This is a genomic window from Allobosea sp. GW822-FHT05A11, from assembly GCF_058800455.1.
The window spans coordinates 386240-497796 of sequence record NZ_JBXAMI010000004.1 but is presented as its reverse complement, the minus strand read 5'-3'; the positions used below and the strand labels follow the sequence as shown (position 1 = coordinate 497796).

Below are 111557 nucleotides of genomic sequence, written 5' to 3'. Positions count from 1 at the left end.
CTGTGAAACGCCCGAGCCCGGGCTCCCATTAGCCTTCAGCGCGCGAAAGGTTCCCCAACCAAGATTGCTCCCAGATTTCGATTTTGAGTGCGCCTTTTTGGTGGAGCTCCGCGGCCGGACTAGTCCTTGTGACGCGATCTTTGCTGCCCAGCGGGGTTTGGAAACGAAACGGTTGCCGAGAGTCCGCCACTCTCCCTGTTCCTCAACTCGAGTATGCTCCCGCTGAGATGCGCAAGCGCAGCTTCCGCAATCGCCAAGCCCAGTCCGCTTCCGCTGTGGTTCTGTCCGCGGCCCCGATAGAAGCGCTGCATGACCAGCGCTAGCTCATCGACGGGAATTCCTGGCCCCTCGTCCTCGACAGCGATGCAGGTCTCTCCGACTCGGCGCCAGCGCACCCGTCCTCCAGGGGGGCTATATACGCACGCGTTCTCATGGAGATTGCGCAAGGCAAGCCTGAGGTTGTCGGGATCGCCGGTGATCCCGAATACCTCGAACTCCGGATCGATCTCGACGATGAGATCGTCTCTCAAGCGCCCCATGTCGATCTCGCGCAGCAATGGCCCGATCGGGATGGAGATCATCATCGGTCTCACGACATCGGCGTCGAGGCGGGCAAGCGTGAGCAACTGGCTAACGAGGCGTGCAGTCCGATCAACGCCTTCGATGATCCTTCCCAGGGCCGACTGGCGCATTTCCGGGTCTTCCGCGGCCCTGGCAATCTGGGCTTGCGTGCGGATCCCGGCGAGAGGCGTGCGCAATTCATGCGCGGCAAAGGCAGTGAATTCCCGCTCGTGCCGTCGCGCTGCCTCCAACCGACCGAACAAGCCGTTTAGCGCGTTGGTAACCGGGCGAACCTCGTCGATCGGCTTGGTCCTCAGTGGTGTGAGGTCGTCGGCAGCCCTGCCCTTCAGGTCCGCAGCGATCTGCTTCAAGGGCCCAAGCCCGCGTCCAATGCTGAGCCAGATGAGTGCAGCGAACAGGGGCAGCATCACCAGGATCGGCACGACGAGGCCAAGCACGAGGTCCTGGACGAGCCGGTCGCGCAGGCCGAGCCGGTCGCCGACCAGGACTCGCACGCCCTTCGCAGCATCCTCAATGGCATAGACGCGCCAAGTCTCGCCATTGACGACGCTGTCCGAGAACCCTTCTCGCTGCTCGGTTAGTCGTTCGGTCGGTGCCATTCCCGAGGCGGCGACCAGCCGACCGCTTAACGACCAGATCTGGCAAGATAGCTGCCGCTCATAGCTGCTCGTATCGATCGTCGCGGGCGATGCCTTCGCGATCGTGTCGTCCGCCATTCCCCCATCGTCGCGGACCAGCGAGGAAACCATGCGCGCCGCTTCCTGAAGGCGTGTGTCGAGTACATGCTCCAGTTCCCGCTTCGTGCCGAGATAGATCCAGAGCGTCGCGGCAAGCCAGATCACGCCGGTCGCGGCGACGAGGATGAGGAACAGCCTTGCGCGAAGCGACGTCACGGCGTTGGCCTCAGGCGATAGCCAACACCGCGCACGGTTTCGATCACCTCCCGGCCGAGCTTCTGGCGAAGGTTATGAACGTGAACCTCGATCGCGTTGCTCTCCACGTCCTCCTGCCAGCCATAGAGGCGTTCCTCCAGCTCGGTACGCGAGCGGATCGTCCCGGGCCGTTCGGCAAGCGCGCGAAGGATTGCGAATTCACGGCGCGTCACGTCGAGCGATTTCCCATCGCGCAAGACCACGTGAATCGCTGGATCAAGGACGAGCCCGGCCGCGGCGATCGTGGCGGCCGCCCTGCCCTCGCCGCGCCGCGCAATCGCGCGCAGCCGCGCCGCGAGTTCGTCGAGATCGAATGGCTTGCCCAGATAGTCATCCGCTCCGCGATCGAGCCCCGCGATTCGATCGCGCGTGTCGTCCAGTGCCGTAAGCAGGAGAACAGGCCGACGATCGCCGCCCACCCTCAGGCTCTCCAGCAGGTCGAGTCCAGAACCGTCCGGGAGCATGAGGTCGAGCACGATGACGTCGAAGGACCCAGCGGCCAAAGCATGTCGGCCATCCGCGCAGGAACCGACGACCTCCGCGCTGATGCCATGGATCTTCAGGCCCACGGCGAGCCCGTCGGCAAGGATGGGGTCGTCTTCGACGATCAGAACGCGCATCTCATTCCCTCGACGCCCGGAGTTCTGCCGCCAGCTTAAGGCTGCCTTAAGCTGGCGAAGCTCGATGGCCGCATCGTTCCCGAACGGGAACCGCAGGGGCTCCCCTGATGGCGGGCACTGCGCAGCCTGTACATCGAAGAGAGCGCGGAACCATGCATCACCATCGTCGCACCATCCTGGGAGGCCTTGCCCTTGTCGCGGCAGGTTTCCCCCGGCTGGCTTCAGCGCAGGAAGGGCAGATTGATGCGAACGCCATCCTCAACGATCCGGACGCGCCCGTTGGCGGCAACCCGAAGGGCGACGTCACCATCGTCGCCTTCCTCGATTACAACTGCCCGTTCTGCAAGACATCGGCTGTCGAGCTCGCCCGGGTCATGAAGGAGGACGGCAAGATTCGGCTCGTCTACAAGGACTGGCCGGTCATCGCCGAAACCTCGGTCTATGCCGCCCAGCTTGCTCTCGCGGCGGCCTATCAGGGCGGATACGAGAAAGCGCATGACGCGCTGATGGCGACCAGAGGAAAGCTGAGCAAGGAGCAGATCTCGGCAGCGATCAAAGGCGCCGGGCTCGACCTCGTACGCCTTCAGGCCGATCTCGACGCCCACGGCGACAAGATTCTCGCGCTGCTCAAGCGCACCATGACTCAGGCCGACTCCCTCGGGTTGCAAGGAACGCCAACCTATCTGGTCGGACCGTTTCGCACCTCGACGCTGGACTACAAGGGCTTCAAGCAGGTCGTTGCCGACGCCCGCAAGAAGCAGGCTGGCGAGTAAGGGCGACGGGAAATGGCTCCATTTGTATTACCGGTGCGCGGTCTTGCCGCTGCTCTGGCGCTCGCCCTCATGGCTGCTGGGTGCACCACGATCGCCCAGCGGCCCGAGCCGGCGTCCGCGCCGCGCTTCAGCGCCCTTGACGTCGAGCGTTACGGCGAGGTCGATGGCGAACCATTTCATGTTCCAGCCGTCTCGCTGGAGGATCTGCGGCCGCGGAATCTGCGTCAGCTCGTCGAGTATCGGACGAAGGAAGCGCCGGGCACCATCGTCGTCGATCCGAAGCATCGGTTCCTCTACCTCGTTCAGGAAGACGGGAAGGCCTTGCGCTACGGGGTGGGCGTTGGCCGCGAGGGCCTAGCCTGGTCCGGATCGGCCAATGTCGCGACCAAGCGCGCGTGGCCGCGCTGGACGCCGACACCCGACATGATCCGCCGCGAACCGGGCAAGTATGCGAAGTGGGTTGGCGGCATGAACGGCGGCGCGGATAACCCGCTCGGCGCACGGGCGCTGTATCTGTTCAAAGACGGGCGCGACACGCTTTACCGCATCCACGGCACCAACGAGCCCGAGACGATCGGGCACGCCGTCTCGTCAGGCTGCATCCGCATGATGAATCAGGACGTGATCGACCTCTATCGTCGAGTCGCGGCAGGTGCCAAGGTCGTGGTGCTGCCTGCTTGACCTCGGGATGGACTACAGCAGGGCATAGGTTTGGCCCGACGGCCGTATTGAATTGAACCGGATCGATGCCGGTTTAAGAGTGCTCGCTAGCAGGACGCGTTGATGAGACTCGATGAAATTCACGGAGCGCCTCGACCTGCTCACCTGCTCGAAGTGAAACCGGTCACCAAATCCGCATTCCAGCCCTTTGGTTGGATCGTCGAAACGGGCGAATCTGGTCGCGATGCGAACAGCGGAACCGCGCGCCGTCACGATATTCACGCTCATCCGGCGGCTGAGGTTCAGGCGGGATCCAGGCACGTCACGTCGATCTTCGAGGCGAAGCGGCAGCAACCGGGCCTGGCGATCACCATGCTCGAGCGGCATGTGAATTCGATCCAACTGATCGTGCCGTTGGGTGGAGAAGGTCACGTCGTCATCGTCTGCCAAGCCAGCGACGACGGCATGCCCGACCTCTCGACCCTAGCGGCGTTCTCGTTCACCGCCTTGCAGGGGATGATCTACCGACGTGGCGTTTGGCACCATCCGATTATGGCGGTTGGCTCGGACGCCACCTTTCTCGTTCAGTCCTGGCAAAACGGCACCGCAGCCGACTGCGAGATCCTCACGATCGAGTCCCGGGCATTTGCCTAGCAGCGCAGCCTAAGGCATGAGCCCCATGCGAACTTGTCTCGACGTCGCGCCCATTCCGCGCGCCTGCGAACGGCGATAGCGTGAGCCGCTCCGGTGGCACCCGCTACGGCAGCCTCCGACCCTCCTGACGAGGAAGTTTCGATCGCAATGGGCACTCAGACCCGCCTATTGGCGCAGATCTCCGTGGCGCATCTGGTCAGCCACTTCCACTTCATGACGGTTCCTGCCCTGCTTCCCGTGCTCCCCAGCGCGATGAATGTCAGCTTCGTCGATCTCGGGATCGCGCTCGGCGTCTTCAACGTCGTCTCCGCCTTGTGTCAGGCTCCGCTGGGCTTCGCTGTCGATCGTTTCGGAGCGCGGCGGGTCCTGATGTTCGGCCTCGCATTGGGAAGCTCGGGTTTCGCGCTGGTGGCTGTCGTCCCGACTTACATGATGCTTCTCATCGGAATGGCGATCGCGGGGTTCGCCAATGGCGTCTATCACCCCGCTGACTATGCGCTCCTATCGCAAGGTATGGATGCCCGGCGAATGGGGCGCGCATTCTCCATCCATACCTTCGCCGGCTTCCTCGGCGGAGCGATCACACCGCCGGTCATCCTCGGCATGGCCCTGGCGCTCGATCTGCGATGGGCCTTCGCATCCGCCGCAGTTGTGGGCGTCGTCGCATTGATCATCGTTTCGATCGGAACCCGCGGAATCCCCTCAGCGGGGAAGGCGGTCCATGCTGGCGAGCATGTCACCGATGCGCGGCGGCCTACCCGCGCCGCCCGCGCGACCATTCTGGTGCTCACGATCCTATTCATGATGCTGAGCCTCAGCACCGGAGCGATCGAGCGTTTCTCGGTGACAGCCCTGGTTCAAGGTTTCGAGGTACCTCTCTCGGTTGCCAACATCGCTCTGACAGCCTTCCTGTTCGCCAGCGCTTTCGGAGTGCTCGCCGGAGGAGTCCTGGCCGACCGCACCGAGCGTCACGGCTTCGTGGCGGCAATTGCCTTCGCGCTGGCTGCGCTGTTGGTCACGGTGGTAATCTTGGTTCGCCTGCCGTCACCGGCTTTGATCCTGACGCTGGGCGCCACAGGTTTCCTGACGGGGGTCGTGGCACCTTCCCGGGACATGCTGGTCCGTGCCGCGTCGCCCGCCGGTCAGGAGGGCAAGACCTTCGGATTCGTGTCGACGGGTCTCAGCATCGGGGGCGTAATCGGCCCCATCCTTTACGGCATCTTGCTGGATAAGGGGCTGGCGAGCAGCGTCTTGTGGGCCTCGGTCAGCTTCATGATCGTGACCGCTGCGATCGTGATCGCTCAGGAACTCCACCGCTACGATCGCCGGCGCGAAGCCATTTCGTCACTTTAAGGCGGCAACCCACTATTCGTCCGACCGCCGCGTTACGGACCGCTCCAGTGCACTAATCAGTCCGGACAGCATTTCTTATTGAACGGGAGTTCTTCGATGGCCTTCGATCAGCGCGGCTGCGGCGGCATCCACCTGCGCGGTATCGGTTGAACGACCGAGCGAGAGTCGGACGGCGCCGAGCGCCCTATCGGGTGAGATGCCGAGCGCGAGGATGATCGCCGAGGGTTGCGAGCTTCCGGCATGACAGGCGGAACCGGTTGAGGCCGCGATTGCGGGCGTGGCCTCCAGCAGATCATTGCCGATTGCTCCTGGGAAAAGCACGCTCAGTGTATTCGGCAAGGTGCGTGCTCCGCCCAGGCGCCTCAGACCCGGCACGCCCGCGGCGAGCGCTTGCCATAGCCGCTCCCTCAAGGCGGCAATCCGTGTCGCATCCTCTGCCAACCGTTCGCGGGCGATCCGGCAGGCTCGTCCAAGGCCGACGATATAGGGGACGTTCTCCGTCCCGGGACGACGACCACCCTCCTGCCCTGCCCCGTCGAGCACGCTCGGGATGGCGTGTCCCCGTCGGAGGTAGAGGACTCCAATCCCCTTCGGCGCGTAGAGCTTATGCCCGGCGAGCGTCAGCGCATCGATACCCCAGGCCGCCACGTCGACCGGAACCTTGCCGAGCGATTGCGAGGCATCGACGTGGATCGGCGCCCCGGCCATGCACGCCGCCTCGGCCAATGCCTCCACCGGCTCCAGCGTGCCGATCTCGTTCTGGGCGTGAATGATGGTGACCAGGGCAGTCTCGCTATCGATGGACGCGCATGCCGCTGCCAGATCGATGACGCCGTCATCGTCCACGCCAATACGCCTTACGGCAAAGCCTTCCCTTACCAGACGGCGGCATGGCATTTCGGTTGCCGGGTGCTCCACCGTGCTTGTGACGATTTGCCTGCGACTGGTCGGAGCCACCGCAGCGAAGCCTCGGATCGCGTGATTGCTCGCTTCGGTCCCGCCTCCGGTGAAGATGATCTCCGCCGGCAACGCGCCAATCAGCTTCGCGACTTCGGCTCGGGCTTCCTCGATCGCGGCGCGCGCCGTGCGCCCCAGCGGCGTGGTCGATGAGGCATTGCCGAACTGTTCGCGCAGAAAGGGCAGCATCGCATCGAGCACGTCCGGATCCACCGGTGTGGTGCCATTGTAATCGAGATAGATCGGGCGATCGGGAGCGGACATAGGCTTCGGATCCTCGGGAGCGTGCTTCGTCAAGCTATCAGGTTCTCGCCGGCCGGGGGATGAGCGCCATCCTCCAGGCAGCAGGGGTAGCGCGGAACTCCGCGAGGAAACATCGCGTTGCCGCTGCATGAATCGAGCGATGGTGATGTCAGTGCCGCGGGCGGCGTTCGAACTGCTCAAGACCTTTCAGGCAGCCCTGGTGTGTGGATGCGTCCTGCTGGGACCGGTAGCCGCAAATGCCCTGACGCCCGACCAGGTGAACCAGGCGGGTCGCCCCGCGGCCACGAAAACCAAGGCGGCGCGTCCCAACGCGTCCATCGTCAAGGCTCAGGTCTTGCTGGCGCGCCAAGGTGTCTCTCCCGGGGAGATCGATGGACTGGACGGCGACAACTACCGGAAGGCCACTGACCAGTTCCGGCGCCGCGAAAATCTCGGAAATGGCGAGATCATCGACGCACCGACCTGGCAGGCGCTCAAAGGGGACGTCAGCGCGGACATCGTCTCGGATTACGAGGTGGCGAAGGAGGATATCAAAACCCGGTTCGTCGGGCGCATTCCTCCCGACTACGCCCGTCAGGCCCGGATGACGCGGCTCGGTTACAGGAACGCGCAGGAGATGTTCGCCGAGCGCTTTCACATGAGCGAAGGCCTTCTCAAGGCGCTCAACCCGCGAACGCATTATCGGAAGCGCGAGGAAACGCTGCACGTCGTCTCGGTCGGACGAACCCTTCCTTCCGACGAGGCCCGAACGGTCGAGGCCGACAAGACGAACGGCATCGTTCGCGCGCTGGATGCGACGGGAAAGGTGATCACGCTCTATCCGGCCACCATCGGCAGCGAGGACAGCCCCTCACCCGAGGGGGAATACCAGGTCGTGAGGGTCGTGAAGAACCCGACCTATCACTACGATCCGGTCAAGAATTTCCAGCAGGGGAAGAACAAGCGCCGCTTGGTGCTTCCCAGAGGTCCCAACAACCCTGTCGGCACGGTCTGGATCGAGCTGTCGAAGCCGACATTCGGCATTCATGGTACGCCAGAGCCTTCGAAGATCGGCAAGGCGTCATCGCATGGCTGTGTCCGGCTCACGAATTGGGACGCCAAAGAGCTGGCCCGGATCGTCAGGCCCGGCACGACCGTGCGCTTCATCGAATAGCCGATGTCACCCGGGCAACAGCCTGCAAGCTTGACCAGGCCGGAGTCATCATTCCAGGCTGCGGGACGTTAGGCCGATGGCGGTGGACAAGCACAACGACATCGAAATCCGGGCCGTGGCCGAGTTCGGCGGCGTCGATATCCTCGTCAACAACGCGGCTCATCAAGCCAGTTTCAAGGAGATCGGCGACATTTCGGACGAAGAATGGCAACTGACCTTCGCGGTGAATATCCACGCGATGTTCTACCTGACCAAGGCCGCTGTCCCGCATATGCAGCCCGGCTCCTGTATCATCGACACCGCCTCGGTGAATGTCGACAAGCCCAATCCAACCCCGCTGGCCTACGCCACGACCAAGGGAGCCATCCAGAACTTCACCGGCGGATTGGCTCAATTGCTGGCGCAGAAGGGCATCCGCGCCAATGCCGTAGCGCCGGGGCCGATCTGGACACCGCTGATCCCCTCGACGATGACGGGCGAAAGCGTCACGCAGTTCGGCAGGCAGGTCCCGATGAAGCGGTCGGGACAACTGGCGGAGCTCGCGACGGCCTATGTGATGCTGGCCGATCCGCTCTCGAGTTATGTCTCAGGTGCCACTATCGCAGTCGCCGGCGGTCATCCGATCCTGTGATGGGCCTGCGGCTCAGCATAACGACAAGAGCTGCCGAGGGCGGGAACCGTCCTAGCTTGCTCAGTCCTGATGGTCTGCCGCTTTCCAGCTTGCCGGACTATCGCGGGAAGTTCAAAGACAATCGCTACCCATTCCTACACCGCGCCACTCGAACTCAGTCCCCTCGGGCGGCTTAATGGCGCTTCGCGACGTCGTCGCGCCCCGGCCAACTTCGTGGTTGCCACATCGATTATCTGCGGCAAAGTCGGACTCGACCACGCCAACGCGGTCAAGGTCAAAGCTCGGCAGGAAAAAGCTCCACTTTATCGACTTCGGCATTCAAAGCTGCGTTCCGTCGCGCCAAGGTCTCTCGATACTCTTGCGCCTCGATGTCCCTGAAGAAGGGTGCGCCGGGAGCTAGTCGCGTCACGGCTGCCTGGACATCATCGATACTGGCTCGGAAGAACTCCTTGCGGAAGTTCTCTGTGTTGATCCTGACGCTCGCAAATTCGATGTGCAGCGCGCGCTCCAACCCCGGTGCGTCGTCACTGTAGATTATGGCGTGCGTATCAAAGGGGAACGGAACGCTGGCGTCTCCAAGTTCCGTCACGCGATCCACCGGATCCAAACGACGCGTCAGGCCGATCTTGACTACGCTGTCGCCGAACGAGCCCATATTGGAGATGATATAGACGTATCCCGACCGGGTCCGCTCTGCCATCGCCTGAGCGCGTTCAAACCTTGCGTGCGCTTCGGCCAAATCGCGTTCCAGAACCCTGATTTGCTCGTTGAACGCATCGAGCTTCGGCCCGACCACCGCAGCCGCCTCTGCCTTCGCCTTGGCGAGGAGGCGTTGATAGCGGGTCTCCTCCTCTTCCGCACGTTCCAGGTCGCGCAACAAGCGTTGCTCGTCGCGGGCGGCTCGGGCCTGCTCAGCCCGCTCCTCTTTCTCCGCCCTGAGCTTTTCGCGATATTCATGCGTAAGGTAGAGTTCTCGCAGCTTTTGATTTAAGAACTCATCCGCAATTTCGATCGCGTTGGATTCGTTGAGCTTATCAATCTGAGAGCGCGCGTTTATAATGCGTTTCTCCATGGCATTGACGTTGTTCCAGCGCGTGTTGGCAATCGCCGCTTCGCACTCGTTATTGAACGCCCGAAGCGTCAAACGGATATTGCGGTTGGTTAAGGTTTGCCCCTTGGCGGCACTCCCGTCGACCGTCCATGCCGTAAGCGCGAGCACAGCCAATTTGTCCGTGACCATTTGCTTTTGAATCTGACGAGCTCGCTCGATCGCAGATTTGTATTCCTGGCTGTCGGTGAAATCGAAATGCGGCTCGTAGACGCCAAGCTCAGCGAACGCCAAGCGTTCGTCGAAGACAGCAACCTCCCCCACCAAGCGGTCGTAGGTCGCCTTCTTCTCAAGGTAGGAGGCTTTCAGAGACGCGATCTCGCCGCTCAGCCCGCCAATTTCCGCCTTTAGCCGCGCGATCTCGTCATCTTGGTCGACGATCGGCCGGAAGCGCTCTTGCACTGTCTTGTGCTTTACAAGCAAGGCTTCGAACTGCTCGGCCAAGGCCGCAACGGTGCTGCGCCGGTTTCGACGCTCCCGCATCAACAGAAACCCGAGCAGCACCGCGACGAACGGCGTCGCGAGCAAAATGATTACAAGAGCGGTCTGCACAGTTCCCCCCAGGATACCAAGCCCCATTCTTCGGAGTGCCTTTTGGCATCGAGGACAACTTTAGCGATAGTCGCGACGAGTGAAAGCAATTTTGATTCGCTTTGGGAGCGCCAGTTTGCGCGACGCATCCCCGGCGGTACGGAGCGGCACCGCCAAGATCGGTGGCGGGAGCTCCTTGGCGACCCGAGCGGGCCGTTATGACGCGCACGGTCAGCCCGACACTGCGCGCTACCCTGTCACCCTCATCGACATGCCACCGTCGACGGTGAGGTATTCGCCCGTGATGAACTCGTTCTGGATCATCTGCATCGCGGCTTCGGCGACATCGTCAACAGAACCCTCGCGACGCAGCGGGATCCGCTTGTCCAGATTATGAGCCTTCGCTTCTGGCGTCATGGCCTGATGGAAACGCGTGCGAATGATGCCCGGCGTCAACAGATTGACCCGAATGTTCTCGTGGCCGTGGTCGAACGCCAGAGCCTTCGCCAGCGGGATCAGAGCGCCCTTCACCGTTTGATAGGCAACCGTTCCGGGACAGCCGCGCAAACCGGCGACGGACGAGATCAGTAGAACCGCCCCGCCCTCCCTCGCCAAATGGGCATGCGCAGCGCGGAACAGGTGAAATACCGGATGGACGTGAATGGCGAAGGCGTTCATCCAGACATCCTCGGTGACGTCCACGATCTTTCCCGGGGCTGGGCCGCCGGCGGAATGAACGAGAACCTGGAGGCCGCCGAATTGGGCTGCCGTGGCCGCGGCCAGCGATGAGCAGACTTTCGGATCGGCGACGTCGCCGAGTTCGATCGCGACGCGCCCACGCCCGTATCGCTCGCGCAAGGCCACTGCCTCGGCGGTTTCCGTCCGGCCGTTCAGGACGACGTTCGCCCCGGCCGAAAGCAGATGCTCGGCGATTGCCAGGCCAATCCCCCTCGTTCCCCCCGTGATGAGCGCGGCTTTTCCCGAGACGTCATACATCCTGTGTGCTCCTCGCCAACTGTGCGACGGCCACGCGGGCCGGGTATCGCGAACGCGCCTATTTCTCATACCATATGAGAGTTGTTGTCAACGCACGGGACGCGTGACAATGCTGAGGGGTAGACTTCGAACGCACAGCCTAACCGAGGACGGATTCTCATATGGACACCTCGACGCGCCCTCGCGCGACCCCAAGCCTCAAGCTGCACCATCGCGTCGCGGACGAGCTGGGCCTCGCCATTGTGCGCGGCGATTACGGGGTCGGAGGGTCGCTGCCTCCGGAAGCGCAACTTTGCGAACTTCTCGGCATTAGCCGCACTGCGATGCGTGAAGCCCTACGGTCGCTGATTGCAAAGGGATTGCTTGTTTCCAGCCCCAAGCGGGGCACCCGGGTCCGCGATCCGAGGCATTGGAGCCACCTCGATCCCGACGTCCTGCGCTGGCGCGTCGAAGTCACCGACACCGACACCTATCTCAAGAAAATGTTCGAGCTGCGCCGCGCGACGGAGCCGGCGGCAGCGGCCCTGGCGGCGGTCGCGGCGACTGACGAAGACCGAGCGCAACTCCAAGCCGATTTCCAGGCGATGGTGGATGCGGGAAGCGACAATGGCCGCTGGGTTGAGGCCGACCTCGCCTTCCATCGCTCGATCTATTTCGCCACTCACAACGAATTCTTCTGGCCGATCGGCCAGCTTTTCAGCTTCGGCCTGCGCCAGATGTTCGAGATCGCGGCCAAGGGGGATCACCGTCCGCGCGCGATCGTCGAGCACGGCGACGTCCTTCGGGCGATCCTGGAGCGCAAACCAACGCTCGCTCATGCCGCGGCGATGACGCTGATCGGCAATGCCACCTCGGACGTCGACCTCATCCGCGGCCACGAAGACCATTAGGTCCTGAAGCGCCCGGCCGGTGCGCCAAAGCGTTGACAAGCGCGTCAAGTCAACTCAGTAATATGGTATGAGAATATGACGGCCAGCGAGGCATCAGATGATGCCCTTGCGATCGGCGAGTTCATACCATTCGCGGACGCTCAACGATCCGCCGCTGAGGAGGAAACGATGTCGATGTCTTGTGAACGCAAATCCAGCAACCTGACTCGCCGCAACCTTCTCGCCGCGTCAGCGGCGATCGCCGGCGCCGGTGCGTTCGGTTTACCCGGCGCGGCTGCTCAATCGGCAGCCAAGATCGAATACGGCGAGCCCGGCGCCTTCTCGACGTTTAACCCGTGGGCCCAGGTCTTCACGCAATTCTCGACCTCGAACCAGATGTTCTCGCGCTTGGTCTACAAGGACGCCAAAGGGCAGCTCGTCGCGGATCTGGCGGAGTCCTGGGTCGTCGCGCCCGATAGCACCTCGATTACATTCAAGCTGCGCCCCAATATCGACTGGCACGACGGAAAGCCACTCGTCGCCCAGGATTTCGTCGACATGTTCGGCTACCTGTCGAACCCGGCACTCGCGGGCGATCAGGGGGTGCAGAAGGTCAAGGCGGTCTTTGCGCCGGTAAAGGCGATCAGCGCGCCGGACGCATCGTCGGTCGTAGTCTCCTTCTCCAACCCGGTACCCTATGGGCTGGACCTGCTGAACTACTTCTACGCGGTTCGTCTGGAAAATCCCGATGACACGACCTTCATGCGCTCGCTACCGATCGGCACCGGCCCATTCCGCATGACCGAGCATGTCGCGGGCCGCTACGCCACCTTCGTGGCAAATCCCAAGTATCACCTGCCGGGCACGCCCAAGGTCGGGACCTTCAGGTTCAACCTCTATGCGCAGGGGTCCAGCGTCCTCAACAACGTGATCTCCGGCCAGGTTCAGGGCGTCCTCAGCAGCAACGACGCCGACCTGGATTCGGTGAAGGCAGACAAGAACTTTCGGATCGATCAGGTTCCGAACAGCATCTGGTTGCTGATGGTCAACGTCTCCAAGCCGCCCTTCGACAAGCTCGCGGTGCGGCAGGCGCTGTCCTATTCGATGAACCGGCAGGCCTTCGCTGAAGCCGCGCATTTCGGATTCGAAAAGCCTGTTTCGAGCCCGTTCTACGATCCGGTTGCTACAGGCTATGTCGCTGACCTCGTCGATGCTCATCGCTTCGACCTCGCGAAGGCCAAGAAGCTTCTCGACGAAGCTGGCATCGCCAAGCTGACGATCACCTACCCCACCCCAGCGGCCAACCCCAACCTCGCGACCTACGCCGAAATCTGGCAGGCCGACCTGGCGAAGATCGGCGTGACGCTGCGGATCCAGAAAGTCGACGACGGGCGCTGGCGTGATCTTGGCGCCGGCAAGGACAAGAGCTGCGATGTCGTGCCTTGGGTGGTTGGCCGCTGCCTGATGGACAGCGCCATCTTTTTCGGCGCCAACAGCCTCTATCGCGGCGCCAATCAGCGCTTCGGCTACGTCAACCCGACCATCGAGACCCTGCTGAAGGAAGGCGCGGTCGAACTCGACCCGGCCAAGCGGAAGACGATCTACCAGGAGCTGAACCGCATCACGGTGGAGGATTGCGCCAACATCTCGATCATGACGTCGTCCCACAAATTCGTCTGGTCGCAGAAGGTCAGCGGGCCGACGACCGATCTCGTCGCCAACCTCGCCATGGGCAACGCAGCGCTCAAGGCATAACCGGCGCCGCCATGCTGAACTATTGCCTTTCGCGGCTGGCCCAGCTCGTGCTGATGCTGTTCCTGGCATCGCTGGTGATCTTCGCCGTCATCCAGAACGCCCCGGGAGACCCGGCGCTGATCCGGCTCGGCACCGAAGCCACGCCGGAGCAGGTCGAGTTGGAGCGCGTCCGGCTCGGCCTCGATCGAACCTTGCCCGAGCGCTATCTGATCTGGCTGGGCGATGCCGCCCGGCTGGATTTCGGCAAGTCGTTCTCGACGGGCCTGCCCGTTTCCGAGACGATCGCCGATGCCTTTGTCCAGACACTGAAATTGGCGAGCCTGGCGACCCTGATCGGGCTAGGCTTTGGCTTGGCGCTCGGCATAGCCGCAGCGCTCAATCGCGGCGGCTGGGTCGATCAAGCCATCGCGACAGTGACCGCACTCGCGTTCTCGCTCCCCAGCTTCGCACTCGGAACGCTGCTGATCATTGTGTTTGCAGTCACGCTCCGCTGGCTCCCTCCGTCCGGGCTCGGCAATGCCGACAACACGCCGCTCGAAACGCTGCGCTTTCTCGTCCTTCCGGCCACAACCCTGGCGACTCCGTTCGTCATTGTCCTGGCGCGCTATGTTCGCACCGCGCTGATCGAGGCGCTTCAACAGGACTATGTGACAACGGCGCGCGCGAAAGGGCTTTCACGCGCCAGGATCGTCCTGACTCATGCGCTGCGCAATGCACTGATCCCGACCGTCACGATCGCTGGCTTGCAGATCGGCCACCTACTGGCCGGTGCGACCGTCACCGAGACCGTGTTCTCCTATCCGGGGCTGGGCCGCCTGATCATCGAGGCCGTCACCAGCCTGGACTACCCGCTGGTGCAAGGAGCGCTGCTCTTCACGGCGACGGTCTTTCTGCTTTGCACCTTCCTGGTCGACATCACCTATGGCGCCATCGACCCCCGCATCCGTACGGCTGGAGGGCGCTGATGTCTGCTCAAGCTGCCCGCGATGAACTGCGCGCCGCTGCCATTACCGGTAAGTGCGGCACACGCCTCGACTGGCGCATCCTGGTGGGCGGGGCCGGCATCACCCTGATCGTCCTGCTGGCAGTCCTCGCGCCCCAGATCGCGCCTTACGATCCGAACGCGCAGCATCTCTCGGCGAGACTGCGGCCGCCGTCCTTGCAGTATCTGCTGGGGACCGATCATCTCGGCAGGGACATTCTGAGCCGCCTCGTTTACGGCCTGCGGCCTTCGCTCCTGTCGGGTCTTGCAGCCGTCACGCTGGCGGGAATCCTGGGCACCGCAGTGGGTGTGATCGCCGGCTATTGCCGCGGCGCCGTGGACGCGCTCGTCGGACGCATCCTGGACCTGCTCATCGCTTGGCCAGCAATCTTCATTGCTCTCGCTCTCGTCCTTCTCGTAGGGCCGGGTCCGACCGGGATCGTTATTGCCATCGCCCTGAGCGAGGTGCCGGTTTTTGCGCGGGTCGCCAGAGCGGTCACGCTGGCGAATACCGGGCTCCTTCATGTCGAAGCTGCTGTTTCGATCGGTGCATCGACGCCACGCATCATCATCCGGCACATCCTGCCGTTTGCGATCCTGCCGCTGATCGTCCAGTTCGCAATCGCCGCGCCTCAGGCGGTGATCGCCGAGGCTTCCCTCAGCTTCCTTGGGCTCGGCACGCAGCCGCCGGATCCGTCGCTCGGGGCAATGGTCAGCAATGCGCTGCTCTACCTTTCCCGCTCGGTGTATGGCGCCCTCTTCCCGATCGCGACGATCGCCATCCTGATCCTGTGCCTGACCCTGCTCGCCGATGGCTTGCAAGAAACACTCGATCCCAAGAGCCGCATGCGGCGCTCATGAATTCCTGTCCCAGAGAGGCCTTGCCGATGTCGAATTATCCGTTCCGCGACCTTGCTCAGGGCAAGGCCCCTTTGATCCCCGTCATCCATGTCGAGAACCCTGACCATGCCGAGCCGCTGCTCGAAGCATTGGTCGAAGCCGGAATCGGCCTGGTGGAGGTGACGCTACGCACACAGGCCGCGATTGAAGTTATCCGCCGCATGGCAAGGCTCGGTAGCCCCGCCATCATCGGTGCCGGTACGATCACCAAGCCAGAGCAATTCGCGGCGGCTGTCGACGCTGGCGCACGCTTCGGCGTCGGCCCGGCATTCAGCCCCGCGCTCTTCGAGGCGGCGCGCAAGACCGCCCTTCCCTTCATTCCGGGGATCGGCACGGCCAGCGAAGCGCTCTGGGTGCGCGAGGCCGGATTCTACGAGCTCAAGCTGTTTCCGGCTGAGTTCGTCGGCGGCATCGGCTGGCTGAAGCATATCGAGCCGATCTATCCGGATCTCGTCTTCTGTCCGACAGCAGGGATCAACGCCGACAACGCCCGCGATTTCTTGGCGTGCCAGAATGTGTTCGCCGTTGGAGGTGGCTTCCTGGCGCCTCGCGACAAGATCGAGGCAGCGGATTGGGACGAGATCCGAGCGCTGTCTCGAGCCTCACTCGCCGCAAACTGTCCGCAGAAGATGACGCAGGGCGAGAAAATGCGAGCGTAAGACTGGCCTCGATTGCCCGTTGTCACCTCGTTGGTCAGGGGCCAAAGCGCCGTCCGCCGGGCACGGCGGTGGCCCCGAAGCGGTCGCAGATCAGCAAAATCGCTGACCTACACGGCAAGGCGATCGCGGTCGTTCGCAATACGCAGGCGAATATCGACCTGGTGCATTCCGTCCTCGATCATTATGGGATCCCACGCGACAAAGTGCGCATTGTTCCTATGGAGTATCCCGACGTTCCGGCAGCTTTCCGTAGTCGTCTTATCGACGCGGCTCTGCTCGTGGGAGGGAAGGATCGCGCCAAATAACCGAGACGATCCGAGCCTCGGCCGGAGATGGGCCGGATGCTTCGAGTTTTCTCTCGATTGAATACGCTTCGGCGATCGCTCTCCGAATGCCGCAGATCGAGTCGATGGAAGTGACGAAGGGGGCGTTCAGCGGCGCACCTGTGCGGTCGCCCGATGAGATCACAACGGTTGGGTTCTTGGTGCGGCTGGTAGCGCGGAACGACCTCGACGACGACACCGTCGCAAAATTTACTCGACAGCTTTTGACTCGGCGGAGTGTGCTTTCCTCCCTCGTTCCTGACGTCGGCATGATTGAGATGCCTGATACGGATGCGCAGACGCCGGTCACGCTACATTCAGGCGTCCGGGCCCATCTAGACGGCACGGAACGCTCCTTCTTTGACCGCCATAGCGACGCCTTCTACATCGCAATGAGAGGGTTCAGTGCAGTGGGCTTGGTCGGAATGGCGGGCTTCACGCCAGTAGCCTCGCGGGCGCGCCAGAAACGGCATTAGGTAGCAAAGACCATCAGACCGGAGATGCCTTGGCGGCCTGGCCGGGACTTGCGGCTCTCAAATTGTCTCCGTATATCAAGCTGCGTAGCGCCCTATCCACCATGAGGCGCCGATTTGAACAGGATATGAGCATCGATGGATTTCAGCCCGACTGCATCGCCACTTCGCCATGCCACCGGGGAAATCCATATCCATGTCTGCCTCGATCACTCTCGCCAATCTTTCCTGGTCCACGCCTGACGGCTGTGCTCTCCTTTCAGATCTCGATCTGATCTGCGGCCCAGAACGGACGGGGTTCGTTGGTCGCAACGGCGTCGGAAAAACCACGCTCCTCAAGCTGATCTCCGGTGAGGTACGACCTCACTCCGGCTCGGTCATCGTCAACGGCACCCTGGGCAGCCTGCGACAGACCGTTCAGGCCGATCCGAACGAAACCATCGCTGACCTGTTCGGCATCACCGAAGCGCTCGTTCTTCTCCGCCGCGCTGATAGCGGTGAAGCCAGTGCGGATGAGCTTTCTTGGGCCGATTGGACCCTGCAAGCACGGCTTGCTTCCGCTCTCGGCCGTGTCGGACTGAATGTCGATCCGGAGACGCATCTGGCGAAGTTGTCGGGCGGAGAGAGCACGCGAGCTCGCCTCGCTGCGCTCCTCTTTGCAGAACCCGACTTCCTGCTCCTGGATGAACCGACGAACAACCTCGATCGGGATGGACGCAGGGCAGTGATCGACCTGCATGCCAACTGGCGAGGCGGGGCGATCATCGTCAGTCATGACCGGGAACTGCTTGAGATTATGGATGCCATCGTTGAGATGACGTCATTGGGAGCCACACGTTACGGCGGCAACTGGAGCCAGTACCGCGAACGCAAGGCCATCGAGCTTGCCGCAGCCCGGCGCGAACTGGTGGATGCCGAGAGGTATGTTGCCGAACTTGCTCGAAGGACCCAGGAAACTGCCGAAAAAAAGGCGCGCACGGACCGGGCGGGCAAAAGAAAGCGCGCAAAGGGCGACGCGCCACGCATCCTTATGGGCATGCGGAAGGATCGGAGCGAGGACACGAGCGGTGAGAACGCCCGTCTCGCCGAGCGCCGTCGGGCGCAGGCTCTCGCGGCTGCTGCCTCCGCCCGCGAACGCATCGAGGTCATTCAACCGCTCTCGATTGTTCTCCCGCCGACACGCCTCCCGCCCGACAAGACAATTCTGACGATCGAGGGCGCGAGCGCCGGCTACCGACTGGAGCGCCCGATCCTGAAGGATTTCTCCTTCACGCTCACCGGGCCAGAGCGTGTTGCCGTTGTCGGCCCGAACGGTTCCGGCAAGACGACGTTGCTGGCGGTCGTCACCGGACAGTTGCGGCCCTGGACCGGGACCGTGAGGCTCCTGACTGACTTTGCGATGTTCGATCAAGGAGTGAGCCTTCTGGACCCCGCAACGTCGATCCGCGACAACTTCCTGCGCATCAATCCGACGACGGACGAGAATGCCTGCCGAGCGGCTCTCGCCCGATTCATGTTCCGGGCCGATGCGGCGCTCCAGGTAGTCTCCGGTCTGAGCGGCGGGCAATTGCTCCGTGCCGGCCTGGCGTGCGCGCTGGGCGGGCCGGCACCCCCATCTCTCCTGATTCTCGACGAACCGACCAACCATCTGGACATTGACGCCATCGAAGCTGTCGAGGCCGGATTGCGAGGCTATGACGGCGCGTTGTTGATCGTCAGCCACGACGAAACATTCCTCAAAGCCATTGGGATCTCACGCTGGCTGAATCTAGCAGCCGCACAGACCTGATTGATGGCCTTTGCTACTCAATGTCGAGCATTTCCTGAGCGCAAACGATCTTTAGTCAGCGGGGCAGGTGCAGACATGCACCCTCAACCTCTCCATCGCGAGCGCGAAGACGGCATGCCCGATCTTTCGACCCTCACGGCGTTCTCGTTCACGGCGTCGCAGGGCATGATCTATCGGCGTGGACTCTGGCGTCATCCGATCATGGCGGTCGGCTCTGACGCCAGCTTTCTGGTTCAGTCCTGGCAGAACGGCGCGGCGGCCGACTGCGAGATCGTTGCGATCGAACCGACGACATTAGCCCTCGACAGCGCCCTCTGACGATGACGTCGACTTGGTTCCCCGCCATCAGAAGAGGTATTTCACGAGCGCAACGGTCGCCAGGATGACGACCGCAACGCCGATAAAGCCGACCAGCCCCATGCCCCAACCCATGCCACTCATCATGTCATGCATGTCAGCTTCTCCCTCATTCGACGCCAGAAGCGAGATGCGCTGAATCTGGTACTGCACTGACCTCCTCTGCCGTCGAAGCCGATGGCAGCCGCCAACCTTTGACCAACCCGTAGATCGCCGGGATCACCAGCAGCGTCAGCACGGTCGAGGAAACCATGCCGCCGATCATCGGCACGGCGATGCGCTGCATCACCTCCGAGCCGGTACCGGTGTTCCAGAGGATCGGCAGCAGGCCCGCCATGATCGCGACCACGGTCATGATCTTCGGTCGCACGCGTTCGACGGCACCGAGCATGATCGCCTCATGCAGGTCCGCGCGCGAGAACGCCCGGCCCTGTGCTTCACAGCGCGCACGCACCTCACTGAGGGCGTGATCGAGATAGATCAGCATGATCACGCCGGTCTCGGCGGCGACACCCGCAAGAGCGATGAAGCCGACGGCAACGGCGACCGACATGTTGAAGCCGAGCCACCAGAGCAGCCAGACACCGCCAACCAGCGCGAATGGCAGCGAGAGCATGACGATGAACGTCTCGGTCAGCCTGCGGAAATTCAAGTAGAGCAGCAGGAAGATGATCGCGAGCGTCACCGGCACGACCAGCTTGAGGCGTGCCTCGGCCCGTTCGAGATATTCGAACTGACCGCTCCAGGCGATGCGGTAGCCCGCGGGCAGCTTGATGCTCTGCGCGATCGCGTTCTGGGCGTCGCGGACGTAGCCACCGAGGTCTCGCCCGACCGTATCGACGAAGATGTAGACCGCGAGCTCGCCATTCTCGGTCCGGATCGAGGTGGCGCCACGCTTGCGCTCGACGCTTGCGACCTCGCCGAGCGGCACACTGGCGCCGGACGGCGTCGAGACCTGGACCTCGCGGGCGATCGCCTGTGGGTCCGAGCGCAGGTCACGGGGGTAGCGGATGCTCACGCCGTAGCGCTCGCGGCCCTCGACCGTCGTGGTCACGGTCTCGCCGCCCATTGCCATCACGACCGCATTCTGGACGTCGCCGACGGAGAGCCCGTAGCGGCCGAGTGCGATCCGGTCCGGCACGATGTCGAGGAAGTAGCCGCCGATGACGCGCTCGGCATAGGCACTGCTCGTGCCCGGGACGGCCTTCAGCACCGTCTCGATCTGGCGGGAGACTGCCTCCATCTGGGCGAGATCGGTGCCGAAGACCTTGACCCCGATCGGCGTGCGGATGCCGGTCGCCAGCATGTCGATACGAGCCCGGATGGGCTGCGTCCAGGCGTTGGAGACGCCGGGGAACTGGAGAGCCTTGTCCATCTCCGCCTTGAGGCTGTCGAGCGTGACGCCTTCGCGCCATTCCGTCTTGGGCTTCAGGTTGATGATGGTCTCGAACATCTCGGTCGGCGCCGGGTCGGTTGCCGTCTGGGCGCGCCCGGCCTTGCCGTAGACCAAGGCGACCTCCGGGAAGGAACGGATGATCCGGTTCTGGGTCTGGAGCAATTCGGCCGCCTTGGTGACCGAGATGCCCGGCAGGGTGGTCGGCATGTACATCAGCGTACCTTCGTCGAGGGATGGCATGAACTCCGAACCGAGCTGCCGTGCTGGCCAGAGGCTGAGCCCGAGAACGGCCACCGCAGCCAGAATCGTCAGGGTCTTGGCCCCGAGAACGCCGCGGATCATCGGACGGTAGAGCGCGATCAGGCCACGATTGATCGGGTTGCGGCTCTCCGGAATGATCCTGCCCTTGACGAAGACGACCATCAGCGCCGGGACGAGCGTCACCGACAGGAGCGCCGCGGCCGCCATGGCGAAGGTCTTGGTGAAGGCAAGCGGCCCGAACAGACGGCCCTCCTCCGCTTCCAGTGTGAAGATCGGCAGGAACGAGACCGTGATGACGAGCAGGCTGAAGAACAGCGCCGGGCCGACCTCGCTCGCCGCCTCGATCAGGATCTCGATGCGCGGCTTGTCCGGCGCGGCGCGTTCGAGGTGCTTGTGAGCGTTCTCGATCATGACGATGGCGGCGTCGATCATGGCTCCGACGGCGATGGCGATGCCGCCGAGGCTCATGATGTTGGAGCCGAGGCCGAGCACCTTCATCGCCGCGAAGGCCATCAGGATGCCGACGGGCAGCATGATGATCGCGACCAGGGCGCTGCGCAGATGCAGTAGGAAGACGATGCAGACCAGCGCGACGATGATGCTCTCTTCGATCAGCGTGCCCTTCAGCGTCTCGATCGCCCGCTCGATCAGCCCGGAGCGGTCGTAGACCGGCACGATCTCGGCACCGCCCGGCAGGCTCGCCGCGACCTCGGCAAGGCGCGCCTTGGCGTGTTCGATCACGGAGAGCGCGTTGGCACCGAAGCGTTGCAGGATGATGCCGCTCGCGACCTCCCCCTCCCCGTTGAGCTCGGTGATGCCGCGCCGCTCGTCGGGACCGAGTTCGACACGGGCGACGTCGGACACGCGCAGGGGCACACCCCGATCGCTCTTCAGGACGATGTTCTCGATATCGGCGATCGACTTCAGATAGCCACGGCCACGCACCATGAACTCGAACTCGCTGAGCTCGACCGTGCGTCCGCCGACGTCCATGTTGCTGCTGCGCACCGCATCCCGAAGCGTCGAAAGCGAGACGCCCTGGGCGCGCAGTCGCACGGGATCGACGACGATCGCGTATTGCTTGACGAAGCCGCCGACGCTGGCGACCTCGGCCACCCCCTCGGCACGAGAAGCGGCAAAGCGCACGACCCAGTCCTGTAGGGAGCGCAATTCCGCGAGGGTCATGTTCTTCGCGATGACCGCATACTGGTAGACCCACCCCGCCCCGGTCGCGTCCGGCCCGAGCGTCGGCGAGACACCCGTCGGCAAACGCCGCGCGGCGGCATTGAGATACTCGAGCACGCGCGAGCGCGCCCAATAGGGATCGGTGCCGTCCTCGAAGATGACGTAGACGAAGGAGACGCCGAAGAAGGAGAAGCCGCGCACGACGCGCGCCTTCGGCACGGTCAGCATCGAGGTGGTCAGCGGATAGGTGACCTGGTCCTCGATCACCTGAGGCGCTTGGCCGGGATATTCGGTGTAGACGATGACCTGGACGTCGGAGAGGTCCGGGATGGCGTCGAGCGGCAGGGTCTTCAGCGCATAGGCACCCGCCGCCACGGCGAAGGCAGCGGCCACGAAGACGAGGATCAGGTTGCGCGCCGACCAGGCGATGAGGCGGGCGATCATGGCTTGGCCTCCGGCTGCGCGAAGCCGCTCAGGGCGGCCTTGAGATTGCTCTCGGCGTCGATCAGGAAGTTGGCGGAGACGACGACGCGGTCGCCTTCGGAGACGCCTTCGGTAATCGCGACCATGCCGTCGCCGCGACGGCCGAGCTTGACCTCGCGCGGCTCGAACCGACCCTCGCCCAGATCAAGAATGACGACCCGGCGCGAGCCGCTGTCGATCACGGCGCTGTCGGGAACCGCGAGCTGCGGAGCGGCGTCAATGGAGCCGATATCGACGTCGGCATACATGTTCGGCAGCAGGATGCCGTCACGGTTGGCAAGCTCGATGCGGACCTTAGCGGTGCGCGTTGCCTCGGCAATCTCGGGGTAGATCACGCTGACGCGCCCCTCGTAGGAACTTCCCGGGCGACCGCGCAGCCGCACCGTGGCTGGTGCGCCGATGGCGACGGCAGCCAGTTGGCGTTCCGGAACATCGGCCAGAACCCAGATCGTCGAGATGTCGGCGAGCCGGAACAGACTGCCGCCGGCCGTCATCCTCATCCCATCGCTGACCGTGCGTTCGAGCACGATCCCGTCGCGGGGCGCCGACCAGTTGATCGTGAGCGGCACCTTCCGGCTGCGCTCGATCTCGGCGATGACCTCCGGCGGGACGCCGAGGTTCTCGAGACGCTGCCTTGCGCCGCCTTCGGGCACGCCGCGCGCGGCGGCATTGAGCTCGGTGATGAACTGCGCACCGGCCGTGCTGATCTCCGGCGAGTAAATCCGCGCCAGTCGCGTGCCTCTCGTGACCCGGTCGCCCGTCGTGACCGGCGCGACCTCCTGGACGAAGGCGTCCGCTCGGATCGTCACGACGGAAACCCGTCGCTCGTCGAGTTGCACCACGCCCGGAACACGGATGGTTTGGGCGATGCTAAGACGGCGGACGGGTTCGGAACGCACGCCGCTGCGCTGGATGCGCCCGGGCGAGAGTTTGATGACGCCGGCCTCGTTCCCCTCGCCCTGGTAGACCGGGAGGTAGTCCATCCCCATCGAGTCCTTTTTCGGCACCGGCGAGGTATCCGGGAGACCCATGGGGTTGCGGTAGTAGAGGACACGCTTCGCGTCGGCTTGCGCCGTCCGCTCCTCGCCCGAAGGCTTTTCCTCGAAGCTGATGTCCTCGCTGGCGCGGACGGCCGTGAATGGCCTGCCGTCCCCGGTCTGTCGCGGCCCTGCCGAATAGATCGGCTTCCGGTCCGGGTCCTGATAGTAGATCACCGGGCCGCTTCCGGCAGGCTCGTTCGCCGCGAGCGAACCGTCGATGCCGAGCCATCCGCGCCAACCAACAGCAAGGCCGCGTTGCCCGGCCCAATAGCCTGCACCTCCCGCCGCCAGAATGGCGGCGAGAGCGAGGCCCGTGAGGGCGAGGCGTTTCATGGCAGGGCCTTGAGGATCAGCTTGTTTTCGAGCGTGCCGGTTTCGCCCTGGACCTTGGCGCCGAGCGAGAGGCGCCAGCCACCAGCCATGACCAGGTTGGTCTTGAAGCGGTAGGTCCCGGGTTCGGTCGACGGCATCGCCTCGATCGGCGACGCCATCATCTCCATGCCGTCGGGCGCCATGTCGATGCGCTGCGCGAAGATCACGGCATCGGGGATGGGCTTGCCCGAGCGCTTGTCGATGAGCTGGACGGCGACGACGACGCCGTTGCCGTGCTTGAGTTCGCTCTGCACGAGCCGGAACTCATAGTCCTTGATGTCCGCGAGCGCCGGAAGGGAGACGGCCGCGAGCGGAAGCGCCGCGACGAGCGCCCGCAAAGTGTTGAAGGTCATGATCGTAGTCCTGAATGCATCAGGCTGCCGCACAGGCGCACAGCCTCAGACGTGGCGATGGCCACGGCTCACCGTCCGCCCGGAACTGCCGTGCGGACGAAACCAGCGCAGTCGCGCTGGCGATGCTTCAGGTTCGTGGAGGTCGGGCGGGCGGCTCGAAAGGCCGCGAAACATGATCGGCGTCGTCCCCGCCCAGCCCGAGTTGGACAACGATCGGCCGGACGAGCGTGACGAACGATGTCGGTTCGCTGGCGAAGCACTTGGCGAGGCAGAAGCTCAGCGCCGGGCAGTTGGTCGTGCAGTCCTTGGCCTTGCCCTGATCGGGCGGGCAGCACGGCATGGCGCCGTCCATCGGCATCGTCATTTCGATGGCATCCGAGCGACCGAAGCCCGCCGATGCCGGGCTGACGAAGGCAGCCAGGATCGTGGCCGCGACGAACAGGGCCAGAACGAGACAATGCGCAAGGAGCCGCAGCTTCATGCGGATGCATTGCCATGGCGGCGAAGTCCGCGAAAGCCCGGGTACTTCAAGACTTCGTCATCTTCGGTCCTTGGCACTCCAGAGGCACACGCCGAGCACGACATTGGCCACGGCCATCACCATGAGAGCCACATACGTCCAGTTCGAACCTGCCTTCTCGACAAGGAGAGCACCTGCCGTAGGCGCCACCGCCTGGGCGATTAGACTCGGCCTCGCGAGCCTTCCGACGAGAGGCGCATAACGACGGGCGCCGAACTCAGCGAGAGGCAACGTGCCTTTCGCGATGGAGAAGACGCCGTTCCCTGCCCCGTATAGGATCAGTGCCAAGGCAATCGGCGCCCCCCCGAACGCCAGCATCGCGAGCCCGAAGGCAATCAGCGCGAGGGCCGCACTCATCGTCCAGATCGGGTGGTGGCGGCCTCCGCCTGCCATTTCGACGATCCTGCCGCCAACCTGAGCCGGGCCGACAAGTGCTCCGAGCGCAACGGCCGCGGCCAAACCGATCCCCTGTGCCTGGAGCAGCGTCAGCAGATGGACACCGACGATCGCGGTAATGGCCCCGCCGATGATCATGATCCCGGACAGAAGTCGGAACGCGCCGCGCTCCGATGGCAGCAGGTCGCCCTTCGAACCACCGCCTCCGGCCTTCGCCTTCGGAAGCTCCGGCGGAGCCTTCGGAAGGGCCATCAGGACGATCGGAAGGGAAATCAGAAGCTGGATAGCGGCGTAGGCGAAGCAGGTTCCTCGCCATCCCAGATGAGCGACGAGGTAGGCCGATAACGGCCAGCAGACGGTACTGGCGAAGCCGCCCCATAGGGTCAGCATCGTAATCGCCGACCGTGCGGTGCCGCCGTAAAGACGCCCGAGCGTCGAAAACGCTGCATCGTACAGACCCGCGGCCATTCCACCTCCGAGAACGATCCAGCCGAGCACGAAGACCGACAAGTTAGGAGCTATGCCCAGGGTGAATTGGCCGACGGCCATGAGGAGGGCCGCCACCGCCAGGACCGGTCGCCCGCCCGTCTCGCCGATGGCGCGGCCGACATAGGGCGCGACGGCCCCGGCGGTGAGCAGTCCGATCGATAGCGCGCCGACGATCAAGGAAAGCGGCCACCCGGTATCGGCAGCAATGGGCGCTGCAAGAACGGCGGGGAGATAATAGGAGGAGCCCCAGGCTAGGATTTGCACCACGCCCAGGGCCGAGATGACGGTCAGCCGATCGCGATCGATCATGCAGCCTTGCCACAGCAGGAGGGCGTCGTCTGCGCGGGCTCGGGTGCCTCGGCGGGACCACAGCCGCATCCGGCCTTGCCGTCGGCCTTCGCTGCGGCGTCATCGGCGCAGCAAGCGCTCGCTTCGGCCGGTGCGGGACCTCCGCAGCAGTCGCTCGTAGGCGCTGCCTTGCAGACACCGGTTTCCGGCAGAACGAGCTTCACGTCATCGGCTGCCGCCAAATCGCCAGTGATCGCGGCCGCGACCGAGCGGACCTGCTCGTAACCGGTAATCATCAGGAACGTCGGCGCGCGCCCATAGCTCTTGATGCCGACGGTGTAGAAGCCCGGCTCCGGATGGGACACTTCGCGATGGCCATGCGGCGGTACGGATCCGCAGGAATGCAGGTTCGGGTCGATGAGCGGGCCAAGAGCCTTGACGCTTTCCAGCCAGGGGTCGAGCTCCAGCCGAAGCTCGCGCGTCAAAGCAAGGTCCGGCCTTTGGCCGGTGCAGGCGACAATACGGTCGACCGGACCGATGCTTCGCCCACCCTCTCGCGTTTCGCCGTGAACAATCAGCGCATCGCCGCTCTCGCGAATGCCCGTGACAGCGAAGCCCCTGATCAGCTCGATACGTCCGCTCTCGACGAGCCGCCGCAGGCGTGAGCCCAGATCCCCACGGGCGGCGAGCTGATCGTTGGCGCCGCCGCCGAAAACGCGCGAGAGGTCCATACCGCGCGTCGCCCAGATCGCCTTGGTTCCAGAGACATCGCCAGCAAGCTCCTCAAGGTCGAGCAGGACATTGGCCGCGGAGTGCCCCGCCCCCAGAACCAGCGTCGTGCGACCGGCATAGGTCGTGCGATCTCGGCCGAAGACGTCCGGGATGCCGTAGGCGATCCGATCGGCAAAAGCCTCTTCGCCGTCTGCCGGAAGGCCTCCGGCGCCAAGCGGGTTCGGGGAGGTCCACGTACCCGAAGCATCGATCACGGCCCGCGCCCGATCTCGCCGTGCGTGCCCGTCACGATCGATCACGCTCAGCAGGAACGGCCGCATCTCCCGGTCGCGGCTGACCACCTTGTCGACCCCCAGACGACCGATTGCCGTGACGCGGATGCCGTACTCAATGACGGGCACAAGTTGCGACGTCTGCGCGAGGGGCGCGAGATAGTTCTCCACGAGGTCGGCGCCCGTCGGATAGGTGTTCGGTTCGGGTTCGCGCCAGCCCGCCGTTGCGAGCAGTGACCGGGCTGCCGAATCCACGTTGAACTCCCACGGCGAGAAGAGGCTGACATGGCCCCAGTCCCGGAGGTTGCTTCCGACGGTTGGACCAATCTCGTAGACCTTCACCGCGACCCCGCGTTTCACGAGGTGGGCAGCAGCGGCCAGGCCTACTGGCCCGGCTCCGATGATCGCGACGGGGAGGTCCTTCATATCATTCTCCATTCTTTCTAGAAATATGGAATTACGGGCCAAATAAAGAGGCAGCTCAGGCGGCGTTGTCCGATGTCCGGACGCAGCCCTCCTCGATGCAGCACTCTTCCGCGAGGAAGCCGAGCAAGGCGTCCATCGCCGGATAGACGGCACGGCAAATCAGGGTCGTGGCTTGACGCTCTTGCGAGACGAGACCGTTCCGGATCAGACGCTGGAGATGATGCGACAAGGTCGATGCGGGAATATCGAGGCGCTCCTGGACCTGGTTGACCGGAAGGCCACCATGGCCAGCACGAACGAGCGTTCGATAGAGCTGTAGCCGGGTCGGATTCCCCAGGGCTTCAAGCTGCCTGGCTGCTTCTTCGATGTTCATAGAAATAGACTGCACCATGCCGCACTTAGCCGTCAACTCATAATTCCAAGAATATGGAAATACATTGATTGCCAGGCACTTTCCTGGATGACCCGATCCGGAAACGCAGCTATCTTCGTGGGCGCTATGAAGCTCGACTCTGTCCTCACTTGCCCCAAATGCGGCCATCAGGCGTCGGAAACGATGCCGACCGACGCCTGCCAATTCTTCTACGAGTGTACGGACTGCGGTAGCCTGCTCAGACCGAAAGAAGGCGATTGCTGCGTCTTCTGCTCCTACGGCGACGTGCCTTGCCCTCCGATCCAGGAGAGCCGCGCAAGTGGGGCCTCATCGTCATGTTGCAGTAGGTAGCGCCCGACCCTGATTTTTACTCGGCCGGATGCGCACGTGAGGCGGTCGCGCCGCGCTCGTACCAACCCTTCGATCGGTTCACGATCCAGACCACGGTTAGCATGACCGGCACCTCGATCAGGACGCCGACCACTGTCGCGAGCGCCGCTCCCGAGCTGAAGCCGAACAGGCTGATAGCCGCGGCGACGGCGAGTTCGAAGAAGTTCGAGGCGCCGATCAAAGCGGACGGCCCCGCGACGCAATGCTGCTCGCCGGCGATACGGTTCAGGAAGTAGGCCAGCCCGGCGTTCAGATAGACCTGGATCAGGATCGGCGCCGCCAGCAGCGCGATCACCATAGGCTGGGCGAGGATCTGCTCGCCCTGGAAGCCAAAGAGCAGGACGAGGGTGGCGAGCAACGCGACCAGGGAAACGGGCCCCAGGCGACCGAGCAGTCGATCAAGAGCGGCCTGTCCGCCATTCGCCAGCAGACGGCTGCGGACGAGCTGCGCGGCGATCACGGGAATGACGATGTAGAGGACGACCGAGAGGACGAGGGTTCCCCACGGCACGGTGATCGCGGAGAGGCCGAGAAGCAACCCGACGATCGGCGCGAAGGCGACCACCATGATGGCGTCGTTGAGCGCGACCTGGCTCAGCGTGAAATGCGGTTCGCCCTTCGTCAGGTTCGACCAGACGAAGACCATCGCCGTGCAGGGCGCGGCCGCGAGGATGATGAGACCGGCGATGTAGCTGTCGATCTGGTCGGCCGGGAGCCAGGGCCGGAACAGCCAGGCGATGAAGAACCAGCCGAGCGCCGCCATCGAGAACGGCTTCACCGCCCAGTTGATGAAGAGCGTGACGCCGATCCCGCGCCAGTGCCTGCCGACCTGTCCGAGCGCAGCGAAGTCGATCCGCAGCAGCATGGGGATGACCATCAGCCAGATCAGGACCGCGACCGGCAGGTTGACCTTGGCGATCTCGGCCGAGCCGATGGCCTGGAACACGCCCGGCATGACATGGCCGAGCGCGATGCCGACGACGATGCACAGCGCGACCCAAATGGTCAGATAGCGTTCGAAGGTGGACATGATGGCCTCAGAGCTGCGCGACAGGGCGGCCGGAGGCATCGACGACGAGCTCGCCGACCTCCTTGCGGAACTCGCCGAGCTGCGGCGGCAGGAGCGGCAGGACGACCTCGGACGGACGGCACAGCCGCACGCCCTTGGGAGACACAACGAGCGGCCGGTTGAGCAGGATAGGATGAGCCTCGATCGCATCGAGCAGGGCGTCGTCGGAAAGGCCGAGGTCGCCGAGACCGAGCTCGGCGAAAGGCGTACCCTTCTCACGCAGGATCGCGCGGACGGCTAGCCTGGCGCGATCGAGAAGCTGCTTCAGCAGCACGCGCGTCGGGGGCGTCTTCAGATATTCGATGACATGCGGCTCGATGCCCGCATTGCGGATCAGGCCAAGCGTGTTCCGGGAAGTCCCGCAGGCCGGGTTATGATAGATGACGACGTCCATCACGCGACCTCCGGGCGGTGGCCGCTCGCGCCTTCGAGACCACCGATCCGCCGGACCCGCTGCGCCAGCGCCATCTCGTCGAGGCTCGCCATGGGAAGCGACAGGAGCACGTTGATCCGGTTCCTGAGATAGCGGAGCGCCGTCACAAAGGCCCGCTCGCGTTCGATCTCGCTCCCCTGAATGCCGGATGGGTCTTCGATGCCCCAATGCGCCGTGATCGGCTGCCCCGGCCAATGCGGACAGGCCTCTCCCGCCGCCTGGTCGCAGACGGTTATCACGAAATCCATCACGGGCGCGTCTCCCTTCGCGAACACATCCCAGGTTTTCGAAGACAGCCCTTCGGTCGAAATGCCTTCAGCCGCGAGCACCTTGAGCGCCATCGGTTTCGGCCCGGGGCCACCTTCGCTGCCAGCGGAGAAGGCGCGGAAGCGCCCGTCCCCGAGATGGTTGAGCAAGGCCTCGGCCATGATCGACCGGGCGGAGTTGTGAGTGCAGAGGAACAGCACGTTGTGGACGCGATTAGGCATCGGTCGTGACCTTCGGTGGGCAACAGGGGCTGAGCTCGGCCATAAGCGGCGCGCAGATCTCAGGGCGGCCGCCGCAGCAGTCTTTGAGGAGGAAGGCGATGGTCGATCGAAGCGCATCGAGATCGGCCCGGTAAACGATCGATCGACTGAAGCGCTCCGAACGCACGAGCCCCGCCCGGCTGAGAATGCTCAAGTGGGACGACATCGTGTTGTGGGGAACGTCCAGGCGTCGCGCGACCTCACCGGCGGGCAGCCCTGCGGGCTCCGCAGTCACCAGCAAGCGGAAGACGTCGAGACGCGTGTTCTGCGCTAGCGCCGCCAGGGCGAGGATGACTTTCTCGTTTTCCATATGTCGAGACTTACCGACATTATTCCGGAAGTGCAAGGCCAGCTTCGGTTGAGTTTGGCGTGATCACGCTTGCCCGCGACGGCCTCTCCCCTGGACCTGCGCCGCCATGGAACTCCGCGATGAAAAATCGCGTTGCCGCTGGATGAATCAAACCATGGTGACGTCCGTGCCGCGAGACGCTTTCGATCTATTGAAGGCCTTCCAGGCAGCCCTGGTGTGTGGATGCGCCTTGCTGGGACCGGCAACAGCAAGTGCCCTGAGCGCGGACGAGGTCAACCGTGCTGGCCGCCCTATTGCGAAAAGCAAGGTGACGCGCCCCAGCGCGGCGATCGTCAAGGCTCAGGTCTTGTTGGCGCGTCAGGGTGTTTCTCCCGGGGAGATCGATGGACTGGATGGCGACAATTTCCGGAAGGCCATCGACCTATTCCGCCGCCGCGAAAATCTCGGAACCGGCGAGATCATCGACGCACCGACTTGGCAGATGCTCAAAGGAGATGTCAGCGCAGACATCGTCTCGGACTACGAGGTAACGAAGGAGGATATCAAAACCCGGTTCGTCAGGCGCATTCCTCACGATTACGCCCGCCAGGCTCGAATGAAGCGGCTCGGGTACAAGAATGCTCAGGAGATGTTCGCCGAACGCTTTCACATGAGCGAGGGCCTCCTCAGGGTGCTCAACCCGCGAACCCACTATCGGAAGCACGGTGAGGCAATTCACGTCGTCTCTGTCGGGCGGGCCCGACCTTCGGGCGAAACTCTGACGGTCGAGGCCGACAAGACCAACGGCATGGTTCGTGCGCTGGATGCGACGGGAAAGGTGATCGCGATGTATCCCGCAACCATCGGCAGCGAAGACACCCCGTCGCCCGAGGGCGAGTATCAGGTGGTGAGGATCGTGAAGAACCCGACCTATCACTACGACCCGGTTAAGAATTTCCAGCAAGGAAAGAACAAGCGTCGCCTGGTGCTTCCCGGAGGCCCCAACAATCCAGTCGGTACGGTCTGGATCGAGCTGTCGAAGCCGACCTTTGGCATTCATGGTACGCCAGAGCCTTCGAAGATCAGCAAGGCCTCATCGCATGGATGTGTCCGGCTCACGAATTGGGACGTCGAGGAACTGGCTCAGATTGTCAGGCCCGGGACGACCGTGCGCTTCATCGAGTAGCCGATGTCAACCACGCTCCGGCTTGCAAGCTTGACCGGGCCGGAGTCATCGTTCCGGGCTACGGGACGGTAGGGCGATGGCTGCGCGGGAGCACAACGACATCGAGATCCGTGAAGACGAAGAAGGTGTGGGCGCGATCATCTCCTTCCCGTTCGACGCCACACTCGTCGAACGTTTTCGGGAAGCCTTTCCGCAAGCTCGCTGGAGCGATCAGTTGTCTGCCTGGAGACTCCTGGGAACGACGGCGATGCTTCGCGCGGCGCGATGGCTCGATCGTGAACTGCCGAGTGCATTCTCCCTCGCTGACGAACGAGGTCGTGACTCCTTCTCGTTTGAGCCGATCGTCAGCGCTTATCTGAAAGCCGCCAGTGAAATGGTCGTGCGCACCCCATACTCGCGAACCGTTGTCGACGAGTTGCGCGCCGTGCCCTGGGCTTGGTGGAACGGCGAAGACAAGGCTTGGCACGTTCCATACAGATCAGTCGATGAACTTCGCAGCAGATGGCCGGTGATCGAAGCCGCCGCCGAACGCAGCGAGCCGGAAGCGCGAAGGCAACGGCGCGAGGCAGCCAAGTCCGCTGCCGAATACCAGGACATCAAGGCGACTGAAGCCGAGCGACGCCGCCGGCGCTATCCGGTCCTGGCGAGCGAGCTGCCGCCGCTCAACAGAGTGCTGATGTCACATGAGGGGCCGCTCGTCGTCCTTGAGGTAACCGGCGAGATCGTGCCCATGGAAACCGCCGCCCGGCATTATCCTTGGAGCTCTGGACAGCCAGACGATCTGGTCTGGGCTTTGTGGCGGCGTGCGACCCATGAGGAACTGGTCAAGACCTGGCCTGCGCGGCGCCCGACCACGCCGGACGCCTTCCTTCGCGGATGGTGGCAGCCCACGCTCGAGGAACTGCGTGCCGCCCGGCGAGCCGCGAGGTCCTTGGACCGTGCGCAGGAAACGCGCCGAACGAGCCGCTTAGCTCAGGAGTGATTTCGCACAACGAAGGAGACGCTGTCGGCAAGGCGTGCTTGACTCGCCATTCCGTTTGTTCTCTCTATGTTCTATCAATCGAGGACATACCGATGGCAGCAGTCGAGGCTTCCCGCCCGCCTGAACCAGACCCGTTTGCCGTTTCCGATGAGGAGGTCGATGCGGTCCTGGAGGAAGCCAGCGGAGATTCCCGGGAGGCGATCCGGATGGTCCTGCGGGATCTTGCCGTCATGGCGGCCGACGCCGATGCCGCTTCGTCACGCGGATTCTTGCGTGGTCGCTTTTCGGAAGGGCGACGCCGCCCTCGCGTCGTCGATGAGGCATGAGGCGTAAGGGTGAGCTGTCGTCCGCAGAAGTCGACCGTCGCTGGCCTCATCAGGTTGCCGTTGAGATCCCGCCGGGACATGGGTTCGGCATCGTACCGGCCACCGGACCGCTGTCATCGCTTGCTCCTCGTGGCCATGAGGTCGCGTACGACGGCAAGCGATATCGCGTCTTTTGCTTCTCGGACCCCGATCAGGCCTCGCGCTTCAAGGACATCATGGGCGGGATCGACTTCGATCCTCGAGATCGCGGTCGCGGAACCTATTGGGGAACATGGTACCGAGGTCGCGGAGCCGCGCGCGATGCCAAGCATCGGCGATCCTGACGCGCCCCTATCATCCGACATGGTAGGGTCGAGCGAATCACTGTCCAGCAGATCCTCATGAACGCCGTCGCCCCAATCAGCTATCTCGACACGCTCAATCCGGCGCAGCGGCGCGCTGTCGTCCACGGCGTCGGATCGGTAGCGGCCTCCCCGCTCCTGGTCATCGCGGGCGCCGGATCCGGTAAGACCAACACGTTGGCACATCGGGTCGCGCACCTGCTGGTCAGCGGCGCGGATCCACGACGCATCCTGTTGATGACCTTCTCGCGCCGCGCGGCCTCGGAGATGTCGAAGCGCGTCGAGCGGATCGCGCGGAAGGTTCTCGGCGATGGCGCCGGAGTCCTGAGCGACGCCCTCACCTGGGCGGGCACCTTCCACGGCATCGGCGCCCGGCTTCTACGCGACTGCGCCGATCAGCTCGGCCTAGACCCGGCCTTCACCATCCATGATCGCGAGGATTCCGCCGATCAGATGAACCTCGTCCGGCACGAGCTCGGTTTCTCGAAAACGGAAGCGCGCTTCCCGACGAAGGGCACTTGCCTGGCGATCTATTCGCGCTGCGTGAACGCGGAAGCGCCGATCGAGGAAGTCCTCGGCCGGTCTTATCCCTGGTGCGTCGCCTGGGCGGCGGAACTGAAGGACCTCTTCGCCGCATATGTCGAGGCCAAGCAGAACCAGAACGTCCTCGATTACGACGACCTGCTTCTCTACTGGGCGCAGGCGATGACCGACCCGGACATCGCTGCGGATGTGGGCTCGCGCTTCGACCATGTGATGGTCGACGAGTACCAGGACACAAACCGCCTCCAGTCCTCGATCCTCCTGGCCCTCAAGCCCGATGGCCGGGGACTGACGGTCGTTGGCGACGACGCGCAGTCGATCTATTCGTTCCGCGCCGCGACGGTGCGCAACATCCTCGACTTCCCCACCGCGTTCTCGCCTCCCGCCGAGGTCGTCACCCTCGACCAGAACTACCGCTCGACCGAAGCCATCCTGTCGGCTGCGAACGCGGTGATCGATTTGGCCACGGAACGCTTTACCAAGAACCTCTGGACGGACCGCGCCAGCGGGTCCCCTCCGCAGCTCGTGCATGTTCGGGACGAGGCCGACCAGGCACGCTTCATCGCCGAGAAGGTGCTTGAGAACCGCGAGGGCGGCTCGACCCTGAAGCAGCAGGCGGTCCTGTTTCGGGCGTCGCATCACAGCGGGCCCCTTGAGATCGAACTGACCCGTCGTAACATTCCGTTCGTGAAGTTCGGAGGGCTAAAGTTCCTCGATAGCGCCCATATCAAGGACCTGCTGGCGGTGCTCCGGTTTGTGGAGAATCCGCGTGATCGCGTCGCAGGTTTCCGCGTGCTGCAACTTCTCCCAGGCGTCGGGCCGACTTCAGCTCAACGCGTCCTCGATCACCTCGCGCAGGCGGCCGCTCCGATCGAAGCGCTGGTGAACGCCCCTGCCCCACAGCGCGCCGGCGAAGACTGGCCCGGGTTCATCGCCGCAGTCGTCGAGATCCGCTCGGGCAGCGCTGGCTGGCCCGGTGAGATCGAGCGCGCCCGCCGCTGGTACGAGCCGCATCTCGAACGCATCCACGAGGACGCATCCACGCGACAGGCCGATCTCGTGCAGTTGGAGCAGATCGCCAGTGGGTATCCCTCCCGGGAGCGCTTCCTGACCGAGCTTACGTTGGATCCGCCGGATGCCACGAGCGACCAGGCCGGGGTACCGCACCTCGATGAGGATTATCTGATCCTTTCGACGATACATTCGGCCAAGGGACAGGAATGGAAGTCCGTCTTCGTCTTGAACACCGTCGACGGCTGCCTTCCGATCGATCTGGGGACCGGGTCGAGGGACGAGATCGAGGAGGAGCGGCGCCTGCTCTATGTTGCAATGACGCGAGCGAAGGACGACCTGCATCTCATGGTGCCGCAGCGCTTCTTCACGTCCGGCCAATCGGGGACCGGAGACCGTCACGTCTACGCCAACCGAACGCGCTTCATCCCGAATGGCTTGCTCGGTCATTTCGAGCGGATCGCCTGGCCGGTCGTCTCAGAGGCGGAATCCGGCCGCGCACAGAGCGGCGGCGCCAAGATCGATGTACGGGCCAAGATGCGCGGGATGTGGCGATGATCGGTCAGGCCGATGCCTGGCCTCATCATATCGAGATCGAAGTTCCCCGGGCCGGGTTCGACATGAAGCTTCGCGCCGTCGAAACATGGCTGGCAGAGTGGGAAATCCCTTACCGCATTGGCTCCTCGCTCGGCCCAGTCGGACGGATGCGGATCTGCTTCACCGAGGAGAAATTCGTCCGCGCATTCCGCCACTATCACGGTGGGCGGATCATTCCCGCGGATGAAGTCGCTACGTCCCTTGCCGCCGATGCCGATGATGATGCCTTCTATGACCGCGCGGCGACCGAATACCCTGACTAGAACTGGCAGCCGGAAGAATTCTACCGACGTCGCTTTCCGATCGGACCGCCAATTGCGGGGCCTCGGGGCGCCCTTAGATCACAGTCGTTTTCCAGCTATTCGGGAGGAAGGAGTGCCATTTTCATCACTCACTGATCCAGTCGATCTGGCGCGCGCTCAAGCTGCGTTGGAGGAAGCTTGGCGGACCATCAAGCCGAATGTTGATGAAGGGGAGCGTGAGCGAGAACGCACCCGTCTGGCTTACATCGTCGCTTCGTTCGCCATCATCGCGAACGACGAGGATGACCTGGTCGAAAGAGCGCTCCGGCGATACCGCGAAGGCTAACCGAGATCTCCAGCGATACTGCGCTCAGCAGCGCGGCGGCGCTTTTAATAATTGGAACAGAGTGTCCGGTAGCATGGTTCAGCTCTGGGGTTCCGCCTGTCGAAAGTCAGTTCGTGAAACAGCTCATTCTCGTCGTTGAAGACGATGAGTTTATAAGAATGGACGCGGTCGACATGTTTCAGGAGGCGGGATACCGCGTTCTGGAAGCCGCTACCGCCGACAAGGCTCTGGAGCATCTGGAGCAGCGCGACGATATCGCACTGATCTTCACCGATATCGAAATGCCGGGATCAATGGACGGGCTGGCGCTTTCGGCCCTAGTACGAAACCGATGGCCTCCCATGGGCATCGTTATCGTTTCGGGCCGAGCACGCCCGCAGCCCGGACAATTGCCTTCCTGCGCGCGTTTCCTTTCAAAGCCCTATACTCCCTTCCAGGTCAGCGACGCGGTCGAGCGCGCTCTATCTGATCAGCGGCATTGAGAAAGTGAATTTCGTCTCCTCGTCGCTAGATGAGACGTCAATGCGTCCACCATGGGCTTTCGCGATTTCCGAGGCGATATACAGTCCCAGACCGAGCCCTTCGCGCCTGTTCTGACTTCCGCGGAAGTATGGCTGGAACAGCCTGCTCAGCAGATCTGCGGGAATTCTCGCACCGGCGTTGGCGACGGACAGTCGGAACTCGTCTTCGGTCGCAATCGCTTCGACCTTGATGGGCTTTTCCGAAGATCCATGCGAGATCGCATTTCCGAGGAGATTTCCGAACATCTGGGCGATGCGGGCATGGTCGGCTCGGATGGGCGCCGACAAGGCTTGCTCAAAAGCGATCACGCGATCGGGCGAGGCAGTTCTAGCTTCGTTGATCACCTGGTCGATCGTCTGGACCACCGAACGTTCCTCGGCGGTGTCGATTGTGATGCCTCCGCCAAGCCTGCCACGGGCGAAGTCGAGCATATTCTCGACCAGCAGGCTCATCCGGCTCGTCGTATTCAGAAGATGGCGCAGGATCTCCTGAGCCTTCGGCGTCTGTGGCTCCTTGCCCAGCAAGCGCGTGCCCGCGGTGAACGACGCCAGCGGGTTGCGAAGATCGTGTCCGAGAACTGCGATGAACTGCTCGCGCAACTCGCTCTTGTGTTCCTCAATATCGAGCCGATCGCGGCTGTCTTTCAGTTGCCGATGCGCATCCAAATGGAACGCTATCAGTTCGGCAAAGAGCTTGAACATGCCAAGCGTCTCGGGGCTATTTAGTTTCTTGGGTTTTGGATCGATGGCGCAAAGCGTCCCGAAGAACTCGCCGCTCGGGAGAATGATGGGCATCGATATGTAGCTTTGCAGACCATACATCGCCGGAGTGTGATGGGTGCAGTAGATTGGGTCTTCCGCGACGTTGTCGATGACCACGACCTGGCGATTGTCACGGATCTCATTACAGATCGTGGTTTCGACCTTGAGTTCGCCGCCCGGCTCCAAGCCAAAATCGATCAGGTCGCGAACACCACATGCGACCCAGCGCGTTTCGGTCACGCGGGCCACAGCCGCGAAACCCATTCCCGTCGTCCGGCAGACGACGTCAAGGATCGTCGGCACGGCGTCGATCCTGGAAATCGTGTCGATATCACTCTGAAAGTCGTGCAAGAGATGGTCTCGGAAGCGCGCCGATCTGGCGGCCTATCATCGACCCTTTTCCAGCCGCAATGTCAAAAGATCGGCGCAGAGTGGATCGAACTCAGCACGACGGCCAGGAAGTCGACTGGTGCTGGCGTTCAGCAACTCCGGATCGAGCCCGCAGCACCGCTCTTTCTGATATGAAGCTAGGCTATTTGTTGGAAGCTAAGGTGTCCATGAATCGCCTTGGGTCGTGCGGCAATGCCGGATACCCCGACTGAGGATGGAGAGCGCGTTGACGGATGTGGTTCGGCTCAGCTCTGGCGTTCCGCGCGTTCCCCTTCGTCGTGTCGGTGATCTGCTCGAACGCATCATCGCCCTAAAGACCGATGCCGATGCACGCGGCTTCGGTACCCTCGCGTATTTCCTTGAGGTCGCGCGTATCGAGGCCGAGCTTCAAGCCGACCGCATAGCCGAGGAACAAGTGACCGGGGAGCGCGCACCGGATGAGTTATGGCGACCGACCACGGACCGGGATTGATGGCGAAGAAGCCTGCCGAGTTGCCTGAAATCGATCTCGACGTCGTTGACGTGAGGCAGGTGGCGATAACGACCGATCCTCGGGGAGAAACCATGATCAGCCTGGAGATGGCCGGCGGCCAGGTCATGAATCTGGTCTTCAGCCTCGGGTTGCTGGCCAAGCTCGAAGCCTTCCTCGCGAAGGCCAACGAGGAGCAGGCCAAGATTTCTCCCATTCAATAGGGGCAGCACCCGATGTGCGGACGTTTCAGCCAAGCCTACACCTGGGAAGAGATCGTCGCGTTCAGTCAGCCACTGACCGTGCCCGCGGATCGGCCGAACCTTCAGGCCCGCTACAACATCGCACCGACCACCGACATCGACATCATCGTGAAGACCGAGGCGGGGCGGGAACTTCGGAAGGCCCGCTGGGGCCTGGTTCCGGCATGGTGGAAGAAGACCGTTTCGGAGGTCGGGTCGACCCATAATGCTCGCTCCGACCGAATGAGCGACAGCGCGATGTTTCGCTCGGCCTTCGTCAAGCGGCGCTGCATCATTCCCGCGAGCGCGTTCTACGAGTGGACGGGCGTGAAAGGCGAGAAGGTCCCGCATCGGATCAGCGCAGCCGACGGCGGGTTGCTGGCGTTCGCGGGTCTCTGGGATCGATGGACCGATCCGGCAACGGGCGAAGAAATTGTATCCTGCACGATCATCACCCGGGATGCCGACAAGTGGATGTCAGCCATCCACCATAGGATGCCCGCTATGCTGCATTCCAGGGACTTCGATGCCTGGTTGGATGGAACGGGTGGGAAGGAACTCCTGGACCAGCCCCCACCCGAGCTTCGCGAGTGGATCGTCAGCAGCAGGATGAACAACGGCAAGGTCGGCGACGACGATCCCGCTACAGCTCAGCCTATCGAAAGTGTGTCGGAGGCCTTGCAGCCCGCCCCTGACCAAGCATCGCCGCAGGGCGATTTGTTTTGATCAATCACAGGTACCCTGCGGGATGCTTAGACGCATTGGTAGTCGTAAAGGCCCCCTTTCGCGCTCTACAAGCCGATCAGCGGACCGAGACCGATCAGCACGATCGGAATAGCAACCATAGCGAGGACTGTCTGGGTTGCGGTTATCCCGGCCATCAGGGGGGCGTCGCCGCCCAACTGGCGAGCCATGATGTAGGCTGATGATGCCGTTGGTAGGGCCTGAAACAGCAAGGCTGTTGTCAGCGCCGGTCCTGACAATCCTAACAGCACGGCAAACGCGATAGTCGCAATCGGCATTGCGACGAACTTCATGGCCGAAGACGAGGCCACTGGCCCTACCCATCGGCGCGCCGCACTGAAGTCCAGAGCCGCACCGACACACAGCAGGCCTAAGGGCAACGACGCTGAACCCAAGGAGCGCATCGCCGGTTCGATACCGGCTGGAATGCCAAGCCCTGTGAACTGAAAGGCGATCCCCGCGAGTGAGGCGACCACCAGCGGGTTCGTCACTAGCTGCTTGAGGATGCCTCGCCCGGTGAGTTTGGCGGACCCATGTCGGGCGAACACGAGAACACAGAGAACATTGACGGTTGGAACAATCGCAGCGTTGCAGATCGCCGCCAAAGCGATGCCCTTCGCTCCGAACAATCCCGAAGCCAGCGTGACACCGACATAGTTGTTGAAGCGGACGCTTCCCTGAAACACCGAGGTGAACGCGGGCCCGTCCAAGCGCAACAGCGGCCGGACCGCCATCACCAACGCGGACACGGCAACGGTCGAGAAAATCAACGTCAGAGCGAGTTCACGAACCGGCAGGGCATCGAGGCGAGCCATCGCGAGCCCGTGGAAGAACAAGCAAGGCAGGAGAACATAGTAGCCAAGCCGCTCTGCCAGGGGCCAAAAGCTGGCGTTGAGGAAATGCCTCAGGCGCAGCACGATCCCCAACCCGATCAAAACGATGATCGGCAGCAGCGCCATCAAGACATCGCGCGTCACGTTTCGGATCCCGAAGCCGTGACGATGCGAAGACATCCATCGACAAGAAGCGCGGTGTCTATCGTGAAGGATATCGGGGCGTTCATGGAAGCCTCGCAGCAACGGGTGGCGATGCACTACCCGCTTTGAACGGCGAGCAAAAATGCTTAATCTTCGTCGTTCAATTGAGAATTTCTCATAGGTAAACGCGATGTCGCTGCGTGCCCTTCGGACTCTTCAGGCCATCGCTCGGCACGGCTCGTTTTCGCGAGCGGGCGAAATCGTCGGCCTCACACCATCGGCCGTCAGCTTGCAGGTGAAATCACTGGAGCAAGAGTTTGACGTCCAACTGTTCGATCGCTCGCGTCGCCTTCCCACGCTTACGGACGCTGGCAAGGTCATTCTCGCGAAATCGGAAGAGGTGCTCACCCTCTATGACCAGATTGCGGAGGCTCTCAGCGATGAGCACTCCCTGGCTGGTCGGCTGCGACTCGGCGCCATACAGACAGTGCTGTCGGGCGTTCTCCCTTCCGCCCTTTTGGCGCTCAACCGTGCCCATCCACGGGTCCGCATCCATGTCGAAGCGGGGATGTCAGCGGAGCTGGCCCTCAAGGTGTCGACCGGCGAATTGGACGCAGCCGTGACGACCGAGCCGGTGAAACCCCATCCCACCGACCTAAGCTGGACGCCGCTCTTCGAAGATCGGTTCTGGCTTGTCGCGCCAGCCAAATACGAGGGCCGAGACCAACGAGACCTGCTCTCTGACTTGCCCTTTATTCGGTTTGATAGCCGCGCGTGGGCTGGAAGGGTAATCGAGCGAGAACTTAGGCGGCAACGGATCAACGTCCGTGAAGAGATGGTTCTCGATAGCCAGGAGGTGATCCTGAAGATGGTAGAGAGCGGTCTAGGCGCTGCGGTCCTACCGCTATCTGACGAGGTCCAGCGCGGGCTTCCCGCCTATTGCTTGCCATTTGGCGAACCCCAGTTGCGCCGGAAAATTGTGCTGCTTCAGCACCAAACCCATCAGGCAAGCCGAATTGCTGCCGCGCTTGCGCAGACCCTTACTGAATTCGGAGCGCCCGCCGCACCCTAGGATCGTCCGGCGCTTTGCAGGGCGCGTGACGTGCATGATTGCAATCAGTCGAAGGCGGATGCGACGGCAGTTGCGCGTGGTCAGGCCGCTGAACTCGCGAACACGAGGGACTGATGCGCGGCCACGCCCGCCGTCACACCGTCGGCCGTGGCCCAACTCACGCTGTGGGGCGCACGTGCGATGTCGCCCGCAGCGTAGACGCCTGCCACCGTCGTTAGCTTGGTGCTATCTGTACGAATCATTGGGCCGAACGGCCCATCGTCCAGCGCGCAACCCAGCCGTTCCGCCAGCGGACTATTCAGGCATGAACCCGGGGCGAGGTAAAGGGCATCAACAGCCACCGTCCGACCGTCCTTGAGCCGCACGCCCGACAGCATCTCACCGTCCCCAGTGAGGGCGGCCAACGGAGCGGGCTCGATCGCGACACCTCGCTCAGCGAGCCGCTTGTGCGTTGACTCGTCCGGCATCTCGGCGCCGTTCAGAAAGAGGGTCGTTGGCCCCCACTCGGCAATAAGCAACGCTTGATGTGCGGACATCAGCGACACAGCAAGCACACCCAGCCTTCGCTCGGCGAACTCATATCCATGACAGTAGGGGCAGTGCAACACGCTCTTGCCCCATCGCTCGGCGAGGCCGGGCAGGTCGGGGAGCACGTCCGAAATGCCAAAGGCGAGAACGAGACGATCAGCGTTCAAGGTCTCCCCACTGGCGAGGGTGATGGTGAAGTCCCGTCCGGCCTGGGCATCGACTGCCTCGCCCGACACGAACGTCACCTGCGGATAAGCCGCAAGTTGCGCACGCGCATTCGCGATCATCGTCAACGGATCGCGCCCGTCCTGACCAAAGAAACCGTGGGACGCCGCCGCGAAGCGGTTCCTGGGAGCGCCCATGTCAATCACGCAGACGGAGCGGCGTCCTCGGGCGATGTAGGTAGCTGCCGACAGTCCGGCGAAGCTGCCTCCTACTACGATCGCGTCAAACCGCATGGGCTTGCTCCAGGGTAAGGGTATCTCCTCGGTCGGCGAGGCGGGCATGGAAATCGGCGCTTAGAGCGGCGAGCGTGACGCGGCCGAACCGCTCCAGCAGCAGCGCCTCGGCCTCGCGAAAGCTCTCTTCGAGAGCTGCGTTCACGGCCTGCTCGACGAGGCAGCCCGGCGCGTCCGTCCGGTTGCCCATGGCGAGGAGTTCTGGCGAGCCGAGCGCGATGTAGATGTCGCGGAGCGTGATCTCATGTAGCTTGCGCGCGATGGTCCAGCCGCCGCCGTGTCCCCGCTCGGATCGGACAAAGCCTGCATCACGCAGCCCTGCCATCACCCGGCGCACGACGGCTGGGTTAGTTTGCATGGCGGTGGCCAATACCTCCGAGGTGATCGGCCTTTGTTCCTCGGCCATGTGAAGCAGCACATGGAGGATGCCGGAAAGGCGGCTGTCGCGTCTCATGTAGCAAATGATGTTACATGAGATGGCGCGCGTCAACCCCAACGATTTCACGTCCGCTTCAAGTCGCAAGCGGACACAGCCAAGCGAGGATAGACGCCCAGCACGCCGTTCAGCTCAGCCAGCGAAATCAGCAAGCTCCTTCAAGCGCAGAGCCACGATCCGGCGATTAGCGACCTCGACAACCTCGACGTGCCACTCCCCGATCTGAACGTGTTCTCCGCGCTCCGGAAGATGGCCGAGCCTGGCCAAAACCAGACCCGCGGCTGTAGTTACATCGGCTTCCTCGGGAAAGCTGGTCTTCAGCGCCTGTTCCAGTTCATGGATCGGAGTACGCCCGTCGACAAACCAGTTCCCATCCGCGCCAGCACTGACGTAGGGCACCTCGTCTCCCGCAAGCTCGGGCAAATCGCCCGCGATAGCGATGAGAATATCCGTGGGCGTGACCACGCCTTCGAAAGAGCCGTGCTCGTCGATGACGATCGCCATATGCACCGATGATGCCTGGAACTGCTCCAGCAGCGATGGAACCGAGGCCGTTTCGATGACGTAGATCGGCTGCCGAGCCAAGCTGGTGAGATCCAGCTTTTGGCCTGCGACATCGAGCATGTCCTTGGCGTGCAGCACGCCAACGATCTCATCATCGCCGCGGAAAAGCGGAAACCGTGAACGGCCACTGTCTCGAACGGTGCGCAATATCTCGTCAATCGAATCCTCGATGTGGAGCTGCACCACGTCGACGCGTGGAATCATGATCGCCCGGACGGGGCGATCCGCAAGCGTCAGCACGCGCTCGATCATCGAGCTCTCCTGTGCTGTGAATGCTGGCCGATCCCCCTCCGTCGAAACCAGCGCCGCCATTTCCTCCGGGCCCCGAACGCTCTCGTTGCCCCCGCGCAGCAGGCGGAGCACGGCTCCCGCCGTGCGGCTGCGGAGGTCCATCGTCGACACGCGGCGTACGACATTGCGGCGGCCGATCTGGTTTGCTGCCTCGATCAGGATCGAGAACCCGATCGCCGCATAGAGGTAGCCCTTGGGAATATGGAAGCCGAGCCCTTCGACGACCAGACTGAAGCCGATCATCAGTAGGAAGCCCAGACAAAGGATGACGACAGTCGGGTGGCGGGAGACGAAAGCCATGAGCGGTTTGCTCGCCAGCATCATCACGCCAACTGCGACCACCACGGCGATCGCCATAATCGACAGCTCCCGGACCATCCCCACTGCCGTTATCACGCTGTCTAGGGAAAAGACCGCATCCAGCACCACAATCTGCGCGATGACGTGCCAGAACACCGCGTTTGCCGCGCCCTTCTGCTCGTGGATGTGCCCGCCTTCCAGGCGTTCGTGCAACTCCATCGTTCCCTTGAAGATGAGGAACACGCCGCCGACGATCAGGATGACGTCGCGCCATGAGATTTCGGTCCCAAGCGCGGTGAAGAGTGGCTGTGTGAGCGTGACGATCCAGGCGACCGACGCCAACAGGGCGAGGCGCATGATCAACGCGAGCGACAGGCCGATAAAGCGGGCCCTATCCCGTTGATGTTCTGGCAGCTTGTCGGCGAGAATCGCGATGAAGACGAGATTGTCGATACCGAGGACGATCTCAAGAACGATCAGGGTTAGCAGCCCCGCCCAAGCCGCGGGATCAGCCATCCATTCGAAGATCATTAGCGATCACGGGCCCGAGGCCCTGCCTCCTCATCATCAAACATGCGGTTACAACAGCCGATGCATAGCGAACGACTATGCAAAAATCCAGCGTGGCGCTTTTTGGGGGCATAAATCAAAGACGAGTCAGAAGCTAACTTCCGAATAAGTGGCAATTAGCTTCATAGCCCCAGTCACGCGCGAAACCGATCGAAGGCGGAAAGTCGCAAGGTCAGCGGTTCTGCGTCCTCCCAGCAATAGATATCAGTCCTCAGATAGCGGAGCTCCGCGTCGTAGAGACCCTCGTCGACCTCGATCCACCAGGCCTTCGGCCTGCCGTCGCTCCCGTCAGACCATCGGTAGCCCCTCGCTTTGAGATGGTCCTTCATGTCGAAGGGCGCATTCTCCGCGAAGATGCGGATCCGGCTCTGCGCGCTCGATCGCAATAGCTCTGCGAAGGGTCGCGACCCATTTGGCCCTGCTGGCCGCGCCAGCACCTCCAGGAGGGCGTGGCAGTCATCGGTTGCGCGATGCCCTTCATGGAACAGGCCGGACTGACCGACGAGATACCCGAGCTTGTTGCCTTCGAAGCCCAGATCCGCCCACCGGATTTCCGTCACGGAGCATGCCCAGGCCTTCGATGCGAAGGCTGGCGAAAGTGCCTCGCAAAACGGACGATCGAAAGCAGCATTGTGGGCGATAACGAGATCGGCAGGTTCGACGAGTGCGTCGACCGCCGCGACATCGATTTCCTGACCGGCAACCATGCTGTCCGTGATGCCCGTCAGCCTGGTAATCTCCGCGGGGATCGGCTCCGATGGCTGGCGCAGAGCGCCGTAGACGTCGACGACATCGCCGATCGTGCCCTCGTCGTCATAGGTGAAGGCAACCGCACCGATTTCGATGATTTCGTCACGAGTGTGGATCAAACCGGTGGTCTCGGTGTCAACCAGCACCGCCAGGTTCGGGAACGCGCTCTCCTTCCGGGGGACGATCCGGCGGGGAACAAGCTTCCGTAGTATCTTGAAGCGCCCGGTCTCCTCCAGCCTTCGGGCAAACTCCTCATCATCGCCGGATGGCAAGGGAGCGTTATCGGACCTGCGTTTCCTCGGCGTTGGTCGCGGTGTCTGCCGGTAGCCCGGCGCGTCGTCGAAAAGGTCGATCTGGGTGGATGCCATCTTCATGCCGCGACCCTAACCGTTTTTCTCGTCGCCAACTGCCAGCAGTGGTCTCTTGGCTTGCCGCGCCCCAAGGTTCTCCATCGAGGTACAAAAGTCGCGATTTTTTAGATCAGAGGTCGATCACCGAACTGGTTTGCCAACAGGATTTCGAGGCGGAACAGCAGCATAAGCTGAATGAACAGCCGCGATGAGCGCGCGAGATAGCTCGCGTACCCCATGGTTCGAACCTCACCGTTGCCGCCCTTCCCGGACCGATACTCCATCGTTCCCTTGCCGCGATCGAAAGTCATGTCGCCGTGGTGGGACGCGTTACGAATCTGATTATCGAACTCAGTGCAAACGGCCGCCATATCCGCGTTCTCGGCAATAGCCTTACAGCGCCCTGCCTTATCACTGTGTTGGAACGCAGCGAGCGTGATGTTGCGGAGCTGATCGAATGGTCGGTCCTCGACCAAGTTGTTGAGAGCCACTAGGATCTCGACGTTGTCGCCGAACGCTTCGAAAATGTCGCCGTAGATCATACGGGTGGCATCGAAGTTAGTTGATGCCGCAGCGTGATCATCGCCGATCTCGATGTTCGCCGTAACGAGGCGGTGGACCTGTGACAATTCCGTGAAGGCATTGAGATATGTCTTGCATGCCTCGAAGTAGCGCCGCACGTGCGCAGTGCTCATCAGCTTCGCGTAGTGCGCCATGAAGCGCCGGAAATCGTCCTTGTCTTTCGCGATCTTAAGCTGCTCGACAAGGCCTTCAAAGTGCTGCTCAAAATGCGGTTGGGTTAGACCTCCGACGAATTGAAATATCCAATCTTCCAAACTCTCCGGAGGTTCGAAATAGCCAGCCCCAGGGATGAACCCGGCAAGGCGCTTCTGAGCGAGATCGTGCTTTTCATTTCGACTGAGCGACCATGCAGCACGAAGATGCTCCCATTCCTCGGTGATCGGAGCACGATGCAATCGGTCGTGTGAGAGACTGGGCAAATCTCGAGGTAGGCCCGCCTTCACCCGGGCATCTTCGGCTGCCCGGATCATGTCCGTTCCGAAATCTATGCTCGGGAACGCGCGAGGGCTTGTGAGTTCGTCCTTCGTGAATACGAATGACGAATGCAGGTTAACCACGGCAGCGGCGTTGTCCTGCTCGATTTGGAGGGCGTTGGGTCCGAAGGTTAGGCCCACGCCACGTTCCAGTCGAACGCCCATTTCAAGACCGCAACCAGTGCAGGCAAACTGATGAGCTTCGACGCGCTCATGTCCAATGCCGATGCGCAACATATGCGGCGTTTCGCACTCGGTGCAGGCGGCATACTCCCTAATGATCATCCACGCCGTCCCAAATTGCTGCCTGCCCGGAGTTGTTCACCCGTCAAAGAATGTCAAAATGCACGGTAAGCAGTAGACGCCCCGAGTCGCTGGACTGACGCCTAATCGACCCCACATAAGCGGGAAATTCCATGGATCAACCTCGCATCAACACGGGACGCATCGGGTACTACGCAGACCTCCTGACACCGCAAGGACAGAAGTCGGTTTTCCTCACCGAAGCCGAGAGAGATTTCTATCAGGCGCACCCAGACGAGTTCGCGGCCCGTCATTTTGGGTTGGAACTCGCCGAGTATCGCGAATGGATGGCACGGCAGGGCGCGCCACTATGCGCGGCGAAAACCCAGACAGGTGCCTTGTGCGGAAATATGGTCGAATCATCTCAAGTAGATTCGCGCACCTGGCAGGAACTCCACAGGAAGGCGAGATGCCATCTGCACACGTATGGTTGATCCGAATAAGCTCGGAGTTTTCGGGCGTTGGAGAAATGCGCTCGACTCTTTTGGAAGCTGATCGTCTCGATCGAGCCTTAACGACGACCTCTCGGCGTCGTTCCATGCCGGGTACGGTGCGCACATGCCTCCGGTAACTTCTCGAACTCTCGGACCTCTCCACCTCGAGGACCTTGAGCCGCACAGATTCGAGGATCTGGTGCGTCAGCTCCTTTATGATTTCAAGGACTGGACCCAGATCGAAGCGACCGGCAGATCCGGGGGCGACGACGGTTTCGATGCTCGCGCCTGGGAGCGGGGTGAAGCCATCGTGGAGGAAGCCGACGAAGAGGCCGAAGGTGAAAGAGGCGGGGAGTTCGGGCCCGATCGTCAGTGGCTTGTCCAATGCAAGCGCGAGCGCGCGATCGGGCCGTCGCAGTTGGTCAAGTATCTTGCCGACGTTCCGGTTGGGTTGCTGGCCGGATTGGTCTTCGTGGCCGCCTGTGACTTCTCAAAGAAGGCGCGGGACGCCTTTCGCGAGAAGATCAGGGAGTTGGGCATCGCCGAAGCTCATCTTTGGGGGAAAGGTGAACTGGAGGATCAGCTTTTCCAGCCCAAGAACGACCATCTGCTGTTCGCCTATTTCGGGATTTCACTTCAGACCCGGCGCCGCAGTATGCGCGCCGCGACGCGTAGCGTCGTGACAACGAAACGCAAGGTCAAACGCCTCCTGCACCCCGGCATGGACTACCTTGTCCGCGATGTTACCGATACTCGCTACCCCTACCGTGACGAGGCCACAGAAAACCGCGGATTTGCTTACGGCCGCTGGCGAGTGATGAAATACCTGGGCTTTCAGCACGACGGGCTGCGGTTCGAGGTTAGGCGGCACTACGCGTACCTTTCAGATGACGGACAGTCCTGGGACTGGTCGGAACTCGTCAACCTGGCCTCTCCATATCGGCTAGATGACCCGTGGGCGGAGGACGCGGAAACGCTCAGCTCCAGAACGAGCAAGGCATTGGAGGAATGGTCCGCCTTCCCGGAGCAGAACCGAGGATATGCATCAATTGAAGTCGTCCTCGCCTTCGAGGCGCTTCTGGACATCGACGACATAGGAGATGACTGGTTCGAGCGCTCCCACCTATTGGTCGATCAGTGCGATCCCAACCTCGGACCTTTCAGAGAAGGCTTTCGCTTCTGGATCGAGCCGCAGGTGGTTATGGAAAGTCGCCTCGCATACCCGGACTTCAATGCCCGGGTGACGAAATTCAGCCGCCGCCAAGAATAGCTGAATCGTCGCAGGCGTGCAGCGCCCTGGCCTGAGGTGAGTTCCTTGATCATGTTCCGAGCGATCACGATCTGCTGGGTCTGCGAGGTGCCCTCGTAGATCCAGAACAGGCGGGCGTCGCGATAGAAGCGCTCGACAGCGTATTCGGCCATGTAATCGGCTCCACCGTGGATTTGGACGGCACGATCGGCCACCCGGCCGACCATCTCACGTTGAACCGTCCTCGCCGCGGTCTTTGCTACGGGCGGTCTCGAGGACCATGCAGCGGGCGCCATAGACTTAGGTCCGGCTGCCGGCGAGCATCGTCTGAACGACCTGGAACTCGGCGATCGGCTAACCGAACTGCTTCTGGCCGACGTCGTAGCGCAGGCTGTCGTCGATGAGGCGTCGGTCATGGCCACGCAGATGGCCGGGTGTGCAGACGACCGCGATCCAGCACCTTCATGGCCGTGCGGAACACCGTCCCAGCTTCGTCCGGATCGCGACGCATCTCCACATGACCATCCACCAGTACATTGTGAAGCTGAGGATCGATCGCGCAAAGATATTCATTCGACAGACGTCCCTGCCGCTCGGCGAAATCGCGATTGCGTCGGGCTTCTCGAACTTCAGCCACTTCTCAAAGGTCTATAAGCGCCAAATCGGGGTGTCTCTACGCGATACACGCGCCAACGAGAAAGCCAGTCCAGTTCGCGCTTCACCGCGCAATGCCGTCATGGCTGCTTCGAACTGAGGTCCAAAACGACCCCTGGGGCACCGGTCATTTCAACGAAGCATACGCCTTCAGCTTCAAGTGCGCCGAGGACTGCATCGCGAACCCGGGCCTGCGGCCGCCGTCCATCTTTTTCTAGATCGGCCAAGGTATGCCTTCTTATCCCGGCCCGTTCCGCGAGGGTTGTCTGGTCCCAATCAAGCATTGCCCTTGCTGCCGCGACTAGTCGGCCGGTAACCATATCTCTGGGAAGGATTCGACCATAAAGGTCGAAACCGGCATTGAGCTCTTGCGGCCTCGAGGGCGCTTGATCACCCGGCATCATGCCCCTCCTCCGCTGCAACCATTCCAACTGTCCGCGATGGGATTCGCGGGTTCTTGAAACCAGCGTCCGAAAGGCATTTCGGACGACGGCGGAGCTTTGCCATGAACGTTATGCTATCGAGAATAACCGATCCCCCAACGCCTCTTGATACTATCCGACGGCAACATTGCCTGGATGATATCCTCGATGCCCGACTGATCGCGGATCCCAGGGTCGTCGATTTCCATCGAAGCGCTTCAGAGGATTCAATCCTCTCCTGCGCTGGCGCGCCGCCGGGCTCGACAAGTCGAACCGTCAAGACAGCCCATCGGATTCTCGTCATCGTTGCAATCCCCGACGGGACCACTGACGCGACGATGTCTCGCCGCCGCTCTTACAACCGCCGAGATATGAAAAACCGACTAATCATCCCAGAACGATACCTCCGGCGGCGCCCTTATGTCGATGGCGCGATGCTGATCGCCGAAAGCGCCGGATGTCCGGTCTCGCCCCTGGCCCGCGTTCTCATATCAAACCACCTGTCAGAATCCGGCGGGAGTTCGGAGCTCGGCGATTGTGCCGCGTACATACACGCAGCACGTGATCCCGTTCAGGCGGTCCTTGCGCTGGCCGCGGCCAAGACGATCGCGATCGACATCAGCCGCCCGATCACGGCGCGGACGCGCGTGCACCTCCCAACAGGCTGACGCCCTTCCGCGGCGGCCCGCCTTAGGCGTTCGCCGCGCCCCCTCTCCTTCTCCTTTCGATTTTTTCACCGTCGGCTCCGCCCCGGGGCCGCGCACGATGGAACATGCCCATGCACTACCCGTTTTCAGACCCTCGTCCGGTTCCCGGCCTTGGTGCTGAGGTCGACCGACTGCGGCGCCTCTTGAACGACCTCGAGCAAATTCAGGCCGGACACCATCCCGGGCAGGCCGACCTATCGAAGGCCCCGACGATCGATAGCTGGTGCATAGCGGAACGCCGCACGATCGCCCTCGCCGGAGTCGTCACTGACCACCCCACAATCCCGAATGGCCGTCCGGTCTGCACATCGGATCTCTGGTTCATTGCTCCTTCGCTTGGATACGCCCGCACGCTCAATCGACTCTACGCGCTTGGAAGCCGACATCACCTCTCCGATCGGTGGAATTTCCAATGAGGTCGAACAGCCGAACAATCGATCGCCGCTCGAGAGACGCCAGCCAGATTCTCGCTCAGATGCTGATCACCAGAGCATTGCGTCGGGCAACCCTGCTCCACATGCTGCTCGGTCATCCCGGGATTATCGGGCTGCTCGTTCCCGAAGGCGATGTCGACAACTATGTCGCCGCCGCGACTTCAATGCTCAAGTCGCGCGCCAATGTCTTCGGCGGCGGTTTTGAAGTGATACACTTCACCGGGGGCTCTCCCGGGCGTGGTTTCCGAGAACAGGGGGACGTTTTCAAGGAAGTCCTGCCCAAAGCAGACAGGATCATAGGCATAGCGTCCGATCCGAACGATTTCCCGCACGCGTTTCGAACTTTCGCCGATGCCGTCGTCGAGGTCGATCCTGTCGATGTTCCGGCCTTGCGAGGCGCCTTCGCGGCCGTTCTGGGATGCATCCCGCCCGACACAGAACTGGCTCCGGCCATCGGAACGCCACTGCACCTGATTGGCGCGGCGATCAAGAAGGGTCGCAACCAGGAATGGGCCCTGACGCGCTTGCGGCGGTTCAACGCTACCGCTTCCACCTCCGAGCCTGCTCCAGGGAAATCACAACCGGATCCGTCCCTGTCCGACCTCCACGGGTATGGGGAAGCGGCCACATGGGGACATGCCCTTGCGATCGACATCGCTGATTACCGAGCGGGAAGGGTCACCTGGGCCGACATCGACCGAGGCATCATCCTGAGCGGCCCCCCGGGCGTGGGCAAGACGTTATTTGCGCGAGCCTTGGCGCGACTCTGCGGCGTCCCGATCTTCATCCACTCGCGAGCCCAGTGGCAGGCGAAGGGCAGCCTCGGCGACTTGCTCAGGGCGATGAGGGCCGCGTTCGCCGAGGCGAAGCGCAATGCGCCCTGTATCCTCTTTTTGGACGAGTTCGACGCGTTCGGAGATCGCCAACAACTCTCGGGGCAGAACGAACAGTATTGCCGTGAGGTCGTGAACGGACTTTTGGAGTGCCTGGACGGTGATAACTCGCGCGAAGGCGTGGTCGTCATTGGAGCGACCAATCTGCCACACAAGATCGACCTGGCACTCCTTCGACCCGGTCGACTGGACAAGCACATTCGCATCCCGTTGCCGGACGCCACGGCGCGTGTGGGCATTCTCCGTCACCATCTCGGTGAGGTGCTTCCACAGTGTGCACTCCTTCACATTGCGGAACGGCTCGAAGGGGCGACCGGGGCGGCGATCGAGCAACTCGCTCGCGATGCCAGGAGAGCGGCGCGAACGGCACGACGTGACATCCTCCTGGAGGACGTCGTCGCAAGCCTGCCGGATCGCATCCGTCTCTCTGATGCCACGTATATCCGCGCATCGGTGCACGAAGCCGGGCATGCCCTTGTCGGCTATCTCCTCAGGAATGAATGCGGGAGCGTTCCCAAGGAGGTCCGCCTCTTTCGCGAGTTGCTGCCGGATGGATCCGGCGGCCGGACCGATTTCGAACACGCCCTCGGCGCCGAACGAACCCGAGCGTACTATCTCGCTCAAATGGCGACGTTGCTCGGCGGGATCGCCGCAGAACAGGTCGCGCTCGGTGAGCACGGCGGCGGCGGGGGTGGCGCCGAACAGAGCGATCTTCATGCGGCCACTGTCTTGGCGGCGAGCATGGAGGCGTCGCTCGGCCTGGGTGACAGCTTCACATATCGATCATCCGCACGCCCCGCCGAGATCATGGGGTTGGTTCGCGCGGACCGGAAGCTTCGCCGCCGCGTCGATGGCTACCTCGAGACCTCCTTCCATCGCGCCTGGCAGATACTGACCGATCATCGGTCGGCGTTGGAGCGGATAGCCAAAGAGCTGCGAGACGTCGGCCGCGTCGACTTGGAATTCATTGCGGCAACCGTCGAATCCCAATCGGCAAAGCCCAATCGGGCGAATTGTTCGATCAAAATCAACCTGCCGTTATCTTCGTCTGCTGAACCGCCTGCGGCTAGCCGGGAGTTTCGGAGATGAGATCTTGCACGGCGCAGATGGGTCTTGTACGCCCCCGGTCCCTCGCGACCGGCTCGGCTCGCGAAGGTCTCAATCCACGGGGTAACCCAAGGATTCGATCAACCGGCCAGTCCCTCCGGGACGGCCCCAGCCAGAGGAGGCTCACAATGTTCGACGCATTCGCTTACGCCTCCGATCTTGGCCGGCTCCGCCACGTAACGGCGCTCCTCATATCGGCCTGACGCCCGCGGACGACGTCCGCATCGCCAGCCCGTCCCGGGGAAGGCTCTCGCCTCCAACGGGGAAAATCTCCGGCGCGTCTTGCGCGCCGAAACGAGGAGTCGCGCGTCATGAACAAGCCCAAGAAGTCCAAGATCCACTACCCGATCCCGCCGATGCAGAAGTCGGGGCCGCAGGCTCCGATGCCTACCGGCAACTCCAACGGTGGCGTAGCCGGAGCCGATCGGCGCTGCCCCGGGAAAGAGCCGACGTCGCAGTCTCGCACGGAACGCGTCTGGTCCGCCCCGTCGGCGTCGGTCGCAAGCCGCCGCCCCGCCAAGAGGTCCAAAGGCTCGTTCCGCGGGTCGATCGTCAATCCTCGGACCAACCGCGAGATCGTGTTCGAAAGCACTCTCGAGCGCGACGTAGCCTACATCCTTCCGAACCTTCCGACCGTTGTCGGGGTCCGTGATCAGGTGGGGCCGGTCGAATACGTCGACGAGGATGGCGTGGTCCACAACCACACCTTCGATTTCGTCGCGGATCACGAGGACGGAACCAGCACGGCGATCGCGGTAAAGCCCGCGCATCGCGTCGGGCCCAGCGGACTCGAGAAGACCCTGGAGCTGATCCGCGAGCAGCAATCCGGTTTCGCGGATCGGTTCGTGGTGCGCACCGGCGATCACATCACCCGGGATCGCGCAGCCAACGCCCGTCTTCTCCATCGGGCGCTGCGCGGTCGCAACGAGTCTGACATCGCCGAAATCCTGGCGGTGACGAACACCATGCGCGGATCGGCGGCCATCACCGCCATCCTCGCCAACTCTCGCAACTTCGGGCGCGGCTTCATGGCCGTGCTCTGCCTGATTGCCGATGGCGTTCTCGAACACGTCAGCAAGGGCCCGATTTCAATCAGCAGCCTCGTGCGCGTTCGTCGCCGGGCAGCAACCAACCGCTGAAGGAGGATCATCATGAAGAACGCCCTCAGTTCCCTCAACCTCGACCAGCAGTCCGGTGCCGCTCGGCACTGGCGCCTGGCAGCGCACGACAAGATTACGATCGACCGTCAGGTCGATTACACGCCGGTTTCGGACGACGAGTCCGGTCACGTCCTGCGTCGTGTCGACAATCCGACCCTCTGCGAATCCTTCACCCATGAGGAATTCGAGGCCATGCGCATGGAAGGCCGCCTGAGCATCAGCCGCGGCTTCTACCTCGCGACGCAGGCCAAGATTCGGTTGCCTGAAGCCGGGACGCGCATCACCGACCTCAGCACCGACGATCAGATCAAGGTGCTGTGGCAGAAGTCGATTTGCGACCAGTTCATCCGCATGGAGGCGGAGCGCACGGCGTCTCGTTCCGACGAGTCGATGAAGGCAGCGATCACGAAGATCGTCACCGAGCTCCTCGCCGCTCGCTTTGCCGCAGGTCGTTGCGGCAGCGCGGACGTCACCGTCAAGCGCCCGCCGAGCCCCAGGACCCTGCGCCGTTGGCTGCGCCGCTACGAGGCGGGCGGGTTCAACGCAATGGCCCTCGTCGACGGCTACCATCGTTGCGGCGACCGCATCTCGGCCCGCTTCAGCAGTGTTGAGCGCCGCGCGATGCAGAAATTCGCGAAGCGCTATGCCAGCAGCCGCAAGCCTTCCAAGGCGGGCTTGCTTCAGGATCTGCATGTCTTCCTGGGCAAGCTGAACGTGCGCCGTTTGAAGCGCGGAATGCGCCCGCTGACGAAGCCTAGCCGCAAAGCCTTCGAGCACGTCATCAACCAGCTTGATCCCTGGTTCGTCGAAGCTGGCCGCACGTCTCCCGAGGCTGCCCGCAAGAAGTTCTACATCGTCCGCGGCGGCCTGGAGGTAACGCGCCCCTTCGAACGTCTCGAATTGGACGGCAATAGGATTCCGCTCCAGGCGATCTTGGTGGATGCAGGCATCTGGGAAACTCTCACGGCGGAGCAGAAGATCGACATCGGTCGGGGCCGTTACTGGCTCTCCGTCGCCATCGATGCCGCCACGCGTTGCTGTGTCGCGGCCCTGCTCGTGGAGTCCCTTTCGGCAGCCTCGGCCGTCGCCACCCTCGAGATGGCCGTAAATGACAAATCCGCCTACGCAGCCGCGGCCGGATGCCTGTCGCCCTGGGACATGCACGCAAACCTTGAAACGGCGAGCCAGGATTCCGGCTCGGAGTTCCTCAGCCACGAATACAACGCGGCGGTCACGGATCTCGGAGCCGAATTGTTCTTCCCGCCCGCGGGCACGCCTCAGATGCGCGGTCGCAACGAGCGCTTCTTTCGCACCCTGAACAAGGGCCTCTTTTCGCGCATCGACGGCCAGACCTTCGAGAACGTGGTGGCGAAGGGCGACTACGACGCCGAGGCCCGCGCGGTGCTGGACATCGCTGAGATCGGTCGGATGATCGTGAGGTGGATCGTCGACGTCTATCACAACACGCCCCACAGCGGCCTCGGCGGTAGCACGCCGCGGAATGAGTGGCTGCGCCTCTCGAATATGTATTCCCTCCTTCCGCCGCCGGATGCCGACGTCAATCGCCACATCTTCGGAACGACGATCGAACGCCGGATCGGCAACGAGGGTGTGCGCATGCTCGGGCTGCGCTATCAGAGCTTGGAGCTTCAGCGCCTGCGCCGTCAGGTCGGTCTGAAACCGGTTCTGGTTCGGTTGAACGCTGCGGACCTCGGTCACGTCTCCGTTCGCAGCAAGGAAGGCTGGCTCACCGTCCCCTGCCAGCGCTCGGGCTTCGACGGCGTCTCCATGACGCGTTGGCTCGAGGCGGAGCGCGTCCTGCGCCGTACCAACGCCGACATGGCGAAGGTGTCCGAGCCCATCGTCCATAAGGCGCTGAGCGACATCCAGGAGATGTCGGATGCCGCCACCAAGCGCGCGGGCATCGCGTCGCCGATCCTGACCTCGGACCAGTTCGGCAAGCTCGAGAGCCGCTTCGAAGGCTTCGGCTTCGCGCGCGGGCCGCAGGATGGCCCGGAAATTCTCGATGACGCGGCGGAAGAGGCTGCGGAGGCCGAGACGGTCAACACCGAGGTCGACCCCAATGTCCGCGTCGAGCTCGAAGACAACCAGACGGAGGTGTCCTCCGACGAAGACGACTACGGCGTGGAGGACTAAGCATGGAAGGCACCGTAACGGACACTATCCATCAAGAGGACGCCGTAACTCGCATGCGCCGCCTCCAGTCGGAGCGGCGCGCCAAGGGCGGGGACGTCATGAAGAATGTCCTCTCCGCCTATTTCACGACGCCGCGCGACCGGCTGCTCGAGGCCGAGCTCGACAACCTGGTCGACGCCTTTCTCCTCTCCCGAGAAGCTCTAGAGGGCGACGCAAATCGCCGCGTCGGGCGCCTTCGGGAAGGCCGCGCTCTCACTGTCGTCGGAGGCCCGGGCACCGGCAAGTCGAGGACGCTGGACCGCCACTTCCTAAAGCGGGACGAGTTCGCCGGTTACGGCGACCAGAACGGCAACTGCATGCTGGTTTCGGTGACCGCCCCCTCGCCCTGCACGCTTCGCCTTCTGGGCATGAGCGTGCTGGCGGCTCTCGGATACGAGACCAGCCGAGAGCTCAAGGAGAACGTTGTCTGGGATCTGGTGCACCACCAACTTGAATTGCGAGGTGTTCATTTCCTTCATATCGACGAGCTTCAGCATGTACTTCAGTCGAGGAACGCTCTCGAGATCGCGAAGGTGCAGGACACCCTGAAGGGGATGATGCAGAATAGGCAGTGGCCCGTCTGGCTGATCCTTTCTGGCCTTCCCGGTATCGCGACGATGCTGTCCGGCGACGAGCAGGTTTGGCGTCGCACTCGTCACGTCGTCTTCGAGGACCTTACCCTTGAACGGGATGTAGGGCTCGTGCGCCGCCTGATCTCCGTCTATGGCGCGGACAAGGCCGGTCTCGAGGTCGGCGATCTCCCGACCGACGAATTTATCGCGCGCTTGCTCCACGCCGCGATCTTCAGGTTCGGCATCGTGATCGAACTCGTCCAGGATGCAGCCCGGCACGCTCTTCTGATGGAGTCTCCGGCGCTCACGCGGGAGCACTTCGCGGCTGCGTTCGCGGCGCGCACCGGCTGCGTTCCCCATCGCAATATCTTCACGGCCACCCACAACTGGCACGCCATCGATCCGCGCGAAGGCCTCCAGCGTGCGGACCCCACAGACGCGGCCGCGGACGACGAGAAGAGGAAAAAGATCAAGGCCCCGCGCGACAGGAGGAACAAATGACCCAGCTTCCGATGCAGATGACAGTCGCGCACGGCCCTGACGAAACGCCCGCGAGCCTTTGCTCCCGCAACGCGCTGCTGGTTGGCCGCACCGGTCGCGATTTCTGCAAGGACGCAGGATTCGCCTTCCAGGATGTCGTGGACGGCAAATCCTCTACCCTCGCGGCGCTGGCATACCGCTGCCGCGCGGATGCCGGTCGGCTGGCATCGACCGCGCCCGTCAAGGTACGCGAACGCCGCTACACGATCGGCGATCAGATCCTGACGAGGGATACCCTGAGCCGGAAGACGCTGCGGGTTTGCCCGCATTGCCTTGCGCAGGATATCGAAACCGGGCGCGGGCCGGATAAGACCCGGCCCTTCGGTAGGTTCCATTGGTTGGTCGACTCGATCCGCACCTGCCGGGAGCACGCCGTCGGATTGGTGTCGGTTTCGGATGATGAGCACCCGCAGCGCGTGCACGACTTCGCCATGCTGATGCAGCCTTGCTTGTCGTCCCTCGACCGCCATGTTCGCGAAGCGTCGCAGCGCCGATATTCGCCGCTGGAGGATTATCTAGCCAAGCGCATGGCAAGCGCGGCAGACCAGGACGCACCCTGGCTGAGCACCCTGCCCTTCTATGCGGCTGCGAAGGCTTGCGAGATGCTCGGGGCCGTCGCCCTTCGTGGTATCCGCTTTACCGCCGATGCGCTCTCCGACGCTGACTGGCATGAGGCCGGAGCGAGCGGATACGAAATCGCCCAGGCTGGCGAGCCCGCTATCCGATCCTTGCTGCTCCGTCTCCAGGAAGCCACGCCGTCTCGCCTCGCTGACTGGGGCCCGCGCTCGTTGTACGGTCGTCTCTACGAATGGCTCGCGCACGAGGTCGAGGACGCGGCATACGATCCGCTTCGGGAGATCGTCCGGCGGCACTTTATCGAAACATTGCCCGTCGGCCCCGGGGACGAAATTTTCGGCCAGGACGTGACCGTCCGTCGACTTCACTCCCTGCGGTCGGCCTCCTTGGAGACCGGGGCTCACCCCAAGCGACTGCGCAAGCTACTGCACGCTGCCGGGATCGTTCGGGCTGAAGCACTTGGCCTCACGGACGACCGCATCGTGTTCGATGTCGGTGATGCTCGGGCGTTTCTCGATCGCGTGGCGGAGGCCATGTCACTGAAGGACGCCCAGGAATATCTGAACATTCCTCGCCCGCAGGAGCGGCATCTTTTCGAGGCAGGCCACATCCAGCCCTTCGTGATGGGCGGTACCGAGATCCTGAAGGATCACGCCTTCGCCAAACGCGACCTCGACGCTTTCCTCCATCGCCTTCGGGCCGGTGCGATCCCGTTGGAACCTGGGGAGAGCGGCTTCCACCCGATCTCCGCGGCAGCACAGAGGGCTACCTGCTCCGCCGTGAAAGTCGTTGAGCTCATCCTCGACCGCAAACTCACGCGGGTTCGGCTTCATCCCGACGTCCCGGGGTATCTATCGGTGATGGTTGATCCCGAAGAGGTGAAGGGCCATCTCTACGAATTAAGGGCAGACAGCGTTTCGCTCCGCGAGGTCGAGAAGCGGATGGGATCCTCGACCCGCGTCGTCTCCGCGCTGATCGAACATGGTCACCTCCCGGCGGCCACCGTGGTCAATCCAGTGACCCGTCTCAAACAGCGGGTCGTTTTCGACGAGGACCTGGGGCGGTTCATGAAGCGCTTTGTGACGCTTCATACGCTCGCCAAGGAACAGGGCATCTACTTCCGGAAGTTGGCGGACCGATTCAGCGCAGATGAGATCAAGCCCGCTTTCGACCCGGCCTCGGTGCATGCGACATTCTATGAAAGGCATGTCGTGGCCGACAGTGTTGCGCGAGTCAGCGGATAGGCGATCGCCTCAAAACTCAATTTTTTCAGACTCTTGAACCCTCGGCTTCAGCCGGGGGTTTTTCGTTGCCCCCTGAAGTTTGCCTCAGCGCGCGGCGCTCTTTCGGAGACAAAGCTGAGGCAAACTTCAGCTCGCAATCGGAGCATTATGCGGCACACCTGAAAATATTAATGTGTATTTTCAATGACTTATGAAGGTCGGCGCGGCATCCTTTGGGTACCGCTACAGTTGATGTGGCGCCACCCAAAGGATGGCCGGATTCACCCAAAGTGCGCCTCGATGCCCCGGTGTGAGTGGAACCATAGTTCGCCTTATTGACGCATCTGCGCACCGCAATTGACGCATCAGCCTGCCGCAGTCGCATTGAGTGCGAGAAGTGGCCCAAACTGAGTCACACAACAAAGCCCGGCTTCGGCCGGGCTTTCAATCTCTAGGTATGACCCAGACTAGTCGCCGGGAAACGTGCAAGGCCAATGTAATCTCGTCAGGTGGGTTCAAGATATGAATTGCATGGCAAGCAGGCCCTCGCTCCGATGCCGAGCCTACCCATATGCGCCATGGAGCATACCTTGAGTCCCGGCAACGCTAGCGTTGCAGGAACTCATGCAAGCGCAGGCAAATTTCGCTACGGATTGAGATATCGTCTAGGTGATTCGGGTTAGACGGTTGGCGAATGGCAATGACCCTACGCGAGCCGAGGCAATTTATTCATAGAGATCGATCATAAGAGTTGTTCGATCATCGATGCGTCGGGGGAAGCATGATCGATCCATTATTAATCGCTCGGCTTGGGATCAAGCCCGCAGTAAAGCGCAAAATCTTCGTTAGTTACCATCATGGTGGCGATCAGGCGTATTATGACGCGTTCTCTAGAACGTTCCATGACACGCACGAGGTGATATATGACAATTCGCTGGAGCGCGAGATTGACAGCGAAAATGTCGAATATGTCATGCGGCGCATTCGCGAAAACTATATTCAGGGCAGTTCGTGCACGATCGTACTGGTGGGCAAGGCGACCCACGAGCGAAAGTACGTTGACTGGGAGATCAAGGCGACGCTCGACGCAAGTCATGGCCTCATTGGCGTTCGGCTACCTACAGCGCCAGTGACCCCGCAAAATACCGTCATCGTGCCAGGTCGCCTGCACGACAATATCCAATCTGGTTATGCGCTCTGGGTTCCCTGGGCAGACTTAACCGCCAGCTCTCAAGCCTGCCAGCAGTATATCGAGCAAGCAAATTCGAAAGAGAAACGGTTGATCATTAACTCGCGCGACCGCAAGCTTCGTAACGGTTGACCTGTGTCTCTTCCTACTCGACCTTTTCTCATTGTTTACATTGTCTGGCATCCGGCCTACCAAGCAGGTCGTACGGTCGCGGAGGCACTTTACGACCACTTTCGTCGCCAACTGTTTGAGAACGTGGCCGGTGGAACGGGTCTGAGTGTCATTTATCGATCTACCCCGCCAGCGGGTGCGGTTGCGCCTTTGCCAATAGACCACCGGGATGGCGAAACCGCTGCGATCGTGGTGCTATTCGACAAGGCGTTCGCTGGCGATGAGGCATACAAAGCTTGGTTTCGTGAAGCGGCCGCGCAGGCTAATGCCAATGGGTTAGGTACCCGCGTCTTTCCTGTTGCGATGGATGGTGAATTCACGCGGCTGGGCATGGCCGAGCAAGCGATCCGCTGGGACAAGTGGGGGGAGATGGAGGAAAAGCCCCGTACCCGCCGACTGATCTCGTCGCTGGCTTATCAATTCGCGCGCATGTTGCGAACCTACCTTGAGCGGCTGCGGCACCCGGCTGACGAAGACGACGAACTACTGCGCTACCTGAAAAAGGTGCAGGTCTTCTTGAGCCACTCCAAACGCGATGATGACGGCGAACGCATACTCGTCAGTTGCGATTCCGAATTTGGAGTCGAGCGTCTCGTCTAAATATGCTCGCCACTCGATGCTCAGGTCACCGATCGCCTCCATGAGTCGGGCCGTCGTAAGGCGCTGCGCGAGATTGGCTGTCAGAAACCGCGCTAGACGATCAATCGCGACGCTCGATGGTGACTTGAAAAGCAGACCGCAGACTTCTTCCAACCGCCTCAGCAACGAGGCGTCCGATGTGACTTCGACCCGACACCGCTTAAGCCATGCAAATTGCGTTTCAGTATCTATCGACCAGACAGCATTCAGATCGTTGAGTGCGGCCGCGTCACCTTTCCCGATTCCGCCTTCGCCGTAGAAATCCGAAACGGTCTCAGCGACTTGCGCTTTCTCTATTAGCTTCTCAAAAGCAGGCGCAGGGTCAGATGAAATAAAAACGCACCCAGCGTTCAAAGCCAGCTTGCTTGCGAAGGCGGACAAGACACCAGCATCGGCTAGCGCCTTGATGGTCCACGAGCCGGCGGTTCGTTGACGCTTGCACTGATGCCATTCGTCCGCACCGCCCGTCGTGATCCGAAACTCGAATCCGTTGGCATCCTCATTAAACGGCTCAAGCCTTATCTCGTCGGCTAGGCCTCGAAGCACCCGCATTGTTTCGATGAGCGTCCAGCGGAGCTCGTATTCGTTCCCGACTTTGTCTGCGATTCCACCGGCAAGCATCCCATTTACCTAGCAATTGCAGTTTCCGTCTGTCACCAGAGGGAACCTCTCGTTGCGTTGGATAGTGTCGATTTCAATAGAAAGATGTCTCGCCTGCGCCGCTTTCGCAGGACACGGTTCATGCAAGCCGCGAAGAAGCGGTTGCGGCTAGCTTACCTCTCATCGTGCTTGCCTGCCGGAAAGCAGACGAATTCGGGACGCCACCTAATGAGATTAGGCGGCCGGTAACCCTCTTTCCGGAACGCCTCCGGACAAACCCGGAGAAAGCGCCGATTGGATCTCGCGGCGCGGAGGGGATTTGGCCTCCCGAGTTCTCTTCCGCCTCAAACATTTGAAGACGCGGTGTCAAACGCCGCGAATCCGTCAATTCAACGCCCGGCAACGCTTCCGGGCGAACGTGGAGTCTTGCCATGGACGTTGCACTCTCGCCGATCTCGCATGGGACCGAATCTGCGAATCCTTCCGAGCTTCACGGCGAAATCCATGGCGTTCTCGATGCAAGGCTGCTGGGCGATCCCAGGATCATAGACTTTCACCGCAACAGTCGAGTGGAGGCGGCGCTGATTTCCTCTGATGCGCCGCCGGGCTCTGTCGTGCGCATCACCCGCACGTCCGAACGGTCCCTCATCATCGTGGCGATACCGGATGGCTCCGGCCCATTACCAGCACTAAGGCGAAGCCTATGCAGGCACTGGAAGCGCAGGAATGTCCTCGTTCTCAGCGAGCGCTGGCTCAGACGCCGCCCGCACCTCGACGGCTCCAACCTGATTGCCGACAGTGCCCGATACCCGGTTTCGCCGCTAGCGCGCATCCTGATCGCAGAGCACCTGACGGATCATGGCGGCAGCTCACCCCTGAGCGATTGCGCAGGCTACCTGCCGAGAACCCGCGACCCCGTTCGAGCCATTCTTTCGCTGGCTGCCGCCAAGGCAGTCGTGATCGACATCTCACGGCCGATCGGACCGTGGACGCGCGTATCCTTGCCGCCGTTTCGCTGAAGGCACAGCGATCCCCGTAGCCGGGCATCCACTGCCCTCAGCCTGGAACGCTTCTTTCCTCCGCTCTGAACCCTTCAACGTCGGTCCCCGATTTCCCGGGCCGCGCATGATGAAACACGCCCATGATCTATGCATTCGCCGACCGGCGCCCCGTGCCCCAGCTCACCCCTGAAACCGAACGTCTGCGCAGCCTGCTGGCCGACCTTGAGCGGATACAGACAGGGCACCATCCAGATGGGATAGAACTCGCCGGCGCACCGACGATCGAGCATTGGATCGGCGCGATCGGCACGCCGCGCCCTTCTCGTCGAGGATGAGCGCTGCGAGCGACCTCGCGAATTGCCGCGATAGCCTCCAGGAGCGCGGGACGCGCGATCGCTGCCTCCGCAGCGAAGCGCTGGCGCAGCCGGGCGTTGGCGGCAATCCAGTCGGCTGCGCTCAGTCCCTTGGCGAAGTCCTCGACGCACTTGACGGGAACCCAGCCAGCATCAGTGCTGACCGAGATCTCGCCGACGTTCAAAGGGTCGACGCGGATGGCCACCGGGCGCTGATTGAACTTGCGGCGCAGTTCCTGGACCTCGCGCGACTGGTAGTGCAGGCCGAGGAAGCGAACTCCGCGCCCGCTGATGCGCCGAGCAGTCCGAAGGCCGAAGATGGCCCGGGCCTGGCTCGGGCTGGGAGCGGGACGGACCGAGCATTCGCCTGCCAGGCGGTTCCAGGCATTGAGCGGCGTCTCACCGCCGAGCCCCTCATGTCCCGTCTCGTGATACCGAGCGACGAGCATCGGGAGAACGAGGCGAAGCTGGTCTACGGTAAGGCTGGCTTCGAGCTCGGACTCGTATTCGCCGCGTTCGCCAACGCTGCGAAAGGTCCGGCCGCTGAATTCGGCGCAGAGATAGTGCTCGAGGGTGTCGAAGAGGCGTTCGATCGTGCCGCGATCCTCGGGGAACCCCTTGCGCGCGTACAGGTGATCCACCCTGAGGTCGGCGACCGTGCGGCGGAAGATGTGATCCTTGAACGCCGAGCCACCATCGGTCACCAGGAGCTCTGGCCGACCGCGCATGAACCACGCCGTCGAAAGTCCGGTTGCGTCGGACAACGGCGTCTTGTCCTGGGTGATCATCTGGAGCGCAGCGATCGACGAGGCGCGCGACGGCGCATGCTCGTGGCGCGAGGCGCAATCGATGGCTGCCGTGATATGGCAGCGGACCCGGGGGACCTTCTTGCGTTCGGCGGGCGTCATGCTCTTCCAGGTCTCGATGTCGACCGCAAGCGCCATGATCGTCACCTTCCACTCGTCCATCTCGACGCGCTCAAGCAGGCGCTCCGCGCGAATGCCCTCGTGGACGATGGCGAACTTGCGCCGCGCGACCTCCGCACCCTGACGGCCGGCCATCACACGGAAGGAATCGAGCTTCTGGATCGCGCGATACACGGCCTTCAGACTCGGAACGGGCAGTGCGTCCAACTTGGCGTTTGCCCTGATCGCGTTGAGGGCGTCGATTTCCTCCTTCACCTTCTCCCAGATGTTCTTGCCGGTGAGCTTGCGCTTGTCGCAGTAGCCCTCGGCCTGCTTCGCGAGCACAACCCTGACATCCTCGGGTAGCTTGGGGTCGGTATTACCGGAGCGCCGATAGCGAGGGATCAAGGCTTCTTCGCTGCAATCATGCTGCTCGAAGCGAAGAAGCCAATTCCTGAGCTGGAACGGGCTGGGAGCATGGTGATGTGTGGCCTCGTCGGCCTGCTTCTTGCCGGAGGACTTCTTGGAAGACTGACGGCAGAGACGCTTCGCCTTCCCGTTCAAGCCCTCAGCAGTGAGTTCGGCGTGGATACGCAGCGCCGCGCGACGAAGCGACGCGTCGGAGCGGCTGAATTCGCCCGCTGCCTCATACCGAAGGAAGCGCTTGACGAGTTCATGACGGTACTTGACCCAGCCGCGCTCCTCGTCGTCGAGGTCAGTAAGCTGAATGTTGCCCTGATCCAGGCGCAGCCGAGCTGTGCTGAGCGAGAAAAAAACCTGGTCGATCTCGAGGCGATCGGCTGAGAGCAGGTCATGCAGCGCCTGGTGAGTGAAGGACTGATTCAGATTGTCTTCGCCGACAACGACGATACCGCGGTGGTTGGCGCTGACGAGCTTAAGCGGCCTCTCGTCAATGCGGATCCGATCCGTCGGTGCGAGGGCCATGGGAGGAATGGAAGGGGGCGTCATCATGTTCGGTTCCTTTCGTGATTGGAGGTCGTTGGGGGATCAGGCTGCTGCCCGCGTGGCCGTGATGAAGGCCCGCGGCTCGATGAGCCCGGGCTCGTTGAGCCGGAGGGAGCCATCTCCGATGAGGCAGGCGATCGCCCGGAGGGCATGACCCTCCAGTCGTGCCCGCACCGCGACATCGGCGATGCGGACCGCGCCGGCGATCGGGGCCATGATCTGGCGGATCCGATCGACATGGTCTTCGTCGCGGTCGGCCTGGGAGAAGACGATCAGCCGGGCGTTGGCGACGCGGGTCTTCGTGATGTGCGCGTCGGTTCGCAGGACGTAGGCATCGGCGAACTTGCTGCCGACCTGCTGGTGGATCAGTTCCAGGGTGCGGCCGATACCGCTCGTTTTGACCCGGGCTTTCGGCTTGACCGCGTAAGCAATCAACCGACCGCAGTGCAGCGCCACCCGGTAATCAAACGTGTGGTGGCGACGCTTGCCGGAGTCGTCGATATAGGAAACCCGATCCGGTTGATCCCAGATGCGAGCCACCTTCGGGTTGGCGCGGAGGATGTACGCAAGTCCACGCTCGAGATTGCTCTCGTAGACGACGATGCGATTGGTCAGGGGGTCGACGAAGCTACCGGCAAAAGATCCCTGGTTCTGGCTAGGCTTGCGGCTTGCGATGGACGGCTGCGCGGGGTTCCAGGGCTTTTCAGGGCCCGGCTCAACATTCAGATCCGCGCTATGCGCCAGCCCCCGCCGGTGGTCTTCGCGAGGCCACCGGCGAGGGTTCGGACATCATCGTTGGCGGCAACGTTGACGGTGATCGGTTTCAGCAACGGGTTCAGTTTGGTAGCCATTGGACAGCACTCCTCGTTTCGGCGCACGGAATGCGCCGGATGAATTCCCCGAGGAGGCGAATGCCTCCCGGAGCGGGCTTTCGATGCGTTGGACCGAGGTCCGGGCGTCGTCAGCCGGATATGACGAGGAGCGTGTTGTGCTGGGCGCCGTGGGAGGCTTGGGCGAATGCGTTCGACATCTTCTTGCCTCCTCTGGCTGCGGCCGGTTCGTGAAGAATCGGCTCGGTGGGCGAATCCTTCGCGGCGTGCCGGAAGGGGGTAACGAATCCCTTCGATATCGACCGACACCGTGAGGGGCGCTCCTAGAGCCACGATTCTCGGTGTCAGTCGAGATCCCGAAGAGAATTATTTTCGCCTTATGTCCCTTCGACGTCGCCTATGGTTGATGCGGCGTTGAGAAGGTCCGGCGAATGCGGTCGATCTGCCGGGATCGCTGAGCGCGTCAGCGCGCATTCGATGTCGTCGGTGGTTACGCGACCGCTGTCGCGCAGGGCGCTGGCTATCAAGTCCAAGGCTGAGCGATGACCGCCGACGATGTCCCGGGCGCGTCGAAGACAACCCTCAAGGCGAGCGCCGACGCGCCGGCGGAGCTCGGGATCGGCGCGGACCGACGCCATGATTTCCGCGGGGCGGTTTGACGACCGGTAGGTGAGGCTCTGTCCCAGGCCGAGCGACGTCTCCATGCTCGCGGCCAGGACCGTCGCAACGTGCAGGTCGCTTTGGTCTCCTCCACCACCTCCACCGCCACGGTTGCCGAAGGCGACCTCTTCGGCGGCCAGTCCGGCCAGCAGCGTGGTGATCTGAGCCAGATAGAATGCCCGGGTTCGGTCGGCGCCGAGTTCGTGGTCGAAGTCGGTCCGGCCGCCCGACCCGTCCGGCAGAACCTCGCGGAAAAGACGAGCCGCTGTGGGAACGCTGCCGGTCTCCTCCCGTAGCAGGTGGCCGACCACGGCATGTCCCGCCTCATGCACCGATGCGCGCCGAAAAGCAGCCTCCGAGAGGCGGATACGCTCCGGCAGGCTTGCGACGACATGAGACTGCCGGGCTGAAGCCGAACGTCATCTCCGACGCTGAATTCAATGCGGCAGAGAAAGGCCTGCTCAGGACGTTCCGTATCCGGGAGCAGGCTGCCCCCGCTTCCGACGAGAACGACGACATCCTTGGTGTTGCCGAGGCCGACGCCTTCTCGTCGGACGGCGACGATCACCTGGAGGAGAGCGACGCGGATCACGACGACATCGCCGACGCTGGCGACATGGACCTGGAGGACAACTGATGAACACGCAGTTTCAGCACATCCTCGAAGCGCCTGCGGACAACGCTGCCGATGTCCATGGGCGCCATGCTGCCGACGCCGCCCGCGCCCGTCGCGTGGCCGCCCTTGAGAAGCTGCACCGCAGCTACCTGAAGATCGGTCGCGACGGCCAGCTCGAGGCAGAATTCGATCGTCTGATCGATACCTCCTCCCTCGTGCTCAACGGCCGCCGTGCCGAGGGACGCGCCCTCGTCGTGGTCGGCCAGAGCGGCGCGGGCAAGACCCACGCGATCAGGCGCCTGATCGAAGGCCGGCGCGAACTGCTCCCCGAGAATCTGACGCTGGGGATGTCGTTGCCGATCGTGTCGATCACGGCGCCGTCGCCTTGCACCCTCAAGCAGCTCGGCATCGAGCTGCTGCGCTTGCTGGGTTACCCGATCGATCGCGACGTTCGCGAGAACGTTGCCTGGAACCGCGTCCGCGAGCAGCTTCGGCTTAGGAAGGTCCAGATCGTGCACATCGACGAGGCGCAGCACGTCGTGCGCCTCATGAACGACCATGAGATCCAGAAGCTCTCCGACACCTTCAAGAACGTGATGCAGCAGCCAGACTGGCCCGTCTGCCTCATTCTGTCGGGGTTGCCGTCCCTGGTGCAGTTCGCTCAGCGCGACGTCCAGTTCGGCCGCCGCTGCCGCTTCATGAGCTTCGACGGCATCTCGTTTCCGCGGGACATCAAGCGACTGCGCTATATCGTCGACGCGATCTCGAGCAAGTGCGCGGAGATGCCGTGCGAAGGCCTGGAGAGCGACGAGTTTCTCGCCCGCCTCTGCCGTGCGGCGGAGGGCCAGTTCGGGCGTGTGATCCAGATCTGCCGGTCGGCGGCGGAGGAGGCCATTTTCGCGGGCGATCACACGCTCACCGTCAGGCACTTCATCGACGTCTATGCCGCCGCAACCGGCTGCTCGCCGGATGCCAACATCTTTGCCGTGCGTGACTGGGAGTTCGTGCCGACAGGCGTCTCCGTTCCCGTGGAGCCGTCGGAAGCCGAGGTTGCCTCACCGGCCACTCCCAGCCGCCGCAACGGGAGGAAGTGACGATGCACGCTGCTCTAGCCATGTCGCTTCCTCCCGGCGAGGAAGAGGCTCCCACCAGCTACGCCTCGCGCCTCGCTGCGCTGCACGGCTGCGCGACCTTCAACACATTCTGCCTCGACATGGGCTTCTCCGCCTCCGAACTCATTCGGGGACACGAGGCGGCTCTTGCGCGATTGGAGCGCGTCGGAGGAGTGCCTGAAGGATCGCTGCGCCCCTACAGTCTTCAGCACTCGAAGGACGGCATCCTGCTCAATGGCGAGACGCTGCGGCAGCAGTCCTTGCGGCGCAAGCGGGTTCACATCTGCCCGTCCTGCATCATCGACGACATGGCCAGCCAGCCGGGTCCCGTCGCCACGCGCCCGTTCGCACGGACGTCGTGGTCGCTCGCCTCCATCCGGTCCTGCCACCGCCACGGCGTTCCCCTCGTCCCCGTGCACGACTATCGTGCCGGCATCCACGCATATGACTTCGTCAGGGTCGTCGAGCCGATGATCGAGACCGTCGGCGCCCTCGCCGAGCAGGTCGAGCCAGCTCCGCAGTCGACGCTGGAACGTTACCTTCTCGCGCGCCTTTGGGGGCCGTCGGTCGATGTCGCCCTTCTGGACGCCCTCCCCTGGTATGCGGCGGCGCGCGTCTGCGAGATGACCGGCGCCGTATCCCTCTTCGGCGCGCAGGTTCGCCTGGCCCGGATGTCTCAAGCGGACTGGTCGCGTGCTGGCGCAGAGGGGCTTCGCATCGCCCAGGGCGGCCAGGCGGCGACCGCTGAGCTGCTCGCCACCCTCCGGTCCTCCTCGACGCCGCGCGACTGGGGCCTGCGCACCACCTTTGGTCGGCTCTACGAGTGGCTCGCCTACGAGAACAGCGATCCGGTCTACGATCCGCTTCGCGACGCCATCAGGACCTGCGCCATCGAGACCATGCCGCTCGGACCTGACGACGAGGTATTCGGGAAACCCGTGAGCGTTCGGCGGGTGCACTCCATCCGTTCGGCACACCTCCAGACGGGCCGCCATCCGAAGCGGCTGCGCAAGCTCCTGCTCGAGGCCGGGATTATCCGCGACGTCGACATGCAGTCGCCGGACAACCACGTCCTGTTCTCGGCGGATCGCGCAGCCGCCTTGCTCGAAGAGGCGCCGGGCTCCATGTCGCTGAACGCGGCGGGCGCCTATCTGAATGCCCCGCGCCTGCACGCCAGGATGTTGTTCGAGAAGGGCTTCATCCGGCCGCTCGTCGAAGGAAGGGTCGGCAGCCACGCATTCGCACGCGGCGAACTGGACAGCTTCAGGGACCGCCTTCTCAAGCCGGCGGTGCCCATCGCAAAGCTCGGTGCCGATCAAGCCATCATTCCCGACGCTGCGAAACAGGCCTGCTGCTCGGCGATGGAGATCGTCAGGCTGCTCCTCGACGGTCGCCTTGGGTGGGTCGGAAAGCTCGATGGGCGGCGCGGCTATCTCTCCGTCGCCGTTGATGTCCCCGAGGTCCGTGAGAACGTGAGACTCGAAGACCATGGCGGGCTGTCGCTCAGAGAGGTCGAGCGCCGGTTGCGGACCAGCACCAAAGCCGTCGAGGCCCTGACCGGCCGCCAGGTCCTTTCGTCTCGCATTGCCAGGAACCCGACAAACCGCAGCCCGCAGACCATCGTCATGCCGGAGGATCTTGAAGCGTTCCAGGCGGATTACGCGAGCCTCGCTGAATTGTCGTCCGATCGTGATGTCACCTCGCGTCGACTCAAGCGATCACTCGACGAGGCAGGCATCCATCCAGCCTTCGATCCCGAAGTCGCACAGGGCTACTTCTATCGCCGGGCCGACCTGCCCTCCTAGTCACCACGGCATTTCTTGAACGATCAGCCCTCGGGTCCGCCCGGGGGCTTTTTCATGACCGAAGCCTCACAGCGGGCCTCGAAAACTGAGGCGGGCTGTTGCGTCACTTGCGGCGATCCCAGTCGTCACGATTTGCAATTTCCTGAATGATTTCAATGATCGCATATCGATTTTGCGGCAAACCTCAGTTCCATTCACAGCAATCTGCCTCTGGACGCCCGGCCTAAGCCGGGCGTCCAGCTCGCTTCCGAGATGATAATCGACTCATATCGCCCGCGTGGGAATCGCCCGTGGCGTCACGTCTTTGCCGCCCCAGCTTCGTCGCCGTTAAAGATCGGCGCCCTGGTGCGCATGAGCAAGGCACTCCTCGCCACAAGGCTCGCATCTGCCAGGGGCGGACTTCGCGAATTGGCCCTTAGCGGACATTAGGAACGTCCGCTCTCGGGTATGTTGATTTCACCGGTCCTAGGCCTGTCCGTGGGGAAGTGGCCTTCATGACGTAGGCATTTTGAGCCCTGTGTGGGTGCTGACCTCAGGAAACCAAGCTCATCCACCCATCTGCGGCACGTGAAGCGGCTTGGGGACCAGTTTGATGTCGTTCTCGGCCAGCGTGGTCCGCACCTTGGACAGAATCGCCTTGCGGATCTGGAATTGACGCCCGGCCCGAGCCTTGTATTTGCCGCGGATCACCAGAGTGCCTTCCTCGAGAGCGGCAATACCCTGGCTCTTGAACGGCTCGATGAGATCGGCGTTTAGCTCCGGATCGTCTGCGACCTCCAGCCCGATCTTCTTGAACAGTTTTCGCACCGCTTCGACATCGGTATCCAAAGCCACCCGGAAGAGCATCTTCTCGACGACCCATTCGCGACTGAAATTCTGAATCTTCCCGATCTGGCCGAAGGGGATTGTCGCAACCGGGCCGCGCGGATGCCTCAGGGAGACCGAGCGCAACGAAATTCTCTCGACGGTGCCCTTGGCCCCCGAGGTCTCAATGTACTCGCCATGGCGGAAGGCGTCATCGACGAGGAAGAACAGGCCAGCGACCACGTCTTTCACCAGCGTCTGGGAGCCCAGACCAATCGCCAGGCCGAAGATCGAAAGGCCGGTGATCAACGGCCAGACATTGATGCCCAGCATGACCAGAATGGTGAGAGCCCCCAGCGTCAGAAGCGCAGCCTTGGTCAGGCCTATGAGCAACGGACCGACGGTCGTCAGACGCGTGCCGATTGCGGCGGTGGGGACATGGGGGTCACCCGATGCATGAGGCTTGATGCGCGCGGTGACGATCGCAATCCAATTCCAGCAGAAGGCAATGACCAGCACGAGCATCAGGATCTCGGCGGCTTTCAGCACGACAGTGCCCCGCGCAATACCGACGACGTCCAGAATGGGCAGGAGCCAGAGGATTGCCAGTACTGCGAGGATCGATGAGGCCACCACGATGCGGAAAGTCCGCCACAGCGCGCCGGTCAGTTCGCCTCCCTGCGACCGAGCCGCCTGCCAGCCGCGTCTTTCGATGGCGACGTCGAGATGAGGTCCGGCCAGAACGAGCAGGAGCGAGAGCAGCAACAATCCACCCCGCGTCGGCCTTCCGATCGTCAAGTCCAGTTGGAGGAAGACGAAGGCGAGGATGACGACCGCCACCACGAGCCAGGGCCAGATTGCGGCCAGTTTCCGACGGAACGAGGTTGCTCTGCTACCGAAGGACAGAGCCCTCCTCACCAACACGCGATGGCGAGCATACGCGGCTGCGACCAGAACCGTGAACGGTAGAGACACCGCGAATGTCGCGAAGAGGTCGCGGAGCGGATCAGCCGCATTCCAGACGCGCAGGCAGGCAAGCACCACCAATCCGCCGGCCGCGATGCCAATGGCGACCGCGAGGTCGCGTCGCCAACGCCAGAAGATCGACCTGCGGCCAGCGATCATTGGGAAGCATATCGTCGTCGCCACGGCCGAGATCACGACGCAATTCAGCAACGCGCGGCGGAGCATTGCGTCCGTGGTGAGACTGAGAAGCACAATCCAGGACGCGAGGATCACCAATAAGGCGGCCGCGAGCCAGGCGGCCGTCGACAGAAGCGCCGTCGCCTTCAATCTGCCGATGATCGAGCCAGCAACCGCTGCCGTGGCGGCAACGGCAGCCAGGCAAATCGTTGTAATGCCGAGAGCGAGCAGCGTGGGGCTATAACCAGCGGCTTCGAGCCCCTGGATGAAATCGTGCCACGCCCCGCCGGACGATTGCCACCCTGAAAACCTCGCGGCCAGACCGTTCTCGATCAGCATCGAGAAATGATGGAGCGCTGCGGACGCAGCCTCCATTTCGTCGGTCCCTGAAACGGCCGTCATGATCTCAGCCTCATATGGAAGTCGACGACACCGACCTGTCCGCGCCAAACGGTCGTCCAGCGTGGAGGACGTTCAGACGCCTGGCGGAACGGGACCCGTTACCGCCGGACAGAACTGCAACCTCAGGGACCCAGGCGGCGGCCTTCTACGATACAGGCTGCGCCACCGGCAGTTTCCACGTGCCGTTCAGGAACACGGCGCGAGGACGGTAGAGCCGGAACGTGTAATTCCACCCTTGCGTGATCGGCAGGCAGTTCGCGATCTTGCCGTCGCAGCCGCCGAACTGGATGTCGATCGCGCCGTCGGCGCTCTTCGTGCCGGTGATGCTGTTGACCGAATAGGCGTCGTAGTCGTTCTTCTGGAAGAAGCCCTTGTCGTTGTAGACGCTGATCGACCAGAACGCGTCGACGGGGACGTCCTTGAGCCTGAGCTTGTAGACCGTCTTGCCGTCGTTCTTGGCCGGGGTCGCCGAGGGGTAGGCTGCGTCTCTGTCGGGGTTGCCGCCCCAGCCGGACGCGGTGCCGAGCAGGTGCTTGACCGGATCGACCTTCCCCTTCGGGCCGAAAGCGTTGCTGAAGTCGCCTGACGCAGCGGAGAGCGTTTCCAGCGCGTCGCGGATCTTCTTCTGCTGAGCCAGATCCCAATTCGGGGCCTCGAACTTGCCGACCGACTTCTGCTGCACCTTCAGCGCATCCTGCAGGGCGTGAACCTGCGCGAGATCCTTGGTGTCGTTGGGATCGACAAGGATACGGACCGCAACGAACACGTAGCGGGTCCCGACCTTGGCCTTGGTGAGCGTCGTAGGGCCCGGCTTGTAGACCACCATCGGGGTGTAGTGCTCTTCGCTGATGACCTGCATCGAGACGAAGCGCTTGCCGGCATCGGGAAGGGTGATGGTCACCGGGCCGGCGTCGAGATCGAACACCGCCTGGGAATAGAGCGTATCCCGGTTCATCCGGACCACGGGCTGCTTGTCGATCGGCGTCGGCGTCCGGTTATGGACGAACTTGCCGAGAGCGCCCGCATCAACCGTTTTGGCCATATAGAAATCGGACTCGGCTCGCTTGAAGTTGTCGACGGTCACCGAAACCGGCTGTGCGGACACCACGCAGGGCGCCAGAACCAGGAAACTCAGGCTGCAGGCCAACGTCATGCGCATTGAACGATACCTCATTGGTGTCTTTGATCGATGTACTCATCGGGCAGGGCCGAATGGCTCCGCACCCGTGCTCGGCTGATTGTCGGCCGTGATCTGACCGGCTGGAAATATCCGGTTCCGAGCCCGCTACTGCGCGGACAGCGCGGCAGCTTCCGCGGCGCATTCGGAGGCTGAGGGCACCCGCTTCGCCTTCGCGGCCCTCACCTCCGCTTTCGCGGCCCTGAGATCGGCGAGGAAGGTCGGGTCGGTCTGCAGCCGCGCGACGGTCGCGGCCCCCATGATCCGCCCCGCATCGACATCGCTCTGCCAATGGGCGTTGCAGATCACGCGGCTCTGCCCGAATTCGATGCCGCGCTTGAAGAGGGCATCCGCGCGCTCGGGATTGATCTGCGCGAGGACGAGGGCCCAGCCCCAGCCGGCAGCCGTGTGGCCGGAGGGATAGGAGCCGTCGCTCCGCAGAATGGCCTCCTGATCGGCCCGACAGGTCGCTTCGTTGTGGACCACGAAGGGACGGACCCGGTTGTACCTGTTCTTCACGCCATAGGTGGAGAGGCCGAAATCCGACAACACCTTCTGCATCATCGCGTAGAGGCGCGGGGTCTGCTGGTCGTCGATCTTCACGCCCAGCGCGCAGGAGAAATTGTCAGCCGCCTGTGGAAAGGCGAGATCGGCATCGGTAATAGCGAGCTTCCAGCGCGCGGTATTGCGCAAGGGAATTGTCGTCTTGCGCGCTTCCTCGTCCCGGGCGAGCGCAGCCGAGTCCGCAGCGGGCGGTGGCCCGAGCAGGGCCAGGCTGTTGGGCAGGTCGGACCGCTTCAGATAGCCCGGAGCGATCTTGAAATGCGGGTCGGTGACTTTGGGCTGGGCTTCGCCCGTCTGCGCCAGGGCCTGCCCGCAGAGCGCGAGCAGTGCAAGCAGGGAAACATGTGCGGCTCGCACCGCAGTCCCGGTCATCGACATTCCCATTCCTCTCGACATGGCCGAAATCATAAACCCCGGTCAGAACCGGTATGTTGCGGCGACGGCCGGCCCATGCTGGGTGACGTCGTACGAAAAACCACCATTGCGATAATCGACATTGAGCGCCCGGTAGCCGGCTTTCAGCGTCAGGTTCTCGTTCCAGGCGTAGTCGACGCTGCCCAGGCCCTGCCAGGTCAGGCGCGAGCCAACGCCGAAGCCGCCGATGTCGCCCGCCACCGTCAAACTCCACGGTCCATCGAGCTTTATCCCGATGCGGGCGCCGATGATCGGGTCGGCCCACATCTGCGATTGACGGTGATCGATACGAAGATTGGCGAGTCCGGGCAGGATTTCGAGCTTGGTGTCGAGATTCCAGAACCGGACGCCGCCGCCCACGTCCAGCGCAAAGACGGGGTCCTCGTGGATGCGGTAAAGGGCGGAGCCCTGCAGGGTTGTGGTCTGCGAGCGCAGCTTCAGTGCGGAGAAGAAGGGGCCGGGCAGAGTACCGCCGGTCGTCACCTGCGAAAACTGCCCGTCGACCACGACGCTCCAGCGCTCGATGCGCATTTCGGCAGACGCCATCAGAGCGCCGTTCAACTCCTTGAGCACGTCGCGGAAGCGCAGGCTGATATCCGCGGCCGGCAACGGCGGCAGCGTCGCGCTCCGGCCGTCGATCGCCGTCGCCCACATATAGCTGGTGACGGAGAAGCGCGGCGTCGACGAAGGGACAGCGACCGGCTGCGTGGCGGGTTCCCGAAGATCGGAGGCCCAGGCCAGACCGGACAAGCAAGCCGACATCAAGCCGATGGCGAAACCGCGCGCCGTTGCGCCTGACATTATTGCCCGTCTCCCGCCCTGCCAGCCGTGCCTGCGCGAGCGTTCCGGCTCGCTGCAGCACGCGATCGCGGCCCGATCGGCCGGCGAATGCCGTTGCGCGTATTTCGTGCATGGACAGCCCGCCCGTCTTGCCATTTCGCGCCAAACGCGACCGGCTATGCTCCATGTCCACGGCGCGGCGCACCAAATCGCCGGATCGTCAGTTCATCGCGACGCGGCTGAGCCAGCGCGCATCGCCGACTTCACCTATGTCGGAAACAGGAATGTCAGCCCCACGCGGGGGCCCCAGCCGCGCGGTCCGTTCTTTGGCGCGGCCGCCCAATAGCGCATGCCTGCGGAGAGGCTCACCGGCTGCTCGCCAAATTTCACAAGCTTCGAGACCTGGACGTTGATGGGCACCGACCATTGTTCGGCCTTCCAGTCGTAGGTGCTCTCGGTATTGAGCGTGAACGTCCAGGCGTCCGACGTCCTGTAGGAGATGAAGGGCTGCAAGTAGGTCGCGCTGATGTCGGACCTGTCCCCGTTCCCCGCAACGGACCAGATGTGGTTTGCAAGCGCGCCGATCGTCCATGGCCCTTCCTGCTTCAAAATGACGGCGGTCAGACCCATCCCGAACTTGCCGCCTCCGAGCAGATCATTGGTTGCGGTCGGAAGGAGGAAGACAGGGCCCGCGCCCCAGATGATTCCGCCGGCGGTCGGCTGCGTCGGGGAAACGAAAAAGCTTTGGGTGACGTCTCCCAGGCCGGACTGGCTGCCGGAGGGGCCTGCGATGTCGTGCTGCCAGATGACGGGGACGACGGTCCGGGAAATAATGTTCCAGTCCTGGTTCAACGAGAACGGGATGACGGGTTGGATATCGAGCGTTTTCCGGTCGCCACGGTTCGGTCCGAAGCCTCGGTCGTAGTTGAACTGGAAGGGCACGCTGATCAACGATGACACTGGATTGCTGAGCTTTTTCGCCAGATCAGCGGTCGCGTCCTGCGCCAGTGCGGCGCCGGTACCGATCAAGCCAATGCCTTGGCCGACGAGTGCAAAGGCCGAGAGCATAGCCAGCTGGTCGATTCTCGACAGCATTCAAGAACTCCTCAATCCCCCGGTCGTAGAGGCTCCACGCGGCGGTTTCTTTCGGATCAGCCGACACGCTTTGTTTGGAGCATTTGGTGCATGGCAGGTTGTCAGTCTTGCCATTCCGCGCCATCAGCAAACGGCTATGCTGTATTCTGCGGGTGCGATTCACTCGGAGGCCCGGCCTGAGGACATGCTGACCCGGTGAGAACGGTGCGATCCGATGGCTGATATCCCTCTGACGCGCGGTCAATTCCTGCTGCCCTTCGTCAGCATCCTCGACGATATCGGCGCGCCGACGGAGACGCTGCTTGAGCGGTCCCGTCTGCCATCGTCACTGGTTGAAAAGAGCGAGCTCTACCTCCCGCTGCTACCGGCGCTGCGCTTCGTCGAGGCCGCCCAGAGAACCCAGGGCATCGCCGATTACGGTTTTCTCGCAGCACAACGCCTGCATTTCTCCCATATGCGGGAAAAGACGCGGGCCCTGATCGCGCACTCCCCGACGCTGCTCGTCGCGCTCCGGCACGCCTGCCGTGAGGCGTCGCGGGAGGACACCATCCTGAGCATGTGGATCGAACATCATCCCGATCATGCTCGGGTCTGCAGCAGGCTCGCCGGGCCCGGCCACCTGCACCTGAAATACGCTCAGTGGATCCAGAACATCTTCCCGATCCACATCATCAGGCAATTCGCCAGGTCCGACTGGATGCCGACGGCGATCGGCTTCGAGTCATCCTATGCGCCGAGCCCTGAGACGCGATCCTGCTGGCCGAATGTGCAGTTCCTGTCGAACCAGAACGCCGCCTGGATCAGCCTGCCGCTCACCTTGCTCGGCCTTCCCAACCGCATGCCGGCCGCGTTCGCGCCGCCGCGCGAGAATGAGGACGGCCCTTCCGCCTATGACATCGTCGAACTGCTCAAGCTGATGCTGCCGGCCTATCTCGACGAGGGAACGACCGCGCTCGCCGATGTCGCCGAGATTGCGGGTATCAGCACGCGGACGCTGCAGCGCAAGCTCGCCCAAGTCGGCCTGTCCTATTCGGACATCCTCGACACGGTTCGGTATGAGCATGCGAGCCGGCTGCTGCGTGACGCCGAATGCCGGATCATCGATGTCGCCTTTTCCTCCGGCTACACCGATCCAGCGCATTTCAGCCGCGCCTTCCGCCGGATGACGGGCGTCACGCCGCGTCAGTTTCGCGAGCAGTCACGGCTCGGCTGAAGGCGTTTCGTCTCACGCCACCAACCGACCAAGTCAAGAAATACCCCGTTCAAAAGGGCGTCTTCAAGCACCGTTCCAAACTATGCGAACGCCCGCTCCGGAGCTATGCGCCAACGTCGGCAATTGGCGCAGCTGTCGTGTTGTCCGACGCGGCATCTGTTCGGGCTACAGCGACGTCACGGGGACCTCGGCTGTCGTCTTCCGCTCGCTATACCGCATCGTTAGGTAATCCGACCGATCCCTGGTCAGCAGCGTGAAGCGGACGAGTTCCTCCATCACGTCGACGACGCGGTCGTAATAGGCCGACGGCTTCATACGACCAGCCTCGTCGAACTCCTGATAGGCCTTGGCGACCGAGGACTGGTTCGGGATCGTCAGCATCCGCATCCAACGCCCCAGCACGCGAAGCGCGTTCACGGCGTTGAAGGACTGCGACCCACCCGAGACCTGCATGACGGCCAGCGTGCGCCCCTGCGTCGGCCGGAGGGAGCCGAGCTCCAGCGGTATCCAGTCAATCTGGCTCTTGAAGACGCCGGTAATCGTGCCGTGACGCTCGGGGCTGCACCAGACCTGGCCTTCCGACCAGAGCGCCAGTTCCCGAAGCTCCCTCACCTTTGGATGATCCACCGGCACGCTGTCCGGCATCGGCAGACCCGCGGGATCGAACACCCGCGTCTCCGCGCCGAGGTGCTGGAGGATGCGTTCGGCCTCCAGCGTCAGCAAGCGACTGTATGAGCGGGGCCGGAGCGATCCGTAGAGCAGGAGTATGCGCGGCGGGTGCGAGGCGCGCTCCGTAGGCTCCAGCCGGCCCAGGTCCGGCGCAACGAGGCGATTGAGGTCGACATTGGGGAGGTCAGTCATGCGAGATCGGGCTTCCTGCGAATGGTTACGGCGACCAAGGCCGCGACGACGACGTCGAGCGTGGCGAGGATCGCAAGGATGCATTGGCTGAAGTTCACACCACCGCGTTCGAACATAACGCCGGCGGCGAAGGGGGCCGCTGCGGAGGCCAGCGGAGCCGGGCGCGCGAGCCGCCCCATGACGGCGGCGTAGTCGTCGCAACCGAACAGCGCGAGCGGAACGGCACCGCGGGCGATGGACCAGACGCCGTTGCCGGCACCGTAGACGACAATAGCGAGCGCGAGGATCGGCAGGCCGGTCCAGATCAGGATCAACCCGAACGCGATGAGGACGGCCCCGGACAGCAGGGTCCACAGTGCGTCGAACCGCTTGCCGAATGTCATCTCGACGATGCGGCCGCCGACTTGGGCCGGGCCAATCAGCATGCCGTAGCCGACCGCTACGGCCAGCGTCGCGCCCGCGGCCTGGAGCAAGGTGAGCAGTTGAACGGCCACGACCGACGAGACGAAGGCGCTCAAGGGTAAAGCGATGGTCAGCAGGACCAGCTGGAGACGACGGCGCCCGTCGACCGAGGCGGGGGCGATACCGGACCGGGACGTGGTAACGTCGGCCACCTGCCGGCGCGACAAGGTCGCCAGCAGGAGCGGCAGCGACACGAACAGCTGGATTCCGGCGTAGACGAAACAGGTCGAGCGCCAGCCGTATCTCTCAACGAGGAAGGCCGACAGCGGCCAGCAGACCGTGCTCGCGAAGCCGCCATAGAGGGTCAGCGTGGTGATCGCGCTGCGCGCGGATTGGCCGTAGATCGTTCCGAGCGTGGCGAAGGCGGCGTCATAGAGACCGGCGCCCATGCCCGCGCCAATGATGGTCCAACCGACGACGTAGACCACCAGACTAGGGGCGGCCCCGATGGTCGTCAACCCGATGGCGAGCAAGAACGCGGATATCGCCAGCACGGTGCGGCCACCGAGATCGCCGATCGCCCTCCCAACCGTGGGCGAGACCGCGGCCGCCATGAGTTGGCCAGCGGATAGGCCACCGGCGACCCATGCCAGCGGCCACCCGCTATCGGCCACGACCGGCGCGTTGAGAACGGCAGGCAGATAGGTCGACGATCCCCATGCCAGAATCTGTGTGACCCCAAGCGCGCCAACGACCAGTCTCCGGTCAGACATCCGCAGGCACCCGTGCCCCGCGTTCGTACCAGCCCTTGGACCGGTTCACGATCCAGACGACCGACAGCATGACAGGCACCTCGATCAGGACGCCGACGACCGTGGCCAGCGCCGCCCCTGAGTTGAAGCCAAACAGGCTGATCGCGGCGGCGACGGCGAGTTCGAAGAAGTTCGAGGCCCCGATCAGCGCCGAGGGACCGGCGACGCAGTGACGCTCGCCGGCCGCCCGATTCATCAGATAGGCGAGCCCCGCGTTGAGGTAGACCTGGATCAGGATCGGGACGGCCAGGATCGCGATGATGGAGGGCTGAGCGATGATTTGCTCGCCCTGAAAGCCGAACAACATGATCAGCGTCGCGAGCAGGGCGACCAGCGAGACTGGGGACAAGGTGCCGAGCAACCGCCGGAGGGCGGCTTGCCCCCCTGACGCCAGCACCGACCTGCGCATCAGCTGCGACGCGATCACCGGTACGACGATGTAGAGGGCAACCGAGAGCGTCAGCGTCCCCCAGGGCACCGTGATCGCCGAGAGGCCCAGGAGCAGGCCAACGATCGGGGCGAAGGCGACAACCATGATTGCATCGTTCAATGCGACTTGGCTCAGGGTGAAGTGCGGCTCGCCGCGGATCAGGTTGGACCAGACGAACACCATGGCCGTGCAGGGCGCCGCGGCAAGGATGATGAGACCGGCGATGTAGGATTCGATCTGGTCAACCGGGAGGTTCGGTCGGAACAGCCAGCCGATGAAGAGCCAGCCCAGCAACGCCATCGAGAACGGCTTGATCGCCCAGTTGACGACCAGCGTCACGCCGATGCCCCGCCAGTGCTGGCCGACATGGCGCAGCGCGGCGAAGTCGATCTTGAGCAGCATCGGGATGATCATCAGCCAGATCAGTACCGCCATCGGCAGGTTGACCTTGGCGATCTCGATGCCGCCGACGAACTGGAAAGCGGTCGGGAACAGGTGCCCGAGGGCGACGCCGGCCACGATGCACAGCGCCACCCACAGCGTGAGGTAGCGTTCGAAGGTGGACATGATGTTCCTTAGGCGCTCGCGACGCGGCGGCCGGATTCGTCGACGACGCGCTCGCCGTCCTCCTTGACGAAGGCGCCTCGTTGCGGCGGCAGCAGGTCGATGACCTCCTCGGAGGGACGGCAGAGCCTGACGCCCTTCGGGGTCACGATGATCGGGCGGTTCAATAGGATCGGGTGCGCCTCGATCGCGTCGAGCAGAGCAGCGTCCGAGAGCGAAGCATCGCTCAACCCGAGTTCCGAAAACGGCGTGCCCTTCTCACGGAGGACGTCGCGTAGCGGGGCGCCCATGCGCTTGGCGAGGTCGAGGACCATTGCCCGGGAGGGCGGTGTCTTGAGGTACTCGATCACATGCGGCTCGACGCCGGCGTTGCGGATCAGTGCGAGCGCGTTGCGCGAGGTGCCGCAGGCGGGGTTGTGATAGATCACGACATCCATGGGACGAGCCTTCACGGGCAGCAGGGTACGAGTTCGTCGATAATCGGCTGGCAGAGATCGGCGCGGCCGCCGCAGCAATCCTTGAGCAGGAAGGTGATCACGGACCGGAAACCTTCCAGGTTCGCGCGGTAGATGATCGACCGACTTTGCCGCTCACTCACAATCAGGCCAGCCCGCGTTAGAATCGCCAGATGTCCCGACATCGTGTTCTGAGGCACATCGATCAGGCGGGCGAGCTCGCCGACGGGAACGCCGTCCGGCTCCCGGTTGACCAGGAGCCTAAAGGTGTCGAGACGCGTCGGCTGCGCGAGCGCGGCCATAGCGGCGATGGCTTGTGAATTATCCATATATCCGAGTTATCGGATATATGGATAATTGGCAAGCGGTTAGGCGCGCCCAGACCTTCACTGACGAGATCAGCAGGATTGCCGCGAGGGCCGGCAGCAGCACGCCGTTCGGTACGATGCCCAGCAGTTGGCCGCCGATGAAGGTTCCGACGATCGATCCCGCCGCCATGACTAGCAGGAACTTGCGGTTGCGGCCGATCACCGAGAAGCTCTGGTCGCGGCTGTAGCGCGTAAACCCCACGATCATGGTCGGCTGGGACACGGCAAGTGATAGGCTACCGGCGAGCTTGATGTCGGCCCCGAACAGCAGGACCAGCGTCGGGATAAGAAGCTCCCCGCCGGCGACGCCTAGCAGCGAGGCCACCACGCCGATTCCGAAGCCGATGACGATGCCGGCGATCAGTTGCGCCGTCCCGGTCAGCAGAGGTTGGCTAGCCGTGGCTTCGTGCCCGAAACCAGCACGATCGCGATGGCGACCAGCCGCGCAGCGATCACCTTGTAGAGCGTCTCCGACCTGAGGTGCGTGGCCCAGCCGGCTCCGAACCATGCGCCGAGCAAGCTGCCGGCGAGCAGGTTCACCACGATCGGCCAGTTCGCTGCGATCGTCCCGAAGGGAACGGTAGCGGCCCTGGATGGCAGCGCCGTCGCGACGACGACCAGGCTCATCGCCTTGTTCAGGATCACCGCCTCCAGCGCGGCAAACCGGAACATGCCGATCAGCAACGGCAGCCTGAACTCTGCACCGCCAAGACCAATCAGGCCGCCAAGGGCACCGATGATGGCGCCCCCACCGAAGGCGGCCGGTATGTTGCGTTCTGATGAAGGCGAGGCTGGCTGGGGCGTCATGGCGTTATGCATAGCGGTAGCTAACGCATCACGGCAGGCACATTTCCGACGGTCGACAATGTCTGCTTATCGGCATCCCGCTAATGTCAGGAAGTGGCCCGAAGCGGACTCTGAGGGTGTCTGCTTTCGGGCTGTCTCATTAGCGAAGCTAGTGTGCGTGCGACGAGCCCTTGCTGCCTTTGTCGGCGGGCCGATAACAAAGCGGAAGGCCGAGTAAAACGTTTGTCTTATTTCGAAGGGCGACGCTGGCGCGGTTCAGCTCGACACATTACTTCCACACTGCAGATCATAATCGCGCATGCGTAATCGAGGATGGTCCTCAGAAGGTTCGTTCGAAGAAAAGCTGCGCCGAACTTTGCCGGCCCGAGAGGCTCGCCGCGCGTGCATTGCCGGCGATGTCGAGCTTCTGCCAAGCGATGGAACCTTCGAGGCCGATGCGCAGTCCGTCGACCGGCGCCCAGACCAGATTCGCCGCGACCCGGTCGATCTGAATCAGGCCGGCCAACCCGGAAGGGGTCGGAATCGAAAGCCGATACCGGCTGACATAGGTGTTGGTCGACCATTCATCCGTCCATTCACGCCCGATAGCGACTACGCCGGACCAGCCGCGCGTTGTCAGGCCTCCGGTCAGGGCCGAAAAGGCCGTGCGCTGGTCAAGCCTGGAACCGATATAGGGGGCCGCGTCCACGGCCCCGGCGATCTGGGCGGTCAGCGTCAACGGCCGTTCCAGCAGCGTCTTCTCCCAGGTCGCGCCGAGGATCGCAGCCCGGCCGACGCGGCCGGAACCGCCGCCCGGCACGTCACGCGCCGCGATGGCTCCGTGCAACGTCAAACCGCCCTGCTCGTAGAGCAAACGCGCGACACCGTCGGGCACGCGATTGCCCCGGTTTGGCAGCACCGTGCGCCGGTCGGCGGAGGTGTCTTCGACCGACAGCGACAGGCTAAGCTGTTCGGTCAGCTGTCGCTCGTAGCCGATCAGCGCAACGGTGCGGCTCGGAATCCGGCCGATGAAGGCGAAGTCGTCGCCGGTCCAGAAATCAAAGCGCGAGCCCGCCAACCCGAAGGCGAACGCGCCGAAAGTAACGCTGGCCTCGCTCATCGTGAGCTCGCTGCCACCGTCGCTGGACGTGTCGATCGAGAACTCGAAGGCGCTCGCCAGATAGTGTCCATCGGAAAGCGTTTGCCCGGTTTCGATGCGGAAGGAGGCGCTCAGCGGGAAACTGATGGCCCCCTGCGGTACCAGACCGGTCGCCCGGGCCAGCGCGTTCGCCTTGTAGCTGTCGCGCTGGAGCCCCGCATTCACCGTGCCGGAGACGGCTACGCAGGCGCCTAACCCCGGCGATACGAAGCCGCGGGGGCTTTCGTCATCCTCATCATCGTCTTCGTCATCGCTTGCCGCAGCAGGCTTGGAGGCGGCAGGAAATGAAAAAACCGGACTCGGTTCAGGAGGGGTGATCGTGCAGCTGCGCAGGAACAGGGGAGGCTTGCTGGCCGCGAGCGCATGGGGGCTTGCGAATACGGGAATACAGATAGCGGCAAGCGCCGTTGCCGCATGCATTCTGGTCGCGATCGACAGAGCGCCGCGCCGAACTGGCGGAACGCGCTTCTCGTCAGGCAGCATGCGTTTAGGAACGAGCATCGACTCCTCGTTTGATCGTCGCGTTCGAGCGCCACGAATGCCGCGAAATCCCCAACCTGCTTCGAGACCCCTCATCCAATGATCTCGCTTCTTGTGAGCAAGGGAGCTGTAATGCTGACGGTTCCGCCATCAGGCGTACCAACGCTCCGGCTTTGCAAGTCGGCGCTTACGCGGCGCGTTAGCGGCTTGGTGGAGCGCGCATGTTTCCGGCGGCCCCGCGAAATTTCTGGCTGGGTCTGCAAATTCGAGCGTCTTCGTCCGGTAGCTGTCGAGCATCCGCATTCTGGAGTGTAACAGTTACGGCCGCCAAACTGCTTCCGACTCTGCGGAGTTCGTTCGAAGATATTGCCTGCCGCGACATGCGGGCAAGGTCGATCGGGCCGACACTTCAGTGGATGAAAGCATGAAACGAGGTACGAAACCTGTCGCCTTGGCGCTTCTCGCGGTCGCTGCCACGGCCACCGGGCAGCCGGGCCTGGCGGTCGAGCGCCTGCAAGGCGCGTGGGCAACGAGTGCGGCGAGCTGCGACCAGGTCTTCGCCAAACGCAACGGGCAACTCGTCTTCAAGCACTCAGCCGAAGGTTGGTCGGGATTTATTGCGACCGGCAAGCATATCCGCGGTGCGCACGCCACCTGCGATGTGATCTCCTCGAAGCAGAAGGGCGACGTGTTGACCGTTCTGCTCGGCTGCAAGACTGCAGTTATCTTCGAGACGTCGAGCGTGTCCGTCCGCTTCAAGCCCGACGGCGATGTCTTGCGCTTCGACCCGGAGTTTCCGGAGGTCGAGACCAGCTATCACCGGTGCGACAAATAACAGCCACCCGCCAGCACAGAACCTGGCTCTGCTTTTTCCTCGTTGATGAGATGGATCAGGACAGAAGGAGATGGATGATGTCGTTCTTGAGTGCGAACGCGGCCTATTCCCTTCGGGCAGCGTCGATCGTCGGCCTTGTATCGAAGGCCATGGCCGTGACGCTGTTGCCGATCTCGCTCGTTTCGTTTGACGCACAGGCATTCACGCCGATCGGATCGAGACTGGGGAATGTCGCGCCCGAGTTCGTCGCGCCGACCCAATACCGCCGGGGTTTTGCTGAACGGGGCGTGGCCGTCGGGCCGAGAGGCGGCGTAGTCGCCCGGCGCGGCTATGTCGCTCGCGGGCCGCGCGGTGCTGTGGCCGGCAGGGGTTATGTCGCGCGCGGGCCACGAGGGAATGTCGTTGCGGGTCGTAGGGCCGTTGTCCGCCCCGGCTATCGGCCTGTGCCCGCTCCGGTTCGTCCCTGGGTTCGCCCAGCCGGCTATTGGTGGCATCCGGGCCTGGCGGTCGTGTCGGGGGCGGCAATCGGCTTCGCAACGGCCGCGGCAGCCCGAGCCTATGTCAGTTCGCAACCGCCGGCACCCGGCTATTGCTGGTTCTACACAAATCCGCAGCGAACGCAGGGCTTCTGGGACGTCTGTCCACCCTGAGAAGACTGGCCATTGCGAGAGAAACCAGGCCGGCCTGCAATAGGCCGATTCAAGACGGAGGTATTCATGCCGAGGCATATCAGCCTGATCGTCGCGCTTTCGATCGCTGCGGGCGTGGCGGCTTGCGCCCCGTATCCCGAGATCGCCAGCGAAACCGTCATCGTCGCCGGGGTCGGCCCGGTCGAGATCGAACGCCTGAATGTCCGGGTGGTGTCGATCGACCGGACCGATCGCTCGGTCGTCGTCGAGCAGCAGGGCAACACCTGGCGCGTCGACGTCCCGCCGGCGTTCGGCAATCTCGAACGGCTTCGCGAGGGCGACAGGGTCGAGATCCGACGGATCGAGGGCGCGCTCTTGGATATCGGACGCAGCAGGCGCGGGGCCAGGCCGGGGATCGTCTACACGGAAGCGGCCGGCGAACCGCAATTCCAGAACCTGCCGGACAGGTTCGTCGTGCGGACGATCACGCTGACCGCGCGGTTCGAAAGGTTCGACGCGGCCACGAGCGTCGTGAGCTATGTCGGCCCGTTCGGCGCGCGTTCGCTCAAGGTCGCCGATCCCGCGCTCAAGGCCGATCTGCTGCGTCTGCGGAGGGGAGACATGGTCGATCTGACCCTCGCCGAGGCATTCTACATCATCCTGAACTAGACGTTCGTCCCCAGCGCCTCGACGGTGGCTTTCCTCTCGTCTTGGTTCGAGGGGGAAGCCGGCGCCGTGGATTACCACGCTGGGCGAGGCTGACGATGCCGGCGGGGTGAGGCCGCAGCCTGCGTTGCCCGGGACGTTTTCAGCCGGAACGCTATTGCGGACGTGTGTACTGATCTATCAGCGCTTGACGACCGTCGGAGACGGAGCAGCGGGGGCTGGAACATGTCCCAATGGGAAGGCGAGACTGATCAGGGCGATCGTTCCCTGGGGCCGATTCTCAACGCTGACCTCGCGTAGCACCTTGAGATGTGCGGCGACCGGAGTGCCCGCGACGCTGAAATTATAGCCGATCGAGCCGCCGACTGCGGTGACACGGCCCTTGTAGGAGCCGAGCGAGGCCCCGCCGCCGCCATCGCCGCTGACCTGCTGGTAATGCGAGGCGATTACGCCGATCGAGAATTCCTTGCTGAGATACTGCGTGATCGCGAGGTCGGCATGCACGGCATTGCCGCTGCGGTAGTCGGTGTCTTTATTCTTGCCGTTGATCTCGAAACCCACGGCAGCGGAGATGTCGAGGCCGATTTTGGGGTCGAGCCAGGTCCCTGCCGCGAAAACGTCGCCGATCCAGCGATTGAACGCCAGATTGGAGAGCTCGCCCTCCTGGTAGGCGCCGGCCGGAATGCTCAGCGAGCCGCCGACCTGCCAGTGGAAATTGCCGGCATGCCAGCCGATAAAGCTGGAGACGATGGGATCGCCGAGATTGAAGGTGGCATCGCGGCTGCTGAGCCCGAAGGAGCGGCCAAGACGGGGCGCCGCAATCACGGCACCAGCGCTGATCCGCGGCGTGCCGAATGGAATGGAGACGGCAAAAGCGAGATTGCCGCCGAATATCTGGAAAGGAGTGACCCAGGTCGGGGTCATGAAATTGGCCCGCGCCTCGACTTTAACATTGGCTAGTACGGCGCCGCCGAACTGCGTCTGGGTTCCTGCCGAAAGCCGTCCAGAATAAGAATAGAAGTCATTCTCGAAATAGAAGCCGGGTGGCGGCAGCATGCCGGCTCCGGGGCCGTGCAATCCCGGGAGAAACAGGCTTGCGCCGCCTTCCGTCGCTGCAAGTTGGCTATGGGTCAGGCTGCCACACAGGGCGACCGTGGCCCCAAGAAGCGCGGTCCTGAATCGCTTCATGATCTGCGCCCTCCCGTCACGAGAACGGACGGTCCGATGATTCAGCGCGTAGCGTCAAGTTGAGGAGGTAAATAATCGGACTGGGCGTAACAGCCGGCATTGCAACTGTATCGACTGCATCCGGGGCAGGATTACGGGCGTATAGGCTCTGGATGCGTTCAGCGCTTCGACGGATGTCTCATATGGAACAGGCGCAAAAACGCGGGCTTGCCCGCCTGATGCTCCGCTGGCCGGATCGGCGCGCCGCGCTGCGTGAGAAATACGGCCAAGACATCCGCCTGGCGGAACTGTGCGAAGCCTACGAGGCCGCCTGGGAGGCCGCGGCCTATTGGGCAAAATCACCTTCGGTGGTTGGCCGGGAACGCGCGGAGGAATACAACGCGCTCGCTTCCGCGACAGAACAAGATATTCTGGAGAGGATTTCCTAACGGTGTCGCTCTTGGCCATGCCGTGGCGAGGGTCTGTGCTTGCCAAGCTCGCTATAGTTGCGTCACTGTTACAACGATTGTTGAGAGATAGTTTTTCGATCCAGGCTTTGGAGGCGGAGCAATGGACGGAAAGGTGTTGACCGAGGGTGAGGAGCCCTCGCCTGGAGAAGTACTTTCGGCTCTCGAAGCATTGGTAGCCAGCGGTTCGTTCAGAATCTCGGAAAGAAATAGGCGCTTCCTGAGCTTCGTCGTGAATCAGACGATCGGTGGGCGTTCCGACCGGATCAAAGCCTACTCGATCGGCGTCGACGTCTTCGGTCGGGATGACAGCTTCGACCCGACCGTCGATCCCATCGTTCGCATCGAGGCGACGCGCCTGCGTTCGGCGCTGAACGCCTATTATGATGGTGCGGGAAGCGGCGATCGCATCAGGATCACGATACCGCGCGGCAGTTATGTGCCGACATTCGGCTGGGCAGCCGGATTGGCCGGACGGGAGGGGCGCGATTGCCTCCTTGAAGGCATGGTCGCCGAGATTGCGGACGGGTCGCTAGCGGCAGTGGTGATCCATGATCACTCGGATCAGGCGGACCCCGAAGTTGCTTTGCGTGGTGAGCTTTTCACCGATGCCCTGCTTCCCCTGTTGCGAAAGGCCCGCTTCAAGACGCTCGTCGTTCCATCGGTAGAGCGCAGCGCGGCGACCGGCTCGATCAACGCACTTTTCGCTCATCCCGGCGAGACCTATTCCCTCGACATCGCCGTGCGTCCGCTGGCCGAGCGGCGCCGCTATTCCTGGCGTTTCAGCGATCTGCGCAACGGCGAGGTGCTGGCTTCCGACTTCCGGGATTTTGTCGCGAAGGCGACGCCCTGCTTCGAGCTGATCGACGATCTTGCTGAGACCGCGGCGCAATCCATCTCGGCCGTGATCGCCTCCCATTGAGCTCGGGAAGGGCGCTGTCGATACAGTTACGGCCTTAAGCGCGCGATACCTCCATGCGACTTTCCGGCGTCGCGCACCCAGGCTTGCGCTCTCGCAGAGACGCAATCCCCGGCGACGGATCCGCAACCGGGAGTGTTTCATGGGACGCCATAAATTCCTTGCCGCGGTCGGCCTTGTGGTCGGATTGGGCCTGTCGGCGCTGCCCGCGCAAGCGCAACCCGCTCCGAGCCCGCCAAGTTCGGCCAGACCGAACATCCTCGTCATCTTCGGCGACGATATCGGCCAATCCAACATCAGCGCCTATTCGCACGGCCTGGTCGGCTACAAGACGCCGAATATCGACCGCATCGCCAAGGAAGGCATGATGTTCACCGATTACTATGCGGAGAACAGCTGCACGGCCGGGCGCTCGACCTTCATCACCGGGCAGGTCTGCCTGCGCACGGGTCTCTGCAAGGTCGGCATCCCCGGAGCGACAGTCGGCCTGCAGGATCGCGACGTGACGATCGCGGAGGCCTTGAAGCCGCTCGGTTATGCCACCGGGCAGTTCGGCAAGAACCATCTCGGCGACCGCGACGAATACCTCCCGACGCGGCATGGCTTCGACGAGTTCTTCGGCAATCTCTACCACCTCAATGCCGAAGAGGAGCCGGAAGGCCCCTACTATCCCAAGAACGACACGAATTTCGTCAAGTCGGGCTCGCCGCGCGGCGTGCTCAAATCCTCCGCCGACGGCAAGATCGAGGATACCGGCCCGCTCACCCGCAAGCGCATGGAAACGGTCGACGACGAGACCACGGCCGGCGCGATCGACTTCATGCAGCGTCAGGTGAAAGCCAACAAGCCGTTCTTCACCTGGATGAACACCACGCGCATGCATGTGTTCACCCATATCCGCGAAGCCAACAAGGGTATCAGCGGCATGCCCGGGAACGACTACGCCGACGGCATGGTCGAACACGATCGCGATGTCGGCAAGCTGCTGAAGGCGCTCGACGATCTTGGGATCGCCAACAACACCATCGTCGTCTACGCCACCGATAACGGCCCTAACCAGTGGTCCTGGCCGGATGCCGCGACGACGCAGTTCCGCTCCGAGAAGGACACGAACTGGGAAGGTGCCTTCCGTGTGCCGGCGTTGATCCGCTGGCCCGGCAAGATCAAGGCGGGCGAAATCTCGAACGAGATGGTGTCCGGCCTGGACTGGTTCCCGACCCTGGTCGCGGCCGCGGGCGACGGCGAGATCAAGGACAAGCTGCAGAAGGGGATGAGCCTCGGCAGCAAGCAGGCCAAGGTCCATCTCGACGGCTACAACCAGCTGCCCTACCTCACCGGTCAGCAGCCGAAATCGGCCCGCAACGAGTTCTTCTACTTCAACGACGACGGCAATCTCGTCGCCTATCGTTACGACAACTGGAAGGTCGTGTTCTGCGAACAGCGCAAGCCCGGCGGTTTCGAGGTCTGGGCCAATCCCTTCACCTGCCTGCGCGCCCCGAAGGTCTTCAATCTGCGCATGGATCCGATGGAACGGGCCGACGTCGTCTCCGACCAGTATTACGACTGGCTCGCCCGGAACGCCTATCTGATCCAGTACGGCGTCTACAAGGTCGCTCCCTTCCTGGGCACCTTCAAGGACTACCCGCCGAGCCAGCGGCCGGCGAGCTTCAGCGTCGACCAGATGGTGGACGCCCTGATGAAGAACCTCGATCAGGCGGCGAGCAAAGCGAGCAAGTAATCATCCGCTACGCGACGAGCCGGCTCATGGCCGGCTCGTTTCGCTTGAGATGACGACCGGGAGGACAGGCATGCGCCGCTTGATCGGGAACTTTGCAAGAGGGGTAGTGGTCCTTCTGTCGCTCTGGGCGGGCGCGCCGGCCTTCGCCCAGACCGATCCCCTCCCGTCCTGGAACGACGGCAAGGCCAAGCAGGCCATTCTCGATTTCGTCGGGAAGGTCACGCAGGAGGGCGGCCCGGACTTCGTACCGCCCGAAAGGCGGATCGCCACTTTCGACAATGACGGCACGCTCTGGGCCGAGCAGCCGGTCTATTTCCAGCTTCAGTTCGCGCTCGACGAAATCAGGCGGCTGGCCGCCGAGAAGCCCGAGCTCAAGGGCAAGGAGCCTTACCGCTCGGTCCTCGCCCGTGACCTCAAGGCACTTTCCGCCGACCATGGCAAAGGCCTGCTGCAGGCCATGATGACGACCCATACCGGGATGACGACCGACGCTTTCGCTAACATCGTCGGCAATTGGCTGGACACGGCTCGGCATCCGACGAAGCAGCGGCGCTATGACGAGATGGTCTACCAGCCGCAAGTCGAATTGCTGCGCTTTCTTCGCAGCCAAGGCTTCAAGACCTTCATCGTCTCGGGCGGCGGAGTCGAGTTCATGCGGGTCTTCGCCGAGAAGACCTATGGCATCCCGCCGGAGCAGGTCGTGGGCTCATCGGGCGTCGTCACCTATCGTCTCGATGCCAGCGGCAGGCCGGAGCTGTTCAAGCAGGCGAAGGCCGAGTTCGTCGATGATGGTCCGGGCAAGCCGGTCGGCATCAACCGCTTCATCGGCCGCCGCCCGATCCTCGCTTTCGGTAATTCCGACGGCGACCTGCAGATGCTCCAGTATACCGCCGCAGGCAACGGCCCCCGATTGGCGCTGATCGTCCATCACACCGACGCCGAGCGCGAATGGGCCTATGATCGCGGCTCGCCGATCGGCAAGCTCGACAAGGCGCTGGACGAGGGCCGGGCCAAGGGCTGGACCATCGTCGACATGAAAGCCGACTGGAAGACGGTCTTCCCCGGCAAGCCGTGACCATGGCAGCATAGGGACGATCGAGGGAGCGCAAACCATAATGAACGCCGCGATCGCAGAGGCGCGTTTGCTTACGGACGGCATGGTCCGCATCCAAGGCGGCACGTTCCGGATGGGCTCCGACCGGCACTATGCCGAGGAGGCGCCGAGCCATCGCGCCAACGTCGACGGCTTCTGGATCGATGCGACGCCGGTGACCAACAGCCAGTTCCGCAGCTTCGTCGAAGCGACCGGCCATGTCACCTTCGCCGAGCTCGCCCCCGATCCCAGGGATTATCCCGGCGCCCTGCCTCACATGCTGCGGGCGGGGTCGCTGATGTTCGACCCGCCGAGGCATCCGGTCGCCCTGCACGACTGGGCGCAGTGGTGGACGTTCAGGTTCGGTGCGACCTGGCGCAAGCCCTATGGCGCCGGCTCCTCGATCAAGGGCCTCGACGATCATCCCGTCGTCCACGTCGCCTATCGCGATGCCGAAGCCTATGCCGCGTGGGCCGGCAAGGCGCTGCCGACCGAAGCCGAATGGGAATTCGCGGCCTGGGGCGGGCGCGAGGACAGCGAATTCGCCTGGGGCGACGAGTTCATGCCGGATGGCCGTCACATGGCCAATACCTGGCAGGGCAGCTTCCCGCACGAGAATACCAGGGAGGACGGCTGGGCGCGCACCTCGCCGGTCCGGGCCTTTCCGCCCAACGGCTACGGGCTCCACGACATGATCGGCAATGTCTGGGAATGGACCGCCGATTTCTGGTCCGTGCGCCATCAGGCCGATGCGCCGAAAGCCTGCTGCGTGCCGCAGAATCCGCGTGGCGGCCCGGAAGCCGAAAGCTACGATACGCGTCAGCCGGCGATCCGCATTGCCCGCAAGGTCCTGAAGGGCGGCTCGCATCTCTGCGCCCCGAGCTATTGCCGGCGCTATCGCCCGGCGGCGCGCCATGCCGAACCGGTCGACACCTCGACCAGCCATGTCGGCTTCCGCTGCGTGCTGCGCGAGCGCGGCTGACGACCTGCCGGTGCGACCGTAACCGTAACAGGGCTGACTTCGCCGGGCCTGCCGCCCAAATCTCCGGATCGACGCAGATGTCGGCGTTTTCGGGAATGGGACGATGGATGGAGCCGGACCGAGCGCACGCGATGCCGTCCGGGAACTCCAGAACCGGATCAACCAGGACATCATCGGCCAGGAAAAGGTGGTCGAGCGCATCGTCATCGCGCTGCTCGCCGACGGCAACGTCCTGCTGGAGGGCTTGCCCGGCCTCGCCAAGACCCGGGCGATCAAGAGCCTGTCGAAGAATCTCGAATCCGATTTCAGCCGCATCCAGTTCACGCCGGACCTGCTGCCCTCTGACGTGACCGGCGGCGAGATCCTGCGTCCCGACGGCCAGTTCGAGTTCCGCAAGGGCCCCGTCTTCGGCAATCTCATCCTCGCCGACGAGATCAACCGCGCCCCGCCCAAGGTCCAGTCGGCCCTGCTCGAGGCGATGGAGGAGCGGCACGTCACCGTCGCCGGCAAGCGCTACGACCTGCCGCAGCTCTTCATGGTCCTGGCGACCCAGAACCCGATCGAGCAGGAAGGCACCTATCCGCTGCCGGAAGCACAGATGGACCGCTTCCTGATGCATATCCGGATCGATTACCCATCCGACGCCGACGAAGTGAAGGTGATGCGGCTGGTCCGCTCCGAGAACGCGGCCGCCTCCGGCAGTCCGGCGCCAGCTCCTGCGAAGATCCCGCAGGAGGCCGTTCTGCGGGCCAGGGCGGAAATCGACCGGGTCGCGACGAAGGACGTCGTCGAGACCTACATGGTCGCGCTCATCGCCGCGACGCGGCGGCCGGCCGAATTCGGCGAGCATCTCAAAAGCTGGATCGCGGTCGGCGCGAGCCCGCGCGGCTCGCTCGCGCTCGACCGCTGCTCGCGAACCCATGCCTGGCTGCAGGGACGCGATTACGTCACGCCCGAGGACGTCCAGTCGGTTGTGCATGATTGCCTCAGGCATCGCGTCTCGCTTGCCTATGAGGCCGGTGCCGACGGCGTGAATGCGGATGCGGTGCTGGACGAGGTGATGAAGCAAGTCGCCGTCGCGATCTAGGAGCCGGACATGGCACTGATGCGGGAACGGTCAGGAGTGGGGACGAAGCCAGCGGCATCCGCACGCGCCTTCGTCACCCTCGACGAACTGCTGCGCCTCAAGCACCGCGCCCATGGCTTCAGCTTCCAGCCTCGCCAGCCGGTGCACAGCCTGCTCGCCGGCCGCCATGCCTCGCGCCTGCGTGGTCGCGGGCTGAATTTCGAGGAATTGCGGCACTATTTCGAAGGTGACGATACCCGCACCATCGACTGGCTCGCGACGGCGCGGCTCGGCAGCCCACATATCCGGGTCTATTCGGAGGAGCGCGACCGACCAGTGCTGCTGCTCGTCGACCAGCGCAGCACGATGTTCTTCGGCAGCCGCCGGATGATGAAGTCGGTCGCCGCCGCGGAGGTCGCGGCGCTCGCGGCCTGGCGCGTGACCTCGCTGGGGGATCGCGTCGGTGCCGTCGTCTTCGGCGATGGCGGCGTCGTCTCCGTGAGCCCGCAGGCCCGCGACCATGGCGTGGTCCGTGTCCTCTCGGAGATCGCCCGCCAGAACGCAGCCCTGAAGCCTCTCTCATCGGCCTGGCCTGGAGCCGGCCGCCTCAACGAGGCGCTCGCCGCGGCGGCCCGGATCGTCGCGCATGACGGGTTGATCTGCCTGATCTCCGACGCCGCCGGCGAGGATGACGAGACCCAACGCCTGGTGACGCGCCTCGGTGCCCATAACGACGTTCTGGCGGCCTTCATCCAGGACCCGCTGGAACAGGACCTGCCGGATATCGGGCCCGCGATTTTCAGCTCCGGATCCGCGCAGCTCGAGGTCGATGCATCATCTGCCACTCTGCGGACCCGGTTCAGCGAAGAGCGCGTTCAATGGCGTGCACGACTCGCGGCGCTGTCGCGCAATCGAGCCATTCCGGTCTTGCCGATCTCGACCGAACGCGACGTCGCCACGCAATTGCGCGCGCTGATCGGCCGGCGCCAGGCTCAAAGATTAAGCCGGCTCGGCGGGAGAGCGCCATGAGCAGCGACCCCGGCGATCTCGCCAACATGGCCGACCTGGCCTTGCCGGAGCCGATATCGTTCTGGCCTCCCGCAGCCGGTGTCTGGATCGTCGGCGTGACGGTTGGGGCAATGCTGGCCGTCGTGGCGTGGCGGGCGCTTCGGCGCTACCGGGCCGATGCCTATCTCCGAGGCGCTGAAGCCGAGATCGATGCATTGGCCGGAGGTGGAGCCGAGACGGCGGAAGCGGTCTCGGCTGTCCTGAAGCGCGCGGCGATCGTCGCCTACGGGCGGGAAGAGGTGGCGTCGCTGACAGGGCCGGGCTGGGCAACATTCATCAAGCAGACCACCCCGGCCGGCATCCAGACGGCCGATCTGGGTGAGGGCCTGACGGACATGTTCGTTCCCGGTGCACGCGCGCCTGGGGAGAGCGCGCTTGTCGCGCAGGCCAAGGACTGGCTCCGCAGTCAGCGCGGGCGTGCGGCGAAGGAAGCGTGACGATGCTGAGCTTCGCCTATCCCTGGATCGCGCTTCTTATCCCGCTGCCGTTGCTTGTCTGGTTCGGGTTGCCTGCGCATGCCGAACGGCGCACCGGTCTGACTGTGCCGTTCTTCGACAGGCTGGTCCGGCTCAGCGGGCGGCAGCCCTTCTCAGGCGGCGTGGTCGCGAGGCGCAAGCCCGCCAGCCTCGTCGTGCTGGTGGTGGTCTGGCTGCTCGTCATGGCGGCGCTTGCCCGGCCGCAATGGATCGAACCGCCCTTGCATCGCGACTTGCCGACGCGCGACCTGCTGCTGCTGGTTGACCTCTCGGGATCGATGGATACGCGCGATTTCGTCGATGCATCCGGGGCCACCGTTGATCGCCTCACGGCGGTGAAGCAGGTGCTCGACGATTTCCTGTCGCGCCGCAAGGGCGACCGTGTCGGGGTCGTCGTCTTCGGCGACGCGCCTTTCGCGCTCGTGCCGTTCACCACCGATCTCGATCTCTGCCGCGCCATGCTGCGTGATACGGCCGTCGGCATGGCCGGGCCACGCACGGCTTTCGGCGACGCGATCGGCCTCGGCATCGGGCTGTTCGCCCGAAGCACGGTCAAGGCGAAGACCATCATCGCGCTGACGGATGGCAACGACACGCTGAGCAAGGTGCCGCCGGCCGAGGCCGCCCGCGTTGCGAAGGACAAGGGCATCGTCATTCACACGGTGGCGGTCGGCGACCCGCAGGCGGCCGGCGAGGACAAGCTCGACGAGGCCGCGCTGAAGGAGGTCGCGACGACGACGGGCGGCGGCTTCTTCCGCGCGCTGGATCGGGCCGGGCTCGCGCAGATCTATCAGCGTCTCGACGCGATCGAGACGCGCCGAATCGACAGCGTCAGCTTTCGTCCGCGGCGCGATGTGTACTGGGTGCCGCTCGCCGCCGCGCTCACGCTGGTTTTGCTCGCGCAGGCAGTCGGCACCCTGCGCCGGCATATGCGCCGCCTTCCTGCCCGGCCGGCTATGGTTGCGGAGGCCGGGCCATGATGAACGCACTCGCCGCCCTCCATGTCGAACGCCCGCTTTGGCTGTTGTCACTCGTGCCGGCAGCCGCCCTCTGGCTTCTGGCGCGCCGCGGCTCCGATCCCGCACAGCAATGGCGCCGCGTCATCGATCCCGCACTGCTGCCTTACCTCCTGACCGGAAACGACCAGCGCGTACGCATCCCCCCCGCCGACTGGCTGTTCGCCGCAATGGCGCTGGCAGCCGCCGCGATCGCCGGACCGGCCTGGCAGCGCGAGTCCTCGCCTTTCGCCGAGGCCAAGCCTCCCGTCGCGATCGTGCTCAGGGTCACGCCGTCCATGCTGACCGAGGACCTTGCTCCAACGCGGCTCGACCGCGCCCGGCAGAAGCTGGCAGATATCCTGGCGGCCCGGGAGGGCGCCTCGACGGCATTGATCGCCTATGCCGGCTCGGCGCATCTCGTCCTGCCGCCGACGCCGGACAGCGCCGTCATCCTCGACCTTGCCAAGGCGCTCTCCCCCGAGATCATGCCGAAGCAGGGTGACGATCTTGCCGGCGCGCTCGCTCTGGCGAGACGCGCGCTTGCCGGCATCGGTCAGGGCGGGGCGATCCTCCTCCTCGCCGATGAGACCCTACCGGGCAGCGTGGAATCACAGCCGGCTGGTTCGCCGCCGGTGACGATCCTGGCCCTGCGCGATGCCGAGTCGGCCGGGCTCGCCGAGGTGGCAAAGACCTTGGGCGGCATGGTGGTCCCAACCACGCCCAACCAGTCTGACGTCGCGGCCATCGTCCGCCGTCTCGACCGTGGCGACAATGCTGCCGGCATCGCTGGCGAGGGGGATCACTGGAGCGAGGCTGGCTACTGGCTGGTCCCGATCCTCGGGCTTCTGGCGCTGCCCTGGTTCCGGCGCGGCTGGGGGGTGGCATGATCCGCTCGCACCGTCTTACACCCTATGCGGCCCTCGCTTTTCTCGCGACTCTGGCTTTGCTGGCGGCCGGATGCTGGCTGGGCTTTCGCGATCTGTGGCTGAGCCCGGACCAACGCGGCCGCCTGCTTCTGCAACGGGGCCAGACGGTGGAGGCCGCGCAGGCGTTTCGCGACCCGCTCTGGCGTGGGGTCGCCCTGTTCAGGGCCGGAGATTTCAAAGGCGCGGCCCAAGCCTTCGCGGCGCGCGATACGGCGGCGGCAGCCTTCGACCAGGGCAATGCGCTGGTGATGCTCGGCCAGTACGACGACGCGTTGAAGCGCTTCGACCAGTCGCTCGTGCTGCGACCGGGCTGGCCGGAAGCGCTGCGCAACCGCGAGATCGCCCGCATCCGCACCGAGCGCCGCAAGACGGAGGGGGGCGAGACCGGGCAAACCGACTCTCGGCCCGACCAGGTCGTCTTTGACAAGACCAAGCCCGGCGGCGAGGACACGACGGTCCAGGCGGCAACCCCGATGTCGGACGAGGCGGTGCGTGCGCTCTGGCTGAAACGCGTGCAGACCCGCCCGGCGGATTTTCTGCGGGCCAAGTTCGCCTATCAGCTCGTTACGCAGCCGGGAGCAGCGCCGTGAGAGCTCTTCTCCTGCTTCTGTTGCTCGCTGCCCCGATGATCGCGCTCGCGCAGACGCCTGCCGAGCCGCCGATCATCCGCACGACGCTCGATCCCACGACCGGAATCGTCATCGGCCAGCCGGTTCGGCTGAACGTGGCGGTGCTGTTCCCCGGCGAGATGCAGCATCCGCCGCTCGTCAGCGTTCCGGAAGCGGCGGGGGCCCAGATCCTGAGATTCGAGACGCAGGCGATCACCACCCGCGACCGGATCGGCGGTCGGGACTATGTCGGCCAGAGCTTCGAATTCGTCATCTTCCCGCGGCGCGGCGGCGAGATCGCGATACCGGCGCCGGCCGTCATGCTGCTCACGGGTGACGGCGACCCCGCAGGTTCGATGACCGGCACGGGGACGCATTTCACCGCCAGCGTGCCTCCTGGTATCGACCCGTCCGGTCCGGTGCTTGTCGCCGATAGTGTGAGCGCGAGCGAGAGCTGGTCGCCGGAGCCGCGGGAGCGTTCGTTCCGCGCCGGAGATGCGGTGGTCAGGTCGATCCGGCGTCAGGCGGCGGGCGTGCCGGCGCTCGGGATGGCCGAGTTCCGCTTCGAGGCGCCGGACGGTGTGCGGGTCTATGTCGACCCGCCGGTGATCGAGGATCGCAGCAACCGCGGCAGCGTGGATGGGTTTCGCACCGACAAGGTCACCTACGTCTTCGAGCAGCCGGGGACTTTCGCGCTGCCGGCCCTGTCGCAGCCCTGGTGGAGTCTCGCCGACAAGAGGGCCAGGACCGAAACGCTGCCGGGGCTGACGGTCGCGGTTGCGGCCGCAGCGCAACCCTTCCGCTCCGGCAGACCTGCCATATGGCCGTGGGCGCTTGGAGGATTGGCTCTGATCCTGATCGCGCTGCTCTCGCTGGCGTTGCTGCGCGAGCGCCTCCACGCGGTTTGGCGGCAGGCCGTCATCGGGCTTGGTGGCTCGGAATGGTTCGCACGCCGGCAGTTGCGGAGAGCCGCGAGGAGCGGAGAACCCGGCGCAAGCTATCGTGCCTTCGCGATCTGGCATGGCCGCCTGTCCTCGGCTGACCGGGAGGCCTTGTGCAGAGACCCGCGCGTGGCCCCACGCCTGGCGGAACTCGAGCGCGCGGTATTCGGCGGCGGGGGCTGGAACAGGCGAAGCGGGCGGGAGCTGGCGCGTGCTGTTTCGGCGTGGCGGCACGCCCCTCGGTCTCATCGAAGCGCGGGTGGTCCATTGCCCCCGCTCAACCCAGCGACGTGAATCCGCCTATCACAGCGTGCCAGGGCAAGCGGTACCTGCTGCTCGCTCTCGTAACCGTTACAGTCTTAAACGCGGCAACGGCGCGTGCGAGCTTTCCTCGTCACGCAGACAGAGAAGACGCAAACCGCTCTTCGGCAGATGCGGTCGTGTGACGCCGATCGTGGGAGCCCATGATGAGAGCGGTCTTCACTGCCATGTTCGCCTTGCTCTTCGCGACCGCGCAGGCGCAGCAGCCAGCCCCCGGTGACCTTGAACGCCGGTTGGTTGAACGGCGCGCAGTCGAGGCCGTCATCTGGGGCATGCCTGCGGTCAATTACGATCTGATGCTGCAGGAGATGCTGACCAAAACACCGGGCAAGGTGCATCAGGTCATCTATTGGGGCCGTCCGCTCGATTCGAAAAATCAGACGCTGACGCCGAATCCCGACGCGCTCTACTTCATGGCTTTCTTCAATACGAAAGACGGGCCGATCGTACTCGACTTGCCGCCCGGCGACGCGAAAGGCTCGTTCAACGGCAATATCGTCACGATCTGGCAAATGCCCCTCGAAGATGCCGGGTTGCTCGGCGCCGACAAGGGCAAGGGTGGCAAGTATCTCGTCCTCCCGCCGGGCTACAGGGGCAAGCCGCCGCGCGGCTACATTCCCCTGCAATCCGACACGTTCGGCGGCTACATGCTGCTTCGCTCGAACCTGAAGAGTCACGGTGAGGCCGACGTCGCCAGTTCGGTTGCCTATGGCAAGCGGATGAAGATTTACCCACTGTCGCAAGCGGCACATCCGCCCGCGACAGTGTTCAACGACGTCAAGGACATCGGCTTCGATTCGACGATCCGCTACGATGCGAGCTTCTTCGCGCATCTCGACCGGATCGTGCAGACGGAGCCCTGGCTGCCGCGCGACCGGGCGATGATCGACCAGCTCAAGTCGCTGGGCATCGAGAAGGGCAAGCCTTACCGACCGGACGAAGCGCGAACGACGGCGCTGACTGCCGGCGTGCAAGAGGCACGCGATTGGCTCGAACGGACATACGATGCCGGGCTGCCACCTTTCTTCTCGCCGACGAGCCGCTGGACCTTCCCGGCGCCCCCCGAACTGATCAAGTCGGCGCAGGGCGGCTACAACGACACCGATGCCTATCCGACCGACCTGCGCGGCCTCGCCTATAGCTACGCCTATATCGGCATCAAGCGGCTCGGCGCTGGCCAATTCTACATGATCTCGATCCGTGACAAGGATGGCGACGCCTTCGACGGCGCCAGGACCTATCGCCTGACGGTGCCGCCCAAGGCACCGGTCGAACAATACTGGTCGGTAACGGCCTACGACCGGCAGACACATGCGTTGATCCGGGGAATGCCGCGCGCCAGTCGCTCCTCGCAAATCCCTGAGATGCAGAAGAACGCCGATGGTTCGCTCGAGGTCTATTTCGGGCCGAAGCCGCCGGCCGGCAAAGAGACGAATTGGGTGCCCACCGATCCGGGGCGCAAGTTCGAGCTGATGTTCCGCGCCTACGCGCCGACCAAGGCGCTGTTCGACAAGAGTTGGGTACTGCCCGACGTCGAGAAGGCCGCAACCCCCTGAATCGAGAGGAGATCGGCCATGAATGTCAGTCTGATATCCCAGGTCGTGCTGTCGCTCGCTATGGCGAGCGTTGCCTTCGCCCAGCAAAGCGCCGCGCCAGGCAGCGCCGTCCCGGTCACGGTCGATAACTTTCCGCGGGCGGAATCCGACCTCTACATGAGCAGGACCGTTCAGGACGGCGGCCTCGGCAAATTTATTCATCGGAGAATGCCGGCGGAGATCGAGAACCAGACCGTTATCCGCCTGAATCGCGACACGCTCTATTCTTCGGCTGTCGTCGACCTCGATGCTGGCCCGGTGACGATCACCCTGCCCGATGCCGGCAAGCGCTTCATGTCGCTGCAGGTCATCAACGAAGACCACTATGTGCCGCTCGTCTCCTACAAGCCCGGCCCGGTGACGCTGACGCGCGCCAAGGTCGGCACCCGCTACGCGATGGTCGGCGTGCGCACGCTGGTTGATCCCAACGATCCGAAGGATCTCCAGCAGGTCCATGCGTTGCAGGACGCGCTCAAGCTCGGGCAGAAGGGCTCCGGCACGTTCGAGATACCGAAATGGGACGAGGCCAGCCAGAAGAAGGTTCGCGATGCCCTCCTGGTGCTGGCCTCCACCATAGGCGGCTTCAAGAACGGCTTCGGCCAGAAAGGGCAGGTCGATCCGATCCGCCACCTGATCGTGACCGCCGCGGGCTGGGGCGGCAATCCCGACAAGGACGCGACCTATCTGAGCTTCACGCCGGTGAAGAATGACGGCACGACCGTCTACAGGCTCAAGGTCGGGTCCGTGCCGGTCGACGCCTTCTGGTCGGTCAGCGTCTACAATGCCGAGGGCTACTACGAGAAGAACGCCTACAACGCCTATTCGCTGAACAACATCACCGCGAAGAAGAGCGCGGACGGCGCCGTCGACATCCAGTTCGGCGGCTGCGACGGCAAGATCCCGAATTGCCTGCCGGTGATGAAGGGCTGGAACTACACGGTCCGGCTCTATCGCCCGCGAGCGGAGGTTCTGAACGGCCGCTGGAAATTCCCCGAGCCGCAACCCGTGCAGTGAGGCCCCGGCATGTCCGGTCTCGACATCTTCGCCTGGATCGTCCTGGTCGTGCTCGTCGCCAGCACGGTCTTCGTCATCGTCTTCATGGCGATGTGGCCGGGCATGGTCGCTAGGCGCCGCAACCACCCTTGGGCTGATGCGGTTGCCGTCGGCGGCTGGGTGACGCTCTTCCTTGGCTTCGTGCTCTGGCCGGTGGTGCTGATCTGGGCCTATGTCGACGTGCCGGCAAAACCGGGCCGTGGCACTGGAGATGCGGAGACGGCGCGATGATCGTTGTCCTGCTCAACACCTATCTGGCGCTGCTTTTCATCCTGGTGAAGCTCAAGGTCGTGCCCTTCAACTTGTTCTGGAAGGTTTCGCCGGTCCTTGTTCTCCTCGTCCTGCTGATCGGGCTGTTCATCCCGATGAACTGGGGCGCGCCGCAGGGACCGGTGCTGGTCGTGCGCAATTCGGTCGCGATCGTGCCGGACGTTGCAGGCGAGGTGGTCGACGTGCCGGTCACAGCCAACACGCCGCTCAAGACCGGCGACGTGCTCTTCCGGATCGATCCGGTGCCGTTCCAGGCTCAGGTCGATGCCTTGGCTGCGCAACTCAAGTTTCAGGAGACTCGCCTTGCCGAGATGACCCAGCTCCAGTCGCGCGGCACGGGCCGGACGTTCGATGTCGAGCAGCGCGAGGCCGAGGTAGAGCAGCTCAAGGCCCAGCTCGCCGGCGCGAAGTGGAATCTGGACAAGACGACGGTGCGCGCACCGGCCGACGGCTATGTCACCAATCTCGCTCTGCGCAAGGGCGCGCGGGTGACCAGCCTGCCGCTGGCGCCGGTGATGGCCTTCATCGATACCGCCGACACCCTCCTCGGCGTCGAGATCAACCAGATCGACGCGCGCTATGTCGCGGCAGGCCAGCCGGTCGAGCTCACCTTCAAATGGGCGCCGGGAACGGTGCAGACGGGCAAGGTCGAGAGCGTGCTCCAGGCCGTCGCGACAGGCCAGGTGCAGACCTCCGGCATCGCAGTGGCGCCGAAATCCGTCCAGGCGGCGCCCTTTGTTGTCCGCGTGAAGCTCGACGACGAAGCCTTCGCCCGCATGCTGCCAGCCGGCAGCGCCGGCGATGCCGCGATCTTCACCGACCGGGTCAAGGCAGCCCATCTCATCCGGAAGGTCCTGCTGCGCCAGATCGCCATCACGAACTACGTCAACCCATTCTAGCTCATCGTAACCGACATTCGCGTCATGAAAGGGAAGACAACATGAGGTTTCTCAGAGCGACCTTGACCTTCCTCGCGGCCGCCTTCCTGTCGGCTTCCGCCGCATCAGCGCAGCAGCGAAACCTCGGTCCGGAAACAGGTAAGGTTTCCATCCGTCAGTTGCAGGTCGCTTTCATCGGTTCGGGTGCAATCGGAGGCGGCACTCTCACTTATCGAGGACGATCTTACGGGATCACAGTGGGCGGTCTGGGCATTGGCGGCATCGGTGCTTCGCGCTTGACCGCGACGGGGAGCGTCTATGGCCTGACCCGCCGGGAGGATTTCGCGGGTGTTTACGCCCAGATTCGTGAGGGCTGGGCTATTGGCGATCATGGGCGGGGTCGTCTCTGGCTTCGCAACCCCAGCGGCGTAACCCTCAGATTGGCGGCGCGCCGGCAGGGCTTGCAGCTCTCGCTCGGCGCGGACGGTGTTCTTATCGGCTGGAAATAGCGTCCGTCTGGTTCAAATCAATCAATGACTTATAGTCTCGCCTGCGGAAGAACTATGCCTCTCTCTACAAAGTGAACCAGGGTTTGTCGTTCGAGCCTCAGTTCGTCTTACGCGACGCAACAGCCTGCCGCAGCTCGCGGCAGGCTTTTTTGCAGGTCACGACCGAAAGCTCGGTGATCATCGGCCATCACGCAGCTCGACAGATAGTGACGGCATGAGCCAGAACGACGGCACCGGGCGCGGATCTCCGCCTCGCATGCTACGGAGGAAGCTCGGCGATGACACCAGGCGATCAGATCAAGAACGGGCTTCCCTCGCCTCACCCGTTGCGCGTGATCCCGGTCACGAAAATCGCCTTCGAGCCCTTCGGCTGGCTGGTGGAAACGGGCGATTCCGGCCGGGCGGCGAATAACGGGACGGCGCGCCGGCACGACGTCCACGCGCATACCGCCGCCGACGTCCCGCCAGGATCCAGGCTCGTCACCTCGATCTTCGAAGCGGCGCGGCAGCAGCCGGCTCCCGCAATCACGATGCTCGAGCGGCATGTGAATTCGGTTCAGTTGATCATGCCGTTGGGTGGCGCCGGCCACATCGTCGTGGTCAGCCAGGCCGGCGCGGACGGCATGCCCGATCTTTCGACGCTCGCCGCCTTCGCCTTCACCGCGTCGCAGGGAATGGTCTACCGCAAGGGGCTCTGGCACCATCCGATCATGGCGGTTGGCGCGGATGCCCGCTTCCTTGTCCAGTCCTGGCAGAACGGCACCGAGGCCGATTGCGAAATCCGCGCCATCGGGCCCGTGACACTGGCTCAGGACGCCCTCTGAGCACCCGCCAAGTATTCTCGCGAAGTATTCGTATGATTTCTGCAAGTGTCGCGTCGCAACGCGAGGTGGCCGGCCGGCGGCGGTTCTGAGGAGGCCAGAATTCCGTCACCGACCGGCCGAGCCCTTCGGTTTCCCAGGAGATGCGGCGGACCTGAGCACCCGAGGGGCGTTTCGGAGCGATCTTTGGGATCGCTGCGTCGCACAATCTCTACAATGCGCCGCATCCGAATCAATCAAATCCGACCGATCGACCCTCTTCATCGATCGTTAACCCTACCCACTAAGCTTAAAGCTCGCGATCGCCGCCGGAGCAGCAACGCTATTCACGCATCGACTTCAGAAGCTTGCCTCAGGGACTTGAGAGAAAGCACGAAGGCACCGTGAAAACGCTGCGCCAAGCGCTCGCTGCACATGCAAGCGCCCTCCCCGAGCGATGGCTGGAGCAGGCTTGGGCGCCCGGCGGATGCTCTATGCCGCGCTGGCGACGATCACGCGGTTGCGGCCGCTCGCCTTGGCCCGGTAGAGCGCATCATCGGCCCGCTTCATCATGTCGGCGGAGGAGGCATCGCCGGCGCGCCGGCTCGAGACGCCGACCGACACCGTGACCTTGATGTCACGTGTATTGTTCTGGACAGCGAAAGGCGCGTTCTCGACGCGCTCGCGGATACGTTCGGCCACGCGATAGGCGGCATCGCGCCCGGTATCGGGCAGCACGACGACGACCTCCTCGCCGCCCATGCGCGCGACGAGGTCGATGCCGCGCGTGCAGGCGCGCACGCGATCGGCGAATTCGCGCAGGACTTCGTCGCCGACATCATGACCCCAGCTGTCGTTGACCGACTTGAAATGGTCGATATCGAGGACCAGCAGCGACAAGGAGCGGGCGCGCAGCGCCGATTCATCGAACATCGCCGCGAGCCGGTTATCCATGAAGCGGCGATTATGCAGCCCCGTGAGCTGGTCCATCACCGCCATTTCCATCGAGGATTGGACGCTGTCGCGCAGCCGCTCGGTGAAGCGCTTGCGGCGCACCTGGGTGCGCACGCGCGCCAGCAACTCGTTGCGGTCGATCGGACGCAGCAGGAAATCATGCGCCCCGATCTCGAGGCCACGCAGGATGCGGTCGCGGTCCTCGGTCTCCCCCATCAGCAGCACGGAGATGTTGCGGGTGCGCTCCAGCGAGCGCAACTGGCTGCACAGGCGCAGGCCGTCCTGCCCTTGCAGGTCCAGGCTGACGACGACCGCGTCGAACTCGCCTTCGGCAGCGCGTATGACGGCCTGCTGGGCATCGCTCTCGACCTCGACGGCATGGAAGGCCGAGAGCGCGCTCTGCAGCCTTTCGGCGACGTTGGGGCGGTCCTCGACCAGCAGGATGCGGCCGTTCAGGCCGGTCTCGGCCGCCGCCGTCGCCAGCGGATCGGCAATGCCCAGCCGGACGGAAGCGATGGCTCGGCTGCGCAATTCGTCGGTCATCGCCTTCAGCCGCGCGAGGCTGCGCACGCGGGCGAAGAGCGCGGTATCGTCGAGCGGCTTGGTCAGGAAGTCGTCGGCGCCGGCATCGAGCCCCTGCAGGCGATCGCGGGGCTGGTCGAGCGTGGTGACGATGATGACGGGGATATGCGCGGTCGCGGGTGCACCCTTCAGCCGCCGGCAGACGTCGAAGCCGTTCATGCCCGGCATCATCACGTCGAGCAGGACGATATCGACCTCGCCGCGCTCGCAGAGGGCAATTGCATCACGCCCGTTCGTCGCCGTGACCACGCCGAAATACTCTGCCGAAAGCTTGGCTTCGAGCAGCTTCACATTCGCGGGAATGTCGTCGACGACGAGGACGCGGGCAGTCATGGCTGTGCTTTCGCCGGCTCAGGCCGCGCCGGCATAGGTGCGGACGGTTTCCAGGAACTTCGCGACCGAGATCGGCTTGGAGAGATAGGCCTCGCAGCCGCCTTCCCTGATCCGCTCCTCGTCGCCCTTCATCGCGAAGGCCGTGACCGCGACGACCGGGATGGACTTCAGGTCGTCATCCTCCTTGATCCATTTGGTGACCTCGAGCCCAGAGACCTCCGGAAGCTGGATATCCATCAGGATCAGCGCCGGATGATGCGTCCGCGCCAGCTCGATCGCCTCGATGCCATCCGACGTCTTCAGCGTCGCATAGCCATGGGCTTCGAGCAGATCGTTGAAGAGCTTCATGTTGAGCTCGTTGTCCTCGACGATCAGAACAGTCTTCATCGGGCCGCCCTTCATTTGCGCCGGGAGCGCCACACCGATGGCGGGCTTTCCAAATTGGCGGCATCATCAGATGATTGCGTAGCACGCGAGCAGTTGACGAAACGCAAACCGGATACGCGACTCCACCCCATGATACGACGCCCCACAACGGACGAGGCAGAGGCGCTCGCGCTGCAGGCTCTGGCCTTCCTGGCTTCCGAACCCGAGCGGATCGAGCCGTTTCTGAGCACGACCGGCCTCAACCCGGCCAATCTGCGCCAGGCTGCCGGCGAGCCCGGCTTCCTCGCCGCCGTGCTCGACCATATCGGCTCGAGCGATTCGCTCCTCCTGGAATTTGCCGGAAATTTAAGGCTGAATCCCGAAATCGTCGCCGATGCCAGGCGCGTCCTCGCCGGGCCGGAGCCGGACGACTTCTCTTGAGCGCGGGCGCGCCCTCGTCGCGCTGGCTCTGCCGCGACTGCCTGGCGGACCACGAAGCGCTCGCCCCGCCGAAGCGCTGCCCGGCCTGCGGCTCGCCGCGATTGCTCGGCCATGCCGAGCGCGACAGCTTGAGCCTCGCCCATATCGATTGCGACGCCTTCTACGCCACGATCGAGAAGCGCGACGATCCCTCATTGCAGGACAAGCCGGTCATCGTCGGCGGCGGCAAGCGCGGCGTGGTCTCGACCTGCTGCTACATCGCCCGCACCTATGGCGTGCGCTCGGCCATGCCGATGTTCAAGGCGCTGAAGGCCTGCCCGGAAGCCGTGGTGGTCAAGCCCAACATGGCAAAATACGTCGCGGTCGGCCGCGAGGTCCGGCAGTTGATGCGCGAATTGACGCCGCTGGTCGAGCCGCTCTCGATCGACGAGGCTTTTCTCGATCTTTCCGGCACGGAGCGGCTGCACCATGCCAGCCCGGCGGTGACGCTGGCGCGCTTCGCGGGGCGTGTCGAGGCCGAACTCGGCATCACCATCTCGGTCGGCCTCTCCTATGCCAAGTTCCTGGCCAAGGTCGCCTCCGATCTCGACAAGCCGCGCGGCTTCTCGATCATCGGGCAGGCGGAGGCGATAGCCTTCCTCGCGGGGAAGCCGATCAGCCTCATCCCCGGCATGGGTCCGGCCGGTGTCGCGAGACTGGCGGAAGGCGGCTTCAAGCTGATCGGCGACCTGCGTGAGGCGCCCGTCGACAAGCTTTTCAAGTTCGCCGGCAAGGACGGCCCGCGCTTGCGCAACCTCGCCAACGGCATCGATGCCCGCCAGGTCACGCCGGAACGCGAGACCAAGAGCGTCTCAAGCGAGACCACGCTCGACGTCGATCTCGCCCGCTTCGAGGAGCTGGAGCCGATCCTGTGGCGGCTCTGCGAAAAGACCTCGAAACGGCTGAAAACACAGGAGCTTGCCGGCCGGACCATCACCCTGAAGCTGAAGACGGCCGACTTCCAGATCATCACCCGCGCCGCCCGCCTGCCGGAACCGACGCAGCTCGCCGCCCGCCTCTTCACGGCGGGGCGAGACCTGCTGAAGCGCGAATGCAACGGCGCGCATTACCGGTTGATCGGCATCGGCGCGAGCGACTTCAGCCCACCGGAGGCCGCCGACCATGGCGATCTCGCCGACATCGCGACGCCGCGCCTGAAGGCGATGGAGGGCGCGCTCGACAAGTTGCGCGCCCGCTTCGGCGACGAGGCGATCGGCAAGGGCCTGAGCCTGAGATTGCCGCAGCGTCGCTCGTCGGAACCCGCTATTTCGCGCAAGGCTCCTGAGGAAGAAGATCCAGACGCGTGAGCGTGCCACGCAGCGCGAACGAACCGTAATCGAGCCGAATCGCGCCGGTGACGCCGTTCTCGTAGAGCTCGAAGGCGATGCTGTAGGCCGGCGTCGATTCGCCCGATCCCGCCTTGAAATAGGAGATCGTCACCGGCCAGCGCGCCATCTTCTCGAATTCGGGGCGCTGCAGCGGCTTCTCGGAAGGCTCCGCCTCGATCCGCTTTCCGATGATCGAGAGCGTGTCATAGACCTCCTTGCCGGAATTCGCACCGTCATAGAGGCGCACGCTCAGCGTCTTCTGGCCGGCGCGCGCAGCCTGGATCACGGCCTTCATCTGCGCGTTCGGAAACAGCGCGTCGCTCGCCTCGCGATAGATCTCGGCCTTGGGCTGGCGCAGCTTCACCTCATAACCGCTGCCGTTCTTCTGCGCGGTGCCGTCGACGGTATCGGGCTTGGCGCCGCCCGCGGTGCTTTCGGTCTTGAAGCGGTAATTCGCGCCGTCGCCGGCCTCGAAGCTGGTGGTGCGGGCGTCGATCAGGCGCGGCCCGGCCTCGGTGCCGAGCTGCGTCACCTGCCGGAAGGACAGCGCATAGCCCTCGCAGGCATCGCCGGTGAACTCGAAGGCGATGCGGCCCTTCGCGGTCTCGATATTCCCGGACGGTTTGCCGTTGTCGAGCACGAGATCATAGACCGCACGATGCGGCGCGAGCACCACCCGCTCCGTCGCTGCTTGAGCCCAGGCGGGCGCCGCGGCCAGAACCAGCGCCCCCGCGAAAACCCCGCTCGCCTTCGTCGCGAGCTTCGAGACTGTTCCGTTCATGCGCCGCTTGTCCATTGTGACCTGTGCGAAATCTAGGTGCATCGCGGCAATGGCGCAAACATGGCGGAGCCCCCGCTCTTGAGCATCGCATCAGCCCTGCCCGCCCGGCATGCCCGCATGCTTGCGAGGCCCGCCGGCTTCGGCCATGAAAGACCTGCCCGAAGGCACCCTCGCCTCGATCGCGGAGCCAAGCCCATGAACGCCGCCGACACCCGCCTCGCCGAACTCGGCATCACCCTGCCATCCCCGGCCGCCCCCATCGCCAACTATGTGCCCTATGTGATCACCGGCAACCTGCTGGTCATCTCCGGCCAGATCTGCTTCGGGCTCGACGGCAAGCTCGCGGACAAGCACAAGGGCAAGCTCGGCGCCGAGATCTTCAACGAGGCCGGCCTCGAAGCCGCCCGCCTCTGCGCCATCAACGTTCTCGCCCAGGCCAAGGCCGCGCTCGGCGGCGATCTCGGCCGCATCGTGCGCTGCGTCCGCCTCGGCGGCTTCATCAACGCCACCCCGCATTTCGCCGCCCTGCCCGCGATCATGAACGGCGCCTCCGACCTGATGGTCGAGGTGCTCGGCGACAAGGGTCGCCATGCCCGCTCGACCGTGGGCGTCGCCGAATTGCCGGCCGATGCCGCCGTCGAAGTCGAAGCGATGTTCGAGATCGCCTGATGACAGCGGGAACGCTCAAGGACGCCGGCCGGCGCGATCTGGGCTGGCTGGTGGCGAAGCCGATCGCCCATCGCGGCCTGCACGATCTGGCAGCCGGCGTGATCGAGAACAGCCCCTCCGCCGCCACGGCCGCGATCGCCGGCGGCTTCGGCATCGAATGCGACGTCCAGCTCACCGCCGATGGCGAAGCGGTCGTTTTCCACGATTTCGTGCTCGACCGGCTGACGGGCGAGACGGGAGCCGTCGTCGCGCGCAAAGCTGCGGATCTCACGGCGATCGCGCTCAAGGGTTCGAACGACCGCATCCTGACGCTGTCGGCCTTCCTCGACCTGATCGGCGGGCGCGTGCCGCTCGTGGTCGAGATCAAGAGCCGCTTCGATGGCGATCTCGCGCTAACCAGACGAACCGTGGAGGTCCTCGCCGGCTACAAGAGCCATCCGATCGTGATCAAATCCTTCGATCCTGCGATCGTGACGGCGTTGCGTGAGCTCGCCCCGCAGATTCCGCGCGGCATCGTGGCGATGAACGCCTATGATTACGGCGATTACGACAAGCTTTCAGTCGAGCGGAAGCATGCCCTCGCCAATCTCCTGCACTTCACCGAGAGCCGGCCGGACTTCATCTCCTGGAAGGTCACCGACCTCGACAGCGCCGCGCCCTATCTCTGCCGCAACGCGCTGAGCCTGCCGCTGATGAGCTGGACGGTGCGCACGCCGGAAGAGCGGCAGCGGGCCGCAGCGATGGCCGACCAGATGGTCTTCGAGGGTTTTCGCCCTTGAGCGAAGCGGGGAACGGCGATCTCACCGTTCGTGTCGCGACCTCGCTCAAGGCCGTCCCCGCAGGCGCATGGAACGCCTGCGCCAATCCCCATGCACTGGCGGACGCAATCTCGGCGTCCGCCACGCCTTCGGATGCTCCCGCGCTAGACCGGGACAATCCCTTCGTCAGCTATGAATTCCTCATGGCGCTGGAGGACAGCCGCTGCATCGGCGGCCGCACAGGCTGGTCGCCAGCCTATCTCCTGGTTGAGGATGAGGCCGGCCAGCTCCTGGCCGCAGCACCCAGCTTCCTGAAGAGCCACAGTCAGGGCGAATATGTCTTCGACCATGGCTGGGCCGATGCCTATGAGCGCGCCGGCGGACGCTATTACCCCAAGCTGCTGGTCGCCGCGCCCTTCACCCCTGCAACCGGCCCGCGCCTGCTGGTCGCGGACACTCCGCGCGCCGATGAAGCCCGCTCCGCCCTGATCGGTGGGCTGGAGGCGCTGCGGGGGCAGACGCAATCCTCCTCGGTCCATGTCACCTTCGCGCAGGAGCCGGACATCGCCGCCCTGCAACAGGCCGGCTATATCGAGCGCAACGATCTGCAGTTCCATTGGCAGAACGAGGGCTTCGGCAGCTATGACGACTTCCTCGCGACGCTGGCCTCACGCAAGCGCAAGGCGCTGAAGCGCGAACGGCGCGAAGCGCTTTCGGCCGGGATCAGTATCGATGTCCTCTCCGGCAACGACCTCACCGAGGCGGTCTGGGACGATTTCTTCTCGTTCTACGAGGACACCGGCGCGCGCAAATGGGGCCGGCCCTATCTCAACCGCGCGTTCTTCTCAGCGGTCGGTGCGGCAATGGGTGAGCGCATCGTGCTGGTGATGGCCAGGCGCGCCGGGCGCCATATCGCCGGCGCCATCAATTTCCGCGGCGCCAACACCCTCTACGGCCGCAACTGGGGCTGCATCGAGGATCACCCCTTCCTGCATTTCGAGGTCTGCTACCATCAGGCCATCGACTATGCGATCGCGCATGGCCTCGCCCGCGTCGAGGCCGGCGCGCAGGGCGAGCACAAGCTGGCGCGCGGCTATCGGCCGGTGATCACCCGCTCGCTGCACCAGATCGCCGATCCCGGCCTGCGCCGCCCCGTCGCCGCCTATCTCGCGCAGGAGCGCGAGCAGATCGCGGCAGCGCGCGAAGCGCTGGCAGCCGAAAGCCCTTTCCGCAAGACGGGCACCGCCGATGACTGACACCACCCTTGCAAGCCCGGTCTCCGCGACGCCCGCCTTCTGCGAGGACAACGAACTCGGCTATCGCCGCAGCCTCACCGATTTCACGAGCCCGCTGACGCTCGACGAGAGCTACCGGCTGGCGCATCTGCCATTGGTTGCCCCAGAGCAT

At 63.6% G+C, this 111557-nt stretch carries 113 protein-coding genes and 3 pseudogenes (2 of these 116 running past the window's edge); 71 read left to right on the top strand and 45 right to left on the bottom strand.

Going from position 1 to position 111557, the window contains the following annotated elements:
• On the top strand, positions 1 to 6 hold the end of the coding sequence (locus AC1RLU_RS16335) for a hypothetical protein (RefSeq protein WP_492796787.1). It extends 666 nt beyond the left edge of the window; 6 of the gene's 672 nt are visible here — the last part of the coding sequence; the start codon falls outside the window, past its left edge; it ends in the stop codon at positions 4 to 6.
• A gap of 113 nt (positions 7 to 119) precedes the next feature.
• Here AC1RLU_RS16335 and AC1RLU_RS16330 read toward each other — a convergent pair whose 3' ends face one another.
• Positions 120 to 1475: an ATP-binding protein gene (locus AC1RLU_RS16330; protein WP_492796785.1), complete on the bottom strand. Its 1356-nt coding sequence runs from the start codon at positions 1473 to 1475 to the stop codon at positions 120 to 122.
• The gene (locus tag AC1RLU_RS16325; RefSeq protein ID WP_492796784.1) at positions 1472 to 2134 is read right to left on the bottom strand and encodes a response regulator; all 663 of its coding nucleotides are present in this window, start codon (positions 2132 to 2134) and stop codon (positions 1472 to 1474) included. The genes AC1RLU_RS16330 and AC1RLU_RS16325 overlap by 4 nt, the downstream gene beginning before the upstream one ends.
• A 152-nt stretch (positions 2135 to 2286) precedes the next feature.
• Here AC1RLU_RS16325 and AC1RLU_RS16320 point away from each other — a divergent pair, with 152 nt between their 5' ends.
• The 4 genes from AC1RLU_RS16320 to AC1RLU_RS16305 all read left to right on the top strand — a co-directional run bounded on the left by AC1RLU_RS16320 (position 2287) and on the right by AC1RLU_RS16305 (position 5574).
• Complete coding sequence (locus tag AC1RLU_RS16320) at positions 2287 to 2907, top strand: DsbA family protein (protein WP_492796782.1); 621 nt, start codon at positions 2287 to 2289, stop codon at positions 2905 to 2907.
• Positions 2908 to 2919: 12 nt separating this feature from the next.
• Positions 2920 to 3588 (top strand): L,D-transpeptidase, encoded by a 669-nt coding sequence (locus AC1RLU_RS16315; protein WP_492796781.1) that lies wholly within the window; start codon positions 2920 to 2922, stop codon positions 3586 to 3588.
• A gap of 102 nt (positions 3589 to 3690) precedes the next feature.
• The gene (locus AC1RLU_RS16310) at positions 3691 to 4221 is read left to right on the top strand and encodes an ureidoglycolate lyase (RefSeq protein ID WP_492796779.1); all 531 of its coding nucleotides are present in this window, start codon (positions 3691 to 3693) and stop codon (positions 4219 to 4221) included.
• A 147-nt stretch (positions 4222 to 4368) separates the two neighbouring features.
• Positions 4369 to 5574, top strand: coding sequence for an MFS transporter (locus AC1RLU_RS16305; protein ID WP_492796778.1), 1206 nt, complete (start codon positions 4369 to 4371; stop codon positions 5572 to 5574).
• 75 nt (positions 5575 to 5649) lie between these two features.
• Here AC1RLU_RS16305 and AC1RLU_RS16300 read toward each other — a convergent pair whose 3' ends face one another.
• Positions 5650 to 6795 (bottom strand): cysteine desulfurase family protein, encoded by a 1146-nt coding sequence (locus AC1RLU_RS16300; RefSeq protein WP_492796777.1) that lies wholly within the window; start codon positions 6793 to 6795, stop codon positions 5650 to 5652.
• 139 nt (positions 6796 to 6934) lie between these two features.
• Here AC1RLU_RS16300 and AC1RLU_RS16295 point away from each other — a divergent pair, with 139 nt between their 5' ends.
• Both AC1RLU_RS16295 and AC1RLU_RS16290 read left to right on the top strand, forming a co-directional pair.
• Entirely contained in the window at positions 6935 to 7948 is a 1014-nt protein-coding gene (locus tag AC1RLU_RS16295) for a L,D-transpeptidase (protein WP_492796776.1), read from the top strand.
• Between the two features lie 112 nt (positions 7949 to 8060).
• Positions 8061 to 8579, top strand: a pseudogene (locus AC1RLU_RS16290) (SDR family oxidoreductase); the annotation flags it as partial.
• Positions 8580 to 8853: 274 nt separating this feature from the next.
• Here the strand turns inward: AC1RLU_RS16290 and AC1RLU_RS16285 are convergent.
• Together AC1RLU_RS16285 and AC1RLU_RS16280 are read right to left on the bottom strand one after the other, a co-directional pair.
• Entirely contained in the window at positions 8854 to 10266 is a 1413-nt protein-coding gene (locus AC1RLU_RS16285) for an SNIPE associated domain-containing protein (RefSeq protein WP_492796775.1), read from the bottom strand.
• Between the two features lie 201 nt (positions 10267 to 10467).
• Positions 10468 to 11214, bottom strand: a complete 747-nt coding sequence (locus tag AC1RLU_RS16280; protein WP_492796773.1) for an SDR family NAD(P)-dependent oxidoreductase — start codon at positions 11212 to 11214, stop codon at positions 10468 to 10470.
• A 161-nt stretch (positions 11215 to 11375) separates the two neighbouring features.
• On the opposite strand from AC1RLU_RS16280, the gene AC1RLU_RS16275 reads away from it, so the two are divergent.
• The 9 genes from AC1RLU_RS16275 (at position 11376) to AC1RLU_RS16235 (ending at position 19282) form a co-directional block, all read left to right on the top strand.
• Complete coding sequence (locus tag AC1RLU_RS16275) at positions 11376 to 12104, top strand: FadR/GntR family transcriptional regulator (RefSeq protein WP_492796771.1); 729 nt, start codon at positions 11376 to 11378, stop codon at positions 12102 to 12104.
• A 168-nt stretch (positions 12105 to 12272) separates the two neighbouring features.
• Complete coding sequence (locus tag AC1RLU_RS16270) at positions 12273 to 13838, top strand: ABC transporter substrate-binding protein (protein ID WP_492796770.1); 1566 nt, start codon at positions 12273 to 12275, stop codon at positions 13836 to 13838.
• Between the two features lie 11 nt (positions 13839 to 13849).
• A complete protein-coding gene (locus AC1RLU_RS16265) occupies positions 13850 to 14803 on the top strand; it encodes an ABC transporter permease (RefSeq protein ID WP_492796963.1) in 954 nt (317 codons plus the stop codon).
• A complete protein-coding gene (locus AC1RLU_RS16260; protein ID WP_492796768.1) occupies positions 14803 to 15681 on the top strand; it encodes an ABC transporter permease in 879 nt (292 codons plus the stop codon). Before AC1RLU_RS16265 ends, AC1RLU_RS16260 begins: the two co-directional genes overlap by 1 nt.
• Positions 15612 to 16379, top strand: a complete 768-nt coding sequence (locus tag AC1RLU_RS16255) for a bifunctional 4-hydroxy-2-oxoglutarate aldolase/2-dehydro-3-deoxy-phosphogluconate aldolase (protein WP_492796767.1) — start codon at positions 15612 to 15614, stop codon at positions 16377 to 16379. Before AC1RLU_RS16260 ends, AC1RLU_RS16255 begins: the two co-directional genes overlap by 70 nt.
• Positions 16292 to 16684, top strand: coding sequence for an ABC transporter substrate-binding protein (locus tag AC1RLU_RS16250; RefSeq protein ID WP_492796765.1), 393 nt, complete (start codon positions 16292 to 16294; stop codon positions 16682 to 16684). Before AC1RLU_RS16255 ends, AC1RLU_RS16250 begins: the two co-directional genes overlap by 88 nt.
• An 86-nt stretch (positions 16685 to 16770) precedes the next feature.
• Positions 16771 to 17178 (top strand): hypothetical protein, encoded by a 408-nt coding sequence (locus AC1RLU_RS16245; protein ID WP_492796764.1) that lies wholly within the window; start codon positions 16771 to 16773, stop codon positions 17176 to 17178.
• Between the two features lie 193 nt (positions 17179 to 17371).
• Positions 17372 to 18964 carry an ABC-F family ATP-binding cassette domain-containing protein gene (locus AC1RLU_RS16240; protein ID WP_492796762.1) on the top strand — a complete coding sequence of 531 codons (1593 nt, stop codon included), beginning with the start codon at positions 17372 to 17374 and terminating at the stop codon, positions 18962 to 18964.
• Between the two features lie 114 nt (positions 18965 to 19078).
• Positions 19079 to 19282: an ureidoglycolate lyase gene (locus AC1RLU_RS16235; protein ID WP_492796761.1), complete on the top strand. Its 204-nt coding sequence runs from the start codon at positions 19079 to 19081 to the stop codon at positions 19280 to 19282.
• A 148-nt stretch (positions 19283 to 19430) separates the two neighbouring features.
• Here the strand turns inward: AC1RLU_RS16235 and AC1RLU_RS16230 are convergent, their stop codons facing one another.
• The 7 genes from AC1RLU_RS16230 to AC1RLU_RS16200 form a co-directional block, all read right to left on the bottom strand.
• A complete protein-coding gene (locus AC1RLU_RS16230) occupies positions 19431 to 22607 on the bottom strand; it encodes an efflux RND transporter permease subunit (protein WP_492796760.1) in 3177 nt (1058 codons plus the stop codon).
• Positions 22604 to 24019, bottom strand: a complete 1416-nt coding sequence (locus tag AC1RLU_RS16225; protein WP_492796758.1) for an efflux RND transporter periplasmic adaptor subunit — start codon at positions 24017 to 24019, stop codon at positions 22604 to 22606. Before AC1RLU_RS16225 ends, AC1RLU_RS16230 begins: the two co-directional genes overlap by 4 nt.
• The gene (locus AC1RLU_RS16220) at positions 24016 to 24411 is read right to left on the bottom strand and encodes a FixH family protein (RefSeq protein WP_492796757.1); all 396 of its coding nucleotides are present in this window, start codon (positions 24409 to 24411) and stop codon (positions 24016 to 24018) included. The genes AC1RLU_RS16225 and AC1RLU_RS16220 overlap by 4 nt, the downstream gene beginning before the upstream one ends.
• A gap of 127 nt (positions 24412 to 24538) precedes the next feature.
• Positions 24539 to 24892: a hypothetical protein gene (locus tag AC1RLU_RS16215; protein ID WP_492796756.1), complete on the bottom strand. Its 354-nt coding sequence runs from the start codon at positions 24890 to 24892 to the stop codon at positions 24539 to 24541.
• A gap of 57 nt (positions 24893 to 24949) precedes the next feature.
• The gene (locus tag AC1RLU_RS16210; protein WP_492796754.1) at positions 24950 to 26125 is read right to left on the bottom strand and encodes an MFS transporter; all 1176 of its coding nucleotides are present in this window, start codon (positions 26123 to 26125) and stop codon (positions 24950 to 24952) included.
• Positions 26122 to 27534: an NAD(P)-binding protein gene (locus tag AC1RLU_RS16205; RefSeq protein ID WP_492796752.1), complete on the bottom strand. Its 1413-nt coding sequence runs from the start codon at positions 27532 to 27534 to the stop codon at positions 26122 to 26124. The genes AC1RLU_RS16210 and AC1RLU_RS16205 overlap by 4 nt, the downstream gene beginning before the upstream one ends.
• 55 nt (positions 27535 to 27589) lie before the next feature.
• Entirely contained in the window at positions 27590 to 27907 is a 318-nt protein-coding gene (locus tag AC1RLU_RS16200) for an ArsR/SmtB family transcription factor (RefSeq protein WP_492796961.1), read from the bottom strand.
• Between the two features lie 126 nt (positions 27908 to 28033).
• On the opposite strand from AC1RLU_RS16200, the gene AC1RLU_RS16195 reads away from it, so the two are divergent.
• A complete protein-coding gene (locus tag AC1RLU_RS16195) occupies positions 28034 to 28258 on the top strand; it encodes a GDCCVxC domain-containing (seleno)protein (RefSeq protein ID WP_492796751.1) in 225 nt (74 codons plus the stop codon).
• Positions 28259 to 28274: 16 nt separating this feature from the next.
• Here the strand turns inward: AC1RLU_RS16195 and arsB (AC1RLU_RS16190) are convergent, their stop codons facing one another.
• From arsB (AC1RLU_RS16190) to AC1RLU_RS16175, 4 genes are read right to left on the bottom strand one after another with little or no spacing between them, the layout of a single operon-like run.
• Entirely contained in the window at positions 28275 to 29327 is a 1053-nt protein-coding gene (gene arsB, locus AC1RLU_RS16190; RefSeq protein ID WP_492796749.1) for an ACR3 family arsenite efflux transporter, read from the bottom strand.
• A gap of 7 nt (positions 29328 to 29334) precedes the next feature.
• Positions 29335 to 29760 (bottom strand): arsenate reductase (glutaredoxin), encoded by a 426-nt coding sequence (arsC, locus tag AC1RLU_RS16185; protein WP_492796747.1) that lies wholly within the window; start codon positions 29758 to 29760, stop codon positions 29335 to 29337.
• Positions 29760 to 30287, bottom strand: a complete 528-nt coding sequence (locus AC1RLU_RS16180) for an arsenate reductase ArsC (protein ID WP_492796745.1) — start codon at positions 30285 to 30287, stop codon at positions 29760 to 29762. The genes arsC (AC1RLU_RS16185) and AC1RLU_RS16180 overlap by 1 nt, the downstream gene beginning before the upstream one ends.
• Complete coding sequence (locus AC1RLU_RS16175; RefSeq protein WP_492796744.1) at positions 30280 to 30636, bottom strand: ArsR/SmtB family transcription factor; 357 nt, start codon at positions 30634 to 30636, stop codon at positions 30280 to 30282. The genes AC1RLU_RS16180 and AC1RLU_RS16175 overlap by 8 nt, the downstream gene beginning before the upstream one ends.
• A gap of 106 nt (positions 30637 to 30742) precedes the next feature.
• On the opposite strand from AC1RLU_RS16175, the gene AC1RLU_RS16170 reads away from it, so the two are divergent.
• The 7 genes from AC1RLU_RS16170 (at position 30743) to AC1RLU_RS16140 (ending at position 36671) form a co-directional block, all read left to right on the top strand.
• The gene (locus AC1RLU_RS16170) at positions 30743 to 31801 is read left to right on the top strand and encodes a L,D-transpeptidase (RefSeq protein WP_492796742.1); all 1059 of its coding nucleotides are present in this window, start codon (positions 30743 to 30745) and stop codon (positions 31799 to 31801) included.
• A gap of 76 nt (positions 31802 to 31877) precedes the next feature.
• A complete protein-coding gene (locus AC1RLU_RS16165) occupies positions 31878 to 32783 on the top strand; it encodes a hypothetical protein (protein WP_492796740.1) in 906 nt (301 codons plus the stop codon).
• 92 nt (positions 32784 to 32875) lie between these two features.
• Positions 32876 to 33109, top strand: coding sequence for a hypothetical protein (locus AC1RLU_RS16160; RefSeq protein WP_492796739.1), 234 nt, complete (start codon positions 32876 to 32878; stop codon positions 33107 to 33109).
• Between the two features lie 380 nt (positions 33110 to 33489).
• A complete protein-coding gene (locus AC1RLU_RS16155; RefSeq protein WP_492796737.1) occupies positions 33490 to 35562 on the top strand; it encodes an ATP-dependent helicase in 2073 nt (690 codons plus the stop codon).
• Positions 35559 to 35864 (top strand): hypothetical protein, encoded by a 306-nt coding sequence (locus AC1RLU_RS16150; protein WP_492796736.1) that lies wholly within the window; start codon positions 35559 to 35561, stop codon positions 35862 to 35864. The genes AC1RLU_RS16155 and AC1RLU_RS16150 overlap by 4 nt, the downstream gene beginning before the upstream one ends.
• Positions 35865 to 35976: 112 nt before the next feature.
• Positions 35977 to 36189, top strand: a complete 213-nt coding sequence (locus AC1RLU_RS16145; protein WP_492796734.1) for a hypothetical protein — start codon at positions 35977 to 35979, stop codon at positions 36187 to 36189.
• A 113-nt stretch (positions 36190 to 36302) separates the two neighbouring features.
• Positions 36303 to 36671 (top strand): response regulator, encoded by a 369-nt coding sequence (locus AC1RLU_RS16140; RefSeq protein WP_492796732.1) that lies wholly within the window; start codon positions 36303 to 36305, stop codon positions 36669 to 36671.
• On the opposite strand, the gene AC1RLU_RS16135 is transcribed toward AC1RLU_RS16140, so the two are convergent.
• The gene (locus AC1RLU_RS16135; RefSeq protein WP_492796731.1) at positions 36651 to 37823 is read right to left on the bottom strand and encodes a GAF domain-containing sensor histidine kinase; all 1173 of its coding nucleotides are present in this window, start codon (positions 37821 to 37823) and stop codon (positions 36651 to 36653) included. The genes AC1RLU_RS16140 and AC1RLU_RS16135 overlap by 21 nt on opposite strands.
• Positions 37824 to 38088: 265 nt before the next feature.
• On the opposite strand from AC1RLU_RS16135, the gene AC1RLU_RS16130 reads away from it, so the two are divergent.
• Genes AC1RLU_RS16130 through AC1RLU_RS16120 form a run of 3 tightly spaced genes read left to right on the top strand, consistent with a single transcriptional unit; the run spans position 38089 to position 39299 of the window.
• On the top strand, positions 38089 to 38334 hold the full coding sequence (locus tag AC1RLU_RS16130) for a hypothetical protein (protein ID WP_492796729.1): 246 nt from the start codon (positions 38089 to 38091) through the stop codon (positions 38332 to 38334).
• Positions 38334 to 38555 carry a hypothetical protein gene (locus tag AC1RLU_RS16125; RefSeq protein WP_492796727.1) on the top strand — a complete coding sequence of 74 codons (222 nt, stop codon included), beginning with the start codon at positions 38334 to 38336 and terminating at the stop codon, positions 38553 to 38555. The genes AC1RLU_RS16130 and AC1RLU_RS16125 overlap by 1 nt, the downstream gene beginning before the upstream one ends.
• 12 nt (positions 38556 to 38567) lie before the next feature.
• Positions 38568 to 39299: an SOS response-associated peptidase gene (locus AC1RLU_RS16120; protein WP_492796726.1), complete on the top strand. Its 732-nt coding sequence runs from the start codon at positions 38568 to 38570 to the stop codon at positions 39297 to 39299.
• A gap of 65 nt (positions 39300 to 39364) precedes the next feature.
• On the opposite strand, the gene AC1RLU_RS16115 is transcribed toward AC1RLU_RS16120, so the two are convergent.
• Positions 39365 to 40294, bottom strand: a complete 930-nt coding sequence (locus AC1RLU_RS16115; RefSeq protein WP_492796724.1) for an AEC family transporter — start codon at positions 40292 to 40294, stop codon at positions 39365 to 39367.
• Between the two features lie 190 nt (positions 40295 to 40484).
• Between AC1RLU_RS16115 and AC1RLU_RS16110 the strand changes: the two genes are divergently transcribed.
• Complete coding sequence (locus AC1RLU_RS16110; RefSeq protein ID WP_492796722.1) at positions 40485 to 41366, top strand: LysR family transcriptional regulator; 882 nt, start codon at positions 40485 to 40487, stop codon at positions 41364 to 41366.
• An 80-nt stretch (positions 41367 to 41446) separates the two neighbouring features.
• Here the strand turns inward: AC1RLU_RS16110 and AC1RLU_RS16105 are convergent, their stop codons facing one another.
• The 5 genes from AC1RLU_RS16105 to AC1RLU_RS16085 all read right to left on the bottom strand — a co-directional run bounded on the left by AC1RLU_RS16105 (position 41447) and on the right by AC1RLU_RS16085 (position 46953).
• Positions 41447 to 42352 carry an NAD(P)/FAD-dependent oxidoreductase gene (locus AC1RLU_RS16105; protein ID WP_492796721.1) on the bottom strand — a complete coding sequence of 302 codons (906 nt, stop codon included), beginning with the start codon at positions 42350 to 42352 and terminating at the stop codon, positions 41447 to 41449.
• Positions 42342 to 42806 carry an Rrf2 family transcriptional regulator gene (locus tag AC1RLU_RS16100; RefSeq protein ID WP_492796719.1) on the bottom strand — a complete coding sequence of 155 codons (465 nt, stop codon included), beginning with the start codon at positions 42804 to 42806 and terminating at the stop codon, positions 42342 to 42344. The genes AC1RLU_RS16105 and AC1RLU_RS16100 overlap by 11 nt, the downstream gene beginning before the upstream one ends.
• Positions 42807 to 42920: 114 nt before the next feature.
• Positions 42921 to 44474 (bottom strand): TerC family protein, encoded by a 1554-nt coding sequence (locus tag AC1RLU_RS16095; RefSeq protein WP_492796717.1) that lies wholly within the window; start codon positions 44472 to 44474, stop codon positions 42921 to 42923.
• 173 nt (positions 44475 to 44647) lie between these two features.
• Positions 44648 to 45631: a 3'-5' exonuclease gene (locus tag AC1RLU_RS16090; protein ID WP_492796959.1), complete on the bottom strand. Its 984-nt coding sequence runs from the start codon at positions 45629 to 45631 to the stop codon at positions 44648 to 44650.
• Positions 45632 to 45738: 107 nt separating this feature from the next.
• Positions 45739 to 46953 carry a hypothetical protein gene (locus AC1RLU_RS16085; protein ID WP_492796716.1) on the bottom strand — a complete coding sequence of 405 codons (1215 nt, stop codon included), beginning with the start codon at positions 46951 to 46953 and terminating at the stop codon, positions 45739 to 45741.
• A 131-nt stretch (positions 46954 to 47084) separates the two neighbouring features.
• On the opposite strand from AC1RLU_RS16085, the gene AC1RLU_RS16080 reads away from it, so the two are divergent.
• Positions 47085 to 47405, top strand: a complete 321-nt coding sequence (locus AC1RLU_RS16080) for a hypothetical protein (protein WP_492796714.1) — start codon at positions 47085 to 47087, stop codon at positions 47403 to 47405.
• A 124-nt stretch (positions 47406 to 47529) separates the two neighbouring features.
• A pseudogene (locus AC1RLU_RS16075) lies at positions 47530 to 47913 on the top strand (restriction endonuclease); the annotation flags it as partial.
• A 626-nt stretch (positions 47914 to 48539) separates the two neighbouring features.
• Here the strand turns inward: AC1RLU_RS16075 and AC1RLU_RS16070 are convergent.
• A complete protein-coding gene (locus AC1RLU_RS16070) occupies positions 48540 to 48881 on the bottom strand; it encodes an acyl-CoA dehydrogenase family protein (RefSeq protein WP_492796712.1) in 342 nt (113 codons plus the stop codon).
• A 173-nt stretch (positions 48882 to 49054) separates the two neighbouring features.
• Here AC1RLU_RS16070 and AC1RLU_RS16065 point away from each other — a divergent pair, with 173 nt between their 5' ends.
• The 10 genes from AC1RLU_RS16065 to AC1RLU_RS16020 all read left to right on the top strand — a co-directional run bounded on the left by AC1RLU_RS16065 (position 49055) and on the right by AC1RLU_RS16020 (position 61098).
• Positions 49055 to 49408: a helix-turn-helix domain-containing protein gene (locus tag AC1RLU_RS16065; RefSeq protein WP_492796711.1), complete on the top strand. Its 354-nt coding sequence runs from the start codon at positions 49055 to 49057 to the stop codon at positions 49406 to 49408.
• A 756-nt stretch (positions 49409 to 50164) separates the two neighbouring features.
• Positions 50165 to 50398 carry a hypothetical protein gene (locus AC1RLU_RS16060; RefSeq protein WP_492796709.1) on the top strand — a complete coding sequence of 78 codons (234 nt, stop codon included), beginning with the start codon at positions 50165 to 50167 and terminating at the stop codon, positions 50396 to 50398.
• Positions 50399 to 50508: 110 nt separating this feature from the next.
• A complete protein-coding gene (locus tag AC1RLU_RS16055; RefSeq protein ID WP_492796707.1) occupies positions 50509 to 50853 on the top strand; it encodes a DUF6634 family protein in 345 nt (114 codons plus the stop codon).
• Between the two features lie 59 nt (positions 50854 to 50912).
• Positions 50913 to 52853: an AAA family ATPase gene (locus AC1RLU_RS16050; protein WP_492796705.1), complete on the top strand. Its 1941-nt coding sequence runs from the start codon at positions 50913 to 50915 to the stop codon at positions 52851 to 52853.
• Positions 52854 to 53182: 329 nt separating this feature from the next.
• On the top strand, positions 53183 to 54010 hold the full coding sequence (locus AC1RLU_RS16045) for a PDDEXK family nuclease (protein ID WP_492796704.1): 828 nt from the start codon (positions 53183 to 53185) through the stop codon (positions 54008 to 54010).
• Between the two features lie 12 nt (positions 54011 to 54022).
• Entirely contained in the window at positions 54023 to 56188 is a 2166-nt protein-coding gene (locus tag AC1RLU_RS16040; RefSeq protein WP_492796702.1) for a TnsB C-terminal domain-containing protein, read from the top strand.
• A gap of 2 nt (positions 56189 to 56190) precedes the next feature.
• Positions 56191 to 57300, top strand: coding sequence for an AAA family ATPase (locus tag AC1RLU_RS16035; RefSeq protein WP_492796700.1), 1110 nt, complete (start codon positions 56191 to 56193; stop codon positions 57298 to 57300).
• Complete coding sequence (locus AC1RLU_RS16030; RefSeq protein WP_492796698.1) at positions 57297 to 59159, top strand: TniQ family protein; 1863 nt, start codon at positions 57297 to 57299, stop codon at positions 59157 to 59159. The genes AC1RLU_RS16035 and AC1RLU_RS16030 overlap by 4 nt, the downstream gene beginning before the upstream one ends.
• Positions 59160 to 59919: 760 nt before the next feature.
• Positions 59920 to 60459 carry a TIR domain-containing protein gene (locus AC1RLU_RS16025; protein ID WP_492796696.1) on the top strand — a complete coding sequence of 180 codons (540 nt, stop codon included), beginning with the start codon at positions 59920 to 59922 and terminating at the stop codon, positions 60457 to 60459.
• A gap of 3 nt (positions 60460 to 60462) precedes the next feature.
• Positions 60463 to 61098 carry a hypothetical protein gene (locus AC1RLU_RS16020; RefSeq protein ID WP_492796694.1) on the top strand — a complete coding sequence of 212 codons (636 nt, stop codon included), beginning with the start codon at positions 60463 to 60465 and terminating at the stop codon, positions 61096 to 61098.
• On the opposite strand, the gene AC1RLU_RS16015 is transcribed toward AC1RLU_RS16020, so the two are convergent.
• Positions 60982 to 61758 carry a hypothetical protein gene (locus AC1RLU_RS16015; protein WP_492796692.1) on the bottom strand — a complete coding sequence of 259 codons (777 nt, stop codon included), beginning with the start codon at positions 61756 to 61758 and terminating at the stop codon, positions 60982 to 60984. The genes AC1RLU_RS16020 and AC1RLU_RS16015 overlap by 117 nt on opposite strands.
• A 410-nt stretch (positions 61759 to 62168) precedes the next feature.
• On the opposite strand from AC1RLU_RS16015, the gene AC1RLU_RS16010 reads away from it, so the two are divergent.
• Positions 62169 to 62756 (top strand): hypothetical protein, encoded by a 588-nt coding sequence (locus AC1RLU_RS16010; protein WP_492796690.1) that lies wholly within the window; start codon positions 62169 to 62171, stop codon positions 62754 to 62756.
• Positions 62757 to 62883: 127 nt separating this feature from the next.
• Here the strand turns inward: AC1RLU_RS16010 and AC1RLU_RS16005 are convergent, their stop codons facing one another.
• From AC1RLU_RS16005 to AC1RLU_RS15990, 4 genes are all read right to left on the bottom strand, one after another.
• Positions 62884 to 64968: a TnsB C-terminal domain-containing protein gene (locus AC1RLU_RS16005; protein WP_492796688.1), complete on the bottom strand. Its 2085-nt coding sequence runs from the start codon at positions 64966 to 64968 to the stop codon at positions 62884 to 62886.
• Between the two features lie 36 nt (positions 64969 to 65004).
• Complete coding sequence (locus AC1RLU_RS16000; RefSeq protein ID WP_492796686.1) at positions 65005 to 65502, bottom strand: hypothetical protein; 498 nt, start codon at positions 65500 to 65502, stop codon at positions 65005 to 65007.
• Between the two features lie 182 nt (positions 65503 to 65684).
• Complete coding sequence (locus AC1RLU_RS15995) at positions 65685 to 65813, bottom strand: hypothetical protein (protein WP_492796685.1); 129 nt, start codon at positions 65811 to 65813, stop codon at positions 65685 to 65687.
• 356 nt (positions 65814 to 66169) lie between these two features.
• Positions 66170 to 66763: a M41 family metallopeptidase gene (locus tag AC1RLU_RS15990; protein WP_492796684.1), complete on the bottom strand. Its 594-nt coding sequence runs from the start codon at positions 66761 to 66763 to the stop codon at positions 66170 to 66172.
• Positions 66764 to 66786: 23 nt separating this feature from the next.
• Between AC1RLU_RS15990 and AC1RLU_RS15985 the strand changes: the two genes are divergently transcribed.
• The 3 genes from AC1RLU_RS15985 to AC1RLU_RS15975 are packed head-to-tail and all read left to right on the top strand — an operon-like array spanning position 66787 to position 69985.
• Entirely contained in the window at positions 66787 to 67089 is a 303-nt protein-coding gene (locus AC1RLU_RS15985; protein ID WP_492796683.1) for a hypothetical protein, read from the top strand.
• Entirely contained in the window at positions 67089 to 68162 is a 1074-nt protein-coding gene (locus AC1RLU_RS15980) for an AAA family ATPase (protein ID WP_492796681.1), read from the top strand. The genes AC1RLU_RS15985 and AC1RLU_RS15980 overlap by 1 nt, the downstream gene beginning before the upstream one ends.
• A 2-nt stretch (positions 68163 to 68164) precedes the next feature.
• Entirely contained in the window at positions 68165 to 69985 is a 1821-nt protein-coding gene (locus AC1RLU_RS15975; RefSeq protein WP_492796958.1) for a TniQ family protein, read from the top strand.
• Between the two features lie 546 nt (positions 69986 to 70531).
• Here AC1RLU_RS15975 and AC1RLU_RS15970 read toward each other — a convergent pair.
• The 5 genes from AC1RLU_RS15970 to AC1RLU_RS15950 all read right to left on the bottom strand — a co-directional run bounded on the left by AC1RLU_RS15970 (position 70532) and on the right by AC1RLU_RS15950 (position 76337).
• The gene (locus AC1RLU_RS15970) at positions 70532 to 72334 is read right to left on the bottom strand and encodes a mechanosensitive ion channel family protein (RefSeq protein ID WP_492796679.1); all 1803 of its coding nucleotides are present in this window, start codon (positions 72332 to 72334) and stop codon (positions 70532 to 70534) included.
• 145 nt (positions 72335 to 72479) lie between these two features.
• Positions 72480 to 73493, bottom strand: a complete 1014-nt coding sequence (locus AC1RLU_RS15965) for a DUF1254 domain-containing protein (RefSeq protein ID WP_492796678.1) — start codon at positions 73491 to 73493, stop codon at positions 72480 to 72482.
• Positions 73494 to 73619: 126 nt separating this feature from the next.
• A complete protein-coding gene (locus tag AC1RLU_RS15960; RefSeq protein WP_492796676.1) occupies positions 73620 to 74453 on the bottom strand; it encodes an acid phosphatase in 834 nt (277 codons plus the stop codon).
• A gap of 39 nt (positions 74454 to 74492) precedes the next feature.
• A complete protein-coding gene (locus AC1RLU_RS15955; protein ID WP_492796674.1) occupies positions 74493 to 75239 on the bottom strand; it encodes a hypothetical protein in 747 nt (248 codons plus the stop codon).
• A 297-nt stretch (positions 75240 to 75536) separates the two neighbouring features.
• Positions 75537 to 76337, bottom strand: a complete 801-nt coding sequence (locus AC1RLU_RS15950) for a transporter (RefSeq protein ID WP_492796956.1) — start codon at positions 76335 to 76337, stop codon at positions 75537 to 75539.
• Between the two features lie 241 nt (positions 76338 to 76578).
• Here AC1RLU_RS15950 and AC1RLU_RS15945 point away from each other — a divergent pair, with 241 nt between their 5' ends.
• Positions 76579 to 77577, top strand: coding sequence for a helix-turn-helix transcriptional regulator (locus tag AC1RLU_RS15945; protein ID WP_492796673.1), 999 nt, complete (start codon positions 76579 to 76581; stop codon positions 77575 to 77577).
• Between the two features lie 165 nt (positions 77578 to 77742).
• Here AC1RLU_RS15945 and arsH read toward each other — a convergent pair whose 3' ends face one another.
• From arsH to AC1RLU_RS15910, 7 genes and pseudogenes are all read right to left on the bottom strand, one after another.
• Positions 77743 to 78438 carry an arsenical resistance protein ArsH gene (arsH, locus tag AC1RLU_RS15940; RefSeq protein ID WP_492796671.1) on the bottom strand — a complete coding sequence of 232 codons (696 nt, stop codon included), beginning with the start codon at positions 78436 to 78438 and terminating at the stop codon, positions 77743 to 77745.
• The gene (locus AC1RLU_RS15935) at positions 78435 to 79454 is read right to left on the bottom strand and encodes an MFS transporter (RefSeq protein ID WP_492796669.1); all 1020 of its coding nucleotides are present in this window, start codon (positions 79452 to 79454) and stop codon (positions 78435 to 78437) included. The genes arsH and AC1RLU_RS15935 overlap by 4 nt, the downstream gene beginning before the upstream one ends.
• Positions 79455 to 79605: 151 nt before the next feature.
• Positions 79606 to 80649 (bottom strand): ACR3 family arsenite efflux transporter, encoded by a 1044-nt coding sequence (gene arsB / locus AC1RLU_RS15930; protein ID WP_492796667.1) that lies wholly within the window; start codon positions 80647 to 80649, stop codon positions 79606 to 79608.
• A gap of 8 nt (positions 80650 to 80657) precedes the next feature.
• Positions 80658 to 81083 carry an arsenate reductase (glutaredoxin) gene (gene arsC, locus AC1RLU_RS15925; RefSeq protein WP_492796665.1) on the bottom strand — a complete coding sequence of 142 codons (426 nt, stop codon included), beginning with the start codon at positions 81081 to 81083 and terminating at the stop codon, positions 80658 to 80660.
• Between the two features lie 11 nt (positions 81084 to 81094).
• Positions 81095 to 81430: an ArsR/SmtB family transcription factor gene (locus tag AC1RLU_RS15920; protein WP_492796663.1), complete on the bottom strand. Its 336-nt coding sequence runs from the start codon at positions 81428 to 81430 to the stop codon at positions 81095 to 81097.
• A pseudogene (locus AC1RLU_RS15915) lies at positions 81423 to 82276 on the bottom strand (sulfite exporter TauE/SafE family protein). The gene AC1RLU_RS15920 and the pseudogene AC1RLU_RS15915 overlap by 8 nt, the downstream one beginning before the upstream one ends.
• A 319-nt stretch (positions 82277 to 82595) precedes the next feature.
• On the bottom strand, positions 82596 to 83915 hold the full coding sequence (locus AC1RLU_RS15910) for a porin (RefSeq protein WP_492796661.1): 1320 nt from the start codon (positions 83913 to 83915) through the stop codon (positions 82596 to 82598).
• Positions 83916 to 84318: 403 nt separating this feature from the next.
• Here AC1RLU_RS15910 and AC1RLU_RS15905 point away from each other — a divergent pair, with 403 nt between their 5' ends.
• Together AC1RLU_RS15905 and AC1RLU_RS15900 are read left to right on the top strand one after the other, a co-directional pair.
• Complete coding sequence (locus AC1RLU_RS15905) at positions 84319 to 84729, top strand: hypothetical protein (protein WP_492796659.1); 411 nt, start codon at positions 84319 to 84321, stop codon at positions 84727 to 84729.
• 716 nt (positions 84730 to 85445) lie between these two features.
• Complete coding sequence (locus AC1RLU_RS15900; RefSeq protein ID WP_492796657.1) at positions 85446 to 86027, top strand: hypothetical protein; 582 nt, start codon at positions 85446 to 85448, stop codon at positions 86025 to 86027.
• Between the two features lie 177 nt (positions 86028 to 86204).
• Here AC1RLU_RS15900 and AC1RLU_RS15895 read toward each other — a convergent pair whose 3' ends face one another.
• Positions 86205 to 87212, bottom strand: coding sequence for a SphA family protein (locus AC1RLU_RS15895; RefSeq protein ID WP_091860943.1), 1008 nt, complete (start codon positions 87210 to 87212; stop codon positions 86205 to 86207).
• A 182-nt stretch (positions 87213 to 87394) separates the two neighbouring features.
• On the opposite strand from AC1RLU_RS15895, the gene AC1RLU_RS15890 reads away from it, so the two are divergent.
• The 18 genes from AC1RLU_RS15890 (at position 87395) to AC1RLU_RS15805 (ending at position 103923) form a co-directional block, all read left to right on the top strand.
• Positions 87395 to 87640, top strand: coding sequence for a hypothetical protein (locus AC1RLU_RS15890; protein ID WP_091860940.1), 246 nt, complete (start codon positions 87395 to 87397; stop codon positions 87638 to 87640).
• A gap of 121 nt (positions 87641 to 87761) precedes the next feature.
• Complete coding sequence (locus AC1RLU_RS15885) at positions 87762 to 88580, top strand: hypothetical protein (RefSeq protein WP_142111785.1); 819 nt, start codon at positions 87762 to 87764, stop codon at positions 88578 to 88580.
• 139 nt (positions 88581 to 88719) lie between these two features.
• Positions 88720 to 90315, top strand: coding sequence for an arylsulfatase (locus AC1RLU_RS15880; RefSeq protein ID WP_492796654.1), 1596 nt, complete (start codon positions 88720 to 88722; stop codon positions 90313 to 90315).
• A 70-nt stretch (positions 90316 to 90385) separates the two neighbouring features.
• Positions 90386 to 91390, top strand: coding sequence for an HAD family hydrolase (locus AC1RLU_RS15875; protein ID WP_492796652.1), 1005 nt, complete (start codon positions 90386 to 90388; stop codon positions 91388 to 91390).
• Positions 91391 to 91430: 40 nt separating this feature from the next.
• Entirely contained in the window at positions 91431 to 92390 is a 960-nt protein-coding gene (locus AC1RLU_RS15870; RefSeq protein ID WP_492796650.1) for a formylglycine-generating enzyme family protein, read from the top strand.
• Between the two features lie 103 nt (positions 92391 to 92493).
• The gene (locus AC1RLU_RS15865) at positions 92494 to 93477 is read left to right on the top strand and encodes an AAA family ATPase (RefSeq protein WP_492796649.1); all 984 of its coding nucleotides are present in this window, start codon (positions 92494 to 92496) and stop codon (positions 93475 to 93477) included.
• Positions 93478 to 93486: 9 nt separating this feature from the next.
• Positions 93487 to 94485 carry a DUF58 domain-containing protein gene (locus AC1RLU_RS15860; RefSeq protein WP_492796647.1) on the top strand — a complete coding sequence of 333 codons (999 nt, stop codon included), beginning with the start codon at positions 93487 to 93489 and terminating at the stop codon, positions 94483 to 94485.
• A complete protein-coding gene (locus AC1RLU_RS15855; protein ID WP_492796645.1) occupies positions 94482 to 94961 on the top strand; it encodes a DUF4381 domain-containing protein in 480 nt (159 codons plus the stop codon). The genes AC1RLU_RS15860 and AC1RLU_RS15855 overlap by 4 nt, the downstream gene beginning before the upstream one ends.
• 2 nt (positions 94962 to 94963) lie before the next feature.
• Positions 94964 to 95980, top strand: coding sequence for a VWA domain-containing protein (locus AC1RLU_RS15850; RefSeq protein WP_492796643.1), 1017 nt, complete (start codon positions 94964 to 94966; stop codon positions 95978 to 95980).
• Positions 95977 to 96885 carry a VWA domain-containing protein gene (locus AC1RLU_RS15845; RefSeq protein ID WP_492796641.1) on the top strand — a complete coding sequence of 303 codons (909 nt, stop codon included), beginning with the start codon at positions 95977 to 95979 and terminating at the stop codon, positions 96883 to 96885. Before AC1RLU_RS15850 ends, AC1RLU_RS15845 begins: the two co-directional genes overlap by 4 nt.
• Positions 96882 to 97514, top strand: coding sequence for a tetratricopeptide repeat protein (locus AC1RLU_RS15840; RefSeq protein ID WP_492796639.1), 633 nt, complete (start codon positions 96882 to 96884; stop codon positions 97512 to 97514). The genes AC1RLU_RS15845 and AC1RLU_RS15840 overlap by 4 nt, the downstream gene beginning before the upstream one ends.
• A complete protein-coding gene (locus AC1RLU_RS15835) occupies positions 97511 to 98767 on the top strand; it encodes a hypothetical protein (RefSeq protein WP_492796638.1) in 1257 nt (418 codons plus the stop codon). Before AC1RLU_RS15840 ends, AC1RLU_RS15835 begins: the two co-directional genes overlap by 4 nt.
• Before the next feature lie 173 nt (positions 98768 to 98940).
• Positions 98941 to 100350 carry a DUF1254 domain-containing protein gene (locus AC1RLU_RS15830; RefSeq protein WP_492796955.1) on the top strand — a complete coding sequence of 470 codons (1410 nt, stop codon included), beginning with the start codon at positions 98941 to 98943 and terminating at the stop codon, positions 100348 to 100350.
• Between the two features lie 18 nt (positions 100351 to 100368).
• On the top strand, positions 100369 to 101403 hold the full coding sequence (locus AC1RLU_RS15825) for a DUF1254 domain-containing protein (RefSeq protein WP_492796636.1): 1035 nt from the start codon (positions 100369 to 100371) through the stop codon (positions 101401 to 101403).
• A gap of 9 nt (positions 101404 to 101412) precedes the next feature.
• Entirely contained in the window at positions 101413 to 101673 is a 261-nt protein-coding gene (locus tag AC1RLU_RS15820) for a DUF3302 domain-containing protein (RefSeq protein WP_492796635.1), read from the top strand.
• On the top strand, positions 101670 to 102611 hold the full coding sequence (locus AC1RLU_RS15815) for an HlyD family secretion protein (protein ID WP_492796634.1): 942 nt from the start codon (positions 101670 to 101672) through the stop codon (positions 102609 to 102611). Before AC1RLU_RS15820 ends, AC1RLU_RS15815 begins: the two co-directional genes overlap by 4 nt.
• Positions 102612 to 102652: 41 nt before the next feature.
• Complete coding sequence (locus AC1RLU_RS15810; protein ID WP_492796632.1) at positions 102653 to 103099, top strand: hypothetical protein; 447 nt, start codon at positions 102653 to 102655, stop codon at positions 103097 to 103099.
• 278 nt (positions 103100 to 103377) lie between these two features.
• The gene (locus AC1RLU_RS15805; RefSeq protein WP_492796631.1) at positions 103378 to 103923 is read left to right on the top strand and encodes an ureidoglycolate lyase; all 546 of its coding nucleotides are present in this window, start codon (positions 103378 to 103380) and stop codon (positions 103921 to 103923) included.
• 468 nt (positions 103924 to 104391) lie between these two features.
• Here AC1RLU_RS15805 and AC1RLU_RS15800 read toward each other — a convergent pair whose 3' ends face one another.
• Both AC1RLU_RS15800 and AC1RLU_RS15795 read right to left on the bottom strand, forming a co-directional pair.
• Entirely contained in the window at positions 104392 to 105768 is a 1377-nt protein-coding gene (locus tag AC1RLU_RS15800) for a PleD family two-component system response regulator (RefSeq protein ID WP_142111819.1), read from the bottom strand.
• 18 nt (positions 105769 to 105786) lie between these two features.
• Positions 105787 to 106155, bottom strand: a complete 369-nt coding sequence (locus AC1RLU_RS15795) for a response regulator (RefSeq protein WP_061968283.1) — start codon at positions 106153 to 106155, stop codon at positions 105787 to 105789.
• 129 nt (positions 106156 to 106284) lie between these two features.
• On the opposite strand from AC1RLU_RS15795, the gene AC1RLU_RS15790 reads away from it, so the two are divergent.
• On the top strand, positions 106285 to 106575 hold the full coding sequence (locus tag AC1RLU_RS15790) for a DUF3572 domain-containing protein (protein WP_047574544.1): 291 nt from the start codon (positions 106285 to 106287) through the stop codon (positions 106573 to 106575).
• Positions 106572 to 107921, top strand: a complete 1350-nt coding sequence (locus tag AC1RLU_RS15785; protein WP_492796628.1) for a DNA polymerase IV — start codon at positions 106572 to 106574, stop codon at positions 107919 to 107921. Before AC1RLU_RS15790 ends, AC1RLU_RS15785 begins: the two co-directional genes overlap by 4 nt.
• Here the strand turns inward: AC1RLU_RS15785 and AC1RLU_RS15780 are convergent.
• On the bottom strand, positions 107878 to 108723 hold the full coding sequence (locus AC1RLU_RS15780; protein WP_162766137.1) for a cell envelope integrity EipB family protein: 846 nt from the start codon (positions 108721 to 108723) through the stop codon (positions 107878 to 107880). The genes AC1RLU_RS15785 and AC1RLU_RS15780 overlap by 44 nt on opposite strands.
• A gap of 195 nt (positions 108724 to 108918) precedes the next feature.
• On the opposite strand from AC1RLU_RS15780, the gene AC1RLU_RS15775 reads away from it, so the two are divergent.
• The 4 genes in view from AC1RLU_RS15775 to AC1RLU_RS15760 are tightly spaced (each overlapping or abutting the next) and all read left to right on the top strand, a layout consistent with a single transcriptional unit that may run on beyond the window.
• On the top strand, positions 108919 to 109392 hold the full coding sequence (locus AC1RLU_RS15775; RefSeq protein WP_061967573.1) for a RidA family protein: 474 nt from the start codon (positions 108919 to 108921) through the stop codon (positions 109390 to 109392).
• Positions 109392 to 110171 (top strand): glycerophosphodiester phosphodiesterase family protein, encoded by a 780-nt coding sequence (locus AC1RLU_RS15770; RefSeq protein WP_492796626.1) that lies wholly within the window; start codon positions 109392 to 109394, stop codon positions 110169 to 110171. The genes AC1RLU_RS15775 and AC1RLU_RS15770 overlap by 1 nt, the downstream gene beginning before the upstream one ends.
• The gene (locus AC1RLU_RS15765; RefSeq protein WP_492796624.1) at positions 110168 to 111406 is read left to right on the top strand and encodes a GNAT family N-acetyltransferase; all 1239 of its coding nucleotides are present in this window, start codon (positions 110168 to 110170) and stop codon (positions 111404 to 111406) included. Before AC1RLU_RS15770 ends, AC1RLU_RS15765 begins: the two co-directional genes overlap by 4 nt.
• Positions 111399 to 111557, top strand: partial view of a 2'-5' RNA ligase family protein gene (locus AC1RLU_RS15760; RefSeq protein ID WP_492796622.1) — the start only. 618 nt of this gene lie beyond the right edge of the window; the window shows 159 of its 777 coding nt (coding positions 1-159); the start codon lies at positions 111399 to 111401; its stop codon lies off the right edge, out of view. Before AC1RLU_RS15765 ends, AC1RLU_RS15760 begins: the two co-directional genes overlap by 8 nt.

Coding starts and splice junctions, on each gene's coding strand:
- AC1RLU_RS16155 (WP_492796737.1), top strand. CDS start 33,490: ATGAACGCCGTCGCCCCAATCAGCTATCTCGACACGCTCAATCCGGCG.
- arsH (WP_492796671.1), bottom strand. CDS start 78,438: ATGACTGACCTCCCCAATGTCGACCTCAATCGCCTCGTTGCGCCGGAC.
- AC1RLU_RS16205 (WP_492796752.1), bottom strand. CDS start 27,534: ATGAAGGACCTCCCCGTCGCGATCATCGGAGCCGGGCCAGTAGGCCTG.
- AC1RLU_RS16120 (WP_492796726.1), top strand. CDS start 38,568: ATGTGCGGACGTTTCAGCCAAGCCTACACCTGGGAAGAGATCGTCGCG.
- AC1RLU_RS16170 (WP_492796742.1), top strand. CDS start 30,743: ATGGAACTCCGCGATGAAAAATCGCGTTGCCGCTGGATGAATCAAACC.
- AC1RLU_RS15840 (WP_492796639.1), top strand. CDS start 96,882: ATGATCCGCTCGCACCGTCTTACACCCTATGCGGCCCTCGCTTTTCTC.
- AC1RLU_RS16095 (WP_492796717.1), bottom strand. CDS start 44,474: ATGATCTTCGAATGGATGGCTGATCCCGCGGCTTGGGCGGGGCTGCTA.
- AC1RLU_RS16100 (WP_492796719.1), bottom strand. CDS start 42,806: ATGAGACGCGACAGCCGCCTTTCCGGCATCCTCCATGTGCTGCTTCAC.
- arsB (WP_492796667.1), bottom strand. CDS start 80,649: ATGTCCACCTTCGAACGCTACCTCACGCTGTGGGTGGCGCTGTGCATC.
- AC1RLU_RS16085 (WP_492796716.1), bottom strand. CDS start 46,953: ATGATCATTAGGGAGTATGCCGCCTGCACCGAGTGCGAAACGCCGCAT.
- AC1RLU_RS16025 (WP_492796696.1), top strand. CDS start 59,920: ATGATCGATCCATTATTAATCGCTCGGCTTGGGATCAAGCCCGCAGTA.
- AC1RLU_RS16050 (WP_492796705.1), top strand. CDS start 50,913: ATGCTGATCACCAGAGCATTGCGTCGGGCAACCCTGCTCCACATGCTG.
- AC1RLU_RS15920 (WP_492796663.1), bottom strand. CDS start 81,430: ATGGATAATTCACAAGCCATCGCCGCTATGGCCGCGCTCGCGCAGCCG.
- AC1RLU_RS16010 (WP_492796690.1), top strand. CDS start 62,169: ATGGACGTTGCACTCTCGCCGATCTCGCATGGGACCGAATCTGCGAAT.
- AC1RLU_RS16220 (WP_492796757.1), bottom strand. CDS start 24,411: ATGACCTTCAACACTTTGCGGGCGCTCGTCGCGGCGCTTCCGCTCGCG.
- AC1RLU_RS16200 (WP_492796961.1), bottom strand. CDS start 27,907: ATGAACATCGAAGAAGCAGCCAGGCAGCTTGAAGCCCTGGGGAATCCG.
- AC1RLU_RS16035 (WP_492796700.1), top strand. CDS start 56,191: ATGGAAGGCACCGTAACGGACACTATCCATCAAGAGGACGCCGTAACT.
- AC1RLU_RS15850 (WP_492796643.1), top strand. CDS start 94,964: ATGCTGAGCTTCGCCTATCCCTGGATCGCGCTTCTTATCCCGCTGCCG.
- arsB (WP_492796749.1), bottom strand. CDS start 29,327: ATGTCCACCTTCGAACGCTATCTGACCATTTGGGTCGCGCTGTGCATC.
- AC1RLU_RS15875 (WP_492796652.1), top strand. CDS start 90,386: ATGCGCCGCTTGATCGGGAACTTTGCAAGAGGGGTAGTGGTCCTTCTG.
- AC1RLU_RS15970 (WP_492796679.1), bottom strand. CDS start 72,334: ATGACGGCCGTTTCAGGGACCGACGAAATGGAGGCTGCGTCCGCAGCG.
- AC1RLU_RS16305 (WP_492796778.1), top strand. CDS start 4,369: ATGGGCACTCAGACCCGCCTATTGGCGCAGATCTCCGTGGCGCATCTG.
- AC1RLU_RS16105 (WP_492796721.1), bottom strand. CDS start 42,352: ATGCGGTTTGACGCGATCGTAGTAGGAGGCAGCTTCGCCGGACTGTCG.
- AC1RLU_RS16055 (WP_492796707.1), top strand. CDS start 50,509: ATGCACTACCCGTTTTCAGACCCTCGTCCGGTTCCCGGCCTTGGTGCT.
- AC1RLU_RS15825 (WP_492796636.1), top strand. CDS start 100,369: ATGAATGTCAGTCTGATATCCCAGGTCGTGCTGTCGCTCGCTATGGCG.
- AC1RLU_RS16210 (WP_492796754.1), bottom strand. CDS start 26,125: ATGATCGATCGCGATCGGCTGACCGTCATCTCGGCCCTGGGCGTGGTG.
- AC1RLU_RS16270 (WP_492796770.1), top strand. CDS start 12,273: ATGTCGATGTCTTGTGAACGCAAATCCAGCAACCTGACTCGCCGCAAC.
- AC1RLU_RS16235 (WP_492796761.1), top strand. CDS start 19,079: ATGCCCGATCTTTCGACCCTCACGGCGTTCTCGTTCACGGCGTCGCAG.
- AC1RLU_RS15945 (WP_492796673.1), top strand. CDS start 76,579: ATGGCTGATATCCCTCTGACGCGCGGTCAATTCCTGCTGCCCTTCGTC.
- AC1RLU_RS15905 (WP_492796659.1), top strand. CDS start 84,319: ATGAAACGAGGTACGAAACCTGTCGCCTTGGCGCTTCTCGCGGTCGCT.
- AC1RLU_RS16275 (WP_492796771.1), top strand. CDS start 11,376: ATGGACACCTCGACGCGCCCTCGCGCGACCCCAAGCCTCAAGCTGCAC.
- AC1RLU_RS15895 (WP_091860943.1), bottom strand. CDS start 87,212: ATGAAGCGATTCAGGACCGCGCTTCTTGGGGCCACGGTCGCCCTGTGT.
- AC1RLU_RS16280 (WP_492796773.1), bottom strand. CDS start 11,214: ATGTATGACGTCTCGGGAAAAGCCGCGCTCATCACGGGGGGAACGAGG.
- AC1RLU_RS15880 (WP_492796654.1), top strand. CDS start 88,720: ATGGGACGCCATAAATTCCTTGCCGCGGTCGGCCTTGTGGTCGGATTG.
- AC1RLU_RS15980 (WP_492796681.1), top strand. CDS start 67,089: ATGAACACGCAGTTTCAGCACATCCTCGAAGCGCCTGCGGACAACGCT.
- AC1RLU_RS16045 (WP_492796704.1), top strand. CDS start 53,183: ATGAACAAGCCCAAGAAGTCCAAGATCCACTACCCGATCCCGCCGATG.
- AC1RLU_RS15965 (WP_492796678.1), bottom strand. CDS start 73,493: ATGCGCATGACGTTGGCCTGCAGCCTGAGTTTCCTGGTTCTGGCGCCC.
- AC1RLU_RS16285 (WP_492796775.1), bottom strand. CDS start 10,266: ATGGGGCTTGGTATCCTGGGGGGAACTGTGCAGACCGCTCTTGTAATC.
- AC1RLU_RS16245 (WP_492796764.1), top strand. CDS start 16,771: ATGCCGCAGATCGAGTCGATGGAAGTGACGAAGGGGGCGTTCAGCGGC.
- AC1RLU_RS15910 (WP_492796661.1), bottom strand. CDS start 83,915: ATGCTCGTTCCTAAACGCATGCTGCCTGACGAGAAGCGCGTTCCGCCA.
- AC1RLU_RS16005 (WP_492796688.1), bottom strand. CDS start 64,968: ATGATGACGCCCCCTTCCATTCCTCCCATGGCCCTCGCACCGACGGAT.
- AC1RLU_RS15795 (WP_061968283.1), bottom strand. CDS start 106,155: ATGAAGACTGTTCTGATCGTCGAGGACAACGAGCTCAACATGAAGCTC.
- AC1RLU_RS16175 (WP_492796744.1), bottom strand. CDS start 30,636: ATGGAAAACGAGAAAGTCATCCTCGCCCTGGCGGCGCTAGCGCAGAAC.
- AC1RLU_RS15780 (WP_162766137.1), bottom strand. CDS start 108,723: ATGAACGGAACAGTCTCGAAGCTCGCGACGAAGGCGAGCGGGGTTTTC.
- AC1RLU_RS15885 (WP_142111785.1), top strand. CDS start 87,762: ATGGACGGAAAGGTGTTGACCGAGGGTGAGGAGCCCTCGCCTGGAGAA.
- AC1RLU_RS15775 (WP_061967573.1), top strand. CDS start 108,919: ATGAACGCCGCCGACACCCGCCTCGCCGAACTCGGCATCACCCTGCCA.
- arsC (WP_492796747.1), bottom strand. CDS start 29,760: ATGGACGTCGTCATCTATCATAACCCGGCCTGCGGGACTTCCCGGAAC.
- AC1RLU_RS16090 (WP_492796959.1), bottom strand. CDS start 45,631: ATGGCATCCACCCAGATCGACCTTTTCGACGACGCGCCGGGCTACCGG.
- AC1RLU_RS15960 (WP_492796676.1), bottom strand. CDS start 74,453: ATGTCGATGACCGGGACTGCGGTGCGAGCCGCACATGTTTCCCTGCTT.
- AC1RLU_RS16240 (WP_492796762.1), top strand. CDS start 17,372: ATGTCTGCCTCGATCACTCTCGCCAATCTTTCCTGGTCCACGCCTGAC.
- AC1RLU_RS16080 (WP_492796714.1), top strand. CDS start 47,085: ATGGATCAACCTCGCATCAACACGGGACGCATCGGGTACTACGCAGAC.
- AC1RLU_RS15805 (WP_492796631.1), top strand. CDS start 103,378: ATGACACCAGGCGATCAGATCAAGAACGGGCTTCCCTCGCCTCACCCG.
- AC1RLU_RS15800 (WP_142111819.1), bottom strand. CDS start 105,768: ATGACTGCCCGCGTCCTCGTCGTCGACGACATTCCCGCGAATGTGAAG.
- AC1RLU_RS16295 (WP_492796776.1), top strand. CDS start 6,935: ATGGTGATGTCAGTGCCGCGGGCGGCGTTCGAACTGCTCAAGACCTTT.
- AC1RLU_RS15975 (WP_492796958.1), top strand. CDS start 68,165: ATGCACGCTGCTCTAGCCATGTCGCTTCCTCCCGGCGAGGAAGAGGCT.
- AC1RLU_RS16110 (WP_492796722.1), top strand. CDS start 40,485: ATGTCGCTGCGTGCCCTTCGGACTCTTCAGGCCATCGCTCGGCACGGC.
- AC1RLU_RS15950 (WP_492796956.1), bottom strand. CDS start 76,337: ATGCTCTCGGCCTTTGCACTCGTCGGCCAAGGCATTGGCTTGATCGGT.
- AC1RLU_RS15935 (WP_492796669.1), bottom strand. CDS start 79,454: ATGGCGGCCGCGGTCTCGCCCACGGTTGGGAGGGCGATCGGCGATCTC.
- AC1RLU_RS16065 (WP_492796711.1), top strand. CDS start 49,055: ATGAGGCGTCGGTCATGGCCACGCAGATGGCCGGGTGTGCAGACGACC.
- AC1RLU_RS16150 (WP_492796736.1), top strand. CDS start 35,559: ATGATCGGTCAGGCCGATGCCTGGCCTCATCATATCGAGATCGAAGTT.
- AC1RLU_RS16030 (WP_492796698.1), top strand. CDS start 57,297: ATGACCCAGCTTCCGATGCAGATGACAGTCGCGCACGGCCCTGACGAA.
- AC1RLU_RS16180 (WP_492796745.1), bottom strand. CDS start 30,287: ATGCCTAATCGCGTCCACAACGTGCTGTTCCTCTGCACTCACAACTCC.
- AC1RLU_RS15870 (WP_492796650.1), top strand. CDS start 91,431: ATGAACGCCGCGATCGCAGAGGCGCGTTTGCTTACGGACGGCATGGTC.
- AC1RLU_RS15890 (WP_091860940.1), top strand. CDS start 87,395: ATGGAACAGGCGCAAAAACGCGGGCTTGCCCGCCTGATGCTCCGCTGG.
- AC1RLU_RS16165 (WP_492796740.1), top strand. CDS start 31,878: ATGGCTGCGCGGGAGCACAACGACATCGAGATCCGTGAAGACGAAGAA.
- AC1RLU_RS15810 (WP_492796632.1), top strand. CDS start 102,653: ATGAGGTTTCTCAGAGCGACCTTGACCTTCCTCGCGGCCGCCTTCCTG.
- AC1RLU_RS16195 (WP_492796751.1), top strand. CDS start 28,034: ATGAAGCTCGACTCTGTCCTCACTTGCCCCAAATGCGGCCATCAGGCG.
- AC1RLU_RS15815 (WP_492796634.1), top strand. CDS start 101,670: ATGATCGTTGTCCTGCTCAACACCTATCTGGCGCTGCTTTTCATCCTG.
- AC1RLU_RS15770 (WP_492796626.1), top strand. CDS start 109,392: ATGACAGCGGGAACGCTCAAGGACGCCGGCCGGCGCGATCTGGGCTGG.
- AC1RLU_RS16040 (WP_492796702.1), top strand. CDS start 54,023: ATGAAGAACGCCCTCAGTTCCCTCAACCTCGACCAGCAGTCCGGTGCC.
- AC1RLU_RS15845 (WP_492796641.1), top strand. CDS start 95,977: ATGATGAACGCACTCGCCGCCCTCCATGTCGAACGCCCGCTTTGGCTG.
- AC1RLU_RS16125 (WP_492796727.1), top strand. CDS start 38,334: ATGGCGAAGAAGCCTGCCGAGTTGCCTGAAATCGATCTCGACGTCGTT.
- AC1RLU_RS15900 (WP_492796657.1), top strand. CDS start 85,446: ATGCCGAGGCATATCAGCCTGATCGTCGCGCTTTCGATCGCTGCGGGC.
- AC1RLU_RS15830 (WP_492796955.1), top strand. CDS start 98,941: ATGAGAGCGGTCTTCACTGCCATGTTCGCCTTGCTCTTCGCGACCGCG.
- AC1RLU_RS15820 (WP_492796635.1), top strand. CDS start 101,413: ATGTCCGGTCTCGACATCTTCGCCTGGATCGTCCTGGTCGTGCTCGTC.
- AC1RLU_RS15985 (WP_492796683.1), top strand. CDS start 66,787: ATGCGCGCCGAAAAGCAGCCTCCGAGAGGCGGATACGCTCCGGCAGGC.
- AC1RLU_RS16225 (WP_492796758.1), bottom strand. CDS start 24,019: ATGAAACGCCTCGCCCTCACGGGCCTCGCTCTCGCCGCCATTCTGGCG.
- AC1RLU_RS15865 (WP_492796649.1), top strand. CDS start 92,494: ATGGATGGAGCCGGACCGAGCGCACGCGATGCCGTCCGGGAACTCCAG.
- AC1RLU_RS15790 (WP_047574544.1), top strand. CDS start 106,285: ATGATACGACGCCCCACAACGGACGAGGCAGAGGCGCTCGCGCTGCAG.
- AC1RLU_RS16325 (WP_492796784.1), bottom strand. CDS start 2,134: ATGCGCGTTCTGATCGTCGAAGACGACCCCATCCTTGCCGACGGGCTC.
- AC1RLU_RS16260 (WP_492796768.1), top strand. CDS start 14,803: ATGTCTGCTCAAGCTGCCCGCGATGAACTGCGCGCCGCTGCCATTACC.
- AC1RLU_RS16300 (WP_492796777.1), bottom strand. CDS start 6,795: ATGTCCGCTCCCGATCGCCCGATCTATCTCGATTACAATGGCACCACA.
- AC1RLU_RS16060 (WP_492796709.1), top strand. CDS start 50,165: ATGCTGATCGCCGAAAGCGCCGGATGTCCGGTCTCGCCCCTGGCCCGC.
- AC1RLU_RS16015 (WP_492796692.1), bottom strand. CDS start 61,758: ATGCTTGCCGGTGGAATCGCAGACAAAGTCGGGAACGAATACGAGCTC.
- AC1RLU_RS16160 (WP_492796739.1), top strand. CDS start 32,876: ATGGCAGCAGTCGAGGCTTCCCGCCCGCCTGAACCAGACCCGTTTGCC.
- AC1RLU_RS16070 (WP_492796712.1), bottom strand. CDS start 48,881: ATGGTCGGCCGGGTGGCCGATCGTGCCGTCCAAATCCACGGTGGAGCC.
- AC1RLU_RS16315 (WP_492796781.1), top strand. CDS start 2,920: ATGGCTCCATTTGTATTACCGGTGCGCGGTCTTGCCGCTGCTCTGGCG.
- AC1RLU_RS15860 (WP_492796647.1), top strand. CDS start 93,487: ATGGCACTGATGCGGGAACGGTCAGGAGTGGGGACGAAGCCAGCGGCA.
- AC1RLU_RS16230 (WP_492796760.1), bottom strand. CDS start 22,607: ATGATCGCCCGCCTCATCGCCTGGTCGGCGCGCAACCTGATCCTCGTC.
- AC1RLU_RS15995 (WP_492796685.1), bottom strand. CDS start 65,813: ATGGCTACCAAACTGAACCCGTTGCTGAAACCGATCACCGTCAACGTT.
- arsC (WP_492796665.1), bottom strand. CDS start 81,083: ATGGATGTCGTGATCTATCACAACCCCGCCTGCGGCACCTCGCGCAAC.
- AC1RLU_RS16265 (WP_492796963.1), top strand. CDS start 13,850: ATGCTGAACTATTGCCTTTCGCGGCTGGCCCAGCTCGTGCTGATGCTG.
- AC1RLU_RS16215 (WP_492796756.1), bottom strand. CDS start 24,892: ATGAAGCTGCGGCTCCTTGCGCATTGTCTCGTTCTGGCCCTGTTCGTC.
- AC1RLU_RS16310 (WP_492796779.1), top strand. CDS start 3,691: ATGAGACTCGATGAAATTCACGGAGCGCCTCGACCTGCTCACCTGCTC.
- AC1RLU_RS16320 (WP_492796782.1), top strand. CDS start 2,287: ATGCATCACCATCGTCGCACCATCCTGGGAGGCCTTGCCCTTGTCGCG.
- AC1RLU_RS15855 (WP_492796645.1), top strand. CDS start 94,482: ATGAGCAGCGACCCCGGCGATCTCGCCAACATGGCCGACCTGGCCTTG.